Raw genomic sequence first — 114,024 nt, 5'->3', positions numbered from 1 at the left:
TGGCCCCGACCAGACACTGGCCGAGGTTCAGGCCATCATGGCACGTCACGGCGTCTCCGGCCTTCCCGTCATTGAAAACGGCAGCGGCGTTCTGGTCGGTATCCTGACCAACCGCGACATGCGCTTCACGACCGACCCGAACACGCGCGTCCGTGACCTGATGACGCACGAGAACCTTGTGACTGTCCTTAACGGTGCCGCACCAGACGAGGCACGCACGCTTCTGCACCGTCACCGCATCGAGAAGCTTCTGGTCGTTGACGAGGCAAAGCGCTGCATCGGACTGATTACCGTCAAGGACATGGACAAGGCCATCGCGCACCCGCTGGCCATCAAGGACTCCCAGGGCCGTCTGCGCTGTGCCGCCGCCGTAGGCGTCGGGGAAGACGGGTTCCGTCGCGCCGCAGCTCTTGCTGAAGCCGGCGTGGACGTCATTGTCGTGGATACGGCCCATGGCCATTCACACGGGGTTCTGAGCGCTGTGGAGACCCTCAAGAGCCGCCACGGCGGACTTCAGGTTATCGCCGGCAACGTTGCCACCCCACAGGCCGCACGCGCCCTGATCGCCGCAGGTGCCGACTGCGTGAAGATCGGTATCGGACCGGGGTCCATCTGCACCACGCGTGTCGTTGCGGGCGTAGGTGTGCCGCAGTTCTCGGCCGTTATGGAAACAGCCGCAGCCTGTCATGAGCTGGACATCCCCGCCATTGCGGATGGTGGCGTCCGAACGTCGGGCGACATCGTCAAAGCTCTCGGCGCAGGCGCTGACGTGGTCATGGTCGGCTCGCTTCTGGCTGGCACCGACGAGAGCCCGGGCGAGACGTTCCTGTATCAGGGCCGCTCCTACAAGGCCTATCGCGGCATGGGATCGCTCGGCGCCATGGCCCGCGGTTCCGCAGATCGTTACTTCCAGGCTGAAGTTCGCGATACGCTCAAGCTGGTTCCGGAAGGCATCGAAGGGCAGGTTCCTTACAAGGGCAGCATGGCTCCGGTCATCCATCAGCTCGTCGGCGGCCTGAAGGCTGGTATGGGCTACACGGGATCGGCCACCATTGCCGATCTTCAGGTCCGCACCATGTTCCGTCGCATCACGAATGCTGGCCTCCGTGAGAGCCACGTCCATGACGTGACGATCACCCGTGAGGCTCCGAACTACCGCCGGGACTGACCGTTCGTGCATCAAAGCCTCTCGCATTGAGGGGCTAAACGGGCTACGGGGGCGCTATGACCCCCGCAGCCCGTCTTTCAGGCGCCATCGATCTGCTCTGTGCGATCCAGAATGCGCCCCGCCGTCCCGCCGACGCCACAGCCAACGCTTTTTTCCGCGAACGCCGTTATATTGGTGGCGGAGACCGTCGGGCCATTTCCACGATTGTGTGGGATGTCCTGCGTGGCTGGCGGCGGCTGCAGTGGAATCTCAGGGATATTTCCGGCGATATCTCCCCCCGGCTCATCTGCGCGGCCTCTCTGCTCCTTGGCGGAGAAACGATGGACAATGTCCGTCGGCTTTTTTCTGGAGAGCGTTACGCGCAAAAGCCTCTAACATCCCGTGAAGATATCGCGCTTAAGGACCTGGAAGGAAAAGAACTTTCAACCCAGAAGCAGCCACTGGCGGTACGGCTCGAATATCCGGACTGGCTGGAAAGTGGTCTTCGCGAAACCTTCGGCAACCGTCTGCCAGACGAGATGGAGGCGATGCTGGGTACGCCAACGCTCGATCTGCGGGTCAATCTGCTGAAGGGAACCCGCGAGCAGGCCGTCCGGGAACTTCGCCGCGAATCGCTTCCGGCAGAGATGACGAAGCTGTCTCCGTGGGGACTGCGTCTTGATGGACGTCAGCCCGTAACCGCGACACAGGCCTTCAAAGACGGTCTGGTCGAGATCCAGGACGAAGGCAGCCAGCTTGTGGTCGCAGCCGCCGACGCACGGGGCGAGCACCGGGTTCTGGATTATTGCGCGGGGGCAGGCGGCAAAACGCTGGCACTGGCGATGACCATGGAAAACCGCGGACATATCGTCGCCTGTGACGTGCACGAAAAACGTCTGGACGGAGCAGTCAAACGGCTGCGTCGCGCAGGCGTTCACAACGTGGAGCGGCATCTCCTGGTATCTGGCGACAAGTGGGCAAAGCGTCGGGCCGGCAGCTTCGATCGCGTGCTTGTCGATGCACCGTGCTCGGGAACCGGAACGTGGCGGCGCAATCCGGATGCACGCCTTCGCCTGACACCGGAAGACATCCAGGAACTTGTCGTCAAACAGGCGCAGATCCTTGATCGTGCAGCCTCTTTGGTGAAGCCGGGCGGACGCATGATCTATGCGACCTGCTCGCTTCTGGCCTGCGAGAACGGCCAGCAGATTGATGCATTCCTCAAACGCCGCAATGACTTCATCCGCCTGCCAAAAGAGCAGATGTCCGAGCTTCTGCCCACCGAGTTGCGAAACAAGGCACAGTTCTCGCTGACGCCCCTGCGGGATGGCACGGATGGATTTTTCGCCTGCGTTCTGGAGCGCGTCGTAACGGACACAAAGACGCAGGAGGAAGACGCGGCCGTTACACTCCCGGCGGCAGAAGATCCTTCCACATAACAAGTGCGTCCACATATCCTTTCGAAGGGTGATCGAAAGCTCCGGGAAGCGTTCCGATCACCCGAAAACCCAGTGATTTCCACAGGGCTACGGCACGCAGATTGCTACTGACGACAAAATTGAACTGCATGGCGCGAAAGCCAAGCTTTGCAGCTTCAGCAAGCGCTTCCTCAGCCATCAGCCGCCCTGCACCAAAGCCGGAACGCGCAACGAATCCCGCGTTGCTGATGTGACTACCGCCGCCTTTCTGGTTCGATTGAAGATAAAACGTCCCGACGATCTCATGATCGCGGGTCTGGGCAACATAAACGCGGTGCTCGACATTCATCCAGTAGGCGAGTGCCTGACGGCGCCCCCAGTGTCGGGGCAGGGCATATGTCTCGCCCTTCCGCAGTACAGGAGACAGCAGGCGCCAGATTCCTTCACGGTCCAGAGACTGGGCAGGACGAACCAGAAGGTCAGTTCCGGTTCGGGCAGGAGAAGACATCATGACGGGGCGTTCTTCCGTGTTTTTAGGTGCGCGACGGGATCTGGAGTATGATACCGCTTCGTAGCCATCATGCGGAGCCCGTGCCGAACATCCATGCAGTATGACATTCTTATCGGCATTGCCTCGACTTTCGGCGCGGGAATGCTGGCCCAGTGGGTGGCCTGGCGCTTCCGCCTTCCGGCCATTGTCCTTCTCTTCTCTCTGGGCCTGATTTTCGGGCCGGGTCTGGGCATTCTTCATCCTTCCGAAACGATGGGATGGATGTTCCGGCCGCTGGTGTCCCTTCTGGTGGCGCTCGTGGTGTTCGAAGGAGGCATGGCGCTCGATTTCCGCCAGCTGCGCGAAGCCGGAGAAGGCGTTGCGCGTCTGACGATGCTGGCACTGCCCATTAACTGGGTTCTGGGATCCCTGGCAGCACATTACGTGGCCCATCTGGAATGGGGCACCTCCATGCTGTTCGGGGCAATCGTCGTGGTGACGGGCCCAACAGTCGTTCTGCCGCTTCTGCGTAGTGCCAAGCTTCAGCCGCGCGTTGCAGCGTTCCTGCGATGGGAAGCCATCGTCAACGATCCGCTGGGAGCAATTCTGGCGGCGGTCGTGCTTCAGCTCATGCTGCTGCATGTGGACATTCATGCGGATGTGTTCTTCACGCATACGCTACCGGATCTTCTTGGGGCCATTGCCGTCGCGCTTTCCGCGGGAATCCTGCCAGGATATCTGGTCCGCTATCTGTTCACGCGCGATCTGATGCCGGAAATCCTCAAGACGCCGATGCTGATCTCGATGGCGCTGGTGATTTTCTCCCTGTGCAACCTGGAGATGGGCGGCGCCGGACTGATGGCGGTCACGATCTTTGGGATGGCACTGGCGAACCTTCAGATTCCGGGCGTGACGGAACTGCGGCGCATGAAGGAATCACTGGTGGTTCTGGTCGTGTCGGTCCTGTTCATCATGCTGACGGCCGATCTGCAACGCGATGTTCTGGCACAGCTTTCCATTCCGATTTTCGCGCTGACGGTTGTGGTTCTGTTTGTTGTGCGCCCTCTGGGCATTTTCCTTTCCACTCTGGGCACGAGCATGCCCTGGAAGGAAAAGCTGTTTGTCGGCTGGATTGCGCCACGCGGTATCGTCGCGGCTGCCGTGGCTGGCGAGGCGGGGGTCAGTCTCAAGGAGGCGGGATACCAGTCTGCGGATCTGATCATGCCAGCGGTGTTCGCAGTGATTGCCGTGACGATGATCCTGCACGGTTTCTCGCTTGGGCCCATTGCACGACGCCTCAAACTCACCCTTTCCAACGATCCGGCCATCGCAATCATGGGAGCGAGTGGATGGTCCATCAACCTTGCATCCTGTCTGCGCAAGGCGGGCGTGCCGGTTCTGCTTGTGGACAACCGCTCCAGCGCACTCCTGCCGGCCACCCGGCAGGATATTCCGGTACTGCGCGCAGAGCTTCTGTCGCAGCATGGGCAGGAATCCCTGGAGGAGCGACCTGCCGATTATCTGATCGCGACGACGGGTGACGGCATCTATAATGGTATGGTCTGCGGGCATCTGGCTCCGACCATGGGACGGCAGCGTGTCTATCAGATCAGCCCTGGCGTGGCACGGCTGGATTTCTATCACGGCCTGTCACGCGACGCTCGCGGCAAGGTTCTGGGAGAACCGGCCTGGAACTATACCCTGTTTGATACGCTGTTCGAGCAGGGATGGCGGTTCGTCGCCGTGGAAGCCACGGACGAGAGTGCATCGACGTTCGGGAATGACGAAAACAGGCTTGATCTTCTCGTGGTTCGGCGGGATGGCGGCATCCTGATCCGTTCAGCCGAAGACAACGACAAAGCCGTGCCTCAGCCTGGAGACAATATGGTCTGCATGGTGCCGCCAGAGGTGGAATAAATATTAAGTGAGGAGGGGCTGCAGAGATCGGATTGTGCGAAGTAGCCCACAATAAAACGAAGATAGAAACACAATCTTAAAACATGGACTCTATGTTTTCAGTGCGACGGAATTTTCTCCTTTCTTACCGCGGTGGGAGCGCTGCCGTCCAGAAAACGGAGAACGCGCATGAGCGTACAGACCTGCGTTTGCTACTGCACTGACCAGTCTTATCTTTTCCCTACTCTTGTCAGTGCACTTCAGGCGCGTGCTCATGCGGCAGCGGACATCGCAGACATTATTATTGTATGCTTTGACGTTGACGCTGCGACATTTTCCATCGCAGGCTCAATCTGTAAAAAAAACAACATTATTATTTTTTCAAGATCAAGATCTGACATTGACGGTGCGTCAGCTATGCTTGGAAGACTTTATCTCGATGAGATTTTACCGGAAAATTACAAAAATATTCTTTATGTTGATGGCGACACTCAGATCAAATACTGTCTGAATGAATTATTGTCCTGCCCTCCACCTAAAGAGCATTTTTTCGCTTCTGCCGATCCTATGGTCTTTCTTCTCGAAGACGATTCACGCGAAGGCGAAGGTGTAAGAGAACATTTTGTAGATATTGGACTGACGTCCCAGAAGTCCACTTTGTATTTCAATACGGGCGTTCTTTATTTTCATCGGTCAGCATGGGCGGCGATTGCGGAGCAAGCACGAACCATCATTCGTTCCCAGAGCAGGATGTCCAGATTCCCCGATCAGGATATTCTCAACCTCGTAGGCATCGAGCGCGTACTACCCATGTCCTTATCATGGAACTTTCCTGTCTTTCTGTTCAATGCCGATCTGGAAGACACTATCCAGCCAAAAATTGTTCACTACATGTCACAGCCGAAGCCATGGGAAGGAATTTTTCGCCCCTGGCAGGCAGTCGACTATGAGCCATATCCGGCGTTTGTCGCCGCTTATCCTGAAATTTCCGGACTGTGGAAAAGTAGTTCGCCACTGCGAAAAGCACGATATCTCGCACAGCAAAACTACAAACGTTTCTGCGAAACCCGGAGATGGGGGCGCGGTCCCTTGCACACCCGTATTCTCGACTACGAAGCCAGATGTCGGAATGGCGCGGAGCAGACCGAACAGCTTTCATTCTAAAGCTACCTCACCGCTTTTATCTCAGGACGGCTTTTCTATTGTAATATGCGACAATCCCGCTTCGAGAAACGCACGGAGGTCCTTTTCCTCAAGGGCAACACAGCCTTCCGTATATCCGCTGGCGGGCGGCAGATGCAGGAAAATCGCCGATCCGTCTCCCGATTTTACCGGGGCATCATTCCAGCCCAGAACGATGCAGAGATCATAGACATGATCGTCACGCCACAGGTTTTCGCAGGAGGCCGGGTGAGGGAGCGCTACAGCGCGATTGTAGTCGGAATGGGTGGGGTCATCACACCAGCCATCATTGGCGGCGAGGGGTTCGACGGAAAGTTCCGCTGTGCAGACGGGACGTGAGGTCCGGTCCGCACGGTAGAGGACACGCCGGAGCGGCAGTTCCCCCACGGGAGTACGAAGGTCTCCTTCCGTTTTGTCAAGGGACAGCCCGCGCCGTCCGATCAAAACCGGAACGATTTTCCCCTGAAAGTGAAGAAAAGCGCGGTCTCCAGCGGTTCTCAAAATAGCTTTAGCCATAATGCTGTTTCCTTTTTCGGCTGTACTTGCCATAGTCTGATGCGAAAGCATGCTGCTTTCTTCCCGTTTACCGGGAATGGTAAGTCCGGATGTGCAAGTTACGAACACCGAATTTTTACGGATGTGACGTTTCTTCCGTCGCGATAGAACGAGACAGGTTATTATGGCAGGTCCACGCCCCATCCTGGTTGTTGACGATGATGATACGCTCCGTCGTCTTCTGGCAGAGCAGCTTCAGCACGGCGGCGAACTGGAAGCGGTTGAGGCGACGTCCGTTGCCGCAGCGCGCGAACTTCTCGCCAAACCTGGTGCCCGGTATGATGCCATGCTGCTGGACATTACCCTCCCCGATGGTGACGGGCGCGACTTCTGCGCCGAATTGCGGCGCGCGGGCATCCGCATGCCGATCATCATCCTGACCGGTTCCGATGACGAACACGACGTGGTGCGCGGCCTTGATGCAGGTGCCAACGACTACGTTGCCAAGCCTTTCCGGATCGGTGAGCTTCTGGCCCGCCTGCGGGCCCAGTTGCGGATTTTCGAGAACAGCGAAGACGCCGTCTTTGAGATCGGCCCCTATGCATTCCGTCCGTCTGCCAAGCTGCTCGTCGAAACCGCCCGTAACCGCCGGATCCGCCTGACGGAGAAGGAGGCCGCGATCCTGAAATATCTCTATCGTGCGGGTCAGCGCCCGGTGGCGCGTCAGGTACTTCTGAACGAAGTCTGGGGCTACAACGCGGCCGTCACGACCCATACGCTCGAGACGCATATCTACCGACTGCGCCAGAAGATCGAGCCAGATCCGGCACGCACGTCACTTCTGATTACGGAAGGTGGTGGCTATCGTCTTGATCCTGAAGGACGGACGTGGCGTGATCGGCTCCGACAGCCTGTCAGCCTGAAGGCTGACAGGAAGCGGGCGAAGGGTCAGGCCGGGTCGAAGTCCAGCACAACAGGAACGTGATCCGACGGGCTGTCCCAGTCCCGCACATCCTGAAGAACCCTGATATCCCTCAGGCCCGGCATGAGGTCGGGCGTCATCCAGACATGATCCAGCCGCCGACCGCGGTTGGATTTTTTCCAGTCTTTATTGCGGTATGACCACCAGGTGTAGAGCTTCTCCGGCTCCGGCGTGATCGTCCGCATGGCATCCTGAAATCCCGTCGCCATCCACGCCTTCAGGCGTTCAATCTCAGGCGGCGTGTGACTGACGATCTTCAGAAGTTGCTTATGACTCCAGACGTCATGCTCCAGAGGCGCGATGTTGAGATCGCCTACCAGAATGCTGCGGGCAGGAGGCGCACTGGTGAACCAGCCGGTGGCTTCATCCACGAACGTCAGTTTGTGGGCAAATTTTTCGTTTTCCACCGGGTCGGGGATATCGCCACCTGCCGGCACGTAGAAATCATGTAGCAGGATCGGACCGGCTGGCGTCGCAATACTCGCAGCCACATGGCGGCAGTCCGAGCGCGTGCACCAGTCGGGCGTTCCAGCAACGCTTTGCAGTGGATGTCGCGACAGGATCGCCACACCATTATAACCCTTCATGCCTTTATAGACCTGATGGGGCAGGCCCATTTCAGCCAGGGCCTGAGCGGGAAAGAGCGGATCCGGGACTTTCGTTTCCTGTAGACAGACGATGTCCGGGTTTTCCTGTTCGACGATCTGCTTCAGCAGCGGCAGTCTGAGTCGAAGAGAATTGATGTTCCAGGTGATGAGACGCATGACGACTGGATCGACCGGATCAGGCGTTTTGACAAGCACCCTCTTGCACACAAAGCTTTCCCGTCCGATCTAGAACGAACCATGACTGATCTGCACCACACACTCCTGACGCTTGATTCCCATATCGATATTCCCTGGCCGGACCGACAGGATGCCTGGACGGAAGACACACCCAGACAGGTGAACGTTCCCAAGACGCGTAAAGGTGGCCTGAAAGCCGTGTGTCTTGCGGCCTATATTCCGCAGGGCTCACGCGATGATGCCGGGCATGCTGAAGGCTGGGACCGGGTTCAGGGCATGCTGGACGTGATTTCCGGAATAGAAGGACGACAGGGCAATCACAGCGCATGCGTCTGCCGGACGGCGGCAGATGTGCGTGCGGCCTATGAAGCGGGCGACCTTGCCGTCATTCCGGCGATCGAAAACGGACATGGTCTGGGTGGACAGCCGGAGCGTATCGCGGAACTCGCCCGTCGCTATGGCGTACGATACATGACCCTGACCCATAACGGACACAATGCGCTCGCGGACGCGGCCATTCCGCGCAAGGATCTGGCGGATGCCGAAACGCTTCATGGAGGGCTGTCAGAGCTAGGGCGTGAGGCGATCGCACACATGAACCGCTCCGGCGTTCTGGTGGACGTCTCCCATGCGGCAAAATCGACCATGATGCAGGCGAGCGAGATTTCTGCCACGCCGGTTTTCGCCAGTCACTCCTGTGCCCGCGCCCTGTGCGATCACCCGCGCAATCTGGACGATGAACAGCTTGACCGCCTGAAAGAAACAGGTGGCCTGATTCAGGTGACGGCCATGGGCTCCTTTCTGAAAAAAGGCGGCGGCGGCACGGTCGAAGATCTGGTACGGCACGTCTCGTATATTGCGAACCGGATCGGCGTCGAGCATGTCGGGATTTCTTCGGACTTCGATGGCGGTGGTGGAATTCCGGGTTGGAAAGACGCAACCGAGACCGCGAATGTCACGCATGCTCTTCAGGCGGCAGGTTTCACCGATGCGGAAATTTCTGCCATCTGGGGTGGTAACATGCTGCGTCTTCTGGAGACTGCCGAAAAAGCCACAACGGTGCTCTGAAAGCAGCCTTGAAAATACGCTTCGACAGACCCTGAGAGAACAGAACATGATCATGATGGACAAAACAGGAGCCGCGTCGTCCACCATGACCTGCTGAGGCGTTTGCAGGCCGTCTGTCGATCCTTTCCACCCTCCCGGACAGGGGGTGATGGAATGGGAAGGAAAGCAAGAAACAAGCGTTTTCAATGACTTGCAAAAGATGATTAAAAATTGGGCAATCTGATGACAAGTCTGGCAAACCGTGGCTTTCATGATTCTGTCACGGAGCAGCCCACAGACTTTTCCACAGGTTCAGTGGATGACTGAAAAAGCCGAATGACCGACCTTCCTCCACACAGTTCCGACCTGTCTGACGACCATGGCGCACTCCCTGTTTCTGCGGGAAACACGCAGGGTGTCGAGGCCATTCGTGAGGCATTGAAGACCATTCCCTACAGCCCTGGCGTGTATCGCATGCTCAGCGCGAAGGGGGAGGTGCTGTATGTCGGCAAGGCGCTGAGCCTGAAGAAGCGCGTCTCGTCCTATACCCGCACCAACCAGCTTCCCGAGCGGCTGCGGCGCATGGTGTCGATGACGGTTTCGATGGAAATTGTTATCACGAAGACAGAAGCGGACGCACTGCTTCTGGAGGCGAACTACATCAAGCGCATGAAGCCGCGCTTCAACATCCTGCTGCGTGACGACAAGAGCTATCCGTGGCTGATGCTGACTGAAAGTCACGAATTTCCGCAGATCACCAAACAGCGCGGCAAGCCCGTCAAAGGCGCAACCTATTGGGGGCCGTTTGCAAATGCCTGGGCCGTCAACCAGACACTCAATCTGGTGCAGCGCAGCTTCCTGCTCCGGTCCTGTTCGGATGCCGTGCTAAACAGCAGAACGCGGCCCTGCCTGCTGTACCAGATCAAGCGCTGCTCAGCGCCCTGTGTGGATCGCATCTCCGGACCTGATTATGCGAAACTGGTTGACGAGGCCCGCCAGTTTCTCTCGGGACACAGCACGGACCTGCAACAGCGTCTGGCAGCCGAGATGGAGCAGGCTTCGCAGGACATGGATTATGAGCGGGCTGCATCGATCCGGGACAGGATCCGGGGATTCGCCAGCATTCAAGGGTCCAGCACCGTTAACCCGGCGTCGATCAATGACGCGGATATCATGACGATCTGGCAGGAAGCCGGTCAGAGCTGCATTCAGGTATTCTTCATCCGAGGCAGCCGCAATAACGGTAACCGGGCATTCTACCCGGCCCATGCCGAGGAAGAGACAGCAGCAGACGTGCTGTCGGCGTTCATGATCCAGTTTTATGACAACAAACCGCCACCGCCCACGATTCTGGTGAACTGTGAGATTCCGGAACTGAATCTGGTCGAGGAAGCACTCAGCATCAGGCGCGGACAGAGGGTCGAAATCCTCAGACCACAGCGGGGTGAAAAAAAGGACGTCGTAGGGCACGCAGCCCTGAACGCCCGGGAAGCGCTGGAACGTAAGCTGGCCGAGAATACCGGACAGCGCAAACTGCTCGAAGGGGTTGCGGAGGTCTTTGGTCTTCCTGAAACGCCGCAACGTATCGAAACCTATGACAACTCCCATATCATGGGGCAGGCCCCCTATGGCGTGATGGTCGTAGGCGGCCCCGAAGGCTTCAATAAGCGCGCCTATCGCAAATACGGCATCAAGGGACCAGTCGCGCCGGGAGATGATTTCGGCATGATGCGCGAAGTCATGGAACGCCGGTTCGGAAAACGCCCGGAGAACGGAGAGCGTTCGGAAGACTGGCCGGATCTGCTTCTCATCGACGGTGGCTTCGGGCAGTTCAACGCCGTACGGAAAGTTCTCTCCGACATTGGTGTGAGCGGAATTCCGATCGTGGCCATCGCCAAAGGTCCGGACCGGGATGCCGGGCGGGAATGGTTCTTCACGGAGACAAAACCGCCCTTCCAGCTCCCTCCGCGAGACCCGGTTCTCTACTATCTGCAAAGACTACGCGACGAAGCACACAGGTTTGCAATCACCACACACAGGGCAGGGCGCTCCAAGGGGTTACGCAGTTCCGAACTGGACACTGTACCGGGAATCGGAGCTGCTCGGAAAAAAGCCCTGCTCAATCATTTCGGCTCTGCAAAATCCGTCAGACAGGCGAGTCTTGAGGAACTGGAAAGCGCGCCTGGTATCAGTTCCAGCACGGCAACTGCCATATACGGGCATTTTCATCCAGAATGGGTCCAAAAGGCCTCAGCCGATCATCGCAGCTCCTGAACCTAGTCAGCGATTTACACGAAAAATACATCTTTCACGCACACATTGGCGCATACCGGTATGAGGGAAACTGTTCTAGACTGATTGTGATGCTGACAGATCTGCCAAATATCCTGACACTGCTGCGTATCGCGTCCATTCCCGTACTGGTCGTGCTGCTCTCCGTGCACTCGCCGACTGCGAATGTGATCGCCTGCGTGGTCTACACGGCCGCTTGCATCACGGACTATCTGGACGGCGCCCTGGCCCGTCGCTGGCAACAGCTTTCCGAACTGGGCCGGATGATGGACCCGATCGCGGACAAGCTTCTGGTCGGGTCGCTTCTGCTGGCTCTGGCAGGGCTGACACAGTTGCCGGTTTATTCGCTTTATGCAGCGATCATCATCATGATCCGCGAAATTCTGGTCAGTGGCCTTCGCGAATACATGGCCTCCCAGCGCGAAACGCTCCCATCGACACGACTGGCGAAATGGAAAACCGGCATCCAGATGGTAGCGATCGGTTTTCTGATCGGTGGAGACGGGGCTGCAGAAATGCTGGGACTTTCCTTCCTGCCGGCAACGCTGATTGGCGGAATCTTCCTTTGGCTTTCCGTGATTCCGACAGTCATCAGTGGCTGGGGTTATCTGACCGCAGGACTGACCCGCATCATGGCAGGGCAATCCCGCAAATCATCCAAAATCAGCTTCTGACGTCATACGGCGAAAGAATGTAGCGTTCTTCGACTGTCTTCATCTGGCGCTTCGTTACAAGGACCGCTAAAGGTCATGGATTGATCTCGTGGGAGTAAGAAATGCGGAAGACCGCTCTGCTGGCACTACCTCTCGCTCTGAGCGGCTGTTCAGGCATGGGCAAGTATATCCGCGACACAATGGTCTGGACGGCTCTCGATAATCCGAACGGCCCTCATGGAGACAGCGAGAATATTCATCGCGCGCGTGGCGAAAAATATTCCGAAACTCCAATTTTCCCCGAAAGCGGCAACATCTGGCCGGGGGCTCCGCAACCGCTCCCAACGCTCAAGGACGTCGCAAACCCCAATAGTACGTTCAGCCATGCTCTCGGCGATCCGGCGACCTATTTTGGTGGCGCTGCGCTCGATGAAAACTTCATGGGTGGAATCGCCGGCAAGGGAGCTCTGGGAGCATCCGGGCCGCAACTCATGCAGGGCCAGAGCCTTTCAGTCGGCGAAGGCGCTGATACCCACCAAGGCGTGTCTCGAGACCGCACCCATCTTATCCCGACACTTCCTTCGTCAGTTCCCGACAGCGCAGCCCGCTTTCTGAACAAGAGTCCCAGCAAAGCCATCGTTATCCCGAACGGGGACGGCACCAGCACGGTCATCGGTCCGGATGGCAGCGTAAAGGTCATTCACGGAACGTCTTTGCCCCCCAGGTAAGGTTTTGCTGACGGTTCTGCGCCGCCAACATTTCCCTTCAGGATCTCAGACTTCAGTACTGACGGAAAAGCGCGATCAAACGCCCCTGGATGTGCACGCGCTCCGCTGGAAAAATACGAGTTTCGTAGTCCCGATTGGCGGCCTCGAGCGCGATCATCGACCCACGACGACGCAGTTTCTTAAGCGTCACTTCCTGGCCATCAATCAGGGCAACAATAATCTGTCCGTTCTCGGCCGTCTCACGTCGCCGGATAATGGCGATGTCCCCATCCAGAATCCCAGCTTCGATCATCGAATCGCCCGCCACGGTGAGTGCGTAATGCTCTCCAGTGCCCAGGAGCGAAATGGGGACCTCAATCCTGTCGCTGTCATCCTGCATGGCCTCAATAGGCAAACCGGCTGCGATGCGACCATAAAGAGGAATGCTGATGGTCTGACGATCATTGGCGACGCTGGCTTCGGAGAAAGTCCCGTCAAGACCCGTCTCCCCCTGACTGAGAACAGCCGGAACGAAAGCAGCCTCTGTCGTCGGCGTAACGGCAGGAGCCTCGGTGCCCATATGAGGCAGGCGCAGCACTTCCAGCGCGCGTGCGCGATGATGGTGACGCCGCAGGAACCCACGCTCCTCCAAAGCAGAAATCAGGCGATGAATGCCTGATTTGGAACGTAGTTCGAGAGCATCTTTCATTTCATCGAAAGAGGGAGAATATCCCGTCCGGCGAAGATGATCGTCGATATACAGCAAAAGCTGGTGCTGTTTGCGGGTCAGCATACAGGCGCTCCCATGCGCCTCGGCGGAGGCAGGTCAAAACAGGGCACAGAATGACAGTCATCCTGCATTTGTTCCTTATAGGTTCCTCTCTATTGCCCTACAAGCAAAGAGAGTGCTCTCCCATAGGCATCCGGCACGATTTTCTGGTCCACAAACTCTTTGAAACTACAGGAAAACCGCTAAATCTTGCGCAAAGGCCTTGACCTCCGAGCCACAAATCAGCATGGTGCGCCAAATCTAGAGATCAACATGCTGCATCGACACCTTCGAGCGGCATAAGTTATGGCGAAAGCCCGAGGGTATCATGGGAAAGAGCAACGTTATTCAGATCCGGCTCGTTTCGTCAGCTGAGACCGGCTACTTCTACGTCACGAAGAAGAATGCCCGTTCTGCTACGGGAAAGATGGAAGTACGCAAGTACGATCCGGTTGCACGCAAGCACGTCGTGTTCCGCGAAGCCAAGATCAAGTAAGACTGTTCCAACAGTCTTCATAAAAAAAAGCGGCCTTCGGGCCGCTTTTTTTTATACCTCGAAGGCTGATTATTTCAACGACTGCTCAAAACAGTTTGTCATGCGGTCCGTAGGGGACAACCAGATCGCCACTGCGCGTCAGGTTCATCGTGGCACGGGCGCGCTCATCCAGCATGTCAGCATCCAGCGCTTTTTCCTTGAGGGCAACAACACGACGCCGCCAGACATTCTGCTCATCGTCCGCATCCTGCCTAGCCTGAAGGGCATCTTTCTGAAGCTGGGTCTGCTCCTGATAGGCATGGATCCCATGCGCACCGTGCAACGCGTTCCAGCCGAAATAAACCGTGAGAGACAGGAAAAATGCCGGAGGAGCTACGGCGCGGACACCACGTTTGATAAGTCGGATCAGTGTCACGTCGTGAAAACTCCGTTCTGAGAGACTATCTCAATTTATATCAGTCATTTGTGACCAGACAATGAAGGATATGAATATCAATCATATCCGGCCATGAAATAACGGCCCCATTCCCGAAAGGAATGAGGCCGTTGACCATTTTCAGGAGTTCCGGAGGATGTTGCGACCGGCATAGCGGGCCGCACTGCCAAGCTGCTGCTCAATACGGATGAGCTGGTTATATTTTGCCGTACGGTCAGAACGGGAGAGGGAGCCCGTCTTGATCTGGCCGCAGTTCGTTGCAACCGCGAGGTCAGCAATGACGGAATCTTCCGTCTCGCCCGAGCGATGGCTCATGACGCAGGCGTAACCGGCCTTGTGAGCGGTTTCGACGGCTTCCAGCGTCTCGGTCAGCGTACCGATCTGGTTGACCTTCACAAGCAGCGCATTCCCGGTACCGGCCTTGATGCCACGGCGCAGACGTTCCGGGTTGGTGACGAACAGATCGTCACCGACGAGCTGGAGCTTCTTACCCAGACGGGTCGTCAGTTCAGCCCAACCTTCCCAGTCATCTTCCGCAAGTCCGTCTTCAATGGAAACGATCGGGTAGCGGTTCGCCAGATCTTCAAGGTAGGAAATCATGCCCGAAGCATCAAATTCCTTGCCTTCACCCTTCAGATTGTAGCGACCGTCCGCGTAAAACTCGGTAGCGGCGCAATCGAGCGCGAAGGTCACGTCCTCGCCCAGACGATATCCAGCAGCTTCAACAGATTTTGCAATAAATCCAAGAGCTTCATCAGCAGACTTCAGGTTCGGCGCGAAGCCGCCTTCATCGCCGACATTGGTGTTGTAACCAGCCTCGGACAGACCTTTCTTCAGACGTGCGAAAATTTCCGAGCCCATGCGAATGGCATCCGCAACCGTCGGCGCACCGACCGGCTGGATCATGAATTCCTGAATATCGATCGGATTGTCGGCATGCTCGCCACCATTGACGATGTTCATCATCGGCACGGGGAGGAGATGGGAATAGGCACCGCCAACATAGCGATATAACGGAAGCTCCAGCTCCTCGGCAGTTGCCTTGGCGACGGCGAGCGAAACGCCGAGGATGGCGTTGGCGCCCAGCCGGGACTTGTTGGAGGTTCCGTCCAGATCAATCATCGCGTTATCAATGGCGATCTGATCTTCCGATTCGGCGCCCTGAAGCACTTCAAGAATGTCGTTCTCGACATGACTACAGGCCTTCAGGACGCCTTTGCCGCCATAGCGGGACTTGTCACCATCGCGCAGTTCCACGGCTTCATGAGCACCGGTGGAAGCGCCGGACGGGACAGCCGCGCGGCCGCGGGCACCGGAGGACAGCTCGACTTCGACCTCGACAGTGGGATTGCCGCGGCTGTCCAGGATTTCGCGGGCGATGATATCAACGATGGCGCTCAATGGAAGCTCTCCTGGGATACGTGAACCGGGTTGGCTCGTGACCGTTCGGAATGGAACAGCTATTTCAAGTCTCAAAATCACGCCCTGAGGTCAACGACGACATGCGCCTTCCTTTTCCCATTTTCGTGCTTGGCATTGCCGGGCTGATCCCTTTCATGGCGCTCGGAGGATGGATCTTTATGGCAGGGCTGTTCACGCCACTGCTAAATCTCAAGATCATTCTCCTGACGTATGCCGCCTGCATCCTGTCATTTCTGGGGGCCGTACACTGGGGGCTGGCCATGGAACGGCCGGACATCATCACTGTTGGCGGCACGTCCCAGCGGGACCGCCAGCGTCTTGTGCTGGGTGTCTGCCCTGCGCTCTGGGCATGGCTTGCCCTCTGCATCGGTGTTCTAGGGCATGTCCGGGCCGGTTTCGGCCTCGAAATCATCGGTTTTGTGGGGACGTTCCTGGTGGAACGGGAAGCCTGGAGGAAAGGTGCGCTTCCCCCAGGCTATCTGCCGCTGAGAGCCGGACTGACGGTTATTGCGGTGCTGAGCCTGTTTCTGGCGGCTCTGGCTCCTTCCGGGAGTTAGGCCGGAAAGGATTTCGCCAGAGCGTCAAAGGCTTTCAGACGCGTCAGGAGGCTGCGCATTTCATGGAGCGGCACCATCGTCGGACCATCGCTTGGAGCATGGTCCGGGTCTTGATGCGCTTCGATGAAAACGGCGGCCACACCAATCGAGAGCGCTGCGCGAGCCAATGGCTCAACGAATTCACGCTGCCCACCGGTTGACGCCCCGAGGCCACCCGGCTGCTGCACGGAATGCGTTGCATCGAACACAACGGGATAGCTCGTCTGCGCCATAATCGGCAGGCCGCGCATATCGCTGACAAGCGTGTTGTAGCCGAAACTCGTTCCACGATCGCAGAGCATGATGCGCTCATTGCCCGTTGACGCAATCTTGGCTGCGACATTGGCCATGTCCCACGGCGCGAGGAACTGGCCCTTCTTGATGTTGATGGCACGGCCAGTTTCGCCCGCAGCCAGAAGCAGATCCGTCTGGCGGCACAGGAACGCCGGGATCTGCAGAACATCCACCGCTTGAGCAGCAGGTGCGCACTGCTCGGCGGTGTGCACGTCCGTCAGAACGGGAACGCCGAATCGCTCGCGGATGCCGGCGAGGATCTCCAGACCGGCCTCCATGCCTACTCCGCGCGCGGCATTGACCGAGCTGCGGTTAGCCTTGTCGAAGCTGCTTTTATAGATCAGCCCGATTCCCAACTCACGGCAGATGGCGGAGAGGGCATCGGCCATCTCCGTTGCGTGCTCGCGGGATTCGATCTGACACGGACCAGCGATCAGCGTGAAAGGCTGATCCTGACCGACCGTGAGGTCTCCGATCCGGAAGCTCACTTGCTGTGAGCCTCCTTGATGGCGGCACCGATAAAGCCCGCGAACAACGGATGCGGATCGAAAGGCTTGGAGAGCAGTTCCGGATGGTACTGCACAGCCACGAACCACGCGTGATCCGGGTATTCCACCACTTCCGGCAGCACACCGTCAGGAGAGAGACCGGAGAATCGCAGACCCGTCTTTTCGAGGCGGTCCTTGTAATGCGCGTTGACTTCCCAGCGATGACGATGGCGCTCGCGGATTTCCGTACGGCCATAGATCTCAGCCGCGCGGGAGCCGGGAACCAGCTTTGCCGGATAGGCGCCCAGACGCATCGTGCCGCCCAGATCGCCGCCTTCACGACGACGGAGCAGTTCGCCACCACGCGCCCATTCCGTCATCAGCCCGACCACAGGCTCATCCGTCGGACCGAATTCGGTGGAGGACGCCTTGGGAAGGCCCGCAAGCGAACGGGCACATTCGACCACGGCCATCTGCATGCCAAAGCAGATCCCGAGGAACGGGATGTTGTTCTCACGGGCATAACGGACGGCCTGGATCTTGCCCTCGGCGCCGCGCTCACCAAATCCGCCGGGAACGAGGATGGCATCCGCATCTTTCAGGCGCTCGGCGATATTACCGTTCTTTTCGAACTCTTCCGATTCGATCCAGTCCAGATTGACCTTCACATGATTGGCGATGCCACCATGCAGCAGGGCTTCGGCCAGCGATTTATAGCTGTCGAGCAGGGCCGTGTACTTGCCGACGACGGCCACGCGGACTTCAGCTTCGGGTTCGCGAATCGCATGAACGATCTTTTCCCAGCGCGAAAGGTCCGGCTTGCTGTCATAGGGCAGGCCGAAATAGCGCAGGACTTCCTGATCCATTCCTTCGTTGTGATAGGAAATGGGGCAGGCATAGATCGTGTCCACGTCAAGCGCCGCAATGACGGCTTCCGGGCGGACATTGCAGAAATTGGCGATCTTGCGACGCTCGTTGTCCGGAATGGGACGATCCGAGCGGCACAGCAGCATCTGCGGCTGGATACCGACATTCTGCAGTTCCTTGACGGAATGCTGCGTGGGCTTGGTCTTGAGTTCGCCGGCTGCCGGGATGTAGGGCAGGAGTGTCAGATGCACGCACATGGTCTGGGCGTGGCCAAGGTCATTGCGGAGCTGACGGATAGCCTCGAGGAACGGAAGGCTTTCGATATCACCAACCGTGCCGCCGATTTCCACGAGCACGAAATCGTAATCGTCGGTACCGGAGACCACGACGTCCTTGATGGCGTCCGTGATGTGCGGAATGACCTGTACGGTCCCGCCCAAATAGTCGCCGCGACGTTCGCGCGCGATCACATCTGAGTAAATGCGTCCCGTCGTGGTGTTGTCAGCACGGGACGCGTGAACGCCTGTGAAGCGTTCATAATGACCGAGGTCGAGGTCGGTTTCCGCCCCGTCATCGGTAATGAACACCTCACCGTGCTGGTACGGGCTCATGGTGCCCGGGTCCACGTTGAGATAGGGGTCCAGTTTGCGCATGCGGACCTTGTATCCGCGCGCCTGGAGGAGAGCAGCGAGGGCCGCTGAAGCGATGCCCTTGCCGAGAGAAGATACCACACCGCCGGTGATGAATACGAAACGCGTCATGGGCGGTCTTCATACACTGCCGACATGGGGCAGGGGAAGCGAAGAGACGCGTCTGTGAGAAAGATCCCCGTTAAAAAATCTGAACGGGGATTTTCAGTGTCGCTCAGTGAGCGGGTGTGGACGCCGGAGCAGCAGGAGCTGCCGGTGTTGTGGGGGCAGGCGTTGTGGTCGTCTGCGTCGCGGCAGGCGGTTGCGCCAAAATGTCGCGCGAGCCGACGCCGGAGGAGGCGCCACGGTTCATGACGGCCAGCACCAGGCACAGCAGCATGAAGATTCCCGCAAGAACGGACGTAGCACGCGTGAGAAGCGTTGCCGTTCCGCGGCCGCTCATGAAAGAGCCCATGCCCTGGCCGCTGCCGATTCCGAGGCCACCGCCTTCGCTGCGCTGGATGAGGATCACCCCGATCAGCGCCAGTGTGACCAGCAGGTTGAGAGCAAGCAGAAGAGTGGTCATGAACGATAGGGTCCGGACAGTGGTTGGGCAGACAGGCGAAGAGAGGCTGATTCGGCAATGCGCAGGAAGCTCTTCGCTTCCAGACTGGCACTGCCCACCAGCACCCCTCCGAGCGACCCGATGGAAAAAATGGTCGGCGCCTGAGCCGGTGTTACGGAGCCGCCATACAGGATCGGGACATGAATGTCATCCATCTTGAGGCGCGACTGCAACAGTCCGTGAAGCAGGGAGAGGGTCCGCTCGAGCTCGTCAATCGGCGGAACGGAGCCGCTGCCGATGGCCCAGACCGGCTCATAGGCCAGGACGCCGCTGAAGTCATCCGTAAGCGATCCTTCGACCTGCGTTGCCAGAACGGTGGTCGTTCGTCCTTCGAGACGCTCTTCCATCGTCTCGCCGATACAAACGACGGGGATGAGCCCCGCTGCCTCGGCGGCTTCGACTTTCCGGCGGATCAGCGCATCGGTTTCGCCATGAGCCTGACGACGCTCGGAATGACCGAGGATGACATACTGCACCCCCAGATCGGACAGCATGTCCGCTGAAATGTCACCGGTATGCGGTCCGGACGATGTTGTGTGACAGTCCTGGGCTCCAAGACAAAGAGGGGCGGCAGGGCCTGCGGCATTTATGATGCCGTGAACACTCGCAAGCTGTGTGAAGGGCGGGCACAGGACGAGCCGCACATCATCTGGAAGGGCCTGGGCACCTTCGGCGACGGCACGGGCCAGACGGGTGGACTGCTCGCGCAGTCCGTGCATCTTCCAGTTACCAACGACAAGTCTTGGGGATGGGATCACTCTTCCTCCTTCGTGGCGACATCTGCGGAATGACCGCTCAATCGGGGCATAAGGACCGGGCGGTACGCAAAAGGATGCTTTCCGTTCCGGTCTGCTTCTGGTCAAGCCGTTCTCACGACATTATGGTGCGGCAAGTTTAGCGGGCCTTCCGTGTCCGTACCATCCCGTCATCCGGATCTGCCCTGACCCCATGATTATCTCGCTCCGCCATCTTTTTGTTGACTCCTGGATCGGCCGTGCCGCCGCATTGCTGATCTTTCTGGCCTTTATCGGTTGGGGCGTGGGAGATGTTTACTCCAATCTGGGCGCGACCGGGTCCAACGAAATCGTGCGCATCGGCGATCGGAGCGTTACGCCGGACGATTTCAGCCGGGCGCTCTCGGCCCAGCTTCCGGCTGTCGCCAAGCAGATCGGGCTTGCCGATCCCTCTAGGCTACCGCGGAGCGAGGTGGAGCAGATCGCACGCCAGACGCTTCAAAATCTTGTGATGCAGAATGAAATCCAGCTTGCGGCCGAACGTGGCGGCATGATGGTGCCCGACGATCTGGTGCGGCAGGAAATTTTTGCCATTCCAGCCTTCCATGATGCTGCCGGAAAGTTCGACCGCAGCGTTTTCAACGAGCGCCTGACACGCATGGGCTTTACCGAAGGCAGACTGATCCAGGTCATCCGCGAAGATATCGCATCCCGTGGCCTGTTGCAGGGGATCGGGCAGGCCGTTGTGGCGCCCCCGTCACTGACGGAACGCATGCTGTCTTTCGATGCAAACCAGCGTGTTTTTGATCTGGTGGAAATCCCGTTTGCGAGTGGCGCCGTGACCGCACCTCCCACGGACGAACAGCTTCACCGTTTCTATGACAATCATCCGCAGATGTTCCGCACGACAGAGTACCGTCATGCCAAGATGGTCATCATGACAGCGGACAGCGTTGCCAAAACGATCGAGGTTCCGGACGACGTTCTTCATCGTCTGTACGATTTTCAGGCGCGCACCTACGACATGCCCGAGACGCGGACGCTCCAGGTCCTGACATTTGCGGACCAGACCAAGGCCGCTGCGGCAACGGCCGCATGGAAAGGTGGAATGTCATGGGACGATATCCAGAAGAAATTCCCCGAAGCCGCAGCCGTTTCCCTGCCGTCGGTTCGCCAGAGCGATATCCCCAACCCCGAGCTTGCCAAGGCCGCTTTCGCTGCACAGCCTGACCGTATTTCCGGCCCGGAAAAGACCGGGATGGGATGGGTTGTGTTCAACATCACGGCCATTGCAGCCCCTCACAAGACGACGTTCGAGCAGGCAAAAGACGATCTGAAAAAACAGGTCCAGACGCAGGAAGCAAGCGAGGCTCTTCAGGCACGCCAGAAGCAGTTTCAGGACGCGGTTGCAGGATCTTCAACGCTAGATCAGATCCCCGGCGATCTCGGCGCCGTTCCGGTTGCAGGCACGCTGGATTCCAGTGGTATGACGCAGGACGGTCTGCCCGCACCCATTCCGGGCGACGAGGCGCTGCGTCAGGCCATTGTTCAGCAGGTTTTCACACAGTCCAAAGGTGCCCAGCCAACGGTCGTGAGCGGCCCGAACGGCACCTTCTTCTCAGTGCTGGTCGATGATGTCCGCCCCGGAACCCTCAAGCCTTTCGACAGCGTACGCGATCAGGTCGTTCAGGCATGGACAGCCGAGCAGAAGCGCCGCGCCGCCAATCTGCGCGCAACGGCCCTGTTCGGCACCGCAAAGGCAGGTACGCTGCGCAAGGCCATGGACGGACAGCCGGAGGCTTCGACCCTGCGCCAGGACGTCAGCGTCTCACGCGTTCATCCCGATCAGAGCCTGCCCCAGAACATCCTTCGTGGGATCTTCGATCTCAAGCCGGGTGCGACCGGAATGTTCGAAACGCCGGATGCATTCTGGCTCGTCAACGTGACCGCCGATCGTCCGGCTTCGGCAGAAGACCTGAAGTCCCTTGGAACCCGTCTGGCGGACGACTATCGCCAGTCTATGCAGTCCGATATTCCGATGGTCCTGAATGCCGCGATGGAAAAGGCTGTTCCGCCTTCGCGTATCAATATGGCGCTTTACAATCAGGTCGTGACGGCCGCCATTCCGGCCAGCGCACCGGCCGCAGAAAACGGGGCGCACTGATGGGTATCGTCTACAGCATTGAGGCCGCCGATCTCCTGACGCCTGTTTCGGCTTTTCTCAGACTGTCGAACCTGTCGGATGATCCGTACCGCCTGCTGCTGGAAAGCGTCGAGGGCGGTGCCGCACGTGGACGCTATTCCGTTATAGCGCTGCTGCCGGATCTGGTCTGGAAATCCCGTGACGGGAAGGTCACGCTTGATGGCAAGCCCCTCGATGGGGTCCCGCTCGAGACGCTCAAGACCATCGTGGACGAAAGCCAGATGGATCTTCCGAGCGGAATGCCTCCCATGATCGGAGGCGTCTTCGGCGTGCTGGGTTACGACATGGTGCGGCAGATGGAGCGTCTGCCGAATGCGCCGGTCAATGATCTGGGCCTGCCGGAAGGGATCATGATCCGTCCGCGCCTGTTTGCGGTCTTCGATTCCGTTCGGGACGAACTGACACTGGCCGTACCGGTCCGTGGAAACACGACGGATGCGGATGCTCATGCGCTTCTGGACAGGGCGCGGGCCGCTCTGGCTGCGCCACTTGGAGATGCGCGCGAGACGCTGCCTTCCGGCACGGAACTGGCAGCACCTACCTCCAACATGACGCAGCAGCAGTTCGAAGACCATGTCCGCAAGGCACAGGACTATATTGCGGCGGGCGATGCCTTCCAGATCGTGCCGAGCCAGCGCTTTACCACGCCGTTCCCGCTCTCGCCGCTCTCGCTTTACCGAAGCCTGCGGCGCGTCAATCCGGCACCGTTCCTGTTCGTGATGGAGCTTGAGGACTACGCGCTCGTGGGGTCCTCTCCGGAAATTCTGGTGCGGCTGCGGGCTGGCGAGGTTACGGTCCGTCCGTTGGCCGGCACCCGTCCGCGCGGTGCGGACCGCGAAGAAGACCTCGCACTGGAAAAGGAGCTTCTGGCTGATCGCAAGGAACTGGCCGAGCACCTGATGCTGATTGATCTGGGTCGCAATGATGTGGGCCGCGTCTCGCAGCTCGGGACCGTCGCGGTTCCGGAGCAGTTCGTCGTCGAGCGCTACAGCCATGTGATGCATATTTCCTCGACCGTCACGGGCCGCATCAGGGAGGGCAGCACGGCGATGGACGCGCTTGTGGCCGCGTTCCCCGCAGGAACCCTGACAGGCGCGCCCAAGATCCGCGCCATGGAGATCATCGACGAACTGGAGCCGACACGACGTGGGCCGTATTCCGGCTGCGTCGGATATTTCGGTGCTGATGGTGAGATGGACACCTGCATCGGTCTGCGCATGGCCGTTCTCAAGGACGGCAACATGTATGTGCAGGCCGGATGTGGCGTGGTGGCGGACAGCGATCCGAATGCCGAGTTTCGCGAAACGCAGGCCAAGGCCCGCGCACTCTTCCGGGCGGCGGAAATCGCGGTTGCGACCGCAGCCAAAGCCTGACGGAGGGCCGACACACGATGTGTTGTTTGACGAAAAAGGACGCGAAGGTCATTCTGCTGCCATGATCCTTCTTATCGACAATTACGACAGCTTCACGTTCAACATCGTCCATCACCTGGGAGCGCTTGGTGTAACGTGTGACGTTCGCCGCAACGATGCGCTGAGTGTTGAAGAGGCTCTGGCGCTTAATCCGGCTGCCATCGTAATCTCACCCGGGCCTGGCGCACCTGCGGAGGCCGGGATCTGCTGTGATCTGATCCGCGCGGCCGCAGGGCGAGTGCCGGTTTTCGGTGTCTGCCTTGGTCATCAGGCAATCGGTCAGGTCTTCGGTGCCAAAGTCGTGCGGGCGCCCGTTCCGATGCACGGCAAGATCAGCGCCGTGCGTCACGACGGAACAGGGGTTTTTGCCGGACTACCCGATCCCGTCGATGTGGTACGCTATCACAGTCTGACGCTTCGACCCGACAGCATCCCCGAGACACTGGTGGTCAATGCACGGACGGAAGATGGGGTCATCATGGGGGTTCGCCATCGCGACTATCCCGTGCATGGCGTCCAGTTCCACCCTGAAAGCATTGCCTCCGTTGCCGGACGCGAACTGCTGGCCAATTTCCTGGCGATTGCCGGGATTCCGGTCGCGACATCACAGGCCGCCTGACAGTGGGGGCTGATTTTACAGAGCTTCTGCACAAAGCTGCTTCGGGACAAGTTCTGAGCAGTCAGGAAGCAGAAAGTGCTTTCCATGCGATCATGGCGGGAACGGTCGACCCCGTTCATCTTTCCGCCTTCCTCACAGCTCTGAAACTGCGCGGGGAAACCTTCGCCGAACTGACAGGTGCTGTAAAAGCCGTCCGGCATCACATGACGCTCCTCCCGGATGTTCCGGCTGGCGCGATTGATGTGTGCGGAACAGGCGGGGATGGTCTGAAGACGCTGAACGTTTCGACAGCCGTGGCCTTCGTGCTGGCCGGTCTTGGCGTTCCCGTTGCCAAACATGGCAACCGCGCACTTTCATCGACCACAGGCGCAACAGATGTGCTGGAAGTGTTGGGGATTCCGCCTACCGCTGATCTGGCCCTGCAGGGCAGACGCCTGCGCGAAGACAATCTGGTCTTTCTCGCAGCCCCCCAGCACCATCCAGCGATGCGCCATGCGGCCCCTGTGCGCAAAACGCTTGGTTTCCGGACCCTGTTCAATCTGCTCGGGCCACTGTGCAATCCCGCTCAGGTTCGCCATCAACTGATCGGCGTGTTTGATGGTCGCTGGTGTGAACCTGTGGCGCGAGCGCTTGGCGCGCTAGGTAGCCTGTCTGTCTGGGTCGTGCATGGCTCGACCTCCGAAGGGGGCAGCGACGAACTCACCCTGGCTGGCCCCTCTCAGGTATCCGCCTGGGAAAAAGACGCTCTTTTTTCGTTTGAGATCGAACCGGACATGGCCGGCCTGAAAGCCGCTCCCATATCCGCCATCCGTGGCGGAGACGCCCGGACCAACGCATCCGCGCTGGTGTCTCTGCTGGAAGGCGCCGGTGACGCTTACCGTGATACGGTTCTTCTCAATGCGGCGGCCGCCCTGCATGTGGCAGGACGCGGCGATATCGTGAAGGGCGGGACGATTGACGTTCCGGCTTTCCGTCGCAATGTAGGTCTGGCGGCAGAGTCCATCGACCGTGGGCTCGCCCGTGCCGCGCTGGAACGTGCGCGTATGTCAGCCCATTCTCCGACCCATTCCATTGCTTCCACAGACGCAGGACGATCATGACATTCATGCACCATCGACCGGCGATGACATATTCGCCCGAGGGAACAGAACAGTTCCCTGACCCGGAAGTTCCGGAAACGACGACTCCTCCCATCAAAAATCCCGAAGCGGAGACCGCCGCAGACCGGAGCGACGTTCTCGCCCGGATCTGTGCCCGCACACGGGTGGACGTCGAGCAGCGCTCGCAGATCATGTCTCTCAAGGACATCACGGCGCGGGCACGGGAAGTCACCACCCCCACGCGGGGTTTCGGACAGGCGCTTCAGCACCTGACGGCGGACCGGCAGGTCGGACTGATTGCCGAAATCAAGAAAGCGTCTCCTTCCGCCGGGATCCTGCGGCCGGACTACGATCCGGTGAAGATCGCGCAGGACTATCAGGCCGCTGGCGCCACCTGCCTGTCCGTTCTGACGGAAGGCTCGTGCTTTCATGGCAGCACGGAAGATATCCGCGCCGTACGCGAAGCCTGCAGCCTGCCGATTTTGCGCAAGGACTTCATTCTTGACCCATGGCAGGTCCATGAAAGCCGCCTGATCGGCGCAGACTGCATTCTGCTGATCATGGCCGTACTGACCGAAACGCAGGCGGCAGAATTGATCGCGATTGCACGCGGACTGGACATGGACGTCCTGTTGGAAGTCCATGACGAAGCCGAACTGAACCGCGCCCTGGCACTGGATACGTTCCTGATCGGAATCAACAACCGCAACCTGCGGACCCTGAAGACCGACATCCAGACGACGATTGATCTCGCTCCCCTGGTTCCGCCGGATCGTCTGGTCGTCTCTGAAAGTGGCATCCGGACGCAGGATGACATGATGAAGGTCGGCGCCGTGGGCGCGAGTGCGGTTCTGGTGGGCGAGAGCCTGCTGCGTGAGCCCGATCCAGGTGTGGCGGCGCGCCGCCTGCTCGGTTTCGTTTGATCTCAGGCCGCCTTTCGGGGCGGTCTGAACCGTTTTTTCACGGCATATCCCACGGATCGTTACGCTTCGCGAAAGCGGGACATGGTCTGGCCTTTGGTGGCTTCTGCCGCTAAGAGCATGCGGGATTTTATGCATTTCCATCAGGAGACCGTCATGGACGAGACACCGTCCGCTTCAGGCCGGAGCAACGGTCCGGCCCTTTCGCCGGAGACCATGAAGCGCGCGTACAGGGACATGCTTCTTGTCCGGCGCTTTGAGGAAAAGGCTGGCCAGCTTTACGGCATGGGTCTGATCGGCGGCTTCTGCCATCTGTATATCGGGCAGGAAGCTGTTGTGGTCGGCATCGGCCTCAACATGAAGCAGGGCGACAAGTCCATCACGTCCTATCGTGACCACGGACAGATGCTGGTCGCAGGCATGACGCCGCGCGGTGTCATGGCGGAGCTGACGGGCCGGTCTGGCGGGTATTCGCGCGGCAAGGGCGGCTCCATGCATATGTTCTCCCGTGAAAAGGAGTTCTACGGCGGTCATGGCATCGTCGGCGCGCAGGTCGCACTGGGCACGGGTCTGGCTTTCGCGAACAAATATCGCGGTACGGATGAAGTCTCGATCGTGTATTTCGGCGAAGGCGCATCGGCACAGGGGCAGGTCTATGAGAGCTTCAATCTCGCGGCCCTGCACAAGCTGCCCTGCATCTATGTGATCGAGAACAACCGCTACGGAATGGGCACGTCCATCGAGCGCGCCTCGGCCTCAAAGGACCTTTCGCGCAACGGCGAGCCTTGGGGCATTGCCAGCCGCAAGGTCGATGGCATGGACATTTTCGCAGTTCATGAAGCCGCGCAGGAAGCCGTGGAGCACTGCCGTTCTGGCAAGGGGCCGTTTCTGCTGGAAATGGAGACCTACCGCTATCGTGGGCATTCCATGTCTGATCCTGCAAAGTATCGCCAGCGCTCGGAAGTCGAGGAAATGCGCCGTACACGCGATCCGATCGAGACGCTGAAGGCCGAAATGCTGCGCAGCGGGATCGAAGAGAGCGTGTTCAGGGACATTGAGACAGACGTGAAAGCCATTGTCGCTGACGCGGCCGAATTTGCACAGACGAGCCCCGAGCCGGAACACTCCGAACTCTGGACTGATATTCTGGTGGAGGCCTGATCCATGGCATCTCTGATTCTGATGCCGGCTCTCTCGCCGACCATGACCGAAGGTACTCTGGCCCGCTGGGTTAAGAAGGCAGGTGAAGCCGTTTCCGCAGGCGACGTGATTGCCGAGATCGAAACCGACAAGGCGACCATGGAAGTGGAAGCCGTGGACGAAGGCGTAATCGGCAAGACGCTGGTGGCCGAAGGTACGCAGAATATCGCAGTTAACACGCCGATCGCCGTGCTTCTGGCCGAAGGCGAGGACGCTGAGGCTGCGGACACTGTGACGCGCTCTGCCGATCCGGCTGCCGGAGCCTCTGTGGCCATCGAAACACCGGCTGATCCGGGGATCGTGGAAGCGCCGGAAGCCGTGCAGGCCGAGAACGACCGGGACTGGGGCGAGACCAGTGAAATCACCGTTCGCCAGGCTCTGCGGGATGCGATGGCGGCCGAGCTTCGCCGTGATGAGGACGTGTTCCTGATCGGTGAGGAAGTGGCACAGTATCAGGGCGCCTATAAGGTCAGCCAGGGTCTGCTGGATGAGTTCGGCGAAAAGCGCATCATTGATACGCCGATCACGGAACATGGCTTCACGGGCATGGCCGTAGGTGCGGCACTGACCGGGCTCAAGCCGATCGTCGAGTTCATGACCATGAACTTCTCGCTGCAAGCCGTTGATCATATTATTAATTCCGCCGCAAAGACACTATACATGTCCGGCGGCCAGATGGGCTGTCCCATCGTGTTTCGTGGCCCAAACGGAGCTGCGGCCCGCGTGGGCGCACAGCACTCGCAATGTTTCGCAAGCTGGTTTGCGCATATTCCGGGTCTGAAGGTGGTCGCTCCCTGGTCGGCTGCGGATGCAAAGGGTCTGCTGCGGGCTGCCATTCGTGATCCGAACCCGGTTATCGTGCTGGAAAACGAGATCCTCTACGGTCAGAAATTCCCGTGCCCGGTGGATGAGGACTTCATCCTGCCGATCGGTCGCGCGAAGATCGAACGGGAAGGGACAGACGTGACGCTCGTGGCATTCTCCATCATGGTTGGCGTGGCGCTCGAAGCCGCAGCCATTCTGGCGGAAGAAGGCATTTCGGCAGAGGTCATCAATCTGCGCTCGATCCGTCCTCTGGATACCGAAACGATTGTGCGCAGTGTGAAGAAGACGAACCGGATCGTGTCCGTCGAGGAAGGCTGGCCAGTGGCGGGCATCGGGGCGGAAATCTGCACCGTGGCCGTCGAGCAGGCTTTTGACTGGCTTGATGCTCCTCCGGCGCGTGTCTGTGGGCTTGACCTGCCGATGCCTTATGCGGCCAATCTCGAAAAACTGGCACTTCCGAAACCCGACTGGGTGGTGGATGCCGTTCGCAAGCAGCTGCGGGACTGACAACGATGGCTACCGATATCCTGATGCCGGCGCTGTCGCCGACCATGACCGAAGGCAAACTGGCCCGCTGGCTCAAAGCCGAAGGCGATACCGTCGCTGCAGGCGACGTGATTGCTGAAATTGAGACCGACAAGGCAACCATGGAAGTGGAAGCCGTGGACGAGGGCATCCTCGGGCGCATCCTGATCCAGGAAGGCGCCGAGGGGATTCCCGTCAACACGCCGATTGCCATTCTTGTGGAAGATGGCGAGTCCGTGCCTGACACGTCTTCCACGCAAATGGCAGTGTCTCCGAAAGCTGAGACGGCTTCCGCAGAAACAATGCCTGCTGCTCCGGTATCCAAAGCTCCGGCTGAAGACAAGGGAGAGCGGATTTTCGTCTCTCCATTGGCAAAGCGTATGGCGCGTGAGCGTGGCATCGCCCTTGACGCCCTGACTGGAAGTGGCCCGAACGGCCGCATTCTCAAGCGCGATGTTGAGAAAGGCCCGTCTGCGCCCAAGATGGCTCCGAAAGCTGCTGCTACACCTCTCATCACGGCGTCGGAAGAGACGGTTCGTCGCGTTCCGAACTCGACGATGCGCAAGGTGATCGCGCGTCGTCTGACGGAATCCAAGACGCAGGTTCCGCATTTCTATGTTTCGGTCGATATCGAACTTGATGCGCTACTGGCCCTGCGTTCGAAGCTGAATGCGACCGCGCAGGAAAACAGCTTCAAGATCTCGGTCAATGACATGATGATCAAGGCTGTAGCGCTGGCCCTCAAAAAGGTTCCAGGCGTGAACGTGCAGTTCACCGAGGCCGAGACGCTGCATTTCGAGAATGTGGACATCTCGATGGCCGTATCGATTCCGGATGGGCTGATCACACCGATCATCCGTGACGCCGATCGCAAATCCCTGCGCGACATCAGCGTCGAAGCCAAGGATCTGGCCAAGCGCGCCCGCGCCGGAAAGCTCAAGCCCGAGGAATTCCAGGGCGGGACGTTCTCCATTTCCAATATGGGCATGTTCGGCGTGCGGGAGTTCGCAGCGATCATCAATCCGCCGCAGGCCGGGATTCTGGCGATTGCGTCAGGCGAAAAGCGGGCGGTGGTCCGCGGTTCGGACATCGCAATTGCGACCGTGATGACGGCGACGCTGTCGGTCGATCATCGTGCGGTTGATGGTGCCCTTGGAGCCGAGTGGCTGAATGCACTGCGCGATATCGTGCAGAACCCTTACTTTCTGGTGGTCTGAACCATGTCCGATACATTCGATCTGATTGTTGTTGGTGGCGGTCCCGGCGGATATGTGGCTGCTCTTCGGGCCAGCCAGCTCGGCATGAGCGTGGCCATCGTGGAAAGCACGCATTTTGGTGGCGTGTGTCTGAACTGGGGCTGTATTCCCACCAAGGCGCTTCTGCGCTCTTCGGAAATCCATCATCTTTTGCATGAACTGGGCACGTTCGGCCTGTCCGCGGACAATATTTCTTTCGATCTGTCCAAGATCGTAGGGCGCTCGCGCAGCATTGCCCGCCGGATGGGCGGCGGCATCGCGCATCTGCTGAAAAAGGCCAAGGTCACGACCTTTGACGGCCGCGCAACACTGGCCGGACGTTCGGGAGAGGCCCATCAGGTCGCCATCACCAAGGATGGCTCCGCGGTAGCGACTATCAAGGCGCCCCATGTCATTTTGGCGACGGGTGCACGGGGACGTCAGCTTCCCGGGCTTGAGACGGATGGCACCCTGATCTGGGGCGCACGCGAGGCCATGACACCGAAAGAACTGCCGAAGCGTCTTCTGGTCATCGGATCAGGTGCGATCGGTATCGAGTTCGCGTCGTTCTATCGGAACATGGGCAGCGAGGTCACGATTGCCGAAGTGGCGGATCGGATCCTGATTGCAGAAGATCCGGAAATCAGCGCCGCCGCCCGCAAGGCTTTCGAAAAGCAGGGGATGGAAATCATCACCAGCGCAAAAGTTGGGCCACTGAACAAGGGTGAGAACGAGGTCTCCACGACGATCGAAAGCCCGACGGGCAAGGTTGATCTGAAGGTAGACCGCGTCATCTGTGCTGTTGGCATCGTGGGCAATGTCGAGGATCTGGGGCTTGAGGGCACCAAGGTTCAGGTTGACCGGACCCATATCGTCACGGACGGTTTCTGCCGGACTGACGAGCCGGGGATCTATGCGATCGGTGATGTGGCCGGCGCACCGTGGCTGGCCCACAAAGCGAGCCATGAGGCCATCCTATGCGTCGAGAAGATCGCCGGACGCTCGCCCCAGCCTCTGCACCCGCTGAACATACCAGGCTGCACCTATTCGCGTCCGCAGATCGCGTCTGTCGGGCTTAGCGAAGAAAAGGCCATCACGGCCGGTCACAAGGTCAAAGTCGGCCGTTTCCCGTTCATCGCCAACGGCAAGGCCGTGGCGATGGGTGAAACGGATGGCATGGTCAAGACCGTATTCGATGCCACGAGCGGCGAGCTTCTGGGCGCGCATATGATCGGCGCCGAGGTCACGGAAATGATTCAGGGCTATGTCATTGCCCGAACCGGAGAACTGACGGAAGCGGAACTGATCGAAACGGTCTTCCCGCATCCGACCATTTCCGAAACCATGCACGAGGCAACACTGGCGGCCTTCGACGGCCCGCTGCATATCTGAGCATCATGTCCCAGCGCATCACCATCGACCATCGTTCGGCGCCCGCTCTCCGTCACCCGGAGAAGGCACACCGGCCTGACAACCCGATCCAGCGCAAGCCGTCCTGGATCCGGGTCAAGGCGCCGAACCATCCCGTGTATCACGAGACGCGCGCGCTGATGCGGGATGCGGGCCTCGTGACCGTCTGCGAGGAAGCGGCATGCCCCAATATCGGGGAATGCTGGTCGCAGCGTCATGCCACGATGATGATCATGGGCGAGATCTGCACCCGGGCCTGCGCGTTCTGCAACGTCACGACCGGAATGCCGAAGCATCTTGATGCGGATGAACCCCGGCGGGTTGGCGAGGCCGTGGCGAAGCTTGGTCTGAGGCATGTCGTCATCACATCCGTGGATCGCGACGACCTTGAAGATGGGGGTGCGGAGCATTTCGCGCGGGTCATCCGTTCGATCCGTCTGACATCGCCGGACACGACGATCGAGATCCTGACACCTGATTTCCTGCGCAAGGATGGGGCGCTGGAGGTCGTTGTGGCCGCACGGCCCGACGTTTTCAATCACAATATCGAGACCGTACCCCGGCTTTACCCCACCATCCGGCCGGGTGCGCGTTACTATCAGTCTGTCCGGCTTCTGGATGGCGTAAAGAAACTCGATCCTTCCATTTTCACCAAGTCCGGCCTGATGCTTGGGCTTGGCGAGGAACGCATGGAAGTCACGCAGGTCATGGATGATTTCAGGATCGCGGACGTCGATTTCCTGACACTGGGGCAATATCTCCAACCTTCCGCAAAACATGCGGCCGTTGAAAAGTTTATTACCCCCGACGAGTTTGACGGCTATGCTGCAGCTGCCCGTTCAAAAGGATTTCTTCAGGTCAGTGCCAGTCCGCTGACCCGGTCCTCTTATCATGCGGACAGCGATTTCGCGAAGCTGCAGGCCGCGCGGAAAAGCCGTCTGAAAGAAAGTCTCTGATGCCGACACATGCCGAGCAAAGGTTGATCGCCTACACTCCGGACCAGCTCTTTGATCTTGTGGCGGATGTTGAGAAGTATCCGCAGTTTCTGCCCTGGTGCGTGAAGGCGAGCATCCGTACCCAGACGGAACAGGAGCTTGTGGCGGACCTGACGATCGGATTTGGCCCCTTCCGCGAAACCTTCACGAGCCGTGTGACGCTGGAGAGGCCTTCGCGAATTCGGGTGCGTTATGAGAAGGGGCCTTTCCGTTATCTGAACAATGTGTGGACGTTCAGCCCTGACCCCCGCGGATGCCTTGTCGATTTCTTTGTGGATTTCGAGTTCAAGTCGCGGCTTTTGCAAAATGCAATGGGTGTGGTGTTCAACGAAGGTGTGCGCCTCATGGTTTCTGCCTTCATCAAACGCGCACGGGACATCTACGGCGTACAGGACACAAAACTTGCTCCTCCGGCACCCGGCCTTTCCCAGAGGACATAAAATTTCGTAGTGTTGCCAGAACCAATCGCGACCTGAGTCGTTACAGGTTCAAGCACCGCAATGGTGACAGGATAAGGATTACGTCATGAAAAAGATTTCTTTTGGCGCATTTGCCCTGACGGCTCTCGTGACTGCTGCTTCCCCCGCCATGGCCGAGCACCATCACCACGGCAAACACCATGACAAGGCTGCTCAGGCTGCGAAAAACAGTGGTTCCGCGACGACGGAAGACCTGAACGCACGCTCGCTGCAGCAGGCTCAGACGCCGGTTTCTCCGACGGCACCGACTGCGGCAGTACCACCCGCTGCACCCACCGCTATCCCGACGGCTCCCAGCCTTCAGGCAGCGCCTGCAGCTCCGGCTGCCTCGACGATGCCAGCTCCGACACAAGGCAACTGAGACTAAAAAACGGGCAGATGGTCTGTTTCGGGTTTGCAGAAAAGGGCGGTTCCGTTCATTCGGAGCCGCCCTTTTCTGTGTCAGATACTTAGGAGCATCTGAAGGGCGTGTTGCACAGCCTGAGAGCGGATACTGGTACGATCACCGGTGAAGTGACACTGGACGAGTATGGGCGAAGCAGTGCGGCAGGCCAGTCCGAAACAGACTGTGCCCACCGGCTTGGCGTCACTCCCGCCATCAGGACCCGCAATTCCCGTCACGGAAATGGCCACATCAGCGTCCAAAGCGTTCAGAAGTCCGCCTTGCGCCATGGCCTGGGCCGCCTGGAGGCTGACGGCGCCATATTGTAAAAGGACCGCTTCCGGAACACTGACGGCGCTCATTTTCAGGACATTGGAATAGGTCACAAAACCACCTTCCAGAACATCTGACGAACCGGGAATATCACTGAGAGCAGCGCTGATCAGGCCGCCTGTACAGCTTTCCACCGTGAGCAGTCTGCGTCCCGAGCTTCGGAAATGCTCCAGAACCTGTCCGGCAAGCACTGCAATGTCGTTATCCCGCATGAAGATTCCTGACACGATAGACCATCATTCCCGCTTCGATATTCTCGATATAAAGGCGCGTTTCGCGATAGGGCAGGCGTTCGATCCAGTCCAGAACACCGTCTTCGGAGAGCGGGTCAGAGGGTGGGTTGGCTTTGAGCCAGAGATCGACCCGATGTGGACCGGCATTATAGGCAGCCAGTGCATAGGGGATCACATTCCCGAAGCGCTCGAGAAGCTGCGAGACATAAGCGTTGCCGATCTTCAGATTTGTCTGCGGATCGGTCAGGGACGCGGGAGAGACATTGATTGGCCCCAGATGCCCCTTGCGCACCACGTCTCTGGCTGCGGCAGGCAGAAGCTGCAGCAGGCCGACTGCCCTGGCACCACTCAGAGCATTCGGGTCGAAGCCACTTTCCTGCCGGATGATGGCGGGAAGAAGGCCGTCAGGGACAGTCGACGCTGCCGGATAAGGATCGGGGAATCCCTGCGGATAGAGCGCAATGCCTTTGCGCGCCAGAGAGTAGGAGGCGAAGACTTCCGGTGCGGCCAACCCCAGGCGGGATGCAGCATCGGCAACGGCTTTCTGACCCTCAGGAGAGGGATTGACGACCCCAAGCATCATGAGGAAATCCCGAGCATGATCGGGATCGCCAGCCTGCACGAGGTCCGTGGCGGCTTCGAGCAGGTCCGGACGACTGAGCGTTCCGGCAGGCGGAGTAGGCAGGGACTGGAGGGCCTGTATCAAAGCGTCGTCAAAAGCCGACGATGACTGGCCTGAGACCAGAATCCCGTTATCCTGTGTCAAGGCAGCGAGAGCGAGCTGACCCGGAAATGTCGTCGGAAAGGCTGCGGCCTTCTGAAATGCGGCTTCGGCATCATGCCGCCTGTCAGCGGCCTGAAGTGCGCGACCTGTCCAATAATACCCCCGGGCCTGCATCTGGAGCGAAGCAGCACCCTGAAGAAGGGTGAAGAACTGTTCGGCACGGGCAGGAGCCTGAAGCTCTCTAAGCGCAATAAAACCACTGAGAAGGGCTGCTTCCTGGCGGTCTGTGGTGTCAGGGGGCAGGGTGGTGTCGTCCGCGAGGTCTGCCGCCTCTTTCGGCCGTCCGTCCAGAAGCAGGGCACGGGCGAGACTGATCCGTTCAGAGGACCAGTCATGGGACGGGTTCGCCCGCTGAAGAGCCGCGCCCTGCGTGTTCCATAAAGACACGGCTTCATCCAGCCTGTCGCCGCGACGCAGGGCGCGGAGGCGGTAGCGGGTCAGGGTCGGATCAGATTGCAGGTCCAATGGCAGGGAGGCGAACAGGGAATCGGCCTCAGGAGAGGCAAGGCGTTCGGCCAGTCTGGCACGGGCCAGAGGCTGCTGATCGGCGGCAAGGCGTTCGATCTGCCTGGAGGCTGCGGAAAACTGGCCCCGCAGTTCGAGCGCTTCATAGCGGCTCCATTGATCGGCGGGCGTGAAGGTCTGACCAAACCGTGCGAGCACAGCCTGTTCTTCGGCGGCCGTCAGGGCGCTTCCGGACAGCCAGAGACGGCGTGCGGTGGAGGTGGGCTCTGGGAGATGATCCGCACAGGCCATGAAGGCAGCTGGCAGCGTGAGGGGGTAAAGCGGGCAGAGCGTGTTCAGTGCCTGCAGGTCGGATGTCTGGGTCAGGGCATTCTGAAAGCGCCACAGGATTCGGGCTCTCTGGGGCCACTGGGGCTTCTGCGTCAGGAAGTTGGCGTAACGCTGCGCAGAAAAACTGCTCCCTTCTGGCCCAACAAGGACCAGCCATTCCGCCAGTCGTTCCTGAACGGGCGATGGGGAGACCTCTATCGGAGAGGCGGCAAGAGCTGACGACGCGACAAAAAGCGTCATCAGTCCGGCAAAAAATGTTTTTTCAGCTCGGAAGAACATGAGTCCAGACCTCCCCGCCGCCGCGGATGATGAGTTCGATTGCAACCCCCAGAACCACCAGAAGACCAACCCATGCAATCCAGCGATATCTCGCCAGCAGGTTGGCGACGACCGATGCCGCAAGCCCCATCAGCAGCACCGAAAGCACGAGCCCCGCAACAAGAATCCACGGATGCCCGACAGCCGCGCCAGCGACAGCGAGTACGTTGTCGAGACTCATGGATAGATCGGCCACCACGATTTTGAGAACGGCAGGCCCCAGACGAGGCGGGGCGGCTTCGACATCCTCGTGATGTTCGCCAACCCGAAGTTCGCGATACATCTTCCAGCAGACCCACAGAAGAAGAAAGCCACCCGCCAGCGTCAGACCGACCACGGCAAGAAGAGTGGTGGCCAGCAGGGCCAGTCCCACACGCAGGATCGCGGCAAACCCTGTTCCGAAGAGAATGGCAAGACGACGCTGCTGCCCTTCGAGATTGCGAACGGCCATTCCGATGACGACAGCATTGTCACCGGCAAGGGTGATGTCGATCAGGGTGATCTGGCCGAGAGCGATAAGGGCGTGGAGCAGAGAGTCAGGGGCCAAGGTGTCATTCTTCCGAAAAGGGGTCCGTGCAATATCTTCGTATTTGGTCTAAGGAGCCTCCGTAAAGCCCCACCTCGCATCCGGAGTTCCCATGGTACCCCGTTACAGCCGTCCGCAGATGACTGCCATCTGGTCTCCCGCCAACCGTTTTCGCATCTGGTTCGAGATCGAAGCCCTTGCCTGCGAAGCCATGGCACAACGGGGTGACATTCCTGCCGAATCAGCAAAAACCATCCGCGAGAAGGGTGACGTTGCCATGGCTGCGTTCTCCGACGCGGACCTGGCCCGCATTGACGAGATCGAGGCCGAAACGCGCCATGACGTCATTGCGTTCCTGACCTGGCTTGCGGAAAAGGTCGGTCCGGACAGCCGCTTTGTCCATCTGGGCATGACGTCCTCGGATGTGCTGGATACCTGCCTGTCCGTCCAGATGACGCAGGCCGCCGATCTTCTGCTGGAAGATCTGGACCGCGTTCTTGCCGCCCTGAAGGCCCGCGCCTACGAGCACCGCAACACGGTCACGATCGGCCGCAGCCACGCGATCCATGCCGAGCCGACCAGCTTTGGCCTGAAGATTGCAGGCCACTACGCCGAATTCGCCCGCAACCGCGAGCGCCTTCTTCAGGCCCGCAAGGAAATTGCGGTCTGCGCGATTTCCGGCGCTGTCGGCACCTATGCCCATATCGACCCGGAAATCGAAGAATACGTCTCTGACAAGCTGGGTCTGGCTGTCGAGAGCGTGTCCACGCAGGTCATTCCTCGTGACCGCCATGCCGCGTTCTTCTGCACCCTCGGCGTGATTGCCAGCGGCATTGAGCGTCTGGCCGTTGAGGTCCGCCATCTGCAGCGTTCGGAAGTCCGGGAAGCTGAAGAGTTCTTCCACAAGGGACAGAAGGGCAGCTCGGCAATGCCGCATAAGCGCAACCCTGTCCTGTCGGAAAACCTGACAGGTCTGGCGCGCCTGATCCGCTCGCATGTCGTGCCGGCTCTGGAAAACGTCGCATTGTGGCACGAGCGGGACATCAGCCACTCCGCCGTCGAGCGCAACATCTGCCCCGATGCAACGATCGGTCTGGATTTTGCTCTGATGCGTCTGGCCGGGATGATGGAAAAGCTGGTCGTCTATCCCGAGCAGATGATCGCGAACATGGAAAGCCTCGGCGGCGTCGTCCATTCCGGCGAAGTGCTGCTCACGCTGGCGCGCGCCGGAATTTCCCGCGAGGACGCCTATCGCATCGTGCAGCGTAACGCCATGGAAACATGGACGAAGCTGAACAAGCCGGGCTTCAGAACCTTCCGCGAAAACCTTGAGGCCGATCCGGAAGTCGCCGGTCGGGTCAGCAAGGAGATTCTCGACCAGGCGTTCGACCCGGCACAGCATCTGCGCGCCGTGGATCGCATCTTCGCCCGTATCTTTGACTGAGAGGCGTGCGGAACGTAGATTTCCTGCGATTTCCTGCGTTCCGCACACTCGCAGTTCCGGTTCCGCAATGCTATGGAACCACAATTCGTCGCTGCTCCAGCCGTCCGCATCTTCTGTCAGGACGGCGCAACGCTAAGGATTGCTCATGGCTCGCCGCCGCCAGCTCTATGAGGGCAAAGCCAAGGTTCTTTTTGAAGGCCCAGAACCCGGCACACTCGTTCAGTACTTCAAGGATGACGCCACCGCCGGAAACGGCGCGAAGAGCGGCATCATCACTGGTAAGGGTGTTCTGAACAACCGTATCAGCGAATACCTGATGCTCAAGCTTCATGACATCAACATCCCGACCCACTTCATCCGCCGGCTGAACATGCGCGAGCAGCTCATCCGCGAAGTGGAGATCATTCCGCTTGAAGTGGTGGTGCGCAATGTAGCGGCGGGCTCGCTGGCCAAGCGGCTTGGCATTCCCGAGGGAACACGCCTGCCGCGCACGATCATCGAATACTACTACAAGAACGACGCGCTCAACGACCCGATGGTATCGGAAGAGCATATCGCAGCGTTCAACTGGGCCGCACCGCAGGACATGGACGACATGAACCAGCTGGCGCTCAGAACAAATGATTTCCTGATGGGTATGTTCACCGCCGTGGGCATCACGCTTGTCGATTTCAAACTGGAATTCGGACGGATCTGGGAAGGCGAGGAGATGCGTATTCTTCTGGCTGACGAGATTTCCCCTGACAACTGCCGTCTATGGGATTCCAAGACGAACGAGAAAATGGACAAGGACCGTTTCCGCCGTGACATGGGTCGCGTCGAGGAAGCGTATCAGGAAGTGGCAAAGCGTCTCGGGATCCTGCCCGAGGCCGGGAATGGTGACCTCAAGGGTCCGGAGGCAGTTCAGTGAAAATCCGCGTTTTTGTTTCCCTGAAAGACGGCGTTCTCGATCCGCAGGGCAAGGCCGTGGGCCATGCTCTGGAAACCCTTGGCTTCAAGGGCCTGGGCGAAGTCCGCATCAACCGCGTCGTTGAACTCGATGTTCCGGCAGACAACGCTGCCGATGCGCTGGAGCAGGGTGAAGCCATGGCGCGCGCTTTGCTGGCAAATGAAGTCATCGAGGATTTCAGCGTCGAGGTGGCAGGATGACCCGTCTTCCCAAGATGCTCCTGCTGGCCGGTCTTGTGGCCGCACCGGCTCTCGTGGCAGCCCCGGCCCACGCGCAGCGCGTGTCCAAGGTTTCGGGCAAGGCTTTGGGCCAGATGTGCTCCAGCAAGTCCTCCATTGGCATGTGCGACGCCTATCTGTCTGGCCTGATGGATGGTGAAGCCTGGGCCAAGAAATACGACAGCTTTGCGCATGACGAGTCTGCTCCGGTCGCGTTCTGCGTTCCAGCCCAGCAGACCGCACCCCAGGTCCGCGGTCTGGTCGTCGCCTGGCTGCGTGCCCATAACGATGCGCTGACGGAGCCTGCGGGCAAGGCCGTCTATCGCGCGCTGCATGACACCTATCCCTGCCATGCGGCATCCGCTCCGGCGGAGGGCCAGAAATGAAGGCAGGTATCGTCGTATTTCCCGGCACGAACCGGGAGCGCGACATGGTCCATGCCCTGAAGCTGGTCACGGGGCAGGCGCCGCGTCTGATCTGGCACGGGGAAACCTCGCTGGGTGATCTGGACCTCGTCGTGCTGCCGGGCGGCTTCAGCTTCGGGGATTATCTGCGCAGTGGCGCCATGGCCGCGCACTCGCCGATCATGCGGGACGTCAAGGCGTTCGCAGGCAAGGGCGGACACGTTCTGGGCGTCTGCAACGGCTTCCAGATCCTCACGGAATCCCATCTTCTGCCAGGTGCGCTTCTGCGCAATGCTGGGCTGCGCTTCCTGTCGCAGGACTGCCATCTGAAGGTTGAGAACGCGTCGTCGCCTTATACGCAGGGCTGGACGCGCGGCGATGTGTTCCGCGCACCGCTGGCACATGGTGACGGGAACTACACGGCCTCGCCCGAGACGCTGAAGCGCCTTGAAGGTGAAGGACGCGTGGCTTTCCGCTACTGCGGTGCGGATGGTATGGTTTCGGACGATGACCGCGCCACCAACCCAAACGGGAGCACGCGCTCCATCGCCGGGATCCTGAGCGAGAACGGCCGCGTCTGTGGCCTGATGCCGCACCCGGAGAACCTGACTGACCCCGAAATCGGCGCAACCGACGGCGTGCCGCTTTTCAAAGGCCTTGTGGAGGCTCTTGTCGGATGAGTGTGACGATTGATGCCCAGCTTGCCCAGTCTTTCGGACTGACCGGCGAGGAATACGACAAGCTTGTCACGATCATGGGACGGACACCGAGCTTTACGGAGCTTGGAATTTTCTCTGTCATGTGGTCCGAGCACTGCTCCTACAAATCGTCCCGCATCCATCTCAAGACGCTGCCGACCAAGGCGCCGTGGGTCATCCACGGACCGGGCGAAAACGCAGGCGTCGTGGATATCGGCGAGGGTCTTGCCGCTGTCTTCAAGATGGAAAGCCACAATCACCCGTCCTTCATCGAGCCTTACCAGGGCGCGGCAACGGGCGTCGGCGGCATCCTGCGTGACGTGTTCACGATGGGCGCACGTCCGGTTGCGAACCTCAACGCCCTGCGTTTCGGCGATCCGAAACATGCAGGAACGCGTCGTATCGTCGATGGCGTCGTCCGTGGCGTTGGCGGTTACGGCAACTGCGTCGGTGTTCCAACCGTGGGTGGCGAAGTCAACTTCCACAAAGCGTATGACGGCAATCCGCTCGTCAATGCGATGACTGTCGGTGTGGCCAAGCAGGACAAGATCTTCCTGTCGGCCGCGGCTGGCGTGGGCAATCCGGTTGTGTATGTCGGCTCCAAGACAGGACGTGACGGCATTCATGGCGCGACCATGTCTTCGGCGGAGTTCGACGAGGAAGCCGCCTCCAAGCGTCCGACCGTTCAGGTTGGCGATCCGTTCATCGAGAAGCTGCTGATCGAAGCCTGCCTTGAGCTTATGGCAACGGATGCGATCGTGGCCATTCAGGACATGGGTGCAGCCGGTCTGACGTCATCTGCCGTTGAAATGGCAGGCAAGGGCGGCGTGGGCATCGAGCTCAACCTTGATGCCGTTCCGCAGCGCGAGCCGAACATGTCGGCTTACGAGATGATGCTGTCCGAGAGCCAGGAGCGCATGCTCATGGTCCTCAAGCCCGAACGGACCGAAGTTGCCCGCGCGATCTTTGCGAAGTGGGAACTGGATTTCGCGATCATCGGTGTGCTGACCGATACGGGCCGCATCACGATCCGCCATAATGGCGAGGTCGAGGCTGACATTCCGCTGGCGCCGCTGGCGGATGAAGCTCCGGTCTATAACCGCCCGACTGTGCCGCTCACGGCACCCGCTCGGATCGAGACGCCTGCCGACCCGGAAGGGATCGAGAAGGCGCTACTGACACTGATCGGCTGTCCGGATCTGGCGTCCCGCGCCTGGGTCTGGAACCAGTATGACGGCTCGGTTGGCGGCAACACGGCGCGTCGTCCAGGTGCAGCGGACGCGGCTGTCGTGCGCGTTGAAGGCACACGTCTGGGTCTTGCCCTGACGACGGACTGCACACCACGCTACTGTCAGGCTGACCCGAAGACGGGCGGGGCGCAGGCTGTGGCCGAAGCATGGCGAAACCTGACAGCAACCGGTGCAACGCCGCTGGCCGTGACGGACAACCTGAACTTCGGCAATCCGGAACGTCCCGAAATCATGGCGCAGTTCGCCGATGCCATCAAAGGCATGGGCGATGCCTGCCGTGCGCTCGACTTCCCGGTCGTGAGCGGCAACGTCTCGCTGTATAACGAGACGCGCTCCCCGTCCGGTGAGGCACAGGCCATTCTGCCGACGCCTGCGATCGGTGCGCTTGGCGTGCTGGCGGATGCCTCCAAGTCCATCGGGCTTTCGATGCCAGATGCCCATGATCTGGTGCTGGTCGGCTCCATCCGCGGCGAACTCGGGCAGTCCCTGTGGCTGCGCGAAGTCTGTCAGCGTGAAGATGGCGCACCGCCCGTTGTCGATCTTGCGGTCGAACGTCGCAATGGTGACTTCGTGCGCAGCCAGATTGGCGCAGGTACAGTTGCAGCCTGTCACGACATTGCCGATGGCGGACTGCTAGTGACGGTGGCGGAAATGGTCATGGCAAGCGGCGTGGGCTGCACGCTTGAAGCCGCTCCGACGGACGTTGCAGCACATGCGTTCTGGTTCGGTGAAGACCAAGGCTGCTACGTCATTGCAACTTCCGACGGCGCAGCCCTTGTAGCCGCTGCCGAGAAGGCCAACGTTCCGGCAATCCGTCTGGGACGTTCGGGCGGCAGTGATCTGGTTCTTCCGGGAACAGTCAGCGTCAGTGCGGAACGTCTCAATGAGATCAATGCCGCGTTCTTCCCGCGGTTCATGGGTGAGGGAGCCTGATTTTTATGCCAATGGCAGCTTCTGAAATCGAACGCACGATTCTTGCCGCCATTCCTGATGCCCGGATCGAGATCGAAGATCTCGCCGGGGACGGGGATCACTACGCCTGCCAGGTCACAAGTGAGGCCTTCCGCGGGCTTTCGCGTGTACGCCAGCACAAACTGGTTTATGATGCATTCGGAACCCGCATGGGCACTGAACTGCATGCGATGGCCCTCAAGACGCTCACCCCTTAAGAGCCGGGGCTGACGTCTCTTTTTCCAGACGAGCACTGACAGCAGGACCGGGCCTTTCGTCCGTCCTGCCGAACCAAGGAAAATCCAATGTCCGAAACCGTGTTCCAGCATATCCAGAACCTGATCGACGCCAATCCGGTCATGCTGTTCATGAAGGGTGACAAGCTCTTCCCGCAGTGCGGCTTCTCCGCACGCGTGGTCCAGATCCTCAACCATCTTGGCGTCCCGTTCGCAACCTGCAACATTCTTGAAAGCGCTGAACTTCGTCAGGGCATCAAGGACTTCTCGCAGTGGCCGACTGTGCCTCAGCTCTACGTCAAGGGCGAGTTCGTTGGTGGCTGCGATATCGTGACCGACATGTATCAGAGTGGCGAGCTTGAGACTCTGCTGACTGAAAAAGGCATCACGACCGCTAACGCCTGAGTTGCTACGGCCTGATTCGGGGCCAATCATGGCGAAAAGTGTTGAATTCAGCACTTTTTAAGCATTGCTCCTGCCACAATTCAGCCATGAAGCGGCGAAAAGTGGCAGGACCTTGATTTTTTCGGAAACTTTCCCATCAGGGGTTGTCGAACCCCGAGTTCAGCGCATAGGCTGGTTTCATCAAAAGGGATGGGACGAACGTCAATGGCGCGGAACTGGGTCGGCAGAGTTGCTCTGGGTATCATGGGTGTCGGTATCTGCGTGGGAGCAGGCAAGGCCTATGCCCGTCCGGCCATCACCGATTACGAAGCCAGTAAGCTGACCTTCGATGCTCTAACCGCCACGCCAGTCTATCATCGTGCCGTTTTCCACCATGCGCTTGCCCGTCGCACGACGTCGCATAATACGGCCGTGGCTTGGAGCAGCTCACACGCGATGGTCCGTAATATAGCTTACCGTCCGCACGCAATCGCTCATGCACATGTAACGGTTGCCTCCGCACACCATCACGCTCGCATCCGTCGTACCTGATCTTTCAGAACTGGCGCAGCGCATCCTGAATGCGTCGCGCCTGACCTGAAAGGTCCACGACGATCAGATCAAACCGGGTGTTGGGCCTGTTCCATTCCGGTTTTGTCAGCAGAATATATTCGAAGGCTTCCATCAGCCTTTGAGACTGCCTGACTGTCAGGCATGACGCACTTTCCCGCAGGCTGCGTCTTTGCTTGACCTCAACGGCAATCAGCCATTCCGAATCTGTCGCCAGAAGATCGAGTTCGCCGTAAGGCGTTCGTAATCTGCGTGCGAGAATTGTCAGCCCGCGCTCCTCAAGGAGGCGGGCTGCAATATTTTCAGCGTCCAGCCCCGTATAATAGGACTGAACGCCGCGTGCCTGAGGGCTTTTCAGCGTTCGTCTCGCAGCAGACGGGCGGCATCCAACGCGAAATAGGTAAGGATGCCGTTACAGCCGGCACGCTTGAAAGCGATCAGGCTTTCCATGATTGTGCGATCCCGGTCGAGCCAGCCGTTCTGGATTGCACCCATCAGCATCGCGTACTCGCCCGATACCTGATAGGCGAAGGTCGGGACCTCGAAACGTTCACGGACACGACGGATGATGTCGAGATACGGCATGCCCGGCTTGACCATGATCATGTCCGCCCCTTCACGCAGATCCTGCTCGACTTCGCGCATGGCTTCGTCGGAATTGGCAGGGTCCATCTGGTAGGTCTTCTTATCCCCGTGCAGCAGACTGCCGGAACCCAGCGCGTCACGGAACGGACCGTAGAACGCGGAAGCATACTTGGCCGTGTAGGCCATGATACGGGTGGTGTCGTAGCCATTGCCGTCGAGCGTTTCGCGGATAGCTTTCACGCGGCCATCCATCATGTCTGACGGAGCAATAATGTCGTTGCCAGCGCGGGCCTGATTGAGCGCCTGCTGGCGCAGGATCTCAACAGAGGCGTCATTGAGGATGCGGCCATTCTCTATCACACCGTCATGCCCGTGATCGGTGTACGGATCGAGCGCCACGTCGCCGATGATACCCAGATCGGGGAAAGCATCCTTGATGGTGCGCGACGCACGACACATCAGGTTGTCCGGGTTCAGGGCCTCCATGCCGGTGGCATCGCGGACGCTCATGGGCGTGACGGGGAAGATGGCGACGGCCGGGATGCCGAGGTCCACAGCCTGCCGGACGTGTTCCACGACATTGTCCACGCTGACGCGCTCGGCGCCTGGCATGGAGTCGACCTTCTGGCGCTGGTTTTCACCTTCGCAGACGAAAATCGGCCAGATCAGGTTGTCGACATGCAGGCGATGTTCCTGCACCAGACGGCGGGTGAAAGCATCGTGGCGATTACGCCGCGGACGGGAGAGGGGGTATGCTGCATTGCTCATGCCCCCGATCATGCGCCTAACTTTGGTCTCTGCAAAGTCGACTGTTGCGGATGCCGTAAGCAAAATAGACGGCAAGTCCAATGACCAGCCAGACGACAAGCCTTATCCATGTCAGGCGATCAAGCGACACCATTACCGCGCCGCAGGACAGTATTCCGAGGACGGGAATGACGCTTCCGCCTGGCACACGGAACTGGCGCGGAGCCTCCGGCTGGGTTCGGCGCAGGACGGGAACGCTCGCACAAACGATGATGAAGGCAAGCAGCGTTCCGATCGAGGTCATGTTCCCGAGTACGCCGATCGGCACGAGAGCCGCGAGAAGGCTGGTCAGAACCGCGAACAGCAGATGGGACGTCCAAGGCGTTCGGGTGCGGGTGTTCAGCCGGGCAAAAAGCGGAGGAAGCAGTCCGTCATGGGACATGACGAGAAAGATCCGGGCCTGCCCCAGAAGCATCCCGAACAGCACCGAGACATAGCCCGACGTAATGCCGAGTTTCACGAGGCTTGCGACCCAGGGAAGGTGAGCAGTGTCGATGGCGGTTGCCACTGGGCTCGGATCGTTGGCCATGAGGCGATAATTGACCACCCCAGTCAGAACCAGCGAGAAAATGACGTAGACCACGGAGCAGATCAGCAGACTTCCGATGATTCCGATCGGAATATTACGTGCCGGGTTGCGGCTGTCCTGCGCGGCGGTCGAGACGATATCGAAGCCGAGATAGGCGAAGAAGGCCATCCCGGCCGCGCGCATGACACCGGAAAATCCGAAAGAGCCGAACGTGCCGGTATTTTCAGGGATGAACGGATGATAATTCGCCATATGAACATGTGGCGCGCACACCACGATCACGATGGCGACGACCGCCAGCTTGATGATGACGACGGCCGTATTCACCTTTGCGGATTCGCTGACACCCCGCATCAGCAGCGCCGTGACGATCCACAGGGCGCAGGCTGCTGGCAGATTGAACCATGCGGTCGTGATGGTACCGTCCGACAGCGTGACGGGCGTCAGGGGCGGGGCCAGAAGCCTCGGGTCGATGGGTAACCCCCATCCGCCCAGAAGCGACGCCAGATAACCGGACCAGCTTGAGGCGACGGTCGCCGCCCCCACCGTATATTCGAGTACGAGATCCCAGCCGATCATCCACGCGATCAGCTCCCCCATGGAGGCATAGGCGTAGGAATAGGCCGAACCGCCGGAGGGAATCATCCCGGCCAGCTCGCCATAACACAGACCCGCAAAACCGCAGGCCACGGCCGCGATGACGAAAGAGAGCGTCACGGCCGGACCGGCATTCTGGCCGGCAGCGACGCCCGTGAGAGAGAAAAGACCAGCACCGATCGTCACGCCGATACCGAGGGCGACGAGCTGCCAAGGACCGAGAACACGCCTGAGGCCAGTCTGGCTGTCGGCTGCGGATGATACGGGTTTGGTCCGCCAGAGCGGAGTGGTCATGAAGGTTCCTCGTTTGTTAGGCGGATTGTTTTTGCCGAGGCAGGCAATCTGGGCTAGTCACATGCCGAACTCACCCTGGAGAATGGACCACGATGTCGGAACACGCCAGCCAGTCCACGCTGAATCGTTTCTTTCATGCCCCCCTCAAGGAGGTTGATGCCGAAGTTGCCACCATCCTGAACGAGGAGCTGACGCGCCAGCAGGACGGCATCGAGCTCATCGCTTCGGAAAACATGGCCTCCTTCGCCGTCATGGAAGCACAGGGTTCGGTGCTGACGAACAAGTATGCGGAAGGCCTTCCGGGCAAGCGCTATTATGGCGGCTGCGTGGATGTGGACCGCGTTGAAAACCTCGCCATCGAGCGTCTGAAGAAGATGTTCGGCGCAGAGTTCGCAAACGTGCAGCCGCATTCCGGTGCCAATGCCAATCAGGCCGCCTTCATGGCGCTGGCCAAGCCGGGAGATACGATTCTCGGCCTGAGCCTCGCGGCTGGTGGACATCTGACGCATGGCGCGGCTCCGAACTATTCGGGCAAGTGGTTCAACTCCGTACAGTATGGTGTGCGCGCCGAAGACGGCCTGATCGATTACGATCAGATGGAAGCGCTGGCCCGCGAGCACAAGCCGAAGATCATCGTGGCTGGCAGCTCGGCTTACCCGCGCGTTATCGACTTTGCCCGCTTCCGGAAGATCGCCGATGAAGTCGGGGCGTATCTGATGGTGGACATGGCGCATTTTGCCGGTCTGGTCGCCGCAGGTCTGTATCCGAACCCGGTTCCGGTTGCGGACATCACGACGTCCACGACCCATAAGACGCTGCGCGGCCCGCGTGGTGGCATCATCCTGACAAACGACCCCGATCTGGCGAAGAAAGTGAACTCCGCCGTGTTCCCGGGCCTGCAGGGCGGTCCGCTCATGCATGTGATCGCGGGCAAGGCCGTCGCGTTCGGTGAAGCGCTTTCGGATGAATTCAAGGCCTATCAGAAGCGCGTTCTCGCCAATGCGCGTGCGCTGGCGGACGAGCTTCAGAACCGTGGCTTCGATATTGTTACGGGTGGCACGGACAGCCATCTGATCCTCGTCGATCTGCGTCCGAAGAAGGTGACGGGCAAGCTGGCCGAAGCCATTCTGGAACGTGCCGGCATTACGGCGAACAAAAACGCCATCCCGTTCGATCCGGAAAAGCCGTTCGTGACCTCCGGCATCCGTCTGGGCAGCCCGGCAGCGACGGCACGTGGCTTCGGAGAAGCCGAGTTCCGCGAAATCGGCCGCATGATCGACGAAGTGCTGACGGCGGCTCTTGAGGAAGAAAATTCCGAAGCCGTCACGGCGCGCGTGCATGAGGAAGTGAAGGCCCTGTGCCGTCGCTTCCCGATCTACGACCGCGCTTCGGCCTGAGATCTGAACGGCGCTGCGGTCCGTCTGGCCAGACGGACCGCAAGCTGTCCCCGTCGGGGACGAAGATTGGGCATGATCAGCAGGCACTCGTCATAAGGTGTGTAGATCAGGTCATGTCCATCATGGGCGAGGGGCGTTCCCGCTTTGGGGATTGTGACCCCGCCCTCCCATGGCCTGACGAAACTGAAATCTGCGTGCCGGGCAATGATGTTGTCGGTTACGACGGCCATTTCGGGCTCGCAGGCTCCCTGCGTCGCATGTCCTCGCAGATGAATGGCCTCGGCCTGCGCCAGAAGACGCTCAATGGCGCTTTCCATGACCGTGACGGTTCCAGGCTCCCAGTGAGATCCCGCTTCCAGAAGACAGCTTCGTCCGGTCCCGCCTGGTGACATGAAATGGGCATGTTCGATCAGGCGTGAACCGCCCTGATGCCCCAGATCCGTCAGAACTGTCTGAGGCAGATTTCTGCCCGCAGCCAGAGCGCAGGCCAGTTCTGCTGACCGCTGACGGGGAGAGGCGATGAACAGAGGCTCGGACGGCCAGAGCGTGGAATGCAGATCGAGCAACAGATCAGCACGGGCGATATACGGCTGAAGCTGACGGGCCCGTTCAAGCTCGCTGGAGTGGTCGCGGCCATTCAGCCGTGTGCTGTGCCACAGACGGTTCAGGTCCTCATCGACATGGCGAGCCAGAACCGGATTTGTGATGTCGAACCGGTCAAAAGCTTCCAGATTGGCCAGAATGAACGTCAGACGCCCCGATATCAGGGCCACTCCTCGGCGCCGAAAATTTTCAAGCGCCCATCCACCGGCATATTCATTGCCGTGCACCATGGCGGTGATGACAATTTCAGGACCTGAACGCCCCGAGTCGAAAATCCACACTCCTGGTATGCCTGAAGGCGGCATCCGCCACATGGAAAGATCAGGCGGGGGAAGAGACACGGCAAAAACAGGTGACGGCTGCCCGAAACCGGGCAGCGTTTCCGACAGCCGGGGCTGACGTATCCGGATGGGATGGTGACGCTGTCCCGCCTTGCAGCTCATGCCAGCCCACTCCAAGACAGACTGACACGACGAAGAGCGCTCTCCGTCCGGCAGCCCGGCGAAGCCATACCTGCACCACAGAGCGTAGGACATGGATCGGTCATGGATTGTAGTGTAAGCACGTTAGGCACAGGTCGCCAGAGAGAGAGCATCGCCTTTCTTTCCTTCCGCAAAGGAAAGACGTCACATTTTTCCGGGGCCCGTCCGGCGTTACTGTTTTGTGTTTTCCGCCCGGTTTTTCAGAGATTTCGGCTCCTTGCCCACGTTCACGACCAAGGACAGACGACCCATGAACGGACGATGAAACAGTCTCTCTCCATTTTTCACAAAGTATGGCAACGCTTTCCTGCGGAAGCCCGGCGGCGCTTTTTTGTCTGGGCGACTGCTCTGGCCGTACCTGCGGTCAGGCGGGGCAAGCCGGTTGCGGCACAGGGGATCATCGTTGCGGGCGAATTCAGCCGTAGTTCCGGACTTGGAGAAGGGGCAAGACTGATGGTCCGGGCGCTGCGGGAGATGGGGATTGCCTGCGCGACATGGGATATCGACCGTCGTGTTCTTGAAGGGGACATGACCGGACCGGGAGCGCCGCTGGTGATGCATGTGAATGCCCCCATGCTGCCTTATGCGCAGTTTTTCATGCCACGCGCGCTACGGACGGGACGCCGGATCATCGGATACTGGGCGTGGGAGCTGCCGGTCGTCCCGGAAACATGGCGTCTGGCCCGGCGACATGTGCATGAAATCTGGGCGCCCTCGCAGTTCACCGCTGATGCCCTGCACGCGCTGGGGCGGCCGGTTCGGGTCGTGGAACACCCGGTCGGTCTTGCAGAGGGAAAATCTTCAGGGCGGAACCGGACGTCTTTTGGACTGCCGGAAGACTGCGTAATTGTTCTTGTTTCGTTCAGTCTTTCATCCAGTATGGTCCGCAAAAGCCCGATCGAGACAATCCATGCCTTCAGGAAAGCCTTTGGTGACCGCACGGACCGGCTGTTGCTTATGAAAATCGGTCATACCGCGCATTACCCCGAAGATCTAGCGACGATCCGGGCAGCAATCGGCGGGGCTTCCAATATCCGTATTGAAACGGGCCAGTTCGATGGCGCCGACAGGCTCGCTTTGACGGAGTGTGCGGATATCGTGCTGTCCCTGCATCGCAGCGAGGGCTTCGGGCTTGTGGTGGCTGAGGCCATGGCGCTCGGGCGCTGCGTGATTGCAACGGACTGGTCCGCAACAACCGAGTTTCTGGATGAAACCTGTGGTCTGCCGGTTGCATACACTCTCATTCCCGCCCGTGATCCGCGTGGGATCTGGGAGATGCCGGACACACAATGGGCAGAGCCCGACATGGATTCCGCCGTCCATGCTCTTCGGACGGCAGCCGATGATCCGGATCTGCGCGCCCGTCTGGGGGTGCAGGCCAGGCGCAGGGTCGCGACCCGCCTGAACGGTGCGACATTGCGAGATGCGGCGCAGGCCGTTGGAGTGCGGCCGTGAGAAAACGTTCCAAACGTATTCTGGCCAAACGTATTCTGGCCGAACGTATTCTGGCCGAACGTATTCTGGCCGAACGTATTCTGGTCTGGCAGTGGGGGCGGCGGGGTGCCGGGCCACGCATTGCAGTTGATCTGGCGAATGGTCTCAAGAGAATGCCGGGGACGGATGTTCTGTTATGCCTGTCAGAACGGGCAGAAATCCTGCGCAGCCGGAATGCCCCCGAAGCCGTGGTCAAGGTTGCGACGTATAGTTCGCTCCGTGGACTGCTGAAAAGGCTTCTGACCGCCCCCTGGCTTCGCAGGCAGCTTGCGCGGATCGTGCGGGATTTCCGCCCGGATGTTGCCATCTGTGCCATGCCCGGACCGCTGGATATGCTGATGACGCAGGTGCTTCACAGAGCCGGTGCCTGGATCGTCGTCATTGTTCACGATGCCCAGCCTCATCCGGGAGACGGCTACCCCTTGCAGGGGCTGTTGCAGCGCCGCTTGATCCGCCATGCCGATCAGATCGTTACCTTCAGCCGCCATGTTGCCGATGGACTGACCTCTGGGCCTCATGCCGTGCAGTGTCCCGTGACGTCCCTTGCGCATCCACCTTTCATCGGCGGTACGGGAGTAGTCCCGTTTGCGCATGGAGGTGCGCCTCGCATTCTCATGTTCGGGCGTCTTCTTCCATACAAGGGGCTGGACCTTCTGGCGGAAGCTTTGCCACACGTCCGGCAGGGCTTTGAGTGCCGGGTGGTGGGGCATGGGCCTGCAAGTCCCGAACTCCGCAGGCTCGAGGGGCTTGAGAACGTCAGCGTCGAGAACCGCTGGGTTGAGGAAGACGCCTTACCTGCGCTGGTCGAATGGGCCGATATCGTAGTGCTGCCCTATCGTGAGGCGTCCCAGAGTGGCGTGGGCGCGATGGCGATTGCCAGCGGGCGCTATGTGGTCGCAACGCGTGTGGGTGGTCTGGTCGAGCAGTTTTCCGGCGATACGCAGGCTATCCTGTGCGATCCGGACCCGACGGCGATTGCCCGGGCGCTGGAGGCGATCCTTGAAGCCCCTCCGCCCGTACGCCCCTGCGTTGACAATGCGCAGGAATGGGAAAATCTGGCGAGGAACATTCTCGCCAGTAGGGACAGTTCCTAACGGTCCAGCGAATCTTCCGTCGCGATCCTTACGCGATAGCCGATATGTTTCTCCACATCGCGCAGAAAAGTCCGTTCGTCGATATTAATGAGCGAAAACGCTACGCCCTTGCGTCCGGCGCGGGCTGTCCGGCCGATACGATGAACGTAGGCTTCCGGCGTTTCGGGCATATCCATGTTGATGACGAGATCCACATCCGGAATATCGAGACCGCGCGAGGCAATGTCTGTCGTCACCAGAATGGGAACGCGCCCCTGACGGAACAGGTCGAGCGCCTTGTTGCGGGCGCCCTGCGTGCGATCGCCATGCAGGGTTTCGATCCGCAGGTTGTGGCGCCGCAGGATTTTGGCGAGCGCGTCCACCGTGTTCTTCGTCCGCGCGAAAACAATGCTCCGCCCTTCGAAATGCTTCAGCAGACGGGCCACGGTTTCGGGCTTGTCGTCCTTTTCCACGAAGATCGCCCGCTGGCGGATATTTTTGGGCGTGAACGACTCCGCCGCGATTTCCACGCGAACGGGATTGCGCGTCACCCGCTTGGCAAGATCCATCACGGGTTCAGGCAGAGTGGCCGAACAGAAGACGGTCTGGGGCGGGTGATCCGGGAAATAGGGCGTCAGGGCCGTCATGCTGGCAGAGAAATCCTCGTCCAGCAGGCGGTCGGCTTCGTCCAGAACGAGATAGGTCAGATGTTCCAGAACAAGGTCGGCCTGCATGACCAGATCCAGAAGACGACCATGCGTCGCCACAACGATATCAACGCCGTCGCTGACGGACTGAACCTGCTGCTCACGCGATGTTCCACCGCAGACAACCCGTGTTTTCAGGGAAAGCCTGCGCCCGAGCTGACGGCACACGGCAGCGGTCTGGGCGGCGAGTTCGCGGGTGGGTTCAAGAATGAGCGCGCGTGGGCCCGGCGCCGGGCCGGCTTCCTCAAGCTTCTGAAGCATGGGCAGCACGAATGCCGCTGTCTTGCCGCTACCGGTCTGGGAGCCGACCAGAACATCCTTTCCCTCCAACAGAGGAGGGATGGCCTGCGCCTGGATCAGGCTCGGGCGTTTGTGTCCGGCCTGGGCCAGAGTTGCCAGCAAAGGGGCAATCAGCCCAAGCTCTTCAAATCCGGGAGCAGGAGCGGCTGGCGTTGCGTTCGAGGAGGCAGGGGGCGTCTGGGACGTTGTCATCTGCGCTTCTTGCCAAATTTCTCGCAGTTCGGGAAACACCTTCTTTTTTGCGGAGTTCCGTCATGAAAGCCATCATCATCGCGGAGGACTTCGCCGGCATGCGCGCGCAAGGGGCAGGACTGGCGGAAAAGGCGGGTCTGGAGTGGGATTTCCGACCGGTGCGCATCCAGCCGTTCTGGTCGCGTTTTCCCGCACGGTACTGGCCGTTTCCCCTGAAGCGGGTCGATCCGATCAGGATTCCCGAAGATACATGCCTCATCATCTGTATTGGGGGAACGGGAGGTGTGCTTGGCCGGGCCGTCGCCCGACGCGAAGGACTGCCCGTCGTTCAGATCCAGAACCCGCGCATGCCGCCCCGCAAGTTCGATCTGGTGATTGCCAACACACATGATGGCATCACTGGGCCAAACGTCTTGATCTCGCGCAATGCACTTCATCCCGTAACGCAGCAGAAGCTCGATCTGGCACGTACCCGATGGGAAGGGCGGCTGAAGCAGGATACACGTCCACTTCTGTCCGTTCTGATCGGGGGCGCCAATGGCCGCTTCACATTGGGCGCGGCTGAAGCAGACCAGATAGCGGAAGGGATCATCGCCTTTACAAGGCGCAACACCATGCAGGCCGTTCTGACCCCCTCGCGCCGGACCGATCCGGCTGCAGTTGCTATTTTCCGCAAACGGCTGGAGCCGCACGGGATTGCCATCCTGACAGGAAACGGCGACGAAAACCCCTATATGGGCATGCTGGCCTGTGCGGACATGATTGCCGTAACGACAGACAGCGTTTCCATGATTTCCGAGGCCGTGGCGACATCAGCCCCCGTTCTGATTTTTCCGCTGCCCGGGCGTTCAAGCCGGATCTCACATTTTGTGAAAACCCTCGAAGACGCCGGGCGCGTGAAACTGTTCGACCCCGAACAGGCTCCGTGGGATGTGGCCCCGCTTGACGATACCCCCCTCGTGGCGAGAGAAATGCGCCGACGTCTGAAGCTCTGAAAGGGCCCCCCTGTATGCTCGATATCCGCACCTTTGGTCCGCAGGGTGGCAATATTCTTTACAAGGCGCTGGCGCATCCGCTTGCCGCCGAAGCCCTCATCCGCATGGAAGCCGAATTCGCAGGCCGGACACTCGCTGTCTACGACCCGGATGACGCCGCACGTACGCTGGCAGCCCTCTATCCCGGTCTGAAACCGGCCCATGTTTATGTCCATGATACGGAACAGGTCGGCAAGCCGGACGGTTTTGGCGGGACGCTGCGGGCGCTTGTGGATCTTCCGACGACGGAAGCGGATGTCATCCTCGCCCTGTCGTTTGAAGATGCAAAAATGCGGACGCGCCTGAAGGGGCTCCTGAGCGGACGGGAGCTTCAGACCCTCGCACCGGCACGCCTTCCGGATGACATGATCGTCAAGGGGCGGCCATATCTGGACAAGCTCAACTTCGCGACCAATTTTGCTTTTTTCCGCGAAACGGACCGCTTTTCCTGCCGGATCGTGACGGCCAATTACTGGTCGAGCTATGCGGCCGAAAACCTGCGCTACTGGATGCGGCTCTATGACGGAAGCGGTAGCATTCTTGCACAATGGGAACAGCCGGTGACGCAAGCCGGTGCGGGGATCACGATCGACAGCGCCGCAGTGCGGCGGCGGTTTGATCTGCCGGAATTTACCGGACAGCTTTTCATCCACGTTCTCGGTGCGCGCGGGCATGACGTCGTGAAATACGCGCTTGATAGCTGGGGCAAGAACGGTGATCCGAGCCTGTCTGTCACGCATGACGCCAATGCCTGGCCCTCCGTGCGTTACGCGACCCTCCCAGCCCCGGAACCTGATGAGACGCTGATCGTCTGGATCCAGAACAGTCATGCGACAACGATCCCGGCGGGCGCGATTTCTTTCAACCATATGGGGGAGGAGGCCGCACGTCTGATCGACCATGCGGTCGGGCCATTCGAGACGCTGGCTGTGGATGTCGGTGCGCTCATTCCAGGGTTGCACTGGCCCGCACAGCTTGAACTGCGCTCGGGGCGGCATCTGGTCCGGCCGCGCTATGAAATCACCCAGCGGGGCAGGACCCGCATCGCCCATCTGAATGTGGAGCGGGACAATCTGCGTCCTGACCCCGCCATCCGTCAGTTTCCGCCTTCGCTGGGCCGGGGCTTCCTGCTGCCGTTCCCGATCCTCGACCCAAAGCGCTTCGAGACTTTCCTGCAACCCAACCCCATGTCCGAAGCGCTTCAAAACCTTCCCGTCAGGTTGGACCTGTTTGATGAATCCGGAAAAAAAACCGGTTCGCATTTTCTGGGAAACCTGCCGCGTAATCATGACACAGCCGTGGCCCTGCATGATCTGACGGACCGTGCGGGTCATGCGGATCTGGTCTACGATTTCCGCGATGGGGGTGAAGCGGACGGCTGGCTGCACGCCCTGATGCGATATCGGAACCGCAAGAGCGACCATGCCGCAGAAACCAGCTTCGGGGCGCATATCTTCAATACGCTCATGACGTGGCGTTCGGAGCCACAGTCCTATTCAGGCCCACCGCCGGGCCTGACCACCCGGCTGTTCCTGAAACTCGGCCAGAAAACAGCTCTGAACACACTGCGCAGCTTCTGTTGCCTGATTCATCCAGCCTCCATTGAGGGCACCGACATTTCGGAAACAGTCCTCCTGCTTCACGCAGCGAATGGTTCGCTGCTGGCCCAGACCACGATCAGGATCGCTCCGAACGGATCTTTCATGGTGCGTCCACACGAACTCTTCGAAGCATCGAATCTCGATCGTGCAGGGGAGGGTGGCTATGTCCTCATCCGTGACCTGACCTGCCGCCTTTTCGGCTATCACGGACTGGAAGACGGGCAGGGAGCGTTCTCACTGGACCACATGTTCGGCTTCTGAGCACCCGAAAAGGGAAGCTGGAGCAAACAAACAATCCGGCTTCCCGCGAAAAAGACCTTGTCAGAAAAACCTCACTTTGCTAGAAGCCCGTCCAGCGGATGGGCGCGTAGCTCAGCGGTAGAGCACTGCCTTCACACGGCAGGGGTCACAGGTTCAATCCCTGTCGCGCCCACCATCCAAAGTGGCTGATTTCAGACATTTTCTCCATATGAAATTTGCTTCAATCGCTTCATGGAAACCCGGTTCGTTCGGCCACTATGAATGCCTAGACCTGCACATCGGGTCAGATTGTCAAGTAATCCATAAAAATAGTATTAAACTGGTGATTCGCTAATATCATTGAGTCATCAATTCACATTAAGACATCTATATCCATTCCATTACAAAAAACCTCAAATAATTCCATCTCGGTCAGCGCTTCCGTGCCCGGTAATAACCTCCTTGATAATTGCAAGCGCGCGATCCAACTCTCCTCTGTTGACCGAGGCGCCGAGACAGAGACGCAATCCGGTATCAGCCTGAGGGGAAACTCCAGACGCGTCTGGAGGGGTAATTTCTACGCCTGCACGAAACAGGCGTGCCGTTACCCTCTCCGCATCGAGTGCCGACATGGGTATCCAAGCGTGAGGCGAATACATGGCTCCCGGTCGCGCGACGAGATCTCCCAGTACTGCATGTGACTGGTTCCACCGGGTGGCGGCTTCTACCTGAATGGATTGTCCGATGGTATCGATCCGCCCTTCCGCGACCCACTGGCTGAATACCAGCGCTCCCAGTGCGGGCGGGCAGTACCCCAAGGCTCGGATACCTTGCATGAGTCGTTCCCGTGGCAGGTCAGGTGGAAGTGCCAGAAAAGCCAAACGAAACCCCGGGCAGACTCCTTTGGAAAGGCTGGCGAGATACAGTGTCCGTTCCGGCGCGTAAGACACGATCTGACGCGGCTTCTGGGAGTACGCGTAATAAGCATCGTCTTCCAGAATCAGCAGGTCGCGGGCTTTCGCAACAGCCGCGATCTGCTGTCGACGCTGCTCTGACATTGTCCGTGTGGTCGGGTTATGAAGCGTCGGCAGCGTGAAAAGCAGGCGACTCCCTGTTTCCGCTGCCGCCCGGTCAACAGCTTCGGGCAACAGCCCTTCATCATCCATCGGCACCCCCCGCAGCTTCAGACCCAGATGGGCCGCCGCCATACGCGCACCGTAGAACGTTGATGATTCACACAGGACGGTATCGCCAGGAGCACAGAATGATGAAAAAACCAGTGCAATAGCGTGCTGACCGCCGTTACACTGAATCAGGTTTCCAGCAGAGAAATCCAGCCCGTAATGCCGTGCGATCCATTGAGCGCCGGCTGCGCGGACATGCGGCAGACCCTCGCCCTGAACATAATGCACAGCAGGATCAAGCGCATTACGCCCCATGAGTGCAGCCAGAGCGGCATTCAACTCCGCCATCAGAGGCACAGGGGGGGGCGTATTGCACCGTAGGTCGATCAGACCGCTTCTGCTTTGTCCCGTGACAGAATCACGCTCAATGGTGGGAACATCCGGAACGGCTGGCAATGCACCCCGTACGAATGATCCGCGTCCAACATGAGCGGACAACAGTCCTCGTCGTTCTGCTTCCGCATAGGCCCGTGTCACGCTTCCAACGCTGACCCCCAGCCGAAATGCCAGATCACGCTGGGGTGGCAGCTTTGCGCCAGGAGCAAGCTGCCCCGTTTTGATATCCTGCGCCATCGCCAGAACCAGCCGCTCATAGAGCGGCTTGGGACCGGATTGTAGTGCAGGTTGCCACATAGCGGGCTCCATCAACATCATTGGAATAGGACAATATAGTGATTGAACTCTTTGAGAGAGTTGTCAATCTATAACAATCGAATCGATTCGTCTGTATTGTACTATAACAATAAGGCTATCCTATGTCGCAATCAGCCATGGACATCGCACGCCTGCGACCTGAAGTCCGCATCTTTCCACAAGTTCCGGAGATAGTGCAGGCGCTGGGAGTGCTCTGTGTCATCTTCACGGGACTATTGCTGCTCATGGCCATTCATGAGCCTGCTGTAGCTCAGGAAGCCGAAGAGAGTCCTGATGTGGTCTCTGTGTCTTATGACCGTCAGGATCTGAGCGATCCCGTCAGAGCAAGCCGCCTTCTGGTCAGGATCGACAAAGCCGCACTGAAAGCCTGCGGCGCGATGAACGGTCTTTCTATCCCGACGCAGGAGTTGATTATACGCTCAGACTGCCATCATGAAACCTTTAACCGAACAGTAGCGGCCTTTCACAATCCGACGCTGACACATCTGGCTGCCGCAATCGATCCATGGGTCGGCCCAAGAACGCAGGAACCCTGACAATGGATCTCCCTTTCCGACAGGTAGACGTTTTTTCCGCCGAGCCCTTTCGGGGCAATCCTCTCGCCGTAATTGCAGGGGCGGACGGATTATCCGATAGCCAGATGGCCCAGATCGCGAACTGGACCAATCTCAGCGAGACGACCTTTCTTCTCAAGCCAACGCATCCCGATGCCGATTATCGTGTGCGGATATTCACACCACACACCGAGTTACCTTTTGCCGGTCATCCGACACTCGGAAGCGCATTTGTCTGGCAGTCTCTTGGAGGCGCGTCGAAATCTGCTGTGATTATGCAGGAATGCGGTGCAGGTCTTGTTCCAGTACGCAGACAGACCGATCAATTATCCTTTGCTGCTCCACCAAGGCGTCGGACTGGTCCTGTCGGACAGAATGACCTAGCGAATGCTCTTGCGGGTTTACGTTTGTTACCTGGGGATATTCTCGATGCACAATGGGCGGATAATGGCCCCGGATGGATGGCTCTTCGCTTACGCAGCCGCCGGGACATTCTGGCCATTCAGCCCGACTGGCAGAAGCTAAGAGGGCAGTACTTGGGCGTTGTAGGGGCGTGGGACGATCAGCACGATGGGGCAGACGTCCAGTTTGAGGTGAGGGCTTTTGTCGGAGACGGGCAAGGGTGGGAAGACCCTGTGACAGGCAGCCTGAACGCCGCTATGGCCCAATGGCTGATCGAAAGCGGGGTCGCGCCAGCACAATATGTGGCCACTCAGGGCACCACATTACACAGAGCCGGGCGCGTCTTCGTAGTGAAAGATGGCGATGATATCTGGATTGGAGGAAACGTCGTGACCAGGGTTGCTGGAGTAATCACATTATAGGTTTTCAGAGCGGTCGGCTGGCCAGCTTTTTATGGCATCGCAGGTTATTTTATTTTCTGGGATTTTGCCCGATCAGTAGCTGACCCCGTTCACGGACCGAAATCAAGCATCCATATGTTTCTGTACTTCGACATGCGTCACGAACGCCCTTAAAACGGCTTCCCAGAAGGCTCTATACGTTGAATATCGCCCCCAGTTTGGCGGCTCTTCAACATCTGCTTTCGGGTCGACCGAAAGCAGAACCCATGTCTGCGTGATCCGATCAATTTCCTTATTGGTAAAGCCCAGAAGCTTCTGCAGTTCCTGGATTGCCTCCAGGTTAAACTGAAGGTTACGCCCTCTCGGTCCGTCCCGGATTGCTTCATCCAGCGTGTCACCGCACATGTCGGAATCTTCACCTAATGAACTGGTCCCCAAATTGGACAATCGTGGAAATACGTCTCGAATTTCAGTGCACGAAAAATCAAATTCCGAAAACATAACGGATAATCCTGTTGCGTTTGGTATTCTTGAAAGTACTCCTGACCGATTTACCAAAAACTCCAAACTTAGATTTTGGACAGGCCCATGTACCTCCATACAGAGCCTCCAAACCATTTGGATGAGTTCATGTGGCTCATATTTTAATCCAGGAGAAATACGGAACACGTAACTAGTTCTAAAACCTCTCTGAGAGAGAGAAAAATTAGATTAAAGAAATTAAAATATACATTCTTGCAACATAAGTTATAAAATAAATAGAGGTGATTATCAACAATTATATTAAATTATAAATTTTATTTGAAATAAATTATTGAATTAAAACCTCCCTCTCTACCTTCTCCATCTCTTTTATTATTGAAAGTATACTATAATTTTCCCTAATGAAAGAAACACCTTTCCTAGATATATTATCAATATTTTCATTTTCATGCATAGAAATAATCATCTCTGCAATATTTTCCGCTTCCCCATCTGTAATAAGTTCTCTCAATTCCAACGGAAATGGAATACCCTCGGATGCAATAGGCGTCATGACCACAGGCAGCCCCCATCCCAACATTTCAAGCACTTTACCTTTGATCCCCGCTCCAAAACGGAGGGGTGCCACTCCAATTCTTACTTTTCCAAAGACTTCATCCAAATCCTGAACATAACCAAGAATTTCTACGCCACGGCACGATACCTTGCGGAGATGCTCCGGCATGTGAGAACCAGCAAGATAGCAAATTATATCTGGGCGCTGTTTGTGAACGAGGGGCATGATTTCTTCTATTAACCACAACGCTGCATCCACATTAGGATGATGTCCGTAATGGCCGACGAAAAGACAGCCGCTACGCATGTGGGGTCGTTGAATGACAGGAGGCGTCATAATTGCCCATGGAACAACAAAAACAGGCGTTCTTGGGGCCAGTTCTTTTAAAAGCCGCATTTCTTCCGTTGAATGTGTGATCAAAGCATCAGCTTGGATTGCACAAATTCGCTCCAGAACTCGAACACGGCGCGCTTTATTTTTCAACTCAATGTCATCAAGCTCAGCCGCCTGACGTTCCAACCTCAGATAAGACAGATCAGCAACACTGAAAATGATACGGGCATGAGTTTGGAAATACCTTGCAAGCCCAATATAGGCGTGTGCCACTTCTACACGATGAAGATAAACCAAGGAAAAACTATCGCGCTGATGACGCAAAACAGATTCAACAGTATCAAAAAGGGGGGCCTCAAAAGTTTGAATGCCATCTCTTTCCAAGAACAATTTCTGTTCTCTGGTGGCTTTTTTTTCGTTTAAAGAAATAAAGAAGACATCATATCCCATATCTGAAAGTGCACGAATGTGCGATACAATCGCATTCGACCCAGCATCCCGACTTGGATCTGGAAATCGGCTGTCTATGACAAGTGCACGTTTGCATCGGGATTTAATATTGCCCCAGGCACCTTCAGAGCCCGATACCAACGCCTGATGACGCTCAACAGAATGGTTCACATACCCAGCCATCTCCTGGTTGGCCGTTGTCTTCAAAACATCCAGCGTCGACAAAAGTATTTCCGAAACTCTTTTTCGTTCTTCGTTATTCTCAACGTTTTTTGCGGCAAACTGCATAAACCACAGTATATCGGGATCGAAAACTGAGACTGATTCGATAATGGCTGGAGATCCCTCCAACTCGGCCCCATCATCTCTAATGACGCGAACGATATTTCTTACGCGAAGAGATAAATTTTCTGGAATAACTATAACAAAGCCGTAGTTTCCTGTTCCAATTCCGCACTCTTTTATATCGCCTCGGTATCTGTTTGCTATTGAATTTATTAAAATGCGATCATTAACAATGACCTGTATACCGACAGAGTTTTCTGGTTTGCTTTCATCCCAAGCCCAACCGGCGATATAACGTCGTTCAACGATATCCAGAAACCCTGCACGCTTCTCCGTCTGCACGGCCGCTAATGCAGTAACCTCCCTTGCTTCAGCAGGAAGTTCTATTATGCAAGGAGACCCTTCCAACTCAGCGCCACCTCGCGCTTCTCGCGCTTCGATTTGGATTGGTTGTCCGGACGGCAGTCCCCCTAAAACATTAAAGCAAAAGGCATGATATCCATCGCCTATCCCAGACTGCTTAAGGTCCTCTCTATATAAATCGGCTTTAACCAGGCCTAGAACGATCCCATTACACAGAAGACGAATAAGTACAGGTTCATCCGTACCATTATACGCCCACCCTATGATGGTGGCTTTGTCGATATTATCGACAAAGCCACGCACGACAGACAGAGGCTCCTCTCCGTCAAGATTTTTTCCATCCATGATCAATAAATATCTTCATGCTCTCCTCAAGCCGAAAGACGCGCATTATTTTCAGCCGTAGATTGGAGATTTTGACGAATACTCTCTAAAACGCTTCCTTCTTCCAGGCGCGGAGCACAGTAATATACATCCTTTGTGTTCCGATCAGGATAACGTCGGTAGTAATCGTCTACATTATGAAACATTGACCGACTAGAATCATCAATGAAGGTTTCAGAAGGGGCACCTTCGGCGTAAATGACATCATGATCTTCAAGTTCTATATGATAATATTCAATTACTCCGCGAAGAGTCGATCTGAATATTGTTCTTTCATTAACAAGACTTTCAGCCTGAACAAGTACTCCATCTATCAGCATGGCATGTTTCGGTGAAACTGTCAGATTGCAAACAGGGAGGCCTTTGCCTAGTGAACCACGTTTAAAGGTTATAGGCATCACATTTGGATTAATTCCCGCGAAACGCGACGAATAACTTCTATAGCCAATCCACAAAACAGGCTTCAAATCCCCGCTTACAGTCCGGACAAGGTCCCCAATCTGTAGCTTTTCTACAGATACTTCTCCATCCACCGTTCGAATGGCGGTTCCTTTGGCATAACAAGCAACAACAAGCTCTGTTCCATTAGTCCCGGAGACGGACTGAGTGGACAGGTAGGTTCCTTCTCCATCCTCCTGATCCGTGTATTGCCCATTTAGGAGCAACGTATCTCCATTGCGGAAGGATATCGTACTTGTGCCCAGCAAAGAGTTATATGTAACACCCGTAATCGTTGTCAGACTACCATCAGAACTGACAATAATTTCATCGCCCGCACCAAATCCGTTGATGGTTGCCCCACTCAAAAGGGCAATATTGGTGCTCGACGCCGCAAGATTGAGTGTTCCCCCACCGGTGCCAAAATTGATCGTAAGACCCGATGCTGCACTAATAAGGCTGGCTGCCCCACTAAAAATACCGCCATTGGTAATATTTACTGTTACGTATTGTAGGGCATTCAGCAATCCGCCACTAATAGACATACTCCCGCCGTCAGCATCAAGAGTGACTCCAGCCACGAGATTGATTGTTCCACTATTCACCACAACTGTCGTATGCGCTTCAGCCGTTATTGTGTATGAGGCCAAGAGTCCAAGCGCCGCCAGCTGGATAGTGGCGCTGACTGCAGAGCTGTCTCCAGATGTCACAGTCAAATCATTGGCGCCAATAGCCGCAACGTAACCCAGATTATAACTTCCACCACTAGCCGATGATGTGAGTGAGAGGCTATTTCCAGTTCCGTAATAAGTATTGCCAAAGCTGGACATGCTACTTCTCCATTCTTGATGTTGATTCGGATACCAACATGGAAAGACTTCACGCAGCAGACCAAAAAAAACAATCTATTTCTATAAAATTTCACGATACTCACTTCGTAAGTATCATCATAAAGTAGTCATATTTAATAATAAACGGTTACCAATTAGCCAATTTTTAGTGACCATAAAGGGCATGCATTAACCGTTGCCCGACTTATGCTCCTAAAAAAACCTTTTATCTCTCACTGCGCATCAGCGATTTTAATTTCTCCTGCAGCGTTCGATGGAGAATGGCTCATCATGCAGCAGGTTTTTTGATGCTGACGATTCTGGTGAACCAGACACTCAATATCCTGCTCAATCAGAAGGCAGACTATTCGATCCAGAATTGTCTGCCTTTTAAGTACCATTCGGGCCTTTGCGGACCGGAAAGCTCCAGATAGTGTCCTGTCCTACCTGCGCATCACCGGAATAGAAGGCGCTACTGCATGGCTCGAATTGGCCAATATCGTCCACAACATGCGCGAATTTCTCCTGGAAAAGGCAACATGAACGGTGGCAATCAAGGGTAGGTTTAACGTCCGGCGAGCTCAAAAACAGGCCTATACAGCCTGGATCAAGGACTATTCCGCGCCTTCAGTTGTAGATGCGATCCGACAAATGGATGTTCAGGTGCAGAAGAGCAGGGGGCAGCATACCTGGTGATCAGCAATTCAACATGTGCCGCCAGCGCCGTCCGGTCCGCCTCAATTCGTGCCGCCGTCGCCTGCCGGACAGCATCGTTCTGCCCCAATAATTCCCCGGCATAACCAACCTGCCGCCCGACCTCGGCATCGGGCAGGGTAGATAAAGGCACAAACTGGACCGGGACATGCAGTGTCTGCGCTTTCGTTCGGCTGGCATCAGCCTGTAAGCCAAAAACAGGAGTAAAACTTGAAGCCGAGACCGAAAATGATCCCGACTGACTAAACGTGCCCGACAGATCCATCGTCACCGGCCCGGCAATCATTGCCACCACCGGATCTGATGTGTGCTGCGCGCACTGAAGCGCCCGGACATTGGCGCCGAACCGGACCACCTGATCGACCGTCCAGTGCTGCACGCCAGAAACACTGACCACGCCCGCTTGCGTCAGGTCTGCCTGAACACCAGCAATAGCCCGACTGATCGTGACGGGTGCCACGGATCCGGCCGAGCAGGCCGAGAGAGCCAGAAGCCCGCAGAGTGCCAGCATTTTCATACTAACGTCTCGCCGCCCAGCCCCGTCCAGGCTTTGGTATTCGGGTTCCACATAGCCATGACGCCCTGTGCACCGGAACCGATGGCCTTATCCGTCACGATGGCGCGCTGCCAGGCGACAGGTGAGGCAGGAAGCGCCGCAAAGGTATATGTCGTTGAAATAACCGGTTCATTCAGAAATTCTGCCACGTTCGTCGTGGGATTAAACGACACAAGCGGGGCCTGCCATGCTGATCCGTCCGTTGTGCCAGCGCTGATATAAAGTGGAACAGGCCCTGAACTGGTGTTGTTCGCCCAGAGTTGCCAGTAATATTTCTGATCATCTTTATCAATAACGCGAAGCCCACCGGTGCCATATCCCGCATCAATAGCGAGCCAGCCGGAATATATTTCCGTGGAGCCATCAGCGCTGGTATGCGAGGCAATATTTGCAGCATTATTGAACTGGTCTTTCAGCCTGATCCCAACAGCACCGTTGGTGGATTTCACCCCCAGCCAGCGCGTTCCATAACTGTTCAGGCATCCGACCTGGAGGGTATCTCCTCCGTCCGAAAGTTGAAGCGCATAAGTGGCGTCAAACCCACTATCGGACGGGGCGGTAACGGTCTGAAGATCCGCTACTTTGTCAGGGCTCAGTGCAAGAAACTTTGACGGGTCTGCAGCGGTATATCCGAGAGCAGCATTGATCGCCGCCGCTGTCAGATCTACGGCGATTCCGCCCGAACCCGGCGCACCGGCAGGAGCCTCAAACGAAATGCCCGGAGCAGTTGCGCCATTGCTCATGGTCGCGGTGAGCGTGACCGTGGAGGACTGACCGGCCACGACGGCGCCCTGACTGACAGCCACGGACGCGATGCCCACGCCTGCTGCTCCATCAGCCCCGGCCGCGCCCGTATCGCCTTTCGGTCCAGTTGCACCGGTTGCACCTACGTCACCCGATGCGCCCGTTGCCCCGGGCGCACCAGCCGGAGCCTCGAACGTCGCAGGCGCGGTTATTGTACCATCCGTCAGTATAGCCGTCAGTGTCACCGTTGACGGCTGACCCGCAACAACACTCCCCTGTGTCACGTCGATGGATTTGATCCCGACACCCTGTGCACCATCTGGAGACAGTGCCGCGATCCACTGGCCGATGCTCTGAACTTTGCCGCCAGACGTGACATCCAGACCCGACCCATCGCCCACATACGTGCTGGCCGTCACGCTTTCAAAAGATGGCGTCCCGACCGGGGCCGTGGCTTCCGTTGCCATAACAACCTGACCGTTCGACGAATAACCCGAAGGCAGTGCCTCAACCCCTGCGATCAGCACGCTGCCGTTCGTGAGCGTGTCAGACAGGAAATTCGATGGTGGCGCAATCGCGACCGTCAGGTCCGTAATCTGCAGAACGGCCATCACGGAATACACGCGCCCCTGCTGGGTCGTGATTTCGAAGAGAATTTTCTGCGTCGTGTTTGGCTGCCCACTGGCGAGGAACGCCACTACCATCGTTCCGGCCACGGCACTCCACATGATCGTGAGAGCGTAGTCGCCACTTGCCGTAATGACCGTGGCAGATGTGATTGCGGTCAGCGTATCACCCGTGCCGGCCAGCAGAGCAGAAAAATCCAGAGTATAATCCAGACACTCCGCAGACGACTTCGGACAGAAGGTGACTTGAGAGACTGTTGCATTGCTCCCCTGAAGAACGATCGTCCGGAGGGGAGAAGGCGTCAGATTGTGAATGGTGGTCATACAGCCCTCATTGCGGTCAGAAACGCGTTGAAATCTTTACCAATCAGTGTCGTGCGGGGAATGCTCAGCCGGATACCCGACGACAGCGGACCGTGGGCTTTATTCGCGACCCGCGTGAGGAGTGCCCAGAGAGGAAAGTGGCACGGGTCGCGGTGCAGGGCGTGCTTGCCCTGTTTTCTATCCTGCATAAGATCTCCAATAGAAACGAAGGAACAGCCAAAGGCGCTGCTCTCTCGGCATCAATGAGCGAAAGATCAGACACCCTGATAAATCCGGGCCCGGATCGGTTCCGGAGGCTGAGCCGGGGCGGCATAAGAGGCTGCCGTGGCGTCATTGTTGAGCGCGACTGTGTTGAACGTCGCGGTGTTCTGGGTCGTGGTGCAGGCGGCCGTGGAGCCGAGAAGGAGGGCACCGAGGCCTGAGTGCGAGAACGCGATTGCGCATGATGTCTCCAGACATAAAAAAACCGCCTCAGAGGGCGGCTATCTGGCGTAGACTGTTGGTACGGTGCGGAAAGTTTCCTCATAGAAAGGTAAAGTTGCGCGCACCGAGAAAAATTACGTGTCAACCTGACACTTTGCACTAATTTCCGCTCTTGAAGGAGCGGGACGGAGAACCCCGACGCTGCCTTATCCCGTTGGAACCTGGGCTATACCAGACTAACAAAACCGACAGCATGACACAGACAAACGCGTTCCCTGTCGCGCCTTACACGCCATAATCGTTGCATATCAGTGATACAAACAGCGGAACTGCGCACGTTTCACTCTTCAACTGCCCATCACAAGAAAAGCGTAGGATGCATTCGACTATCGCGTTATGAAGAGCCACCTGTTTTTTCCAGAAAGCCGATCATGAACGTTCTGACGCATTCAACTCCGACTGGCTCATACGATACATGAAGCTTTTTTCCTGCAGAGAGAGAGCTTCAGTACCATCATTTGCCGTCATGACAGGCGGCACAGGCGGCATTGGGTGTGAAATCGCAGGACTTCTTCTGGAACAGGGATGGGATGTTCTTCTACTGACGCGTCAGCCTCACAAGGCCGAGGAACTGATTTCCAGCAGAAACGGACGTTTTGAGGCTGTTTACTGTGACCTCACAAAACCTGCGGAACTGGAATCCGTCAGTAACGCCATTCTGGAAAGAAAAAAGAACATCAGATTGTTAATTCATTGCGCTGGAAAAATAGATCCGGAAATGACCCGGAATATCACTCGGCGCAGCCTTGAAGAACAGATGACAATTAATCTGACGTCACCGATACTCATGACCAGTCAATTACTTCCAGCCGTCTCTTTTGGGGCGCATATTGTTTTTGTTAATTCCATTGCTGGCGTCATGCCTCTGCAGGGAAGTTCTGTGTATAGCGCAACAAAGTTCGGCCTCAGAGGCTTTGCCCGCTCGCTCGCACTGGAATTCAAGTCAGAAGCGCTCCGGGTTTCGTCCATCTTTCTTGGAGCAGTCGATACTCCGATGCTCGAACAGGAAACACGGGACGGCGGATCCGTACTGAATTTTGTCAACAAGCCTCTATCAGCCCGCCATGTAGCCAACCTCATTATCCGGATGAGTGAAGGGAAGGGACGTGAAGTCTTTCTACCCGCACTGGATGGTATTTTCGCTCACGCCTGCCTGATTATGCCGTGGCTTCTGCGAATAACTACACCAATACTTGAAAAAGTTGGTCACATAGGAATGCAGCGCTTCCATAAAAACAAAAAAATATTCCAAAAAAAATTAATAAAAACTCTAACGGAACGATAAAATTAATTTCCGAGAGATATTTTTAACGATTTATTGACGAAAAAAGCAAAGCGATTTAGAAAATTTTTCACCGTTCTACACTTTCAGAAGGCTGTAACGTGCCACATGTAACGTTGACTGATTTTCTGCAAGTGACCCAATGGTCGCCTGACCAGCTTGCACACCAGATTGGCCGTACAACAGATGACATCATGCGATGGTCTCATCATGACAATGAATTGCCAGAGCTTCTTCAGCAATGGATGGCCCGCATTGTAACAGCTTTCCAGACAGAGCCTCCGCCGCCTGGATACGCGATGGAACGCTCTGCAAGCTGCTCCTTTAACGACGATCCATCAATGACTGTCGTTTGCAATGTCTGCGGCTTGGCTCCCCGCTGTGGACAAGGCCTTTACGCAAAAAATTGAGATTATAATTTACAGTCCCGCATGGAGACGCCCCGAAAGACGTGCGGCAGCTTTCCGAAAAGCCTGAAAGAAATCGCGATCAATAGCGACGCTGCCACCCGTCATTTCAATAAAGCCTTCGACCATGCCATTCTGAAGCAGACCTTCAGAATGAACCAGCATGCCGTCCGGATCTTCCATGCACCCGGAAGAGGGAGCATCACTCTCAGGTCTTGCGGAAAGGCTTTCATTCCACACATCCCGCCAGTAGGATTCTACCTTCTCGGAATAAAGACGTCCATCTACGGTATAGGCATCCATCGGTTTCCCTAGGCCCATCATGTAACCGATTTCAACCGCCGTTCCAGGATCCATCTCAGGAGAACGACGAAACGGGTCAATACAAAACAGACCTGCGATACAGCGATCCATCAGATCGCGATCAGCACGGACGAAAGCAAGGATGGTCTCGCGTCCCGGAGGCAAAAGCCGCGCTTCAGCCTGCCCATCAAAGGGCGCAACACCTTCAAGGCCATACTCTGCACAGATCGATTTGAGCCGCGCAAACAGAGCAAGAGCTTCCGGCCGGAACACCAGATCACCGGCCAGATAAACTGAAATTAAATTGTCTGACATAGACCTAAGTCTCTACAGATTTTCGAAACACAAATAAAGCCTGACAAGACTTTCATCCGAATGTCAGGTAATCTTACTTTATGTTTCGAACCGCATCGGCGTGAGTCTGCTCAAGATCGACCAGACCATCAATCGGATTATAAAACCTGCGGACGCCACCTTTCCGCAGCAGTACGCTCAGGGAGCAACTTGCTGTTCATCACCGTGAATGCTCACAGCCCGGAATTCGGCGAGTACACACACGATGCGCACGGCATTTCCAGCTACTGAGAAACGTCCGAGCACTGGGAACCGAAATACATAGCGGAAAAGGTCACGCTTCCTACTATCCTACCATCCGAAAAAAAACTTCTGCGCAGACCTGTTCGTCGCACAGGTACTCTAGAGCGTGTCGAGTACATAACAAGGTACGGTCACCTGTTCGGGGAAAGCCAGAATAGATTCGGGCAAATTAGGAAGCTCTGGCAGCTGCGAGGAGATGGAATGCTTCATCTGCGCAAGTTCAAACGGATAAATCCGTTCAGCGGGCTAGATCCTCAGAGCCGCCGCGATACGCGCCAACGTTGCTGCAGAATCCGAAACATCGTGCCCGTGTTCGAGTCAGGTACCCAAATTGTACTGGCGCCACGGAGTTGAGTGGCTTCTTCTCGCTGCAATCCACGGGCGCGGCGGCGTCCCGGTAGCGGGTGTAGGCCGACATCGCCGGATGAAAGGGCCCCACGGTGGGCGAGCAAAAATGTTCCGAAGGTACCATTCTGATCAGAAGGAAAGCGCATGATGGTAGTTTTCATGCCAATATAAAAGAAGACCTTATACCCGTTTTTGATGTCTGACAGTTTTTGATGTCTGACAGTACACAGCAAAACACTATGCCGGGCGGGCACAGGATTATGCTGCCAGCACAATCCACAGTCAGGGGAGCGATCTGGACAGGATTGAACGTCAGGGTTTCTGTGTCCACCCCCCTCCGAGTGCCCTGTACAGGTGGGCAATGGAAATCGAGACGTTGGCGCTCGATTCCGCCAACGCGCTCCGACTTGCCAGAAGAGCATTCTGCGTCGTCAGGACGTTGAGGAAGTCTCCAGCCCCCTGACTGTACTGAAGCTGCGCGATATGGACGGCAGTTTCGTCTTCCGAAACCGTTTCTTCCAGTCGGTTGCAACGTTCCTGCGCTGCGCTTAGATCCGCCATGGAGTCATCGACTTCTTCCCACGCCTTCAGGAGCGTGCGCTGCAACGCAATCGCGGCTTCCTTCTGCTGGGCTCTGCGGAGATGAAGCTGCCCCGTCAGCCGTCCCCCTTCGAAAAGTGGCAGCGTCATGGTCGGACCAAACCCGTACTGACGCGACGCCCATGAACCCAATCCGCTGAACTGCAACGCCTGAATATCCAGACTGCCCGACAGCGTGACACGCGGAAAAAAGTCCGCGACCGCCACGCCGATACTCGCCGTCGCGGCATGAAGATGGTCTTCAGCCGCTCGCACATCCGGGCGACGCTCCGCCAGTTCGGACGGCAGACCAACTGGAATATCAGCCGGGACGGGCGGGATGATCCGGCTCGATCCAAGTCTGTCCTTCAACGCCCCTGGTTCCCGTGCCGTCAGGAAGCTCAGCGCGTTCACGAGATGCACTTCCTGACTTTTCAGGACCGGAAGACGCGCCTCGAAGCCATGCATCTGTCCACGGGAATAGGCGACATCGAGCTTCGTCGCCGTGCCCTGCGCGAACCGGAGTTCCGTGAGTTTCACGCTATGCTTTGCGATATCAATGCTCTGTTGCGTGATGCCGATCTGTGTCTGGACATTGCGCAGGTTCAGATAATCCTGCGCCGTTTCAGCCATGAGCGAGACGAGCACATCGCGGCGCAGCTCGTCGGTTTCGTGCATCGCAGCCGTCGCCGCTTCGACCTGCCGGCGGACATGCCCCCAGAAATCGACTTCCCAGGATGCACTCAATCCGTATTGGGGCAGATTGAACGAGGGATTGCCCTTTGCTCCATCCATGGCAGCCGGCCCAAAGCCCTGTTGACCGCTGGCGATCTCGCCGGGGCCCGCTTGCTGCATGGTCCCCAGTAGACCGAGAATACCATTTGTGCTGGCGCGTTCGCGGGCATAGGAGGCAGCACCTTCCATATGCGGCATCTGGGCTGCACTGGCGATCCGGCGTTCAGCCTGACTTTCCGTAAAATGCAGGGCGGCCTCGCGCAGGTCGAGGTTGTTACGCGCCACATCTTCTTCCAGCGCCGTCAGCGTGGGGTCACGATAGATCCGCCACCATTGTGCATCGACGGCGGAGGTTTCCTGCGGATGACTGGCAGCGGGGGCCAGGCTCTGGTGCCAGTGCGCGGGCGCATGGGGATCGGGCCGATGATAGTCCGGCCCTACCGTGCAGGCAGAGAGACCTGTCAGCGCCAGGAGAAGGCAGCGGGAGTTCTGGAACATGGAAGCTCTCATTTCCAGAGATACCGTGCGTCATGGGAATGAGTACCCTCGGGCGTCGAAGACGTGTCGATCCGTGCTTCGACGGACATACCGACGCGCACTTTTTCTGCTAGATTCTGACCGGGGTCGAAGGTCAGTTTGACGGGAACGCGCTGAACGACCTTCGTGAAGTTTCCGGTCGCGTTATCGGGCTGGATAGCAGCGAAAGCCACACCTGTGGCTGGGGCCAGACTGTCCACATGGGCCTTGAGCGGATGACCGGGAAACGTATCGACCCAGACCGTCGCACTCTGGCCGGTCTGGACTTTCGTCAGCTGGGTTTCCTGAAAATTCGCCAGCACATAGGCCTTGCGGACCGGCACGACCGCCAGCAGCCCCGTGCCCGGATGGACATAGGCACCGACGCGCACACCACGCTCACCGACGACACCGTCCACTGGCGCGGGAACGGTGCAGTAGGACAGGTTCAGTTCGGCCTGATGCTCGGCACTTTTCGCCTTCAGAAGCGCACCCTGAGCTTTTTCAAGCTGCGCCTTCAGCACCGCGACCTGCTGTTCAGCCGTACTGGTTCCGGCCTTGTCGCGGGCAAGGGCCGCAACTGCTTCAAGCTGCCGGGCTTCCGCGCCCTGCTGCTGTTCGATCGTGCTCGCGCCCCCTGCGGACAGATTGCGATACCGGGCCGCATTCTGCCGTGCAAAAACCAGCGCCGCCTCGTCGGACTGCACGGTATATTTCGCCGCGTCGACGATGGAGCCCTGACGGTCCAGCAGGGCCTGAAGATTGGTCACATCGCCCTGAGCCGCAGCCGTATCGCCACGGGCTGCATCCAGCGCCGCGCGGTAATCGTCGTCCTCGATATGCGCAAGTTCTTCCCCGGCATGGACGTATTCATTGTCCTCGGCCAGCACCCGGTCGATACGCCCGGAGACCTTCGGAGCCACGGTCGTGAAATCGGCCGTGACATAGGCATCGTTGGTTTCCTGCCGGATACCATCACCCACGAAGAAACGGTCTGCCGTCCAGGCCAGACCCGTCAGAACAATGACCGCACATCCGGCCAGAAGAAGGGGTTTTCCGTAAATCATATAAAGGCAGGTCCGTCAGTGCGCGGTGGCGGGAATGGGTGAGGGGGCGGGTTCAGGTCGGGGGTCACGGGCGGCGGCAGGCATGGCCGGAGCAGGCCCCTTGCCGGGCGGATAGACCCGTTTAGGCAGCACGGCGGTCAGCGCGACATAAGCAAGGCAGAGGCACATCACGACGAAATAGATGTCCACCAGCGCCAGCGTGATCGACTGCTCGTGCAGATAGGTGTGGAAGATCTGAAGCGTATTTCGCGCCACATGATCGCCGTCAGGCGAGCTGTTGCTGATCGCTCCGTGAATTGGATCACCCATACCGGACAGCGCTGTAGCGTTATTGCCCGCCCGGTCCAGCAGCATCGTGGAATGATACTGTTCCCGACGACGGAGCAGGATTTCGAAAATAGCGGCAGCGAACGCATTGGCCATGCCCTTGAGCATGTTGACCATTCCCGAGATGAACGGCCCGTCCGCCGGGCCAAGAGACATGGTGGCCAGCATCAGAACGGGTATCACGACCATCGGCTGGCCAAGGATCTGAAGCCCCTGCAGAACGTAGAAATTGTCCCGTACCCAGTCCGGCGTCAGCCAGGTTCCAAGGAACGCTGCCAGCGCCAGACATGACATGCCGAACGCCAGCACATACCGGCAGTCCACCCGCGCGGAGTTGCACAGAGCAGCTGTCAGCGGCAGCATGATGAGCTGTGGCAGGGCAACCGTCAGCGCGACCGGAGCTGCCTGAATGGGCCGATAGCCCCGCACGGCTTCCAGATACGTCATCGGCACCTCCATCATCAGCCCGCAGATGATGAGCACACCCACGAGTGTCAGCAGAGACATCGTGATGTTGCGGTTCTTCCAGTACTGAAGCCGGAAGAACGGGCTGTGATGGTGCCATTCATGGAACAGGAACCCCACGAACAGCGCACCGCCCCAGAATGTCAGATGAGAGATGATCGGCGAACGAAACCAGTCCAGCCGGTCCCCCTGATAGAGTACGGTCACCACACACAGGATGGATGGCACACCAATGAAGAAACCGCGCCAGTTGAACTTTTTGAACCGTTCGAGATGCACCGGATCGCGCGGCAGTCCGTAGGCCATCATGGCGATGGCGATGATGCTGAAGGGAATGACCTCCCAGTACAGCCAGCGCCAGCCCACATGCTCGAACCACATGGCCTCAAGCGGGCCGCCCAGATTGGGGCCAAAGGTGGCGCTCATCGCATAGCCGCCAATGCCGAACACCTTGATGGGCGGCGGCAGATATTTCAGCATGACCGTCATCAGGACGGGTGGCAGACACCCCGCACTCAGCCCCTGTGCCGCACGAAGAAAGCACAGCGAGACCATGTCCGGCATGAAGGGCAGGGGGATCGACAGCATGGCGAGCACGGCCGTCATGAAGATCGAAAACCGGTAGATCGAAAACGTCATGTAAAACCAGGGCGTGAAGGCCATGGCCGCGATGTTGAAAGCCTCGTAGATCGAGGTGAACCACGTTCCCTCATCATGCCCGATATGCATCGCGCCCCGGATATCGGCGAGGCCGATTTCCGTGATGTGTTCGTTGAATCCGGCGACATGCACGGCCAGCAGCATCCCCAGACAGCCGACAATGGTCCGCATACCGAAAGGCGGAATATAAGAAGGCTGCGCGAGTGGAGCCTGCGGCGATGATGAAACTGCTGGGGTCATGGATCTTTTCCGTTACCCGACAGCCTGTATCCGGCAGGCACAGGCCCGAAAACCCACGTTTGCGGCAAGTGACGTTTCCACTTTCCGCAAGGGTTGGAATAATGCCTTCCGTTTTATGCAAGAAACCGTGAAAACGGGGTGTGGAAACAGTAGGAAACAGGAAGAACGATGGCGAGGCGCAACAACAGCCGCAGATTCTATGACCTTGATCTTCTGCGCTATCTTCAGGCCCTGGTGGAGGAAGAGAGCGTCTCGAAAGCGGCGCTTCGCCTGAAGGTGAGTGATGCCGCTATGAGTCGCCATCTCGCCACGTTGCGGAGCGTTTTTGGCGACCCCATTCTGGTCCTGTCCGGGCGCCGGATGATGGCGACGACTTTTGCCAGTCGCATCCGCGACCGGGTTCAAAGCATTGTGAGGGACGCAGACGCGCTGGTGCACGATAGCGAAACGCTGAATCTGCGCCATCTCTCGCCCCGTTTCACGATCCGCGCCAACGATCTTATCGTGAGCGCATTCGGCCATGTGATCCTGATGGCGCTCAAGGCTGAGTGCCCGAATTGTAGCGTGGTGTTCGCTCCGGAGACGGAAGAACCAGCCAGTGAGGCACTGCGTAACAGCCGGATTGATCTGTACGTAGGTGCAACGGATGATCTGCGTCCAGAAATCATGCGCCAGACTTTGTTCCTGACGTCATTCCGCGCCATGGTCCGTGAAGGGCACCCCATTTTCGCGCAGGGGATCACTCCGCAGACACTCGTGGAATACGACCATATCAGCGTCTCCCGCAAAGGCCGCCCCTATGGTCCGATGGATGTCATTCTCAAGGAACGCTACGGGCTGACCCGACAGATCGCGATGGTCGTTCCAACCTATCATTCCATGATCGAGACCATCCGCGAAACAGACATGATCCTTCCGCTACCCGATATCGTTATCGACCGTCTGCCACTTTCCCAGATCCAGCTTGAGGCTTTCGAATTTCCGTTCGAGCTGCCCCCCGTCATATCCTTTCAGGCATGGCATCCCCGTGTGGATAGCGATGGCGTTCATCGGTGGCTGAGGGATACGGTCTTTCAGGTCATTCAACGCGAACTGAAAAACAGAAGAACCCCTGAAACCGCAACGGTCTGATTTCAGGATTGCGCGTCTTGCATACGAAAGAATCAAGGAACAGGTTCAGCCGCTTCCGGCCAAACTTATAATGCGGCAGAACCCATCTTCGGCGACATATTGGTCAAGCGCCTTGCGATGGGGTCGCAGATATATCTCTGCAGCATTAGGCCGCGTGAATGAAACATCCGGCTATAACTGATTTTATATTTTGCGATATATTGGCGGAGGGGATGGGATTCGAACCCACGATACGACTTACATCGTATAACGGATTAGCAATCCGCCGCCTTCAGCCTCTCGGCCACCCCTCCGCACTTTACGCGGTTCGCACTGCGTATGCTGGAGTGTTCTTAGGGGGTAACCGCGTCGTGGTCAAACCCCCTGAGAACATTTTTTTCGTCTTACTCTGAAAGAAGTTTCTTCAGGGTTTCATTGACGAGGGCAGGGTTCCCCTTGCCCTTCATGGCCTTCATGGTCTGCCCCACAAAAAATCCGAAAAGCTTGTCCTTGCCACTTTTATATTCTTCAACTTTGTCGTTGTTAGCCGCAAGGATGTCGCGAATGGCGCTTTCGATAGCGCCTGTATCCGTGACCTGCCGAAGACCCTTGCGCTCAACGATGACTGAGGCAGAATCGCCTGTTTCGACCATGTCTTCCAGGACTTCCTTGGCAATTTTGCCATTGATCGTGGAATTGGAAATCAGACCCAGAAGTTCTCGCAGACCTTCGGCGCTGACAGGGCTGTCTTCAATGGAGCGTCCGGTACGATTCAGGGCTGCAAAGAAATCGCCCAGCATCCAGTTCGCTGCCAACCGGGCATCAGCACCGCGTGCCACAGTCTCATAGAAGTCGGCAATGGCCTGCTCAACACACAGAACGGAAGATTCATAACGGCTGACACCGTATTCCGCTTCCAGACGGGCGCGCTTGGCTTCGGGCAGTTCCGGCAGAGCCGCTTTCAGCTCATCGACCCAGGACTGCTCAATGACCAGCGGCAGAAGATCAGGATCAGGGAAATAGCGATAATCATGCGCATCTTCCTTGCTGCGCAAAGACCGCGTCTCGCTTCTGACGTGATCGAACAGGCGCGTCTCCTGATCGACGGTTCCGCCAGCTTCCCAGATCTCGATCTGCCGCTGCGCCTCGACTTCGATGGCCATCATCACAAAGCGGATCGAGTTGACGTTCTTGATCTCACAACGCGTGCGATAGTCCGTTTCGCCCGGCTTGCGAACCGACACGTTCACATCGGCACGCATGGAGCCTTCCTCCATGTTGCCGTCACAGGTGCCGATATAGCGCAGGATCTGGCGCAGCTTGCGCAGATAGGCTCCCGCTTCCTCAGGCGAGCGGATATCCGGCTCACTGACGATTTCCATCAGCGCCACACCGGCCCGGTTCAGGTCGATGAAAGAGCGCGTCGGATCCTGATCGTGGATCGACTTACCGGCATCCTGTTCAAGATGCAGACGGGTGACACCGATTTCGCGCGTGCTACCATCCGCCAGATCAACGAGAACCTTGCCCTTACCAATGATCGGATGGGCGAACTGACTGATCTGATAGCCGGTGGGCAGATCGGCATAGAAATAGTTCTTGCGGTCGAAGCGGCTGAACAGGTTGATCTCGGCTTCAAGTCCCAGACCTGTGCGGACGGCCTGAGCAACGCATTCCTGATTCAGGACCGGAAGCATACCCGGAAAACCGGCGTCGACGAGGCTGACATGCGTATTCGGCTCGCCGCCATATTCCGCCGAAGCGCCGGAAAAGAGCTTGGCCTCGCTGACGACCTGGGCATGAACTTCCAGACCGACAACGATTTCCCATTCGCCGGTGTTGCCGGTGATACGATAGCTCATGCCGACACTCCTGCATGAATGGTGGGTCTATGATGGAACGCCGCAGCCTGTTCAATGGCATGACCGGCTGCAATCAGCGTCTCTTCATCGAAAAACTTGCCGATAAGCTGCAACCCAAGCGGTACGCCGCGTGCATCCAGACCAGCCGGAACGGACAGGGCAGGGACGCCCGCCATGCTCGCCGGAACCGTGAAGACATCATTGAGATACATCTGAACCGGATCGGTGGGCTTTTCGTCCTGTGCAAAAGCGCCAGACGGCGCTGTGGGCGTCAGAAGCACATCAACGTTTTCAAAAGCTTTCAGGAAGTCCTGCTGGATCAGCGTCCGGACCTTCTGGGCCCGCAGGTAATAGGCGTCGTAATAGCCCGAAGACAGCACATGTGTGCCGATCAGGATGCGGCGCTTGACCTCTTCACCGAAACCAGCAGCACGGCTGGCTTCGTACAGGCCATCCAGCGACGGCGCGCTCACGCGTTCACCGAACCGGAGGCCGTCATAACGGGCCAGATTGGAAGATGCTTCTGCCAGAGCTGCAATATAATACGTCGGAAGGCCATATTTCGTGTGCGGCAGGGAGACCTCGACGATCTCCGCGCCCGCATCACGCAGCCAGTTCATGCCCTGCTGCCAGAGCGCTTCGATCTCCGCAGGCATGCCTTCGACGTGATATTCCTTGGGAATACCGACGCGTAGACCTTTGACGCCACGCTTCAGGGAAGCTTCGTAGTTCGGAACAGGGGTATCGACGCTCGTGGAATCACGCGGATCGAAACCCGCCATCGATTCAAGCAAAATGGCGCAATCCTGAAGATTGCGGGCCATCGGGCCAGCCTGATCTAGCGAACTTGCAAAAGCGATCGTCCCGAAACGCGAGCACCGACCATAGGTCGGCTTGATCCCGGCAATGCCCGTAAAAGCCGCCGGCTGACGGATGGAACCGCCCGTATCCGTGCCCGTCGCACCCAGAACAAGTCCGGCAGCAACAGCCGCGGCAGAACCACCGGAAGAACCACCCGGAACCAGCTTTGCGTCAGAATCCTTGCGCTTCCAGGGATTGACCGCCGGACCGAATGCCGAGTTCAGGTTAGCCGAACCCATGGCAAATTCGTCAAGGTTCAGCTTGCCAAGGAAAACCGCGCCATCCTTGAGCAGATTGGCCGTGACCGTGCTTTCATAAGGCGGCACGAAATTGCCGAGGATCTTGCTGGCAGCCGTCGTGCGAACGCCATTCGTGCAGAACAGATCCTTGATGCCCAGCGGAATTCCGCACAGGCGGCCACCTTCGCCTTTGGCCAGAGCCTCGTCCGCAACCTTTGCGCCTTCGCGAGCCTGATCGGGCGTACGGGTGATGAAGCTGTTGAGCTGACCGTCCAGACGTTCGATCGCATCAATATGAGCGTTCGTCAGTTCGACGGCGGAAATCTTGCGGGACTTGAGCGCGTCCCGGGCCGAAGCCAGCGTGAAATCATGGATGCCGGACATTATTCGACCACCTTCGGTACCGTGAAGAACGGACCTTCCCGTTCGGGAGCATTGGAGAGGACCTTGTCACGGCAGTCGCCATCCGTGACGGCGTCTTCGCGCAGACGGGGTTTTGCCAGCCCCGTGCCAATCATCGGATCAATGCCCGTGACATCCACTTCCTTGAGCTGTTCCACCCAATCGATGATGGAGCCCATATCCTGCCCAAGGGTTTCAACCTCTTCGGGCTTAAGACCGATCCTCGCCAGTCTGGCGATGCGCGTAACCGTTTTCGCGTCGAGCGACATGAATATTCCTGAACAAGAGGAAATTTTATGGTGGCTTTTCAGCCTTCAGGGGGATCATAACGCCGTGCTATGCCCCTGTTCAATCCACATGATCTCCGTAATCTCGTTCAATCCGGTCAACGCATCCTCGGGCTTGACCCCGGATCAAAGACCATCGGCGTCGCCCTGACGGATGTTTCTCTCATGCTGGCCTCTCCCCTGATCGGCCTCAAGCGCAGAAAACTGGGAGAAAATGCACAGGAACTTGCCAAAATCGTGCTCGCACAGGACGTTGGCGCTCTTGTCGTGGGGCTGCCACTTTCATTGGATGGATCTTTTGGTCCCGCTGCACGCGCGGCGTCCGATTGGACACAGGCTTTGTCAGAACGGCTCGGGATTCCCGCGGGACTGTGGGACGAACGCCTGTCTTCCAGCGCCGTTAACCGCTTTCTGATCCAGGATGCCGACATGACACGCGGCCGCAGAGCCGAGGTTGTCGACAAGATGGCCGCCGCCTATATGCTTCAGGGCTGGCTCGATGCGTCACGGCCTGAGGTGCCGGAAATTTTCTAGTCAGGAGGGACGCTTCACGCGCCTTTGTTTCCGATCAGAGTCGAGCGGGAAGACGTGTTGGCCAGAATACGGAACCACGTCCGGGCCGCCATGGCGCCAATCAGCAGGAAAAGCAGGAACTTCATGATTTTTCTCCAGTCATGACGTACAAAACGAACCGGATTGGTCCGGGTTCTCCTGCAGAAAATTTCAAAGTGTAAGGTGAGCCGTCACATGATTTTTCGCATGTTGATCGTAACGCTTTTTCTGGGACTGTCGGCCTGCGTTCACCACCCCGATGATGGGGGAATTTCCGTCACCCACCATCATGCGTCGTCGCATGGAGCCTATGCTGGAGCAGGTGCTGGCTGGTCCGGATACTGATCAGCGTTGTCGCCATGCCAGACGAACCGGCATGGCGCGATAGGAGGCAAGATCCCGTCCACCACGCATGGGCACAGTGCTTCCAGCCTGCCCGACTGCATGATGGATGATGCGAGGCGGGGGGGCATAAGACACCATGTGAACAGACGGCATGGCTTCCATACGCGGCGTCGGACGTTCGGAAAATCCGGATTGCCTGTTCAACGCAAAATAAGGAGCAGGTCTGGCAGTTGGAAGCATGGCCTGAAGGCCTGACGCCGTCATCACGACCTGTGGCAGAAAGTCTGGGGGCCGGTAGCTGTCGGGTTGTCCGTTCCAGATGGCCAGCACATGACGGGCATAATCCGCACCAAGAGCCGGGGTAAGGGAATGATAGGCAGCCGTCGCTGCCGGCCAACCCTGAAGCTGATTGTGCAGTCCGGACAGAAAACGGGCGCCGTAACGGGCATTGCTGAACGGGTCAAAAGCATCTTCGAGCGAGAAAAAAGCGTCCGGATGATGATGCAGGTTGATCTGCATACAGCCCACATCAATCGAGACGATGCCGTGCGCCTGGAAATCCCGCACTGCTGCAATGGCTTCGTCCTTGCTTTCGTAGAAATAACCTTTTCCGGCCGCATTCACGGTCCAGGGCCAGGCGACAGTCGCCGAACCGTTCGGGTCCCGCCGTCCGCTCTCCACCCGGCTGATGGCGTCGAGAAGACGAGACGGAATACCAGTCTGCTGTTCGGCGGCCTGCACCGCCGCCTTACAGATGGACGCAGCATCATAGGCCTGCGCAACCGGCACCCCGGAGAGCGTCACGGCCGCGGCAAGGAGGCGAACTTTCCCGATCATTTTTCTGCTTATGACCGGGAAAAGTAAAAAAACAGTTATACCTGCAACTTTATCGGAGAAGCGGTTTGCAAACCTCCACGAGCCACTCTGCAACCTCTGGCTCGACATGCGGGGAGACCCGCATCTGGACCTCCGCATGATAGGCGTTCAGCCAGTTCAGTTCGGCATCATTCAAAAGCGCCACATCAATCAATCTGCGATCAATCGGCGTATAGCTGAGGATCTCGAACTCCAGAAACGCGCCCTTGCTGCCCCTGAACGAAGACGGACGCACCAGCATCAGGTTCTCGATCCGGATGCCGTATTGCCCTGGCTCGTAATACCCCGGCTCGTTAGAAACGATCATGCCTGCTTCAAGCGCAACAGGACGCGGCGCAGGAGAAATGTTCTGCGGGCCCTCATGAACGGACAGATAGCTTCCGATTCCGTGTCCGGTCCCATGATCGTAATCCATGCCCACCTGCCACAGGGCAGCCCGTGCCAAGACATCCAGACGATGACCGGTCGTGCCAGGCGGAAAACGGATGCGGGAGAGGGCGATATTGCCCTTCAGAACACGCGTGAACGCCTCACGGACATTGGACGGCGGTTCCTGATCCCCCACCCAGAGCGTGCGGGTGATATCGGTCGTACCGAACGGGTACTGGCCACCGCTGTCGATCAGATAAACACTTCCGGCTTCCAGAACCCGGTCATGACCAACCTGCGCGCGATAATGCGGGAAAGCACCATTCGGTCCAACTGCGGAAATGGCATCGAAGCTCTGTTCCCGATAGTCACTGGAGCGGGCCCGCAGGCTATCCAGCCGCGAGACGAGATCCGTCTCGTACTGGCCCATCCCCGATACCGTCAGGGAATACAGGAACCGGGCCATCGCCACACCGTCATGGGCATGAGCCTGCCGTGCACCTTCCTGTTCAGTACTATTCTTGATCGCCTTCGGAAGCGTGCACGGATCCGTTCCATCCACGACCGTCGCTCCGGCCGCCTGAAGCGTAGTATCGAACCACACAGCCGTCGAGACGGGATCCACGCGCACCGTTCTGCCACTAAGCGCCCCAAGACGCTGCGCCAGTTCCGCGGGGGTATAGACTGTCACACCCGACCCACAGATATCCCTGACACCCGCCGACAGGCGCTCCGATGAAACAAACCACTCGGCGCTTCCATCCGCATGCAGGATCGCATAACCCTGCGCGACAGGCGTGAGAGGAACATCGCTGCCACGAATATTCAGCAGCCATGCCAGCGACGTGCAATCGGCAATAATGACCGCGTCATGTCCGGCCCTACTTAGGATCTGCCCAAGACGCAGACGCTTGTCCGCACTGCTTTCCCCTGAAAATTCCAGGGGTTGCGGTATAACCTGACTGGCCGGAGCAGCAGGACGATCTGTCCAGGCTTGGTCGATGGGATTTTGTGACAGCGGAACGAGTTCAACACCCGATGTCTGCCATGAGGCCAGCATGGACTGACTGACCAGACGCGGGTCATAGCCAACCTTCAGCCCTTTTGCATGCTCGGCCAGCCAGTCGCCAATCGGCTCAAGCGCGACATGCCGACGCTCCCACAGATCATGTGGAACCTGCTCTTCCAGTTGCACCGTGTAACGCCCGTCAGAAAACACTGCGGCCACAACAGGCAGAATCGCGGCAAGACCGGCACTCCCCGTAAAGCCCGTCAGCCAGGCCAGCCGTTCGGCACAGGGGGCGACATATTCGCCCAGATATTCGTCACCACGCGGAATGATGAAACCGTCAACACCCAGCGGTTTACAGGCTGTGCGAACGAGGGCAGGGCGCGCGTTGAGCGGGATGGAGGACAGGGTCATGAAAAGTCCTTTTCCACAGAAGACATATCGTCGAGGCAGAGTGTCATGAATAACAGATCCAGCCAGCGGTCACGCTTGCGACCGACCTGAGGGAGCGTGCCACAGTTCCGGAAACCAAACTCACGGTGCATTGCGACGGAAGCGGTGTTGTCAGCCGTAATTCCGGCCACCATGACGTGAAAGCCCGCGTCTTTTGCGTGGTCGATCAGAGCTTTCAAAAGATGACGGCCAATGCCCCGGCGCTGTTGAGCGGGGGACACATACACCGAGTGCTCAACCGTGCGGGCATAGCCTTCATAGGATCTGAAAGACCCGTAAGAACCATATCCGGCAATCGCACCAGCCGGATTGATGGCGACAAGCACGGGGTAGCCCTGCGCCAGCCTGCCTTCAAACCACTGACGCCGCTGCTCCAGCGTAAAGGGCGTCGTGATCCAGAGGGCGTCGGTGTTTTCAATGGCGTCATTGGTGATACGCAGGATGGCCGGAAGATCATCAGCGCTGGCCTTGCGAATCAGGGGCAGCATTCCCGGCGTTCCCATCACCCGCGGCGGCGCAGGATCAGCGTGGCCCAGTCGCCCTCACGCAAAATACGCTCCAGCACAAGACCCTGACGCTGATGCGCCACCAGAACCATACGTGCCTGACTGTAAAGCAGCCCAGCCAGAATGGCCGTTCCATTCGGCGCAAGGTTCAGCGCCAGAGACTGCGCCATCCGGCACAACGGACGGGCCAGAATATTTGCGAAGACCAGATCATACGGCGCCTTGGCGCGCACGGCCTCGGTCTGCCAGCCATTGCCGAAACGGCAGTCCAGCAGATTGCCCTGACCATTCAGCCGCGCATTGAGCTTTGCCGTCCGCACGGACCAGGGCTCGATATCAACGGCCAGAACGGGGCGGTGCAGCAATTTCGCCGCTGCCATCGCCAGAATGCCGGACCCACAGCCCATGTCCAGAATACGCTGCGGCTTGCGATACGCGACCATTTCCAGCGCCCGCAAACAGCCGCGTGTGGAACCGTGCTCGCCTGAACCGAAGGCAATTCCGGCATCCAGCGTAATCGTCAGACGGGACTGATCGGGCGCACCATGCAGGTGGGTGCCGCGAATGGCAAAGCGCTTGCCGACATTCTGCTGCGGGAAGGATTCGTAAGTCCGGGCCAGCCAGCCTTCAGATTCGGTCGGAGTGCGTTCAAGCTCCGCCTCACAGCCAGTAAGAATCCGCGCGACCGCCAGGGCATTTTCGAGCTCGTCTTCCTTGAAGCCCGTGTCCTTCACGCCTTCCACGCGCCAGTATTTCTGCGCGTCGTCGGCTTCGAAAATACCCACCGTTTCGCAGGCACACATCAGGGCCTGCTCGAACAGGGGAACGAAAGGCTCTTCAACCGTGATGGACAGGGTTTCGAGCGCACTGGCATGGCGACGGCCAATGCTGCGGGGTGCCATCACGATCTGATCTCCACAAAGTTCGACATGACGCGCTTGACGCCACCGTTTTCAAAATTGATGTGCAACTGCGGTCCGTCGGCACCGATAACCGTGCCTTCGCCGAACCTGTGATGAAAAACCGTCGCTCCAATGGCAACAGTCGGTTCCGGCTTCACGTCATGAAGCTTCGGACGCGGAGCGCGAAACCCGGACGGACGGGTGCTGGTCAGTGGGCCGGAGGCGAACATGGACGGTGCCGTCGCAGCCTGACGCCGCGTCTCAAAGGCCTGTCCATTCATCTGGACATACTCGGACGGAATTTCCTCAATAAAACGGCTCGGCATCGAGGACTGCCAGTTCGCATAGATCCGTCGGCTGGCTGCATGCAGCACGATGGCCCGACGCCGCGCCCGCGTCAGCCCGACATAAGCGAGCCGGCGCTCTTCCTCCAGCGCCCGGTTTCCACCTTCGTCAAGCGAACGCTGGGACGGGAACACGCCTTCCTCCCAGCCCGGCAGGAACACCGTGTCAAACTCCAGCCCCTTGGCGCCGTGCAGCGTCATGAGGCTGACCTTGTCATCGGACGTCTCGCTTTCGGTATCCATGACGAGTGCGACATGCTCCAGAAAACCCTGAAGCGTTCCGAATTCGCCAATCGCGCGCAGAAGTTCACGAATGTTGTCCAGACGTCCTGGCGCCTCGACGGAGCGGTCGTCTCGCCACATCTGAAGATAACCGCTGTCTTCAAGAAGCTGCTCGGCCGCAACGACGTGGCCTTCGGTCTCAAGCGTTGCCTTGGCGCGATGAAACGCCTCCATCAACCCGTTCAACGCCTCCTTCGACTTGCCCTTGAGCAGGCCTTCCTGAAGCTGCCAGTTGACAGCCGCGCTCAGAGGCCCCGGAAGAGCGCGCGCCTGGGCATGCAGCTTCTGCACAGCCACGGCGCCTACCCCACGTTTGGGAACATTGATGATCCGCTCGAACGCCAGATCATCCGCAGGCTGAGAAAGAACGCGCAGATAGGCCAGACAGTCCCGGATTTCGGCGCGCTCGTAAAAGCGCAAGCCGCCCACGACGCGATACGGAATACCGATCAGCATCAGCCGCTCTTCAAACGGTCGTGTCTGAAATCCGGCCCGCATCAGGATGGCGATTTCCGAAAGCGGATGCCCGTCTCCGCGCAGGCGCTCAATGGCGCCGCTCACGATTCGGGCTTCCTCGTCCGAATCACGAACGCCGATGATCTGAACCTTCTCGCCGTCTGCATCCTCACGCCCAGGTCGAAGCGTCTTGCCCAGCCGTCCCTCGTTATGCGCAATCAGCCCGGCAGCGGCAGCGAGGATCTGTGCCGTCGAGCGATAATTGCGCTCCAGACGCACGACCTCAGCACCCGGAAAATCTTTTTCGAACCGGAGGATATTCTCAACTTCCGCCCCGCGCCAAGAATAGATGGACTGATCATCATCCCCCACGCAGGCAATGTTGGACGGTCCATTCTCACGCTTCGCCAGAAGACGCAGCCACAGATATTGAACCGTATTGGTATCCTGATACTCATCCACGAGAATGTAGCGGAAACTCCGATGATACTGCGCCAGCACATTCGGCTGGTTTCGCAGGATCTCCGTCATGTGCAGCATCAGATCGCCGAAATCGCATGTGTTCAGAGCAATCAGCCGCTCCTGATACGCGCGGTAGATCGCCAGCGCATGTCCATTCGCAAAATCGGAATCCTCCGCCGGCGTCACCCGGTCCGGCGTCAGTCCGCGATCCTTCCAGCGCTGGATGATCCCCATGAGCTGGTTCGGGGGCCAACGCTTGGTGTCAACCTTCCAGGGCTCCATGATCTGCTTGAGCAGGCGGATCTGATCGTCTGTGTCGAGGATATTGAAGCTGCTGGTCAGCCCGACATATTCCGCATGCCGCCGCAGCATCCGTGCACAGATCGCGTGAAACGTTCCCAGCCACAGCCCTTCCGCATGTTCTCCCAAAATCGCGCTGACACGCTCACGCATTTCACGTGCGGCCTTGTTCGTGAAGGTCACGGCCAGAATCTGGCTCGGATAGGCGCGTCCGGTCAGGAGAATATGCGCAAAGCGCGTTGTCAGGACGCGCGTCTTCCCCGTTCCCGCACCAGCCAGAATGAGGAGCGGGCCTTCAGTCGTCTCGATGGCGCGTCTCTGCTCCGGGTTGAGGCGTGAGAGATACTCGGGCGTCGAGGCGGGCGGGGGGAAAGAGAGGTCTTGCGGCACCCTCCCGATATAGAGTGAGATACCGTCATGGCCAACACCTATCCCCGCATCGACCTGACACGCGGCACCGGTCCACAGGGGCACCGAGCCAGAATGCGCGCCCGCGTGCTGAACACCGGGGCGAGTACGCTGGCCGATTACGAAATTCTGGAAATGCTTCTTTTCGCGGGGGTCCCGCGCAAGGACACAAAACCGCTCGCCAAAGGCCTGATCGGACATTTCGGCAGTCTGGTCGAGGTCTTTCGTGCTCCGACACAGGCCCTGCGGGCCGCAGGCCTGAAAGACGACGCCATCCGCGTCCTGCGTCTTCCAGGCGTTGCGGCTGAACGGCTGGCCTCCTCGGAACAGCGCGAACGCCCAACGCTCGGCAACTGGGATCAGCTCGTGACCTATCTCGATCAGGCGCTTGAAGGCGGTATATCAGGACAGCTCCGGCTGCTGTATCTCGACAACCGCAACCGGCTTCTGGCGGATGAGACCGCGCCCGATGCCGACACGCCGACAGAACGCAACCGCGCCATCGCCATCCGGGCGCTCGCATTGCACGCCACGGCGCTGATAGGATTCTACGTCCGTCCTACAGAGCGTCCCGCAGATCTGTCACAGGCGGCCCGACAGCTGGATTTCGCAATGCGCCCCCTGTCCATCACACTTCATGATGTGCTCATCACAGGCGAGGGGCCCCCCTCCAGCATGCGTCAGGGAGGGTTGCTGTAGAATGAACAGCGAAACGAGCGGCTTTTCAGATGCCATGGTGGGGCTGTCATCGGGAGATCTAAGGCAGATTGCGGCCATGACCGAGTCTTCTCCCGGGCTGGAACCACCGCTTGCTCTTCTGACAGGGCGCGGACGTCATCTCGACGATGCAACCCTGCTGCATCTGATGACGGTCCTCTTTACAGGGCGTGAGGCGGGGAGTGGGGAGCTGTCACACACGCTCCTTGCCCGTTTCGGATCACTGGGCGCCGTTCTCTCCGCCAGCAATCGCGAGCTTGAAAGCGTCAACGACATGGGTACGCATATGGTGCCCATGATCCGCCTCCTTCAGGAAGCGGCCCTGCGCTACAACCGGGCGCGCCTGCCGCCCGAAGATGTTCTCGATAGCGAACAGAAACTCCTCGATTACCTGACGGCCCGACTGGCACGCGAAAACATTGAGCAGTTCCGGATCCTGTTTCTCAACGACAAGAACAGTCTGATCGCTGACGAGGCTCAGGCCAGAGGCACGGTCAATCACACGCCCGTCTATCCACGGGAAGTCGCCAGACGTGCCGTGGAAATCGGCGCAAGCGCTCTGGTTCTGGTTCACAACCATCCGAGCGGCGATCCAACCCCCTCGGAAGCTGACATTCAGATGACCATGCAGGTTCAGGCCGCCCTTGATGTGGTCGGCGTCACGATCGCGGATCATTTCATCATCGGCAACGGCCGCCACACCAGTTTCCGGCGCAACAATCTGCTCTGAAGTTTCAGCCGCGAGGCGGAAGAAGCCCTTCAAGCGCAAGCTCGCCGGGAAGGGCACCTCGTGGGAAAATGGTGTTTACATGCCCCATTTTCCGGCCTTCGCGCGCCTCCGACTTTCCATAAAGATGAAGCGATGCTCCGTCTGTCACGAGAATGGCCGGAACGCGCGCCATGTCTTCCGGACCAATGAGGTTGTGCATGACCGCATCGGAATGGCGGCGCGCGGGAGGCAGCGGCAGACCTGCAACAGCTCGCACATGCATTTCGAACTGATCCACCAGACACGCATCCATGGTCCAGTGACCGGAATTGTGCGGTCGGGGCGCAATCTCGTTCACCATGAGGCTCCCATCAGCCGCATGGAACATTTCCACGCCCATAATTCCGACCAGACCCAGCGCTTCTGCAATCCGGGCTGCCATATCCTGCGCCTGTCGGGCAATGTCAGGCATGACCCGGGCAGGCGCGAGTGTTATGTCTAGAATGCCGTTCCGATGGCGGTTTTCAACCGCATCAAAACACCGCACAGTCCCGTCCAGAGCACGAACGACCATCACGCTGAGCTCACGCTCGAAGTCGATCATTTTCTCCGCAACGAGCGGGTAAGGGAGATTGTCCAAAGCTGCCAGAGCTTCGGCATCCGGCACGCGGAACTGCCCTTTACCGTCGTAACCAAAGCGCGTCGTCTTGAGAATCAGCGGAAAACCAAGTGTTTCCAGCCCGAGCAGATCCTCGGGACCATTGACCGCATGCCAGGGTGCGAGGCTGACACCGATTTCGGACAGGCGCGTTTTTTCCGTAATCCGGTCCTGACTGATCCGCAGGATTTCGCCCGCCGGCCGGACAGGACGGTGCCTCTCCAGCAGAGCCAGACCTTCGGCACTGATATTCTCGAACTCGAACGTCACCACATCACAGCGTGAGGCAAAGTCCTCCAGAACCGCCGGATCGTCATAGGCCCCCACCGTAACGGAAGCAGCGACTTCCGTGGCCGGGCTCGGAAATTCGGGGCTCAGAACATGCACGTGATAGCCAAGCTTCGATGCGGCCACGGCAGACATCCGACCAAGCTGGCCACCACCAATAATCCCGATCGTACTGCCGGGTACAAAAACATCCTGTGTGTTCATTCGACAGGAACATCCGCCACGGCAGCAGTCTGCGTCGCCCGCCAGGCATCCAGACGTGCCATGACCTGAGCGTCGGAAACCGACAGGATGGACGCCGCCAGAAGTCCTGCATTGATGGCGCCAGCCTTGCCGATTGCCAGCGTGCCGACCGGAACACCACCGGGCATCTGCACGATGGAAAGCAGGCTGTCCTGACCGTTCAGTGCCCGGCTCTGGACCGGGACGCCCAATACGGGAACACTTGTCCAGGCCGCACACATGCCTGGAAGATGCGCAGCTCCGCCAGCGCCCGCAATGATGACATGCAATCCGCGCCGCCGCGCCGTCTTGGCGTACTCCACCAGCCGGTCGGGCGTGCGGTGGGCCGAGACAATCCGTCGCTCATGGGCAATGCCCAGATCGTCGAGAATCTCGCAGGCATGACGCATGGTGTCCCAGTCGGACTGGCTGCCCATGATGACGCCGACACGGAGGGGCGCGTCGCTCTGAAGGGTGTCTTCGGCGGAGAGGATCTGGCTCATTCAGGCAATATTATCCGGGATGAGACGGGTCTCGATCCACGAAATCTCATCTTTAAGCTGAAGCTTGCGCTTTTTGAGACGCTGAAGCTGGAGCTGGTTGAGGGGGTGATGGACGAGACGCTCGATGACAGTATCCAGATCGCGATGCTCGCTGCGCAGTTCGTGCAGACGTTTCAGCATGGCATTGTCGTCAGTCATCATGGCATCCGGTCCCGGAGAACAGTCAGGCATTGTGGAGAGACTGATTCTTTCCACTGTCTCCAATGCAGTATCATGCCTGAAGGGCACCGGACCAGTACCCGTCAGGCATTCATTCCGGGTCAGGCGTGACTGTCGCTGTCCGGCACGTAAGCTTCCACGACCGGAAGGGCATGGCCCTCGCGCGCCAGTCGATCATTGGCAGCCGTGACCGCGGCATGAAGGTCGGTCTGGGTGCACAGACCAAGAATCACGGGATCGCGCGGCTTGATATTGGCACTGTTCCAGTGCTGGCGATCACGCACCTTGATGATGGTGTCCTTGGTGGTACCGAGCAGCTTGACAATCTGTGCTTCCGAAAGCTGCGGAAACTGGCGCAGGACGAATGCAATGGCGTCCGGACGGTCATTCCGCTTGGCAACGGGCGTATAGCGCGCACCCTTGGCACGACGCTTTACGGGGCTAGCCGTCGGCATGATCTTCAGGCGTGCATTGGTATCTTTTTCGCAACGCTTGATTTCCGCTTCGGCAAGCTGGTGGTTCTTGACCGGGTCGTAACCGTTGATTCCGGCCGCAACCTCGCCATCTGCAATCGCCTGGACTTCAAGGGGATGCATGCCACAGAATTCTGCGATCTGCGTAAAGGTAAGGCCGGTTTTTTCGATCAGCCAGACGGCAGTCGCCTTGGGCATCAAAGGCAGGGTCATGTCGATGCGTTCCTTGCTGGGACACGGATGAAGCCAGCTTCCGCAGGCACCGATCAGGCGTATCCGGCGAGGAACCGATCCCGCCCGGGATATGATCGCGGCACCTGCTGGATGCTCTGCGATAATGGAAACGGGTATGGGGCACTGGAGCCGCGATGGTCAAGCACCAAAACGGAGAGGCGCGCTTTTAAGGCACGCCTCCCTCTGCTTACGCCGTATAAACAGTTCCGGACGGCGAAATCTGCCCCGCTCCGCTTCGAACAGGGATGCGGCGGGGCCTGGCAGCTTCCGGCACAACCTGCCGGACCATAATGGACAGCAGACCATTCACCAGATCCGCCTGGTCGATTTCCGTATGATCGGCCAGCACGAAACGGCGCTCGAAAGCCCGCGTGGCGATACCACGATGCAGCCATTCCCGGTCACCGCTGTTTTCGGGAACGCTGCCACGCACGACAAGAGTATTGTCTTCCTGAACGACATCCACGTCTTCAGGCCGAAAGCCTGCAAGAGCCATCGTCAGGACGTAATTCGTCTCGCCGGTTTTTTCGATATTGTAGGGTGGATAGCTTGGAAGGGCCTGGGCATTGGCAACATTGCCAGCCATCGTGGCCAGTCGGTCGAAACCGATCGCGCTGCGAAACAGCGGCGTAAAGTCGTAAGTCACTGAAACCTCCTTCTGGCAGGAATCATCTGGCACATTTCCCGATATGGCAAAATGCTATGGTCAAATCAGCCACGACCCGAACGGCGTCGTGGCTGATTCTCCAGATAGGTTCCAACCTGTCCGCCTTCAAGAGGAGGCGGGAGGAGGGGCGCCGAATTACTTCGTGCGCGTACCAATGCCTGCAAAGCGCTTGTTGAACTTTGCAACCTGGCCTCCGGTATCCATCATACGCTGGACGCCAGTCCAGGCCGGATGGGACTTCGGATCAACGTCAAGACGCAGCGTTGCGCCCGGTTCACCGTAGCAGGAATGCGTCTTGTACTCGGTCCCGTCGGTCATGATGACGGTGATCTCGTGGTAGTCGGGATGGATGCCGGATTTCATGAATGTCTACTCCATAAAGAAAGCTCCGATGCCGACCGGAGCGAATCATCAGGGGCGTATAACGGAAACCGCCTCCAGATGAAAGTGGCCTTTACTGGATCATGTGAGTCCGTTTATCCCTTGCAATGAAAGCGGGCTCGAATGTCAGGCCTGCGACCGTGATTTCACGGATACCAAGAAAGGTTTGATATGAGCGAGACGAAGCACGCCCTGCACACTCCGGGCTGGGTCAGTGATTTCCAGAAATTCATCATGCGCGGCAACGTGCTCGATCTGGCCGTCGGTGTCGTGATCGGTGCCTCGTTCAGCGCGATTGTCGGCAGTGCGGTCAAGGATGTCCTGACACCATTCATCGGCCTTCTCACTGGCGGTGTTGATTTCTCGAACCTGTTCATCACCCTCAAGGGTCCGGTGAAAGACACGCTCGCCGAGGCCCAGAAGGCGGGCGCAGTAACCGTGAATATCGGCTTGTTCCTCAATGCCGTGATCCAGTTCCTGATCGTTGCATTCTTCATTTTCTGGCTGACCCGGATCCTCAGCAAGCTGAGCCGCAAGCACGACGAAGCACCTGCCGCTCCGCCGGCTCCAACCAAGGAAGAGGTTCTCCTCACGGAAATCCGCGACCTGCTGGCCCAGAAAAACTCCTGATGACAGCCATGAAAGTTTCCCGCCCAGCAGTCTGGCGCTCTGCGACGGCTCTGCTTGTAGCGGGGGGCTTTCTGGCCGGATGCGCGGCACGGCCTGAAATGACAGGAGTGCCGCCATCCCCCAATTCCCGGCTTTACGCGTATCTGATCGCGCATGGCATGGCCCGGGGAGCCGTCATGACCGGACAGATCGGCCCGGAGGGTCTGACGCGGCTGGTCACTCTGGACAAGGCCGCGCAACAGGCAACACTGAATGCCCTGAAGCTGCAAAATTCGTCCGCGAACCGGCAGGCCGATCAGGCGCTTTCCAGCCTTCTTGCGGATCTTCCGCAAAAAACCCCTCCCATAACGGCACATCCGGCAGAACAGACACAAAAAAACCGGCTCCCCTGAGGGAGCCGGTTTTTTTGTGTCTCTCACGGGAGCAGGCCGTATCAGCCTGCATCCGTTTCCTTGCGCAACCGCTTCTCGCCCATCAGGAGCAGAAGCGGCGCCGCAATAAAAATCGACGAAGACGTTCCCACGACAATCCCGAACAGCATGACGGTGGCAAAGCCGGTCAGCGTACTTCCGCCAAACAGCGCCAGTGGCAGGGCCGCCAAAAAAACGGTCATGGACGTACCAAGCGTACGGTTGAGGGTTTCGTTGATGGACAGATCCAGCAGGTCCCGCAGCGGCATTGTCCGATACTTGCGCAGGTTTTCCCGGATCCGGTCGTAGACGACAACCTTGTCATTCGTGGAATAGCCCAGGATCGTCAGAAGGGCCGCAACCATCACCAGATCGAATTCAAAGCGCGTGATGGCCAGAAAGCCGATCGTCTTGGTCAGATCGAGGATAAGCGTCACCACGGCACTGATGGCGAACTCGCGCTCGAAGCGAACCCAGATATAGACCAGAATCATCGCAAGGCTGAAACCAAGCGCCAGCAGACCGTCGCGGAACAGTTCGGACGATACTGAAGCCCCAACGGCATCTGCGCGAAGAACCTGCGTGCCCGGCTCAGCAGCCGATATGGCGTTCTTGACACCGTCGACCAGCTTCTGGGTCTGCGCCTCGCGATCCGCACCTTCGGGAGCGTTGATCGAAATCCGAACATCACGCGGCGACCCGAACGCCTGCACGGCGTCCGGATGAATACCGGCATGGTCCAGCGCGGCGCGGAGCTTGCCGAAATCGGCAGGGCCGGGGGTCTGGGCTTCCACGATGATGCCGCCCCGGAAGTCCAGCCCGAGTTTCAGGCCGGGCTGGAAAAACAGGATGACGGAAGCAATGGAGAGGACCGCCGAAACGATCAGCCCCATGTGGCGGCCGCGCATGAAATTGATGCGCCGATCGTCACGGACAAAACGGAAAAGGGGACGTGACAGCATGACGATCAGACCGGAAGTTCTTTGGGACGGGCGAGGGCGTACCACCGCACGACCAGAAGGCGTGACAGCAGGAGGGTCGTGAAGAGGGTAGTGACGATACCGATGGTGATCGTCAGAGCGAAGTTGCGGACCGGCCCCGTTCCGAACACGAACAGCATGACATGCGCCAGAAACGCCGTGGCATTACTGTCGATGATGGTGCCAGTGGCGCGATCAAAGCCCGCCTGCAGGGCCTGCAGCGGACCCCGGCCGCGCTTCACTTCCTCACGGATACGCTCGTTAATCAGGATGTTGGCATCAACCGCCATACCCAGAGTTAGTAGCATACCGGCCATACCCGGCAGAGTCAGCGTCGCCTGGAACAGCGACAGGATTCCAACCATCAGGATCAGGTTCGCAAACAGCGCGATATCGGCATACAGACCAAAGCGCCCGTAAAACAGCACCATGAACACAATGACCAGAAGCAGGCCGGTCAGCAGGCTGATGATACCGGCACGAATGGACGCAGCGCCAAGGCTCGGACCGATCGTGCGCTGTTCGACCACAGACAGCGGAGCAGGCAGCGCACCGGCACGCAGCAGCAACGCCAGATCAGACGCGCTCCGGGCATCGAAACCACCCGTGATCTGACCATTTCCGGCCGTAATGGGGCTGATGATGTTCGGTGCCTCAATGACCTTGTTGTCCAGAACGATCGCAAAGCGCTTGCCGACATTGGCCCGCGTGACGTTTGCAAACGCCGTCGCCCCCGCACTGTTGAGCTGGAACGTCACAGCCCAGCCACCGCTCTGCTGATCAATCACCGCACCGGCATTCGTCAGGTCCGTCCCGTCGACATCGACGTGGTCCTGCACCGCAACCTGCGTATGCATGCTCTCGTCTTCAAGCATCGTCGAGCCGGGGCTCGCAACGCTCGGGTTCGGAGCGAGCAGGCGGAACGTCAGGCGCGCCGTCGTGCCCAGCAGGCTCTTGATCCGCTCAGGATCGCTGACGCCCGGAAGCTCGACAACAATCCGGTCGTCGCCTTCCCGCGCAATGCTCGGGTCGATCGCTCCCGTCGCGTCGATACGACGACGAACGATCTCGATCGACTGCGCCACAGCCTCACGCGCCCGGGCCAGCATCGCTTCGTGCTGAAGCGTCAGAACGATCCGACCGTCTTTTTCAGACGTCGTGAATTCATTCGGCACCACGGGCGGCAGGGACTGCATGGCCTTGAGCGCCGCATCGCGCTCGGCCACCGAACGCGGCGCAAAGCTCAGGCTCGCGGTCGCATCGTCGCGGACAAAATCCCGATAGCCCAGAGAATGATCCAGAAGGGTCTGGCGCGCCTGATCCTGAAGGGATTGCAAGCGGTCATGCTCAAGGGATTTCAGATCGAGCTGAAGAAGAAGGTAGGACCCACCCCGCAGATCGAGCCCCAGATGAATCTGCCGCCAGGGCAGGGACGGTGCGGGAGAACGCAGGAAATTGGGCAGACACAGGAGCACGCCAATCAGGCAGATGCCTGCGACGCCCAGCAGTCTGAGCCGGCTGTAATACATCATATCAGGTCGAGACGTCCTCGGCGGATTTGGACAGATCGTTTTTCAGATCATTTTCTGGCCGGGACCATGCCGTTTCCGCCATGCCGATGCAACCTTTTGCCTGTTTGGGCGCGCACGACCTTCCCGGAAAACAGCGCGCCTGATAAGCCTACCCCCATGAATACAGCGCAGCAGCTTCGTGTCGGTATCGTCGGAGCCGGCCATTTCGGACGGTTTCACGCCCTTAAATCCGCCTCAAACCCGGCCGAACAGCTTGTCGCCCTCTACGATCCCGATCCGGCACGCGCCGCCGTCGTAGCAACCGAAGCTCGTTGCGGAATTGCCACAAATTACGAAAATCTTCTCGAACAGGTCGATGCCGTCATCATCGCGGCTCCGGCAGAATATCATTTTCCCCTGACCAGCCAGGCTCTCCGGGCCGGGCGGCATGTTCTGGTCGAAAAACCGATCGCTGCCACTCTGGACGAGGCACATGCTCTGGCCGAACTGGCGGCTCAGACTGGAAAAACACTCCAGGTTGGCCACCTGCTGCGCTATTCCGCTGAACACCGCGCCATCACCGAACGGATCAGAGCCCCTCTCTACATCGAGGCAACCCGCATTGCCCCATACAAACCTCGGGGGACAGACGTTTCGGTCATTCTTGACCTGATGATCCATGATCTCGATCTTGTTCTGGCAATCGTGGACAGCCCCATTGGAGAAATCGACGCCCTGGGCGCGGCAGTTTCGAGCGCGCATGAAGATATCGCCAATGCCCGCGTCAGATTTGAAAACGGCTGTGTGGCTACCATCACAGCAAGCCGGATTTCGCTGAAAACAGAACGCCGTATGCGACTGTTCTCACAGGACGGATATCTTTCGGCCGATTTTGTGGAACGCAAACTGAGCTTCATCGGTCGTGAACGGGGAATGCCTCTTCCGGGCACAGGAGGCTTCCGGCGAGAAGCCATAAGCTGGAAAGACCACGACAATCTGGCGGCCGAACATGAAGCCTTCGCCGCTTCATGCCTTCATGGCGCTCCCGTTCTGGTCGATGCACAGGCCGGGATCAGGGCACTGGACGCCGCCATCCGTGTCACGGACAGCATCCAGAGATCCAGACAGATCATGGAGCTTTCCGGCCTGATCCCAACCCCACCAGAAAGCTAAAGAATTTCTTTCAAATCACTGATTTTCAAGAAGTTCTTTTTTCATTTCCAGTTCGAGCCACTCTTCCTCGGACTGGGTTAATTCCCCCTCGGCGGCCTTAAGAAGCTGCGTGGTCTTCTCGAATTTTGCAGAATCCCGACTATAAAGCTCCGGGTCTGCAAGAACGTCGCGATAGGCTTGAATCTTCTTTTCCAAATCAGCCATTTTCTTGGGAAGAAGGTCCAGCGCACGCTTGTCGTTATAACTGAGCTTTTTCCTCTTCTTGTCTGTTTTCAAAGCAGATTTTGGTGCAATCTCTTCTGCGCCCGAAGATAAATCTTCACGGCCTGCCGGCGCCTCTCCACGCTGGATCAGCATGTCCGAATAACCGCCCGCATATTCGATCCAGTCTCCGCCGCCATCTGACACCAGAACCGAACTCGCCACCCGATCAAGAAAATCACGATCATGGCTCACCAGCAAAACCGTACCTGCATAGTCGGCCAACATGTCCTGAAGAAGATCCAGCGTTTCCAGATCCAGATCGTTGGTCGGTTCATCAAGCACCATGAGGCTCGACGGCTTGGCCAGAGCACAGGCCAGTACCAGCCGCCCCCGCTCTCCGCCCGAAAGCTTTCCGACCGGCGTACGAGCCTGCTCCGGGCGAAACAGGAAGTCTTTCATATAGCCGATGACATGACGCTTTTCGTCGCCCACCTGCACCATGTCCCCACTGCCACCAGCAAGGGTCTCGGCCAGCGTCTTCGCTGGATCGAGGCTTTCACGCTGCTGATCCAGCGTCACCATGACCACGGAAGGTCCCATCTTGATGGTGCCGGATTGCGGCTCCATCTTCCCGGTCAGAAGGCGCAGAAGCGTTGTTTTGCCAGCGCCGTTCGCTCCCACCAGCCCCAGCCTGTCACCACGCAGAATCCGCAGGTCGAGATCTTTGACGATGGCCCGGTCATAATAAGCCCAGTTAAGGCCTTCTGCTGCAATCGTGATCTTGCCCGCGCTTTCGGCATCAGTCGCCGCCATTCGCAACGTACCCTTGTTACGGGAGGCAAGCTCACGACGCTGCGCCCGAAGCGCTGCCAGTTCTCCAACACGGCGGACATTGCGCTTGCGGCGCGCCGTGACGCCGTAAATCATCCAGTCTTCTTCCCGCGCGATCTGGCGGTCGAGCTTGTGCGCGTCGCGCTCCTGCTGTTCCAGCACCTCATCACGCCAGGTTTCGTAACGGGCGAACCCCTGGTCAAGTCGACGCGTCACGCCATTTTCCAGCCAGACAACGCTACGAGACAGCGTCTCCAGTAAACGACGGTCATGGCTGATAACGATCATCGCGCAACGGGAGGCGGAGAGCTCCTTTTCCAGCCATGTAATGGACGGAAGGTCCAGATGGTTGGTCGGCTCATCAAGCAGTAGCAGATCAGGTTCGGCAGCGAGAGCACGGGCGAGGGCGCAGCGCCGCACTTCCCCACCCGAGAGACTCTGACAGCTTTCTTCCCCCGTCATACCAAGTTCGGCCAGCATCGAACGCGCACGATAGGCCTCGGTCTCGTCAAGGCCTTCAGATGCGTAATCGAACGTGGTGGCGTAGCGCGAAAGATCCGGCTCCTGCGCCAGATAATGGACCTTTGTGCCGGGCTGCACGAAGCGCTTCCCGGAATCCGCCACAAGATCGCCCGAAGCGATCTTCAGCAACGTGGATTTTCCGGAACCATTCCGCCCAACAAGACAGATGCGCTCACCGGGCAGGACAGCAAACTCCGCGCCATCAAGAAGCGGTCGTCCGCCGAGAGTAAAGGTAATATTCTGAAGGGAGAGTATGGGTGCCGACATGGCTTCCTATGTGTCGCAGCGGGACGTCCGCCGCAAGTCACCCCCAAACCGAATTATGACATCAGACAGGCGTGACGCCACCGGTAACGGCCTGATAAGTCGCGACGGCCAGCGTCATCGGCTCAAATGGCTTGGTAATGACGAAAGACGGTTCCTGCGTTTCACCCGTCAGCAGACGCTCCGGATAGGCCGTAACAAAAATGACCGGTGCCTCATGAGTCCGCAGGATGCGCCCTACAGCCTGCATGCCATCCCCGCCGCCACCAAGATTGATATCCGCGAGAATGAGACCGGGTTTTGTTTTTACTGCCAGCGCAACCGCATCGGCTTCCGTATGGGCAACCCCCGCAATCCTGTGACCGCATCGTTCCACCAGATCCTGAATGTCCATGGCGATGATCGGCTCATCCTCAATAATCAGAACGCTGGTCTGGGCAATGCCCTGAAGGCCCGCGCGCGCTTTGTTGAGTTCAGCCGCTGCCTCTTCTTCAGTTATCCCAAGAGCCTGTGCACTGGACACAAGAGACTGTTCCTCGAGAGACGTCAGTAGAAGAAGGGCACGCTGACGGAGGGGCATGCCCACCGTGGCATCTGCGGCATGCTGCTCCAGGAATGCACTCACAAGCAGGCCGTAAAGCGCCTGTCGCGCAGACAGGCCATTATTGCGAGATGTCTCCATCAGCGTTTTCAGTGCCGCGGCGACAAGCTGATCACCCGTTTTCTGGTCACCGACAAGGGCGCGAGCGAAGCGGCGGGCATAGGGAAGTGCCTTGACGAGTTCCTGACGTGCCGGATCAGTCATGAGTCCATGGCCTCCTGAAAAAGATATCTGCCGACCCACCCCGAAACGGAATGCATCCTGCTATGAAGGTCGAATAACCATGACACGATGCCCAATCTCCGTATAGTGTTTGTGACTGCGCGACCGTCTGCAATGTCGCGTGAAGGATCTTCTTCTGAACACACCAGCATCCGAAGGGCACCAATCAGGCCCATCTTCCGGAAAAATCAGCTTCCACAGTAATCTGCTGCAGACCCTGCCAGATCTGCGAGGGTTCGCACGTTTCCTGACACGGGATGCGGTGGCTGCGGATGATCTGGTTCAGGACACGATTGTCCGTGCACTGGCTTGTCAGGATCAGTTCCAGCAGGGAACGGTCCTGAAAGCGTGGCTGTTCACAATTCAGAGAAATGCCTTTTACGAACAGACGCGCCGACGCAGTCGCGAGCAGGAGATCATGCTCGATATCGAACTCGACATGCAGCCCTCGACCGCTGCCCCCTCGCGTCAGAACGCCCGCGATGCCGTTCAGGATCTGGGAGAGCTGCTCTGGAAACTTCCCGATCTGTTACGTGAAGCCCTGATCCTCGTGGGCGGACAGGAACTCTCTTACGAGGACGCCGCGCAGATCTGTGATGTTCCCGCCGGCACCATGAGGGCCCGTGTTTCCCGGGCCAGAGCCCGCCTTGCAGAGCTGGCCTCAGAAAATACCGACGATCCAGAACCAGATCAGGAAAAAAAGACTGACTGATTTTTGGCTATATTCCGGGGAATTTTGACGCAGAAGCTTTATTTTCAAAAATTATGCGCCTCGGGATGCAACATTTTCGTTTGGCCATTCATTGATCTCCTGAAAACAGAACGAAATCAGGAGTCAGTTCCATGACGTTCCACGATCAGGTTATTGCCATTCTTCCGAAGCTGCGCGTTCAGGCCCTTTCCCTGACCCGCAACCGTGCGGCTGCCGAAGACCTCGTACAGGACGCCGTGTGCAACGCTCTGGCTGCACAGAACAGCTTTATCCCGGGAACGAATTTTTCGGCGTGGATGCACCGTATCCTGCGTAACCGTTTCATTTCCGATCTTCGCAAGCGTCGTGAGACGACCGATATCGACGATGTGCCCGCAGCGTCTTTCGCCAGCCCGGCCACCCATGAAGACAGTCTCGCCCTGAAGGATCTGTCGATGGCGCTCTCCCGTCTCCCGTCCGATCAGCGCGAAGCTCTTGTCATGGTCGTGATTCAGGGCATGAGCTACGAAGAACTGGCCGAGGCAACGGATTGCGCCGTCGGCACGGCAAAAAGCCGCGTCTTCCGGGCACGCCGTCAGCTGGAAGCCTGGATGAGCGGAGACCTTCCGACCAACGACAAGCTCCGTGTGAAAGTCAAAGCCCTGCGCGATGCCATGGATGCCCGCCGTCGCGCTGGCCATTCTTCTGAGGATCTCATGCTCTCCTGACCACGTTGTCTGCAGTAGGGCAAATCCCGTCCATTGCGGATTGGAAGCGATTGCAGAAAACGCGGTGTTTTCGTAAGACTGTTTCTGGCAGTTCATCCCGCAACGGCTTTTCGAAAAGAAGCCGGAGTTCGCGCCATAATCAGTATCAGAAGTGCAGAATCTGCGCCTCTGACGTCACAGGAAGGTTCGGGACCAGCCAATGACCGCAGGAGACAAGCGGAAGTCTTCAGTCAACGATATCAAGGCCGAGGAACAGGACTCGCCCTTTGGTATCTGGCTGAGCCGGGGCCTTCATCAGCTTTTCGATGATGTTGCAAACGAGCCCATTCCCGATGAGCTTCTCAGACTGATCGAGGAAGACCGAAACAAGTGACTGTTACCCGGTCTGGTTCTCCAGACCTGAAGCCGAGGCGCTGGCATCGTCTGTTTCGCGGACGCAAGGCCCTGCGCCATGTCCGTATGCTTGATACTGTCGGCGCCCGGGTCATGGCACTGATTGTCGCGACCACTCTTCCTCTCGCCATCATCGCGTCAATGCTTGCCTGGCACAGCTATCAGCAGAATGTCGGCAACAGCACCCTGCGAACCGAACGCGATATGCAGCTCGCAATTTCAGAAATCACGACGGATCTGGATCAGACCCATACGCTTCTGGATATGCTTGCTGACGGCGACATCTCGTCGGGAAACGCACTACGGGAATTTGCTCTCGTCCAGACAGTCTCCCAGCATCATTACTGCCTGCTGATGCTGACGGATGTGGAAGGTCGCCCCTCGGTCGTACTGCCTTCGCCGTCAACGCAGGACGCAGCGATCTGTCACTCTTCCGAACAGGCATCACCGTCGATGATGTCCGCCTCCGCACGACTTCCCGTGGTGGGAATAGATGTCCTGAAGGGTGAGCGTGGTCCGCTCCTGAAGTTCGTTGTTCCCATTCTCAGCAATAATTCCGTTTCCGGCTATATCATAGCCATACGCACCCTTGGCTGGCAGCAGAGCCATCTTCGGAAAGGAGACAGCCGTCTCCTCCTTGGAACAGACAATAATTCCCGGCATTTTCTGACGATGCCAGACTCATCTCTGTATTCGTTATTTCCGGATCGTCCCATATCGGCAAATCTGCCCCCGAAAGCAATGACCCGCCTGGAGAGGGATATTACCTCCCTGAGCCAGCACGATATCTTCACAAGCCAAGGCATCACATATGCTTTCCAGAATGCTTACGGACCGGTCAGTCTGATCGTCGCCACCGAGCGCACGGCCGAAGAAAGCCACGCTCTTAATATCTTTCTGATCCGGGTCAGTCTGATTGTCGGTTTGCTGGTGCTGGAACTGCTTGTCGTAGCACTCGGCGCAAGCATCTTTCTGGTTGATCCTCTTGAAAAGCTTGCCCTTGCCGTTGCTGACTGGAGGCGGGGCGCACTGTTTGCACCCAGGACCAATCATTCAATCCCGCTTGAAATCCGGCATCTGGAAAAAGCTTTCCTCCGTGCCACACGTCGGCTGACCCAACATGAAAAGGATCTGGAGCAGTCGGCCCGAAATCAGGATATGCTGATCCGCGAGATCCACCACCGCGTAAAGAACAACCTGCAGGTTGTTGCTTCCCTGCTCAACCTGCAGGCGAGCCGCATCCGCTCCCATGAGGCACGCGAAGAATTCCGCCTCGTAAGAGATCGTGTAAGGGCGCTCGCGACCCTGCATCGTTACCTGTATTCGGAAAGCGGCCTCTCGGCACTGGACGTCCAGAGTTTTCTGGAAGAACTCTGCAGCATCCTGCTCTCAGCCAACAGCATGAATGCCCAGACCCGTATCCGGCTTCGGCTGGATATCGAACACGTTCTGATCTCTCCTGATCAGGCCGTACCCATTGCGCTGATCGTGACCGAGGTGCTCAGCAATGCCCTGCGATATGCATTTCCCGGCGAGCGGGCCGGACATATCATCATTGCCCTGCACAAAGTCGTTCCATCAGATCCTGAAAAAGAAGGACTGGTGGAACTGAAGCTGGGGGATGATGGCATTGGCATTGATGCCGGTCAGGCCAGCGAGTCCAGGACTCGCAGGGAAGGAATCGGCATGCAGCTTATTCGTGGATTTGCCCGCCAGATCAACGCGGACATGACGGTCAGCAACGAAAACGGAACCTGGTACACCCTGCGCTTTATTCCCGAACGCCCGTCTCTGACGGCGCTCGCCATGGCCCGCAAAGCCATCAGTCACGATGAAGACTCGACGCGGTAATAGCGTAACGGCCACAGGTTCCACCTGCAAAACCACGAAAAAACCTAAATAAGCAGCAAGAATTGCCTCAGGCACTGTCTTGTCGGGCTTTTGCGACCTATATGCAGGGATCATGAAGGCCGACAAGACAATCGCAAAAGCGTGGGTAAAGGCACAGGGACGCGCCAGCCGCTCCCGAACCTCTGTCGTAGTATGTTTAGGATTGCTCTCAACCCTGCTGGGACTCCTGCAGGCCTGGGCGCTGGCACGAACGCTGGCTTCAGTGCTGACGCACGACACGGACAGTACCGGACCGGCGATTGCCGTCTTCCTTCTTGCCTGCCTTCTCAGGGTCATTCTCTCGACCGTGCAGGAAATGACTGCCGTGTCGGCGGGAATTCAGGGGCGTCGTCGTCTACGTAAAGAAGTTCTTGACCGGATCCTCAGCGAAGGGCCGGCCCTTCTTCGCCGCCACCACAGCGCCGCCATCGCCGCGACACTGGTTGACCGGATCGAGGCGCTGGACGGCTATTTCGCGCGATGGCTACCCGCTGCGTCGCTCTGGCTGGTCTCGCAATGGCTGGTCGTGGTCGCGGTTTACGTTGAAAACCATCAGGCTGGCCTGATTCTTGCTGCGTGTTGCGCCGTACTCCCCATCTTTCAGGCCGTCTTTGGAATCGCCACCGCCGTGGCGTCCCGCAAACAGTTTCTGGCCATGGCACGCCTTCAGACGCGTTTTCTGGACCGTGTGAAGGGAATTGCGACCATCGTTCTCTCAGGCGGGACCGAGCGTGAGGCACAGGCTCTGGCGAAAAGTGCCGATGATCTGCGTCAACGCACCATGAAAGTCCTGCGGATCGCGTTTCTCGCTTCCGCCACCACGGATGTAGCCATGGTCGTGGCACTCGTGCTCATCGTCGTAACGCAGGCCCACAATCTCATGGGTCATCCTTCCAACGCCGTCCTGACCCGCGCGCTCTACGCCGTTCTATTGGTTCCTGAAGCATTCGCCTCGTTCCGTGCACTTTCAGCAGCCTATCAGGATCGTGCGCACGCTACCGCCGCCGCAGAAGCCATGCATGAACTGGCTCCGCTGACTGCGCGCGCAGCCAGTGGCCCGAACGTACGTCATACCGGAGGCGGCATTTCGGTCATGGCAGAGAACGTCTCTTTCGCATGGGACGAGCAGCGCGGCACGGTCATCCACGATATCGGTTTCACTCTTGCCGCAGGCGAGACTCTTATTCTGGAAGGCGCATCCGGAGCTGGCAAATCCACACTTCTGGAACTGCTGCTCGGCTTTGTTTCGCCCTCACAGGGACGTATCCTGTTTAACGGCCAGGACATGCAGGATTTTTCCCCGCGACAGATTTCTTCCCTGATCAGCTGGATCGGTCAGAAGCCTGTCCTTTTTGCCGGGACCATCCGGGAAAACATCCTGTTCGCCAAGCCCGATGCGACGCCAGAAGAGATTCATCATGCGGTCTCCGCTGCTGCCGTCGATCAGTATTTGTCATCTCTGCCAAACGGTCTGGAAACACGGATCGGCGAGGGCGGATTTGGCCTCTCCGGCGGTCAGGCGCAACGCATTGCCATTGCCCGTGCCTATCTCAAGAACTCGCCGCTTCTGCTGCTGGATGAGCCAACCTCCCATCTCGACCCCAAAACCGAAGCCGAGATCCTCCTTAGCCTGAAAGAACTGGCAAAGGGCCGGACGGTCATCCTGTGCAGCCATTCCGCACAGGCCCGCCAGTTTCAGGGACGCCATCTTGTTCTTGATGGGGGCCGCGCCATCGCCTTTACGGGAGAAGCCGCATGAGCGCCCCGCTGCCTACAAACCCGGTCGCAGCAACCCGCAGCGAAACGGCACTCTCCCGTATTCTTCAGGTCTGGCGTCCGCAATATACCCGCCTCATCACTGGCATCGTCATCGCCGAACTGGCCGTCTGTGCCGGACTGGCCCTGATGGGGCAGGCCGGTGGCCGCATGGCAGGTGCGGCGATTGGTGTGGGAGCCGCCTATCTTCTTCTCCGCCTTTCCGGCGCCGCCCAGATCATCCTGCGTTATTTCGAGCGTCTCTATACCCATGACGCCATGTTCCGCGCCCTGGCGGATCTACGGGTCTGGTTTTATCGCAGGCTTGCTGGCGGAGCTGCGGCAGGTCTGGGTTTCCAGCGTTCGGGAGACCTGCTCTCCCGTCTGGTCTCCGACGTCCAGACCCTTGACAGCCTGTACCTGCGCATTCTCGTTCCATTGATCTCAGCGCTGCTGACTCTCCCGATCGCCACGATCGTCTGGATGAAGGCAGGAACACAGGCAGGACTGCTGACAGGTGCGCTGTTCGCAATCCTGGCCTTCGTTCTGCCGCTTCTGGGAGCGCGCCTGTCCCGGCGTTTCGGACCGGACATTCTTCATGCAGAATCGGAGCTGCGGGTTGCCGCACTCGATCTCGCCTCGGGCCTTCGGGAGGCCCGGGCCTTCGGCGCGGAAGACGTCCTTGCCGCAGTCGTTACGGAGCGGCAGGAAACACTCTTCAAGACCCAGCGTCGCCAGCAGACACGCATGGCCCTCATGCAGGGTTTTGCGGGCCTCATCGCCAAGGGTGGTATCGCCATCATTCTGTGCGCAGTAGCCGGAATTCTGTTTCCCCAGGCACCAGCCGTCGCTGGCCTTACGGCGCTTTTCGTGGCGATCACGGCACTTGAAGGCGTGACGGGCCTGGCGCGGGCCGGTCTGCTGAGCGGACAGGTCAACCACGCCGCACAGCGTATTGTCGAGATTGCCGATAAGGCTCCTCCAGCTCCAGAGGGTAATGCGCCACTCCCGCTCGGACGGGATCTGCGTCTCGAAAACGTGACGTTCAGCTGGACGCCGGATCGCGCGCCGATCTTCCGTAATCTGAACCTGACCCTGCGTCAGGGAGAGCGTGCGGCGCTGATCGGCCCTTCCGGAGCCGGAAAGTCCAGCCTTGCCGCTCTGCTTCTCAAAGCCGCATCCCCCAAGGAGGGCCAGATCCTGCTGGGCGGGACCGATATCAGCACCCTGCGTGACCGTGATCTTCGCTCGCAGATCGCATGGCTGTCGCAGGCCAGTCACCTGTTTGACGATACGGTACGCGGGAACCTGCTTCTGGGCCGGGAAGACATTCCCGACGAAGCCCTCTGGACAGCTCTGGAGCAGGCCCGGATCGCAGATGTCGTTCGCAGCCTGCCTGACGGCCTTGCGACATGGATCGGAGAAGGCGGCTCGAAGCTGTCGGGCGGGCAAGGGCGCCGCATTGCTCTGGCACGCGTCCTGTTGTCCGATGCGCCCATCCTCGTCCTCGACGAACCCGCAACCGGGCTGGACGCCGATACCGAGCGCGCGTTTCTTGAAACACTCAATAACGCGACCGAAGGACGAAGCATCCTGCTGATCGCGCATCGTCTGACAGGTGTGGAAAAACTGGACCGCATCTGGCGTCTGGAAGACGGACAGGTTATTTCCAGTGCATGCTGAACGGCGCGCGCCGATCCAGCTTCACGCCCCTCCACCCTGACAGGACGCTACGCCATGGCACGTTTCCTCTCCTTCGTCCGCATCGCGGCTCCGGTTTTCGTTCTGTCAGCTACGCTGGCAGGATGCGCCGAACAGCCCACGCGCGACAGCTACGTTGTTTTCTTCGACCGTGAATCGGTCACGCTCAGCCCCGTCGCACAGGCTGTTGTCACCAAGGCCGCCACGGCGGCCCGCGCTGAACACGCCACTATTGTCCGCGTTTCCGGTTCCGCCGGCGTGAATGGCGATGCCGCAGTCCTGAAAGAACTGGCCACGAGCCGCGCACAGGTGGTCGCCACACAACTCAGCAGCGACGGCATCAATGGCGCGAAGATCGAAATGACGCCCTACACCCCGAGCCAGCTTGAAGATTCACACGTCGCCCTGCGTCGCGTTTCCATCACCATCGTTCCGGGTCTCTGATCCGGAAGCAGAAATGACGCAGGCGCAGAACCCTTATCCCGTTGACCCGCAAGCCAGCTTCCCCCTGACCCCTGAAGGGGTGCTGGCGAAAGTCTTCGGATTTTCGGGGTTCCGCGGCCTCCAGCAGGACGCCGTCGAAACGGTCATGCGAGGCGAGGACGTTCTCGTCCTCATGCCGACCGGTGGCGGTAAAAGCCTGTGCTATCAGGTTCCCGCGCTTTGCCGGGATGGGATGGGCCTCGTCATTTCGCCCCTGATCGCCCTGATGGACGATCAGGTGGCGGGTCTACGGCAGCTTGGAGTGCGGGCTGCTGCCCTGCATTCCGGACTTGAGCCGGATGAACGCGACGAACTCCAGAGCGATCTGCGCAATGGCCGGATCGACATTCTCTATATTTCCCCCGAACGCCTGCTCCAGCCTGCAACGGCGAATTTCCTCTCAAAACGCCAGATCTCGCTGATCGCAATTGATGAAGCACACTGTATCTCGGCCTGGGGTCATGAATTCCGCCCGGAATACCGCGCACTCGCAAGCCTGCCTGAAATGTTTCCAGGCGTCCCGCGCATTGCCCTGACGGCTACGGCTGATCCAAGAACCCGCAACGATATCCTGAACGCCCTGGGCATGCCCGAAGCGCGGGTTCTGATGGCGAGCTTTCATCGCCCCAACCTGATTGTGGAAGCCCGTGCCAAAGCCAGCGAAAGCCGCCAGCTCCTCGATACACTTCAGAGCCACCGTGAAGGTGCCTCCATCGTCTATTGCGGCAGCCGCAACAAGACCGAACGCGTCGCCACGATGCTGCGCGACAAGGGACTGACGGCTCTGCCGTTTCATGCAGGCCTTTCCGCGCTCGAAAAGCGCGCCACACTGATGCGCTTTCGCTCCGGCGAAGAAATGGTCATCGTCGCGACCATCGCCTTTGGCATGGGCATCGACCGGCCCGACGTTCGCTGCGTCGTCCATCTGGACATGCCATCCTCACCAGAAGCGTATTACCAGCAGATCGGACGGGCAGGGCGCGATGGCGAACCCTCAGACACCCTGCTTCTGTATGGTGGCGAGGACATGGCGCGAGCGCGATACTGGCTTGAACAGTCCAGCGCACCAGACCACGAAAAGCGGGTCATGCAGGCCCGCTTGGAAAGCATGATCGCGCTTACGGAAACCACAGGCTGCCGTACCCAGGCGCTGCTTGCGTGTTTCGGGGAAAACCTTCCCCAGCCCTGCGGCCATTGTGACAACTGTATCAATCCGGTCTCGACATTCGACGGCACGCAGGCCGCGCAGAAAGTCCTGTCCGCGATTTATCGCACCGGCCAGCGCCTTGGCGCGGTCCAGCTCTCCAATATCCTGCGCGGCAAGACGAACGAGACGATCGAGCGCAATGCCTACCAACACCTTTCTGTGTTCGGGATTGGCAAGGAGCATAGCGAGCAGTGGTGGCGCGCCGTCATCCGTCAGCTAATCGCGCGCGGCGCCATCCGGATGCACGGTGAATATGGCAGTCTGGCGCTTCAAAGCGACATTGCCCGCCCCATCCTGCGCGGCGAGGAACGTGTCGCGCTCAGGCTTGAAGCCAAGGCTGCCTTGAGCGCCAGCGCCGGCTCGAATGGCAATACGGAAAACGACCGCCTGTCAGCGGATGAAAAACCGTATTTCGATGCCCTGCGACAATGGCGGCTGTCCGAAGCGCGGGAGCAGGAAATTCCGCCCTATGTCATTTTCCATGACTCAGTCCTGCGGGATATCGCTCGCGAACAGCCTGAAAACCGTGACGGGCTGGGCTGCATCAAAGGCGTCGGCGCCTCGAAGCTGGATCGCTACGGAACCGCTGTCCTGACTGTTCTGCGGGAAATCCGCGAGCCTGCCTCAGCCCACTGAAGCCTCAGTCATGGGTCAGTTCGTCAGGCCCCGTCACGGTGAAGCTGACGGTTATGCTGCCGCCGTTGAGAATATCGAACGTGAAAGGCACCTTGCTGCCTACAGCAGGCATCTGCCGGATACCCATGCACATCATGTGATAGCCCGAGCGCGGGAAGATCATTGTGGAGTCGTGAGGTAAGGCCAGATGGGTAAAGAGGTCATTTGCCCCTTCGGTCTGCTGCTGGTTCGTATGATGTGCAACCACGTTCTCGCAGAGCGGAGACGAGATACCCTTCAGAAGATGATCGGCACTGTCATCGTTGCGAATCGTGAAATAGCCCGCGCCGCGGTTCGGGAAATATGCCGAAGGGCGGAATGTCCCGTCCATGACCACGACCCGCTCCGCATCATGAGCGGCATCTGGCGGCGGCGCTGTTCCCGAAAGTGACTGCTGGGCCAGTGCCTGCGACGCAGAGAGAGCAAAGAGGGCGGTCAGGACAGATACCCGTTTCAACGACAGTCTCCCGTGAGTGTAAGCAGTTTCGTTCAAGGCCCGTTTGGGCCGGAACACATCATCCGGTAAAGTGCTCCCACTTACCCGGCCCCGACAAGGCCCGAACTCTCAGGATCGCGAATGCGTTGCCCTTTTTGTGGACATGACGATACCCAGGTCAAGGATAGCCGCTCCACGGAAGATGGCGTTGCCATCCGGCGCCGACGCGTCTGTTCGGCATGCACACAGCGTTTTACGACCGTCGAGCGGGTCCAGCTCCGCGAACTCTCCGTCACCAAGGCAGACGGAAGACGCGTTCCTTTTGACCGGGACAAGCTGGCACGCTCCATCCGCGTCGCCCTGCGCAAGCGTCCGGTTCCCGAGGAACGTCAGGAACAGCTGGTCAACGGGCTGGTCCGCCAGCTTGAGGCTTCAGGGGAACACGAAATTTCTTCCCATCGCATCGGCCAGCTTGCGATGGACGCATTGCGCGAAGTGGATGGTGTGGCCTATGTCCGCTTCACCAGCGTCTACCGCGACTTCCGCGAGGTCGAGGCGTTCTCGAAAATCCTCGCCGACATGAAACCCATTCCCGGGGATACGGCCGTACCGTCCCCCGACGACTCCCAGGAGACACCATGACCGTTACCGACGCCACCAACCCGACGCGCCGCAGCCGGACCATTGCCCGCGTCGCAGCCGTTCAGGCGCTGTTCCAGTGTGAACAGTCCGGCGACACGGCGGAAACCGTCATCAGCCAGTTCATCCGCCATCGCCGCGTCAGTTCCACCGCCCTGTTCGAAGACGGCCATATTCCCGATGCCGACCTGAAACTGTTTCAGGAAATCGTCCTCGGCGTCACCCGGCGGCAGGACGACATCGACACGAAGCTGAGCGGCGTTTTGCCCGAACAGTGGCCGCTGCCGCGTCTGGACCCTGTCCTGCGCGCGCTGCTGCGCGGCGCCGTTTTCGAACTGATCGCTACCGACACGCCGGACCGGATCATCATCAACGAATATCTGGACGTCGCTCACGGCTTCTTCTCCGGCGATGAGCCCAAGATGGTCAACGGGATCCTCGATACCCTCAGCCGCAGCGGTAATGACGGCAACACCTGATCCATGACGGGCAGATCGGACTCCGAAAACGCCGGATCAGGCGAGTTCAGCTTCATTGCCCGTCATTTCCGGCCTCTCGCCGGAGTAGAGGCCCTCGACCTGCGGGATGATTGCGCGCTGATGCGCTGCCCCATAGGCGAGGAATTTGCCATCTCGACCGACACCATGGTCGAAAACGTCCATTTCCTTCCTGACGATCCACCGGAGACCCTCGGTCGCAAGCTGTTGCGGTGCAACCTGTCCGATCTGGCGGCCATGGGCGCGCGACCCCATGCCTACACGCTGAACGTGACCGTCCCGCGCGGAGGCCGACACGACGAAAGCTGGTTTTCCGCCTTCTCGCGCGGCCTCGCGGAAGACCAGCGGCGCTACGGCGTGCATCTGATCGGCGGCGATACCACATCCATCTCCGGCCCACTGGTCCTGTCTGCCACCGTATTCGGACTTCTCAGACAGAACACGGCGCTTCGCCGCAACGGAGCCAGGGCAGGCGACGATATCTGGGTCACAGGAACGATCGGCGACGCGGCCCTGGGGCTGCTGGTTCTTCAGGGCAAACTGAAAGACCCATCGGGTTTTCTGACCGGGCGATACCACCTGCCGCAGCCCAGAACAGGCTTGAAGCTTCACGGTATTGTCAGCGCGGCAATGGATATCTCGGACGGCCTTGTTCAGGACTGCGGACATATCGCGGCGGAATCAGGCGTCCAGCTTGTTCTCGAATCGGAGACCGTTCCTGTGTCGGAGGCGGCTGCGCGGCTCGGACCGGAATGGCTCATGAAGCGTCTATGTGGCGGCGACGATTACGAGTTGCTTCTCACATGCCCGCCCGAACGGTCACAGGCACTTCAGACCGCGTGCCAGACCGCCAATATCCCGATCCACCGTATCGGCAGGGTTCAGGCAGGCCGTGGCGTCAGGGTTCTGGACGCGGGAGGACATGACATCGTTCCCGAACAGGGCGGCTGGCAGCATTTCTGACGCCGCCCTGTAAAAATCCGGCTTTCAGGCCGGATCGTCGATTGGTCGTTCATAGAGCCGATAGCGCTTGTATGGCTCAGGAACGATGCTTTCAGCCAGATTACGCATGTTGGAATCGGAAGCCTGAATCCACCCCAGTTCCACCCAGGAATAGGGCAGGGACTTCCGGCGACGCATCAGTTCGGCAATTGCCAGCGAAGGCAGGAGCGCACCCAGAACGGTGCCACGCAAACGCTGCGTCACACCCAGCAGAATGACACGCGCCGAATGAAAGCGGTGCGTCGTCAAACGGGCCGCAAGCTTTACCCAGCCCAGAGGAGAGGGAGAGCCTCCAAGATCGCCGGCAATGTCGTAAAGATTGGGAACCACCAGCGCCATGGCAACAGGTTCGCCATCCTGGTCGATCTGGACATAATGCTCAGGACGAAGAACCGGACCAAGCTGTTTGATCATGGCCTTCATTTCGTAGTCCTGAAGCGGTACGAAATTGAACTTGTCGCTCCAGGCATCATTGTAAAGCTGGCGCAGGATTTCGCCCTGATCGGCGATCTGCTTCTTCGACAGGCGCCTGATGGCAATCGAGCCGAGGCGGCCTTCGCCAATCTTGAGATCGCCTGGAACCTTGAAACGCGACTCCGTCTGGTCATCGAGATCGAGCTTGTAGCTGAGCAGATCCTCAACTGGCGTATAGCCCGCCTCTTCGACCAGCTTGCCCATCAGGCGCGGGTGCCAGGGCATGGCAACCATCAGAGGCTGATCCTGCCCTTCGATCATCAGGCCGGATTCGCCATTGCCGCTCAGCGTGACAGGGCCGCGCATCGTCTGCACCCCCTGAAGACGCAACCAGTTCCGGGCCGTCTCCAGAAGCGCACTGACGACACTGCCTTCAGGAACAGCGTCCAGTGCGCCGAAACATCCGATTTTCATGCCCCAGTGCTCGATGGCACGATGATCCACAATTGCCGCGATACGCCCCACAGCCGTGTTTCCACGCCATGCCAGGAAGTAGCGAATGCTTGCATGCCGAAAAATCGGCGCTTTTTTCGGATTCAGAAGGTCATCCTGTTCCATGTCGAAAGGCGGGACAAAACCTGCCATTCCAGCATAAATGCGACGGGGTAGCGTCGTGAACAGTTTGAGATCAGCCCGCGTCGTTACTGGCCGGACCACAAGATCATCATGCGGCGCAGGGATGTCAGTCCTGTCGGGCAGTGTCATAATGGCAGGTGTACCTCTGATCGAAAAAAACATCCCGTCCAGCGGGGTGATGTGCCAATACGGCACGGGGTCGCATCTTGTTGCATGGGAGGGCTATACCCTTCCAGTCCCGATCCGACCACGAATAAAGCGGTTTCCCATGTCAGATGCTTCTGTTTCCTCTTCAAACGCTCCGTTTCACGTCCTCATTACCGGAGGATCGAGCGGTATCGGCGCTGCTCTGGCCCTCCAGTACGCCCGACCGGGAACCCATCTGACGCTCTGGGGCCGCAATCCCGCACGCCTTGAAGACATTGCCGCACAGGTCGTCCGCAAAGGAGCCTCGGCAGAGACACTGTCCCTGGATCTCTGCCGGACTGACGACGCCCTGGCCGCCCTGCGCAAAACGGACGATACACAAAAGATCGATATCCTGATTCTGGGCGCCGGACTGGGCGATATCCGCCCTGAAGGCGCCCTGACGGAAACAGCAGAGCAGGTCCGCGACATCTCTCTTGTCAATTTCACAACGCCTGCGACCCTCGCGACGGAAATGGCCTCACGCATGGCCGTCCGCAAAGAAGGCCGGATCGCACTGGTGGGTTCAGTTGCAGCCTTCCACGATCTCCCGGTTGCCACGGCCTATAGCGGCTCAAAAGCAGGTCTGGCACGCTTCAGCACGGCCCTGCACGCCGCCATGACCCCGCACCATGTGTCTGTCACACTAATTTCACCGGGTTACGTCGACACACCGATGAGTCAGCGGCTCGAAGGGGCGCGACCTTTTCTCGTATCCTCGAATCATGCTGCCCGCATGATCGCGCGTGCCATCGGGCAGGGAAGGGCGCATCTGCTTTTTCCATGGCCTTTTGCCATCGCCCGTTTTCTTGAAATGATCGTGCCACGCGCCATTGTTCACAGGCTGCTGCGGACGGCGGAGGTCCGGCAGCGCCCAGTCCGCTGAATTACGACTTCCATCACATCCGGAACTTGACGCGGAGGAACCGGTAGGCAACTGCTGCGCATAGAAAAAGCGCAGGCCGTCGGCCAGCATCGCCAGAGGACTTGAGGTGCCATGAGGGAAATCGTCGCCGTCGATATCGGTGGAACGCACGCACGTTTTGCAATCGCGACCATCGAGGATGGCAGGGTCGTCACGCTGGGTGAGGCCACGACACTGAAATGTGCGGAACATGGCAGTCTGGCGCTGGCATGGGAAACATTCGGCCGGTCCCTGAACCGTGACCTGCCGCGCGAAGCCGGCATTGCGGTAGCCTGTCCGGTCAGCGGAGAAATCCTCAAGCTGACCAACAACCCCTGGATTATCCAGCCCAGTCAGCTCCCCGCGCGCCTGCACCTTGATAATTTTGTGCTGGTCAATGACTTCGGCGCTGTGGCCCACGCCGTGGCACAGGTTGATTCATCCTACATGAAGCATCTGTGTGGACCGGACATCGACCTCCCAACCGAAGGCGCCATCACTATCGTCGGACCGGGAACGGGTCTGGGAGCCGCCTGCCTTCTCCGCCGCAACGACCGGTATTTCGTAATGGAAACCGAAGGCGGCCATCTGGATTATCCTCCCCTCGACGAGCTGGAAGACAAGATCCTCAGTGCGCTGCGCCTGCGTTTCCGCCGCGTTTCCGCCGAGCGCATCGTCTCCGGCCCGGGACTGACCAACCTGTATGAAGTCATTGCGGAAATGCAGGGCTGGCCCATCACCCTGCGTGACAACCGGACCCTGTGGCAAAACGCGCTTGACGGCTCAGACACCGTGGCCGTTGCCGCGCTGGAGCGATTCTGTCTCAGCCTGGGCGCCGTTTCCGGCGATCTGGCTCTGGCCCATGGCGCACGTGGTGTTGTCATCGGCGGCGGACTAGGCCTGCGCCTCGCAGACAGTCTCGGCCATTCCGGATTCGCCGAACGCTTCGTCGCAAAAGGACGCTTCGAGACCATGATGACCGAAATGCCGGTCAAGATCATCACTCACCCACAGCCCGGCCTGTTCGGAGCTGCCGCCGCATACGCAGAAGCTCATCCGTAAAAAAAACTACTGTCTGGATTTCTGGGGAAAGTCTCTGGAGGTCCGGGCGGGAATCGAACCCACATACGCGGATTTGCAGTCCGCTACATCACCATTCTGCCACCGGACCTCGATGGAGACAGGCGCTATATCCCTCTTAGCGCCTGAAGGGTCAAGACCGATAATTGATCTGCAGAAGGATTTTTCTTCTGCCTTCGAACAGGCTATT

108 protein-coding genes, 3 tRNA genes and 2 pseudogenes (1 of these 113 only partly in view) are annotated in these 114,024 nt (G+C 58.4%); 63 read left to right on the top strand and 50 right to left on the bottom strand.

The genetic code is table 11. The features are described from left to right. Together guaB and GAL01_RS08920 are read left to right on the top strand one after the other, a co-directional pair. Positions 1-1,168: the 3' portion of an IMP dehydrogenase gene (gene guaB / locus GAL01_RS08925; protein ID WP_062031980.1), read on the top strand. 326 nt of this gene lie to the left of the window's left edge; only the last 1,168 of its 1,494 coding nucleotides appear in the window; its start codon lies beyond the left edge, outside the window; its stop codon occupies positions 1,166-1,168. A gap of 56 nt (positions 1,169-1,224) precedes the next feature. Next, a complete protein-coding gene (locus GAL01_RS08920) occupies positions 1,225-2,586 on the top strand; it encodes an RsmB/NOP family class I SAM-dependent RNA methyltransferase (RefSeq protein ID WP_062031984.1) in 1,362 nt (453 codons plus the stop codon). Here GAL01_RS08920 and GAL01_RS08915 read toward each other — a convergent pair. Beyond that, on the bottom strand, positions 2,552-3,076 hold the full coding sequence (locus tag GAL01_RS08915) for a GNAT family N-acetyltransferase (protein ID WP_062031988.1): 525 nt from the start codon (positions 3,074-3,076) through the stop codon (positions 2,552-2,554). The two genes, GAL01_RS08920 and GAL01_RS08915, sit on opposite strands and share 35 nt — an antisense overlap. 93 nt (positions 3,077-3,169) lie before the next feature. On the opposite strand from GAL01_RS08915, the gene GAL01_RS08910 reads away from it, so the two are divergent. Together GAL01_RS08910 and GAL01_RS08905 are read left to right on the top strand one after the other, a co-directional pair. Beyond that, the gene (locus GAL01_RS08910) at positions 3,170-4,972 is read left to right on the top strand and encodes a cation:proton antiporter (RefSeq protein WP_062031991.1); all 1,803 of its coding nucleotides are present in this window, start codon (positions 3,170-3,172) and stop codon (positions 4,970-4,972) included. A 168-nt stretch (positions 4,973-5,140) separates the two neighbouring features. Further along, positions 5,141-6,115 (top strand): glycosyltransferase family 8 protein, encoded by a 975-nt coding sequence (locus GAL01_RS08905; RefSeq protein WP_082790778.1) that lies wholly within the window; start codon positions 5,141-5,143, stop codon positions 6,113-6,115. Between the two features lie 21 nt (positions 6,116-6,136). On the opposite strand, the gene GAL01_RS08900 is transcribed toward GAL01_RS08905, so the two are convergent. After that, entirely contained in the window at positions 6,137-6,649 is a 513-nt protein-coding gene (locus GAL01_RS08900; protein ID WP_062032214.1) for a L,D-transpeptidase family protein, read from the bottom strand. A gap of 163 nt (positions 6,650-6,812) precedes the next feature. On the opposite strand from GAL01_RS08900, the pseudogene GAL01_RS08895 reads away from it, so the two are divergent. Beyond that, positions 6,813-7,508 (top strand): annotated as a pseudogene (locus tag GAL01_RS08895) (response regulator transcription factor); the annotation flags it as partial. A 68-nt stretch (positions 7,509-7,576) separates the two neighbouring features. On the opposite strand, the gene GAL01_RS08890 reads toward GAL01_RS08895, so the two are convergent. Further along, positions 7,577-8,374, bottom strand: coding sequence for an exodeoxyribonuclease III (locus tag GAL01_RS08890; protein ID WP_062032218.1), 798 nt, complete (start codon positions 8,372-8,374; stop codon positions 7,577-7,579). Positions 8,375-8,455: 81 nt separating this feature from the next. Between GAL01_RS08890 and GAL01_RS08885 the strand changes: the two genes are divergently transcribed. The 4 genes from GAL01_RS08885 (at position 8,456) to GAL01_RS08870 (ending at position 13,115) form a co-directional block, all read left to right on the top strand. Continuing rightward, a complete protein-coding gene (locus GAL01_RS08885; RefSeq protein WP_062031997.1) occupies positions 8,456-9,463 on the top strand; it encodes a dipeptidase in 1,008 nt (335 codons plus the stop codon). Positions 9,464-9,778: 315 nt separating this feature from the next. Further along, positions 9,779-11,716, top strand: coding sequence for an excinuclease ABC subunit UvrC (gene uvrC / locus GAL01_RS08880; protein ID WP_062032001.1), 1,938 nt, complete (start codon positions 9,779-9,781; stop codon positions 11,714-11,716). An 89-nt stretch (positions 11,717-11,805) separates the two neighbouring features. Then, positions 11,806-12,408, top strand: a complete 603-nt coding sequence (gene pgsA, locus GAL01_RS08875) for a CDP-diacylglycerol--glycerol-3-phosphate 3-phosphatidyltransferase (protein ID WP_062032004.1) — start codon at positions 11,806-11,808, stop codon at positions 12,406-12,408. A 101-nt stretch (positions 12,409-12,509) separates the two neighbouring features. Beyond that, positions 12,510-13,115 (top strand): hypothetical protein, encoded by a 606-nt coding sequence (locus tag GAL01_RS08870; RefSeq protein WP_062032007.1) that lies wholly within the window; start codon positions 12,510-12,512, stop codon positions 13,113-13,115. 52 nt (positions 13,116-13,167) lie between these two features. On the opposite strand, the gene lexA is transcribed toward GAL01_RS08870, so the two are convergent. Further along, complete coding sequence (gene lexA / locus GAL01_RS08865) at positions 13,168-13,887, bottom strand: transcriptional repressor LexA (RefSeq protein ID WP_062032010.1); 720 nt, start codon at positions 13,885-13,887, stop codon at positions 13,168-13,170. Between the two features lie 304 nt (positions 13,888-14,191). Here lexA and rpmG point away from each other — a divergent pair, with 304 nt between their 5' ends. After that, positions 14,192-14,359, top strand: coding sequence for a 50S ribosomal protein L33 (gene rpmG, locus GAL01_RS08860; protein ID WP_011253780.1), 168 nt, complete (start codon positions 14,192-14,194; stop codon positions 14,357-14,359). An 85-nt stretch (positions 14,360-14,444) separates the two neighbouring features. Here the strand turns inward: rpmG and GAL01_RS08855 are convergent, their stop codons facing one another. Both GAL01_RS08855 and eno read right to left on the bottom strand, forming a co-directional pair. Continuing rightward, complete coding sequence (locus tag GAL01_RS08855; RefSeq protein ID WP_062032014.1) at positions 14,445-14,774, bottom strand: FtsB family cell division protein; 330 nt, start codon at positions 14,772-14,774, stop codon at positions 14,445-14,447. Between the two features lie 141 nt (positions 14,775-14,915). Beyond that, entirely contained in the window at positions 14,916-16,196 is a 1,281-nt protein-coding gene (gene eno / locus GAL01_RS08850; protein WP_062032018.1) for a phosphopyruvate hydratase, read from the bottom strand. 101 nt (positions 16,197-16,297) lie between these two features. Here eno and GAL01_RS08845 point away from each other — a divergent pair, with 101 nt between their 5' ends. After that, on the top strand, positions 16,298-16,774 hold the full coding sequence (locus GAL01_RS08845; protein ID WP_231865405.1) for a DUF3429 domain-containing protein: 477 nt from the start codon (positions 16,298-16,300) through the stop codon (positions 16,772-16,774). Here the strand turns inward: GAL01_RS08845 and kdsA are convergent. The 4 genes from kdsA to tpiA form a co-directional block, all read right to left on the bottom strand. Further along, entirely contained in the window at positions 16,771-17,595 is an 825-nt protein-coding gene (kdsA, locus tag GAL01_RS08840; RefSeq protein WP_062032026.1) for a 3-deoxy-8-phosphooctulonate synthase, read from the bottom strand. The two genes, GAL01_RS08845 and kdsA, sit on opposite strands and share 4 nt — an antisense overlap. After that, complete coding sequence (locus GAL01_RS08835; RefSeq protein ID WP_062032030.1) at positions 17,592-19,223, bottom strand: CTP synthase; 1,632 nt, start codon at positions 19,221-19,223, stop codon at positions 17,592-17,594. Before GAL01_RS08835 ends, kdsA begins: the two co-directional genes overlap by 4 nt. A gap of 103 nt (positions 19,224-19,326) precedes the next feature. Further along, positions 19,327-19,677, bottom strand: coding sequence for a preprotein translocase subunit SecG (gene secG / locus GAL01_RS08830; protein ID WP_062032034.1), 351 nt, complete (start codon positions 19,675-19,677; stop codon positions 19,327-19,329). Beyond that, entirely contained in the window at positions 19,674-20,474 is an 801-nt protein-coding gene (gene tpiA, locus GAL01_RS08825) for a triose-phosphate isomerase (RefSeq protein ID WP_077802832.1), read from the bottom strand. The genes secG and tpiA overlap by 4 nt, the downstream gene beginning before the upstream one ends. 190 nt (positions 20,475-20,664) lie before the next feature. Between tpiA and GAL01_RS08820 the strand changes: the two genes are divergently transcribed. The 12 genes from GAL01_RS08820 (at position 20,665) to GAL01_RS08765 (ending at position 33,734) form a co-directional block, all read left to right on the top strand. Continuing rightward, positions 20,665-22,614: a peptidyl-prolyl cis-trans isomerase gene (locus GAL01_RS08820; protein WP_062032042.1), complete on the top strand. Its 1,950-nt coding sequence runs from the start codon at positions 20,665-20,667 to the stop codon at positions 22,612-22,614. Next, positions 22,614-24,026, top strand: coding sequence for an anthranilate synthase component I (trpE, locus tag GAL01_RS08815; RefSeq protein ID WP_062032046.1), 1,413 nt, complete (start codon positions 22,614-22,616; stop codon positions 24,024-24,026). The genes GAL01_RS08820 and trpE overlap by 1 nt, the downstream gene beginning before the upstream one ends. A gap of 61 nt (positions 24,027-24,087) precedes the next feature. Then, positions 24,088-24,684 (top strand): anthranilate synthase component II, encoded by a 597-nt coding sequence (locus GAL01_RS08810; RefSeq protein ID WP_062032222.1) that lies wholly within the window; start codon positions 24,088-24,090, stop codon positions 24,682-24,684. After that, complete coding sequence (gene trpD, locus GAL01_RS08805) at positions 24,681-25,784, top strand: anthranilate phosphoribosyltransferase (protein ID WP_082790780.1); 1,104 nt, start codon at positions 24,681-24,683, stop codon at positions 25,782-25,784. Before GAL01_RS08810 ends, trpD begins: the two co-directional genes overlap by 4 nt. After that, positions 25,781-26,707 carry an indole-3-glycerol phosphate synthase TrpC gene (trpC, locus tag GAL01_RS08800; protein ID WP_062032052.1) on the top strand — a complete coding sequence of 309 codons (927 nt, stop codon included), beginning with the start codon at positions 25,781-25,783 and terminating at the stop codon, positions 26,705-26,707. The genes trpD and trpC overlap by 4 nt, the downstream gene beginning before the upstream one ends. 153 nt (positions 26,708-26,860) lie before the next feature. After that, positions 26,861-27,865, top strand: a complete 1,005-nt coding sequence (gene pdhA, locus GAL01_RS08795) for a pyruvate dehydrogenase (acetyl-transferring) E1 component subunit alpha (protein ID WP_062032056.1) — start codon at positions 26,861-26,863, stop codon at positions 27,863-27,865. 3 nt (positions 27,866-27,868) lie between these two features. Further along, positions 27,869-29,236, top strand: a complete 1,368-nt coding sequence (locus GAL01_RS08790) for a pyruvate dehydrogenase complex E1 component subunit beta (protein WP_062032059.1) — start codon at positions 27,869-27,871, stop codon at positions 29,234-29,236. A 5-nt stretch (positions 29,237-29,241) separates the two neighbouring features. Next, on the top strand, positions 29,242-30,471 hold the full coding sequence (locus tag GAL01_RS08785; RefSeq protein ID WP_062032063.1) for a pyruvate dehydrogenase complex dihydrolipoamide acetyltransferase: 1,230 nt from the start codon (positions 29,242-29,244) through the stop codon (positions 30,469-30,471). Positions 30,472-30,474: 3 nt separating this feature from the next. Next, positions 30,475-31,881: a dihydrolipoyl dehydrogenase gene (lpdA, locus tag GAL01_RS08780; RefSeq protein ID WP_062032066.1), complete on the top strand. Its 1,407-nt coding sequence runs from the start codon at positions 30,475-30,477 to the stop codon at positions 31,879-31,881. Positions 31,882-31,886: 5 nt separating this feature from the next. Continuing rightward, positions 31,887-32,855 carry a lipoyl synthase gene (gene lipA, locus GAL01_RS08775; RefSeq protein WP_062032070.1) on the top strand — a complete coding sequence of 323 codons (969 nt, stop codon included), beginning with the start codon at positions 31,887-31,889 and terminating at the stop codon, positions 32,853-32,855. Further along, the gene (locus GAL01_RS08770; protein WP_062032073.1) at positions 32,855-33,334 is read left to right on the top strand and encodes a type II toxin-antitoxin system RatA family toxin; all 480 of its coding nucleotides are present in this window, start codon (positions 32,855-32,857) and stop codon (positions 33,332-33,334) included. Before lipA ends, GAL01_RS08770 begins: the two co-directional genes overlap by 1 nt. A gap of 85 nt (positions 33,335-33,419) precedes the next feature. After that, a complete protein-coding gene (locus tag GAL01_RS08765; protein ID WP_062032078.1) occupies positions 33,420-33,734 on the top strand; it encodes a hypothetical protein in 315 nt (104 codons plus the stop codon). 80 nt (positions 33,735-33,814) lie between these two features. Here GAL01_RS08765 and GAL01_RS08760 read toward each other — a convergent pair whose 3' ends face one another. Genes GAL01_RS08760 through GAL01_RS08750 form a run of 3 tightly spaced genes read right to left on the bottom strand, consistent with a single transcriptional unit; the run spans position 33,815 to position 36,765 of the window. Beyond that, complete coding sequence (locus GAL01_RS08760) at positions 33,815-34,300, bottom strand: CinA family protein (RefSeq protein ID WP_062032082.1); 486 nt, start codon at positions 34,298-34,300, stop codon at positions 33,815-33,817. Further along, a complete protein-coding gene (locus GAL01_RS08755) occupies positions 34,290-36,140 on the bottom strand; it encodes a lytic transglycosylase domain-containing protein (protein WP_169926414.1) in 1,851 nt (616 codons plus the stop codon). Before GAL01_RS08755 ends, GAL01_RS08760 begins: the two co-directional genes overlap by 11 nt. Positions 36,141-36,162: 22 nt before the next feature. Further along, positions 36,163-36,765 carry a YjbE family putative metal transport protein gene (locus GAL01_RS08750; RefSeq protein ID WP_062032085.1) on the bottom strand — a complete coding sequence of 201 codons (603 nt, stop codon included), beginning with the start codon at positions 36,763-36,765 and terminating at the stop codon, positions 36,163-36,165. A gap of 91 nt (positions 36,766-36,856) precedes the next feature. Between GAL01_RS08750 and purB the strand changes: the two genes are divergently transcribed. The 9 genes from purB to GAL01_RS08705 all read left to right on the top strand — a co-directional run bounded on the left by purB (position 36,857) and on the right by GAL01_RS08705 (position 43,830). Then, positions 36,857-38,188: an adenylosuccinate lyase gene (gene purB / locus GAL01_RS08745; protein ID WP_062032090.1), complete on the top strand. Its 1,332-nt coding sequence runs from the start codon at positions 36,857-36,859 to the stop codon at positions 38,186-38,188. A 145-nt stretch (positions 38,189-38,333) separates the two neighbouring features. Further along, on the top strand, positions 38,334-39,098 hold the full coding sequence (purC, locus tag GAL01_RS08740) for a phosphoribosylaminoimidazolesuccinocarboxamide synthase (protein ID WP_062032094.1): 765 nt from the start codon (positions 38,334-38,336) through the stop codon (positions 39,096-39,098). Continuing rightward, the gene (gene purS, locus GAL01_RS08735; RefSeq protein WP_062032098.1) at positions 39,095-39,337 is read left to right on the top strand and encodes a phosphoribosylformylglycinamidine synthase subunit PurS; all 243 of its coding nucleotides are present in this window, start codon (positions 39,095-39,097) and stop codon (positions 39,335-39,337) included. Before purC ends, purS begins: the two co-directional genes overlap by 4 nt. Next, positions 39,334-39,741 (top strand): Rap1a/Tai family immunity protein, encoded by a 408-nt coding sequence (locus GAL01_RS08730; protein WP_062032102.1) that lies wholly within the window; start codon positions 39,334-39,336, stop codon positions 39,739-39,741. Before purS ends, GAL01_RS08730 begins: the two co-directional genes overlap by 4 nt. After that, positions 39,738-40,439 (top strand): phosphoribosylformylglycinamidine synthase subunit PurQ, encoded by a 702-nt coding sequence (gene purQ, locus GAL01_RS08725; RefSeq protein ID WP_062032105.1) that lies wholly within the window; start codon positions 39,738-39,740, stop codon positions 40,437-40,439. The genes GAL01_RS08730 and purQ overlap by 4 nt, the downstream gene beginning before the upstream one ends. Beyond that, complete coding sequence (gene purL / locus GAL01_RS08720) at positions 40,436-42,640, top strand: phosphoribosylformylglycinamidine synthase subunit PurL (RefSeq protein WP_062032108.1); 2,205 nt, start codon at positions 40,436-40,438, stop codon at positions 42,638-42,640. The genes purQ and purL overlap by 4 nt, the downstream gene beginning before the upstream one ends. A gap of 5 nt (positions 42,641-42,645) precedes the next feature. Continuing rightward, the gene (locus GAL01_RS08715) at positions 42,646-42,876 is read left to right on the top strand and encodes a BolA/IbaG family iron-sulfur metabolism protein (RefSeq protein WP_062032111.1); all 231 of its coding nucleotides are present in this window, start codon (positions 42,646-42,648) and stop codon (positions 42,874-42,876) included. Between the two features lie 87 nt (positions 42,877-42,963). Continuing rightward, positions 42,964-43,299 carry a Grx4 family monothiol glutaredoxin gene (gene grxD / locus GAL01_RS08710; RefSeq protein WP_062032115.1) on the top strand — a complete coding sequence of 112 codons (336 nt, stop codon included), beginning with the start codon at positions 42,964-42,966 and terminating at the stop codon, positions 43,297-43,299. Positions 43,300-43,503: 204 nt separating this feature from the next. Then, a complete protein-coding gene (locus GAL01_RS08705; protein WP_062032120.1) occupies positions 43,504-43,830 on the top strand; it encodes a hypothetical protein in 327 nt (108 codons plus the stop codon). Between the two features lie 4 nt (positions 43,831-43,834). On the opposite strand, the gene GAL01_RS08700 is transcribed toward GAL01_RS08705, so the two are convergent. Genes GAL01_RS08700 through GAL01_RS08690 form a run of 3 tightly spaced genes read right to left on the bottom strand, consistent with a single transcriptional unit; the run spans position 43,835 to position 46,660 of the window. Next, on the bottom strand, positions 43,835-44,146 hold the full coding sequence (locus tag GAL01_RS08700) for a YraN family protein (protein ID WP_062032125.1): 312 nt from the start codon (positions 44,144-44,146) through the stop codon (positions 43,835-43,837). Between the two features lie 56 nt (positions 44,147-44,202). Next, on the bottom strand, positions 44,203-45,213 hold the full coding sequence (gene hemB / locus GAL01_RS08695; RefSeq protein ID WP_082790782.1) for a porphobilinogen synthase: 1,011 nt from the start codon (positions 45,211-45,213) through the stop codon (positions 44,203-44,205). A gap of 4 nt (positions 45,214-45,217) precedes the next feature. Beyond that, complete coding sequence (locus tag GAL01_RS08690) at positions 45,218-46,660, bottom strand: amino acid permease (protein ID WP_062032134.1); 1,443 nt, start codon at positions 46,658-46,660, stop codon at positions 45,218-45,220. Between the two features lie 92 nt (positions 46,661-46,752). Between GAL01_RS08690 and glyA the strand changes: the two genes are divergently transcribed. Further along, complete coding sequence (gene glyA / locus GAL01_RS08685; protein WP_062032138.1) at positions 46,753-48,057, top strand: serine hydroxymethyltransferase; 1,305 nt, start codon at positions 46,753-46,755, stop codon at positions 48,055-48,057. Here glyA and GAL01_RS08680 read toward each other — a convergent pair. Next, the gene (locus GAL01_RS08680; RefSeq protein WP_062032229.1) at positions 48,036-49,103 is read right to left on the bottom strand and encodes a M14 family metallopeptidase; all 1,068 of its coding nucleotides are present in this window, start codon (positions 49,101-49,103) and stop codon (positions 48,036-48,038) included. The two genes, glyA and GAL01_RS08680, sit on opposite strands and share 22 nt — an antisense overlap. Before the next feature lie 300 nt (positions 49,104-49,403). On the opposite strand from GAL01_RS08680, the gene GAL01_RS08675 reads away from it, so the two are divergent. Both GAL01_RS08675 and GAL01_RS08670 read left to right on the top strand, forming a co-directional pair. Continuing rightward, positions 49,404-50,597 (top strand): glycosyltransferase family 4 protein, encoded by a 1,194-nt coding sequence (locus tag GAL01_RS08675; protein ID WP_062032143.1) that lies wholly within the window; start codon positions 49,404-49,406, stop codon positions 50,595-50,597. Then, entirely contained in the window at positions 50,594-51,730 is a 1,137-nt protein-coding gene (locus GAL01_RS08670) for a glycosyltransferase family 4 protein (protein WP_231865406.1), read from the top strand. Before GAL01_RS08675 ends, GAL01_RS08670 begins: the two co-directional genes overlap by 4 nt. Here GAL01_RS08670 and GAL01_RS08665 read toward each other — a convergent pair. After that, positions 51,727-52,908: a DEAD/DEAH box helicase gene (locus GAL01_RS08665; protein ID WP_062032147.1), complete on the bottom strand. Its 1,182-nt coding sequence runs from the start codon at positions 52,906-52,908 to the stop codon at positions 51,727-51,729. The genes GAL01_RS08670 and GAL01_RS08665 overlap by 4 nt on opposite strands. 62 nt (positions 52,909-52,970) lie before the next feature. Here GAL01_RS08665 and GAL01_RS08660 point away from each other — a divergent pair, with 62 nt between their 5' ends. The 3 genes from GAL01_RS08660 (at position 52,971) to GAL01_RS08650 (ending at position 55,979) form a co-directional block, all read left to right on the top strand. Then, complete coding sequence (locus GAL01_RS08660; protein WP_062032150.1) at positions 52,971-53,903, top strand: mitochondrial fission ELM1 family protein; 933 nt, start codon at positions 52,971-52,973, stop codon at positions 53,901-53,903. 14 nt (positions 53,904-53,917) lie between these two features. Then, a complete protein-coding gene (locus tag GAL01_RS08655) occupies positions 53,918-55,804 on the top strand; it encodes a hypothetical protein (protein ID WP_062032155.1) in 1,887 nt (628 codons plus the stop codon). A gap of 100 nt (positions 55,805-55,904) precedes the next feature. After that, positions 55,905-55,979, top strand: a tRNA-Val gene (locus tag GAL01_RS08650). A 217-nt stretch (positions 55,980-56,196) separates the two neighbouring features. Here GAL01_RS08650 and GAL01_RS08645 read toward each other — a convergent pair. After that, a complete protein-coding gene (locus GAL01_RS08645) occupies positions 56,197-57,600 on the bottom strand; it encodes an aminotransferase-like domain-containing protein (protein ID WP_231865407.1) in 1,404 nt (467 codons plus the stop codon). Between the two features lie 122 nt (positions 57,601-57,722). Between GAL01_RS08645 and GAL01_RS08640 the strand changes: the two genes are divergently transcribed. Then, complete coding sequence (locus GAL01_RS08640) at positions 57,723-58,157, top strand: UrcA family protein (protein ID WP_082790783.1); 435 nt, start codon at positions 57,723-57,725, stop codon at positions 58,155-58,157. A 2-nt stretch (positions 58,158-58,159) separates the two neighbouring features. Further along, positions 58,160-58,999, top strand: coding sequence for a PhzF family phenazine biosynthesis protein (locus GAL01_RS08635; RefSeq protein WP_062032163.1), 840 nt, complete (start codon positions 58,160-58,162; stop codon positions 58,997-58,999). Positions 59,000-59,101: 102 nt separating this feature from the next. Here the strand turns inward: GAL01_RS08635 and GAL01_RS08630 are convergent, their stop codons facing one another. From GAL01_RS08630 to GAL01_RS15685, 5 genes are all read right to left on the bottom strand, one after another. After that, on the bottom strand, positions 59,102-59,479 hold the full coding sequence (locus GAL01_RS08630) for a hypothetical protein (protein WP_062032167.1): 378 nt from the start codon (positions 59,477-59,479) through the stop codon (positions 59,102-59,104). A 310-nt stretch (positions 59,480-59,789) separates the two neighbouring features. Further along, positions 59,790-61,793: a glycosyltransferase gene (locus GAL01_RS08625; RefSeq protein WP_082790786.1), complete on the bottom strand. Its 2,004-nt coding sequence runs from the start codon at positions 61,791-61,793 to the stop codon at positions 59,790-59,792. A 26-nt stretch (positions 61,794-61,819) separates the two neighbouring features. Then, the gene (locus GAL01_RS08620; RefSeq protein ID WP_082790787.1) at positions 61,820-63,100 is read right to left on the bottom strand and encodes a Hint domain-containing protein; all 1,281 of its coding nucleotides are present in this window, start codon (positions 63,098-63,100) and stop codon (positions 61,820-61,822) included. Positions 63,101-63,707: 607 nt separating this feature from the next. After that, a complete protein-coding gene (locus GAL01_RS08615) occupies positions 63,708-64,331 on the bottom strand; it encodes a hypothetical protein (protein ID WP_062032178.1) in 624 nt (207 codons plus the stop codon). Further along, positions 64,328-66,064 carry a phage fiber-tail adaptor protein gene (locus GAL01_RS15685; protein WP_062032179.1) on the bottom strand — a complete coding sequence of 579 codons (1,737 nt, stop codon included), beginning with the start codon at positions 66,062-66,064 and terminating at the stop codon, positions 64,328-64,330. The genes GAL01_RS08615 and GAL01_RS15685 overlap by 4 nt, the downstream gene beginning before the upstream one ends. A gap of 898 nt (positions 66,065-66,962) precedes the next feature. On the opposite strand from GAL01_RS15685, the gene GAL01_RS08595 reads away from it, so the two are divergent. Beyond that, a complete protein-coding gene (locus GAL01_RS08595) occupies positions 66,963-67,832 on the top strand; it encodes an SDR family NAD(P)-dependent oxidoreductase (protein ID WP_062032180.1) in 870 nt (289 codons plus the stop codon). A 416-nt stretch (positions 67,833-68,248) separates the two neighbouring features. Here GAL01_RS08595 and GAL01_RS08585 read toward each other — a convergent pair whose 3' ends face one another. Beyond that, positions 68,249-68,854, bottom strand: coding sequence for a nucleoside 2-deoxyribosyltransferase (locus GAL01_RS08585; protein WP_062032181.1), 606 nt, complete (start codon positions 68,852-68,854; stop codon positions 68,249-68,251). 853 nt (positions 68,855-69,707) lie between these two features. Between GAL01_RS08585 and GAL01_RS16205 the strand changes: the two are divergent. Continuing rightward, positions 69,708-69,797 (top strand): annotated as a pseudogene (locus GAL01_RS16205) (SAM-dependent methyltransferase); the annotation flags it as partial. On the opposite strand, the gene GAL01_RS08570 reads toward GAL01_RS16205, so the two are convergent. Genes GAL01_RS08570 through GAL01_RS08560 form a run of 3 tightly spaced genes read right to left on the bottom strand, consistent with a single transcriptional unit; the run spans position 69,797 to position 74,073 of the window. Beyond that, positions 69,797-71,296 (bottom strand): efflux transporter outer membrane subunit, encoded by a 1,500-nt coding sequence (locus GAL01_RS08570; RefSeq protein ID WP_169926413.1) that lies wholly within the window; start codon positions 71,294-71,296, stop codon positions 69,797-69,799. The pseudogene GAL01_RS16205 and the gene GAL01_RS08570 overlap by 1 nt on opposite strands. An 8-nt stretch (positions 71,297-71,304) precedes the next feature. Then, positions 71,305-72,381, bottom strand: a complete 1,077-nt coding sequence (locus GAL01_RS08565) for an HlyD family secretion protein (RefSeq protein WP_062032190.1) — start codon at positions 72,379-72,381, stop codon at positions 71,305-71,307. Between the two features lie 15 nt (positions 72,382-72,396). Then, positions 72,397-74,073 carry an MFS transporter gene (locus GAL01_RS08560; RefSeq protein ID WP_099253193.1) on the bottom strand — a complete coding sequence of 559 codons (1,677 nt, stop codon included), beginning with the start codon at positions 74,071-74,073 and terminating at the stop codon, positions 72,397-72,399. A gap of 168 nt (positions 74,074-74,241) precedes the next feature. On the opposite strand from GAL01_RS08560, the gene GAL01_RS08555 reads away from it, so the two are divergent. Further along, the gene (locus GAL01_RS08555) at positions 74,242-75,204 is read left to right on the top strand and encodes a LysR family transcriptional regulator (protein WP_062028740.1); all 963 of its coding nucleotides are present in this window, start codon (positions 74,242-74,244) and stop codon (positions 75,202-75,204) included. Between the two features lie 201 nt (positions 75,205-75,405). On the opposite strand, the gene GAL01_RS08550 is transcribed toward GAL01_RS08555, so the two are convergent. The 4 genes from GAL01_RS08550 to gatC all read right to left on the bottom strand — a co-directional run bounded on the left by GAL01_RS08550 (position 75,406) and on the right by gatC (position 78,816). Next, positions 75,406-75,497 (bottom strand) — tRNA-Ser (locus tag GAL01_RS08550). Between the two features lie 90 nt (positions 75,498-75,587). Then, positions 75,588-77,045, bottom strand: coding sequence for an Asp-tRNA(Asn)/Glu-tRNA(Gln) amidotransferase subunit GatB (gatB, locus tag GAL01_RS08545; RefSeq protein ID WP_062028738.1), 1,458 nt, complete (start codon positions 77,043-77,045; stop codon positions 75,588-75,590). Continuing rightward, positions 77,042-78,529: an Asp-tRNA(Asn)/Glu-tRNA(Gln) amidotransferase subunit GatA gene (gatA, locus tag GAL01_RS08540; protein WP_062028736.1), complete on the bottom strand. Its 1,488-nt coding sequence runs from the start codon at positions 78,527-78,529 to the stop codon at positions 77,042-77,044. The genes gatB and gatA overlap by 4 nt, the downstream gene beginning before the upstream one ends. Continuing rightward, the gene (gene gatC, locus GAL01_RS08535; RefSeq protein WP_062028733.1) at positions 78,529-78,816 is read right to left on the bottom strand and encodes an Asp-tRNA(Asn)/Glu-tRNA(Gln) amidotransferase subunit GatC; all 288 of its coding nucleotides are present in this window, start codon (positions 78,814-78,816) and stop codon (positions 78,529-78,531) included. Before gatC ends, gatA begins: the two co-directional genes overlap by 1 nt. Positions 78,817-78,885: 69 nt before the next feature. On the opposite strand from gatC, the gene ruvX reads away from it, so the two are divergent. Both ruvX and GAL01_RS15680 read left to right on the top strand, forming a co-directional pair. After that, positions 78,886-79,368 (top strand): Holliday junction resolvase RuvX, encoded by a 483-nt coding sequence (ruvX, locus tag GAL01_RS08530; protein ID WP_062028730.1) that lies wholly within the window; start codon positions 78,886-78,888, stop codon positions 79,366-79,368. A gap of 213 nt (positions 79,369-79,581) precedes the next feature. Beyond that, on the top strand, positions 79,582-79,731 hold the full coding sequence (locus GAL01_RS15680) for a hypothetical protein (protein WP_156476373.1): 150 nt from the start codon (positions 79,582-79,584) through the stop codon (positions 79,729-79,731). Here the strand turns inward: GAL01_RS15680 and GAL01_RS08525 are convergent, their stop codons facing one another. Genes GAL01_RS08525 through GAL01_RS08505 form a run of 5 tightly spaced genes read right to left on the bottom strand, consistent with a single transcriptional unit; the run spans position 79,732 to position 86,080 of the window. Then, a complete protein-coding gene (locus GAL01_RS08525) occupies positions 79,732-80,568 on the bottom strand; it encodes a transglycosylase SLT domain-containing protein (protein ID WP_062028728.1) in 837 nt (278 codons plus the stop codon). A gap of 49 nt (positions 80,569-80,617) precedes the next feature. Then, positions 80,618-82,399, bottom strand: coding sequence for an aminopeptidase P family protein (locus GAL01_RS08520; protein ID WP_062028726.1), 1,782 nt, complete (start codon positions 82,397-82,399; stop codon positions 80,618-80,620). Beyond that, positions 82,396-82,926 carry a GNAT family N-acetyltransferase gene (locus GAL01_RS08515; RefSeq protein ID WP_062028757.1) on the bottom strand — a complete coding sequence of 177 codons (531 nt, stop codon included), beginning with the start codon at positions 82,924-82,926 and terminating at the stop codon, positions 82,396-82,398. Before GAL01_RS08515 ends, GAL01_RS08520 begins: the two co-directional genes overlap by 4 nt. Positions 82,927-82,940: 14 nt before the next feature. Then, positions 82,941-83,846: a 50S ribosomal protein L11 methyltransferase gene (locus tag GAL01_RS08510; RefSeq protein WP_062028723.1), complete on the bottom strand. Its 906-nt coding sequence runs from the start codon at positions 83,844-83,846 to the stop codon at positions 82,941-82,943. Next, positions 83,846-86,080 (bottom strand): ATP-dependent helicase, encoded by a 2,235-nt coding sequence (locus tag GAL01_RS08505; RefSeq protein WP_062028721.1) that lies wholly within the window; start codon positions 86,078-86,080, stop codon positions 83,846-83,848. The genes GAL01_RS08510 and GAL01_RS08505 overlap by 1 nt, the downstream gene beginning before the upstream one ends. A gap of 27 nt (positions 86,081-86,107) precedes the next feature. Between GAL01_RS08505 and GAL01_RS08500 the strand changes: the two genes are divergently transcribed. After that, positions 86,108-86,797: a JAB domain-containing protein gene (locus GAL01_RS08500; protein WP_062028719.1), complete on the top strand. Its 690-nt coding sequence runs from the start codon at positions 86,108-86,110 to the stop codon at positions 86,795-86,797. Between the two features lies 1 nt (position 86,798). Further along, complete coding sequence (gene radC / locus GAL01_RS08495; protein WP_062028716.1) at positions 86,799-87,545, top strand: RadC family protein; 747 nt, start codon at positions 86,799-86,801, stop codon at positions 87,543-87,545. A 4-nt stretch (positions 87,546-87,549) separates the two neighbouring features. Here the strand turns inward: radC and GAL01_RS08490 are convergent, their stop codons facing one another. The 6 genes from GAL01_RS08490 to rpmE form a co-directional block, all read right to left on the bottom strand. After that, a complete protein-coding gene (locus GAL01_RS08490) occupies positions 87,550-88,674 on the bottom strand; it encodes a 5-(carboxyamino)imidazole ribonucleotide synthase (RefSeq protein WP_062028714.1) in 1,125 nt (374 codons plus the stop codon). Further along, on the bottom strand, positions 88,671-89,195 hold the full coding sequence (gene purE, locus GAL01_RS08485) for a 5-(carboxyamino)imidazole ribonucleotide mutase (protein WP_062028712.1): 525 nt from the start codon (positions 89,193-89,195) through the stop codon (positions 88,671-88,673). The genes GAL01_RS08490 and purE overlap by 4 nt, the downstream gene beginning before the upstream one ends. Further along, complete coding sequence (locus GAL01_RS08480) at positions 89,196-89,396, bottom strand: YdcH family protein (protein ID WP_011253895.1); 201 nt, start codon at positions 89,394-89,396, stop codon at positions 89,196-89,198. Between the two features lie 119 nt (positions 89,397-89,515). Continuing rightward, a complete protein-coding gene (locus GAL01_RS08475) occupies positions 89,516-90,100 on the bottom strand; it encodes a DUF1013 domain-containing protein (RefSeq protein WP_062028710.1) in 585 nt (194 codons plus the stop codon). Positions 90,101-90,308: 208 nt separating this feature from the next. Further along, positions 90,309-90,767 (bottom strand): Hsp20 family protein, encoded by a 459-nt coding sequence (locus GAL01_RS08470; RefSeq protein ID WP_231865265.1) that lies wholly within the window; start codon positions 90,765-90,767, stop codon positions 90,309-90,311. 156 nt (positions 90,768-90,923) lie between these two features. Then, positions 90,924-91,151, bottom strand: a complete 228-nt coding sequence (rpmE, locus tag GAL01_RS08465) for a 50S ribosomal protein L31 (RefSeq protein WP_062028708.1) — start codon at positions 91,149-91,151, stop codon at positions 90,924-90,926. 189 nt (positions 91,152-91,340) lie between these two features. Between rpmE and mscL the strand changes: the two genes are divergently transcribed. Both mscL and GAL01_RS08455 read left to right on the top strand, forming a co-directional pair. Further along, positions 91,341-91,799, top strand: coding sequence for a large-conductance mechanosensitive channel protein MscL (gene mscL / locus GAL01_RS08460; protein WP_062028706.1), 459 nt, complete (start codon positions 91,341-91,343; stop codon positions 91,797-91,799). A gap of 8 nt (positions 91,800-91,807) precedes the next feature. Then, positions 91,808-92,191: a hypothetical protein gene (locus GAL01_RS08455; RefSeq protein ID WP_231865264.1), complete on the top strand. Its 384-nt coding sequence runs from the start codon at positions 91,808-91,810 to the stop codon at positions 92,189-92,191. A gap of 41 nt (positions 92,192-92,232) precedes the next feature. On the opposite strand, the gene secF is transcribed toward GAL01_RS08455, so the two are convergent. After that, on the bottom strand, positions 92,233-93,171 hold the full coding sequence (gene secF / locus GAL01_RS08450) for a protein translocase subunit SecF (RefSeq protein WP_062028701.1): 939 nt from the start codon (positions 93,169-93,171) through the stop codon (positions 92,233-92,235). A 5-nt stretch (positions 93,172-93,176) separates the two neighbouring features. Beyond that, positions 93,177-94,718 carry a protein translocase subunit SecD gene (secD, locus tag GAL01_RS08445; RefSeq protein WP_062028752.1) on the bottom strand — a complete coding sequence of 514 codons (1,542 nt, stop codon included), beginning with the start codon at positions 94,716-94,718 and terminating at the stop codon, positions 93,177-93,179. Between the two features lie 159 nt (positions 94,719-94,877). Between secD and GAL01_RS08440 the strand changes: the two genes are divergently transcribed. Then, a complete protein-coding gene (locus tag GAL01_RS08440; RefSeq protein ID WP_062028699.1) occupies positions 94,878-95,873 on the top strand; it encodes a Gfo/Idh/MocA family protein in 996 nt (331 codons plus the stop codon). A gap of 15 nt (positions 95,874-95,888) precedes the next feature. Here the strand turns inward: GAL01_RS08440 and GAL01_RS08435 are convergent, their stop codons facing one another. Both GAL01_RS08435 and GAL01_RS08430 read right to left on the bottom strand, forming a co-directional pair. Then, positions 95,889-97,697: an ABC-F family ATP-binding cassette domain-containing protein gene (locus GAL01_RS08435; protein WP_062028697.1), complete on the bottom strand. Its 1,809-nt coding sequence runs from the start codon at positions 97,695-97,697 to the stop codon at positions 95,889-95,891. A gap of 61 nt (positions 97,698-97,758) precedes the next feature. Continuing rightward, on the bottom strand, positions 97,759-98,499 hold the full coding sequence (locus GAL01_RS08430; RefSeq protein WP_062028696.1) for a response regulator: 741 nt from the start codon (positions 98,497-98,499) through the stop codon (positions 97,759-97,761). Positions 98,500-98,722: 223 nt separating this feature from the next. Between GAL01_RS08430 and GAL01_RS08425 the strand changes: the two genes are divergently transcribed. From GAL01_RS08425 to recQ, 8 genes are all read left to right on the top strand, one after another. Beyond that, the gene (locus GAL01_RS08425; protein ID WP_062028750.1) at positions 98,723-99,229 is read left to right on the top strand and encodes a sigma-70 family RNA polymerase sigma factor; all 507 of its coding nucleotides are present in this window, start codon (positions 98,723-98,725) and stop codon (positions 99,227-99,229) included. A gap of 131 nt (positions 99,230-99,360) precedes the next feature. After that, positions 99,361-99,936, top strand: a complete 576-nt coding sequence (locus tag GAL01_RS08420; protein WP_062028693.1) for a sigma-70 family RNA polymerase sigma factor — start codon at positions 99,361-99,363, stop codon at positions 99,934-99,936. A gap of 199 nt (positions 99,937-100,135) precedes the next feature. Then, the gene (locus tag GAL01_RS15675; RefSeq protein WP_158093537.1) at positions 100,136-100,309 is read left to right on the top strand and encodes a NepR family anti-sigma factor; all 174 of its coding nucleotides are present in this window, start codon (positions 100,136-100,138) and stop codon (positions 100,307-100,309) included. Next, a complete protein-coding gene (locus GAL01_RS08415; RefSeq protein ID WP_231865263.1) occupies positions 100,306-102,180 on the top strand; it encodes a sensor histidine kinase in 1,875 nt (624 codons plus the stop codon). The genes GAL01_RS15675 and GAL01_RS08415 overlap by 4 nt, the downstream gene beginning before the upstream one ends. A 112-nt stretch (positions 102,181-102,292) precedes the next feature. After that, a complete protein-coding gene (gene cydD, locus GAL01_RS08410) occupies positions 102,293-103,978 on the top strand; it encodes a thiol reductant ABC exporter subunit CydD (RefSeq protein ID WP_062028691.1) in 1,686 nt (561 codons plus the stop codon). Continuing rightward, positions 103,975-105,657: a thiol reductant ABC exporter subunit CydC gene (gene cydC, locus GAL01_RS08405; RefSeq protein ID WP_062028689.1), complete on the top strand. Its 1,683-nt coding sequence runs from the start codon at positions 103,975-103,977 to the stop codon at positions 105,655-105,657. The genes cydD and cydC overlap by 4 nt, the downstream gene beginning before the upstream one ends. Before the next feature lie 54 nt (positions 105,658-105,711). After that, positions 105,712-106,119 (top strand): OmpA family protein, encoded by a 408-nt coding sequence (locus GAL01_RS08400; RefSeq protein WP_062028688.1) that lies wholly within the window; start codon positions 105,712-105,714, stop codon positions 106,117-106,119. Positions 106,120-106,132: 13 nt separating this feature from the next. Next, a complete protein-coding gene (recQ, locus tag GAL01_RS08395; protein WP_062028680.1) occupies positions 106,133-108,001 on the top strand; it encodes a DNA helicase RecQ in 1,869 nt (622 codons plus the stop codon). Between the two features lie 4 nt (positions 108,002-108,005). Here recQ and GAL01_RS08390 read toward each other — a convergent pair whose 3' ends face one another. Next, a complete protein-coding gene (locus GAL01_RS08390) occupies positions 108,006-108,497 on the bottom strand; it encodes a copper chaperone PCu(A)C (RefSeq protein ID WP_062028678.1) in 492 nt (163 codons plus the stop codon). A 120-nt stretch (positions 108,498-108,617) separates the two neighbouring features. Between GAL01_RS08390 and nrdR the strand changes: the two genes are divergently transcribed. The 3 genes from nrdR to thiL are packed head-to-tail and all read left to right on the top strand — an operon-like array spanning position 108,618 to position 110,575. Beyond that, a complete protein-coding gene (gene nrdR / locus GAL01_RS08385; protein WP_062028675.1) occupies positions 108,618-109,118 on the top strand; it encodes a transcriptional regulator NrdR in 501 nt (166 codons plus the stop codon). Beyond that, entirely contained in the window at positions 109,115-109,594 is a 480-nt protein-coding gene (gene nusB, locus GAL01_RS08380; RefSeq protein ID WP_062028673.1) for a transcription antitermination factor NusB, read from the top strand. Before nrdR ends, nusB begins: the two co-directional genes overlap by 4 nt. A gap of 3 nt (positions 109,595-109,597) precedes the next feature. Further along, complete coding sequence (thiL, locus tag GAL01_RS08375) at positions 109,598-110,575, top strand: thiamine-phosphate kinase (RefSeq protein ID WP_062028671.1); 978 nt, start codon at positions 109,598-109,600, stop codon at positions 110,573-110,575. Positions 110,576-110,599: 24 nt separating this feature from the next. Here the strand turns inward: thiL and GAL01_RS08370 are convergent, their stop codons facing one another. Further along, positions 110,600-111,793 carry a hypothetical protein gene (locus GAL01_RS08370; RefSeq protein WP_062028745.1) on the bottom strand — a complete coding sequence of 398 codons (1,194 nt, stop codon included), beginning with the start codon at positions 111,791-111,793 and terminating at the stop codon, positions 110,600-110,602. A gap of 139 nt (positions 111,794-111,932) precedes the next feature. Here GAL01_RS08370 and GAL01_RS08365 point away from each other — a divergent pair, with 139 nt between their 5' ends. Then, positions 111,933-112,736 (top strand): SDR family NAD(P)-dependent oxidoreductase, encoded by an 804-nt coding sequence (locus GAL01_RS08365; protein WP_062028670.1) that lies wholly within the window; start codon positions 111,933-111,935, stop codon positions 112,734-112,736. A gap of 111 nt (positions 112,737-112,847) precedes the next feature. After that, the gene (locus GAL01_RS08360) at positions 112,848-113,816 is read left to right on the top strand and encodes a glucokinase (RefSeq protein ID WP_062028669.1); all 969 of its coding nucleotides are present in this window, start codon (positions 112,848-112,850) and stop codon (positions 113,814-113,816) included. A gap of 35 nt (positions 113,817-113,851) precedes the next feature. Here GAL01_RS08360 and GAL01_RS08355 read toward each other — a convergent pair. Further along, positions 113,852-113,925 (bottom strand) — tRNA-Cys (locus GAL01_RS08355). Between the last annotated feature and the right edge of the window lie 99 nt (positions 113,926-114,024).

The organism is Gluconobacter albidus (assembly GCF_002723915.1).
In the GTDB taxonomy this organism is placed as follows: Bacteria; Pseudomonadota; Alphaproteobacteria; order Acetobacterales; family Acetobacteraceae; genus Gluconobacter; species Gluconobacter albidus.
This window is presented reverse-complemented; position numbering and strand designations above follow the sequence as displayed.

Coding starts and splice junctions, on each gene's coding strand:
- recQ (WP_062028680.1), top strand. CDS start 106,133: ATGACGCAGGCGCAGAACCCTTATCCCGTTGACCCGCAAGCCAGCTTC.
- GAL01_RS08430 (WP_062028696.1), bottom strand. CDS start 98,499: ATGACTGATCCGGCACGTCAGGAACTCGTCAAGGCACTTCCCTATGCC.
- GAL01_RS08645 (WP_231865407.1), bottom strand. CDS start 57,600: ATGTGGCAACCTGCACTACAATCCGGTCCCAAGCCGCTCTATGAGCGG.
- trpE (WP_062032046.1), top strand. CDS start 22,614: ATGGGTATCGTCTACAGCATTGAGGCCGCCGATCTCCTGACGCCTGTT.
- GAL01_RS08635 (WP_062032163.1), top strand. CDS start 58,160: ATGGATCTCCCTTTCCGACAGGTAGACGTTTTTTCCGCCGAGCCCTTT.
- GAL01_RS08475 (WP_062028710.1), bottom strand. CDS start 90,100: ATGACCCTGCCTTTGATGCCCAAGGCGACTGCCGTCTGGCTGATCGAA.
- GAL01_RS08820 (WP_062032042.1), top strand. CDS start 20,665: ATGATTATCTCGCTCCGCCATCTTTTTGTTGACTCCTGGATCGGCCGT.
- secD (WP_062028752.1), bottom strand. CDS start 94,718: ATGTATTACAGCCGGCTCAGACTGCTGGGCGTCGCAGGCATCTGCCTG.
- GAL01_RS08885 (WP_062031997.1), top strand. CDS start 8,456: ATGACTGATCTGCACCACACACTCCTGACGCTTGATTCCCATATCGAT.
- pdhA (WP_062032056.1), top strand. CDS start 26,861: ATGGACGAGACACCGTCCGCTTCAGGCCGGAGCAACGGTCCGGCCCTT.
- GAL01_RS08370 (WP_062028745.1), bottom strand. CDS start 111,793: ATGACACTGCCCGACAGGACTGACATCCCTGCGCCGCATGATGATCTT.
- secG (WP_062032034.1), bottom strand. CDS start 19,677: ATGACCACTCTTCTGCTTGCTCTCAACCTGCTGGTCACACTGGCGCTG.
- lipA (WP_062032070.1), top strand. CDS start 31,887: ATGTCCCAGCGCATCACCATCGACCATCGTTCGGCGCCCGCTCTCCGT.
- GAL01_RS08525 (WP_062028728.1), bottom strand. CDS start 80,568: ATGATCGGGAAAGTTCGCCTCCTTGCCGCGGCCGTGACGCTCTCCGGG.
- GAL01_RS08765 (WP_062032078.1), top strand. CDS start 33,420: ATGAAAAAGATTTCTTTTGGCGCATTTGCCCTGACGGCTCTCGTGACT.
- trpC (WP_062032052.1), top strand. CDS start 25,781: ATGACATTCATGCACCATCGACCGGCGATGACATATTCGCCCGAGGGA.
- purC (WP_062032094.1), top strand. CDS start 38,334: ATGGCTCGCCGCCGCCAGCTCTATGAGGGCAAAGCCAAGGTTCTTTTT.
- purQ (WP_062032105.1), top strand. CDS start 39,738: ATGAAGGCAGGTATCGTCGTATTTCCCGGCACGAACCGGGAGCGCGAC.
- radC (WP_062028716.1), top strand. CDS start 86,799: ATGAACAGCGAAACGAGCGGCTTTTCAGATGCCATGGTGGGGCTGTCA.
- gatB (WP_062028738.1), bottom strand. CDS start 77,045: ATGAGCTATCGTATCACCGGCAACACCGGCGAATGGGAAATCGTTGTC.
- lpdA (WP_062032066.1), top strand. CDS start 30,475: ATGTCCGATACATTCGATCTGATTGTTGTTGGTGGCGGTCCCGGCGGA.
- GAL01_RS08625 (WP_082790786.1), bottom strand. CDS start 61,793: ATGGATGGAAAAAATCTTGACGGAGAGGAGCCTCTGTCTGTCGTGCGT.
- secF (WP_062028701.1), bottom strand. CDS start 93,171: ATGCTGTCACGTCCCCTTTTCCGTTTTGTCCGTGACGATCGGCGCATC.
- GAL01_RS08665 (WP_062032147.1), bottom strand. CDS start 52,908: ATGACAACGTCCCAGACGCCCCCTGCCTCCTCGAACGCAACGCCAGCC.
- GAL01_RS08790 (WP_062032059.1), top strand. CDS start 27,869: ATGGCATCTCTGATTCTGATGCCGGCTCTCTCGCCGACCATGACCGAA.
- GAL01_RS08660 (WP_062032150.1), top strand. CDS start 52,971: ATGAAAGCCATCATCATCGCGGAGGACTTCGCCGGCATGCGCGCGCAA.
- GAL01_RS08500 (WP_062028719.1), top strand. CDS start 86,108: ATGGCCAACACCTATCCCCGCATCGACCTGACACGCGGCACCGGTCCA.
- GAL01_RS08490 (WP_062028714.1), bottom strand. CDS start 88,674: ATGAACACACAGGATGTTTTTGTACCCGGCAGTACGATCGGGATTATT.
- purE (WP_062028712.1), bottom strand. CDS start 89,195: ATGAGCCAGATCCTCTCCGCCGAAGACACCCTTCAGAGCGACGCGCCC.
- GAL01_RS08510 (WP_062028723.1), bottom strand. CDS start 83,846: ATGGCACCCCGCAGCATTGGCCGTCGCCATGCCAGTGCGCTCGAAACC.
- GAL01_RS08400 (WP_062028688.1), top strand. CDS start 105,712: ATGGCACGTTTCCTCTCCTTCGTCCGCATCGCGGCTCCGGTTTTCGTT.
- purB (WP_062032090.1), top strand. CDS start 36,857: ATGGTACCCCGTTACAGCCGTCCGCAGATGACTGCCATCTGGTCTCCC.
- thiL (WP_062028671.1), top strand. CDS start 109,598: ATGACGGGCAGATCGGACTCCGAAAACGCCGGATCAGGCGAGTTCAGC.
- GAL01_RS08435 (WP_062028697.1), bottom strand. CDS start 97,697: ATGTCGGCACCCATACTCTCCCTTCAGAATATTACCTTTACTCTCGGC.
- GAL01_RS08760 (WP_062032082.1), bottom strand. CDS start 34,300: ATGCGGGATAACGACATTGCAGTGCTTGCCGGACAGGTTCTGGAGCAT.
- GAL01_RS08715 (WP_062032111.1), top strand. CDS start 42,646: ATGCCAATGGCAGCTTCTGAAATCGAACGCACGATTCTTGCCGCCATT.
- grxD (WP_062032115.1), top strand. CDS start 42,964: ATGTCCGAAACCGTGTTCCAGCATATCCAGAACCTGATCGACGCCAAT.
- ruvX (WP_062028730.1), top strand. CDS start 78,886: ATGCCCCTGTTCAATCCACATGATCTCCGTAATCTCGTTCAATCCGGT.
- cydD (WP_062028691.1), top strand. CDS start 102,293: ATGAAGGCCGACAAGACAATCGCAAAAGCGTGGGTAAAGGCACAGGGA.
- GAL01_RS08810 (WP_062032222.1), top strand. CDS start 24,088: ATGATCCTTCTTATCGACAATTACGACAGCTTCACGTTCAACATCGTC.
- GAL01_RS08910 (WP_062031991.1), top strand. CDS start 3,170: ATGCAGTATGACATTCTTATCGGCATTGCCTCGACTTTCGGCGCGGGA.
- GAL01_RS08770 (WP_062032073.1), top strand. CDS start 32,855: ATGCCGACACATGCCGAGCAAAGGTTGATCGCCTACACTCCGGACCAG.
- GAL01_RS08900 (WP_062032214.1), bottom strand. CDS start 6,649: ATGGCTAAAGCTATTTTGAGAACCGCTGGAGACCGCGCTTTTCTTCAC.
- GAL01_RS08360 (WP_062028669.1), top strand. CDS start 112,848: ATGAGGGAAATCGTCGCCGTCGATATCGGTGGAACGCACGCACGTTTT.
- GAL01_RS08595 (WP_062032180.1), top strand. CDS start 66,963: ATGAAGCTTTTTTCCTGCAGAGAGAGAGCTTCAGTACCATCATTTGCC.
- nusB (WP_062028673.1), top strand. CDS start 109,115: ATGACCGTTACCGACGCCACCAACCCGACGCGCCGCAGCCGGACCATT.
- GAL01_RS15680 (WP_156476373.1), top strand. CDS start 79,582: ATGATTTTTCGCATGTTGATCGTAACGCTTTTTCTGGGACTGTCGGCC.
- GAL01_RS08730 (WP_062032102.1), top strand. CDS start 39,334: ATGACCCGTCTTCCCAAGATGCTCCTGCTGGCCGGTCTTGTGGCCGCA.
- GAL01_RS08640 (WP_082790783.1), top strand. CDS start 57,723: ATGTCGCAATCAGCCATGGACATCGCACGCCTGCGACCTGAAGTCCGC.
- glyA (WP_062032138.1), top strand. CDS start 46,753: ATGTCGGAACACGCCAGCCAGTCCACGCTGAATCGTTTCTTTCATGCC.
- GAL01_RS08615 (WP_062032178.1), bottom strand. CDS start 64,331: ATGAAAATGCTGGCACTCTGCGGGCTTCTGGCTCTCTCGGCCTGCTCG.
- rpmG (WP_011253780.1), top strand. CDS start 14,192: ATGGGAAAGAGCAACGTTATTCAGATCCGGCTCGTTTCGTCAGCTGAG.
- mscL (WP_062028706.1), top strand. CDS start 91,341: ATGAGCGAGACGAAGCACGCCCTGCACACTCCGGGCTGGGTCAGTGAT.
- GAL01_RS08455 (WP_231865264.1), top strand. CDS start 91,808: ATGAAAGTTTCCCGCCCAGCAGTCTGGCGCTCTGCGACGGCTCTGCTT.
- nrdR (WP_062028675.1), top strand. CDS start 108,618: ATGCGTTGCCCTTTTTGTGGACATGACGATACCCAGGTCAAGGATAGC.
- GAL01_RS08920 (WP_062031984.1), top strand. CDS start 1,225: ATGACCCCCGCAGCCCGTCTTTCAGGCGCCATCGATCTGCTCTGTGCG.
- GAL01_RS08565 (WP_062032190.1), bottom strand. CDS start 72,381: ATGATTTACGGAAAACCCCTTCTTCTGGCCGGATGTGCGGTCATTGTT.
- GAL01_RS08570 (WP_169926413.1), bottom strand. CDS start 71,296: ATGTTCCAGAACTCCCGCTGCCTTCTCCTGGCGCTGACAGGTCTCTCT.
- GAL01_RS08585 (WP_062032181.1), bottom strand. CDS start 68,854: ATGTCAGACAATTTAATTTCAGTTTATCTGGCCGGTGATCTGGTGTTC.
- GAL01_RS08555 (WP_062028740.1), top strand. CDS start 74,242: ATGGCGAGGCGCAACAACAGCCGCAGATTCTATGACCTTGATCTTCTG.
- GAL01_RS08620 (WP_082790787.1), bottom strand. CDS start 63,100: ATGTCCAGCTTTGGCAATACTTATTACGGAACTGGAAATAGCCTCTCA.
- gatC (WP_062028733.1), bottom strand. CDS start 78,816: ATGTCGCTCGACGCGAAAACGGTTACGCGCATCGCCAGACTGGCGAGG.
- GAL01_RS08630 (WP_062032167.1), bottom strand. CDS start 59,479: ATGTTTTCGGAATTTGATTTTTCGTGCACTGAAATTCGAGACGTATTT.
- GAL01_RS08440 (WP_062028699.1), top strand. CDS start 94,878: ATGAATACAGCGCAGCAGCTTCGTGTCGGTATCGTCGGAGCCGGCCAT.
- GAL01_RS08655 (WP_062032155.1), top strand. CDS start 53,918: ATGCTCGATATCCGCACCTTTGGTCCGCAGGGTGGCAATATTCTTTAC.
- GAL01_RS08560 (WP_099253193.1), bottom strand. CDS start 74,073: ATGACCCCAGCAGTTTCATCATCGCCGCAGGCTCCACTCGCGCAGCCT.
- GAL01_RS08365 (WP_062028670.1), top strand. CDS start 111,933: ATGTCAGATGCTTCTGTTTCCTCTTCAAACGCTCCGTTTCACGTCCTC.
- GAL01_RS08520 (WP_062028726.1), bottom strand. CDS start 82,399: ATGACCCTGTCCTCCATCCCGCTCAACGCGCGCCCTGCCCTCGTTCGC.
- GAL01_RS08905 (WP_082790778.1), top strand. CDS start 5,141: ATGAGCGTACAGACCTGCGTTTGCTACTGCACTGACCAGTCTTATCTT.
- GAL01_RS08705 (WP_062032120.1), top strand. CDS start 43,504: ATGGCGCGGAACTGGGTCGGCAGAGTTGCTCTGGGTATCATGGGTGTC.
- GAL01_RS08835 (WP_062032030.1), bottom strand. CDS start 19,223: ATGACGCGTTTCGTATTCATCACCGGCGGTGTGGTATCTTCTCTCGGC.
- GAL01_RS08480 (WP_011253895.1), bottom strand. CDS start 89,396: ATGATGACTGACGACAATGCCATGCTGAAACGTCTGCACGAACTGCGC.
- GAL01_RS08890 (WP_062032218.1), bottom strand. CDS start 8,374: ATGCGTCTCATCACCTGGAACATCAATTCTCTTCGACTCAGACTGCCG.
- GAL01_RS08690 (WP_062032134.1), bottom strand. CDS start 46,660: ATGACCACTCCGCTCTGGCGGACCAAACCCGTATCATCCGCAGCCGAC.
- GAL01_RS08680 (WP_062032229.1), bottom strand. CDS start 49,103: ATGAGCTGCAAGGCGGGACAGCGTCACCATCCCATCCGGATACGTCAG.
- pgsA (WP_062032004.1), top strand. CDS start 11,806: ATGCTGACAGATCTGCCAAATATCCTGACACTGCTGCGTATCGCGTCC.
- GAL01_RS08675 (WP_062032143.1), top strand. CDS start 49,404: ATGAAACAGTCTCTCTCCATTTTTCACAAAGTATGGCAACGCTTTCCT.
- GAL01_RS08845 (WP_231865405.1), top strand. CDS start 16,298: ATGCGCCTTCCTTTTCCCATTTTCGTGCTTGGCATTGCCGGGCTGATC.
- uvrC (WP_062032001.1), top strand. CDS start 9,779: ATGACCGACCTTCCTCCACACAGTTCCGACCTGTCTGACGACCATGGC.
- GAL01_RS08915 (WP_062031988.1), bottom strand. CDS start 3,076: ATGATGTCTTCTCCTGCCCGAACCGGAACTGACCTTCTGGTTCGTCCT.
- lexA (WP_062032010.1), bottom strand. CDS start 13,887: ATGCTGACCCGCAAACAGCACCAGCTTTTGCTGTATATCGACGATCAT.
- GAL01_RS08515 (WP_062028757.1), bottom strand. CDS start 82,926: ATGCTGCCCCTGATTCGCAAGGCCAGCGCTGATGATCTTCCGGCCATC.
- cydC (WP_062028689.1), top strand. CDS start 103,975: ATGAGCGCCCCGCTGCCTACAAACCCGGTCGCAGCAACCCGCAGCGAA.
- rpmE (WP_062028708.1), bottom strand. CDS start 91,151: ATGAAATCCGGCATCCATCCCGACTACCACGAGATCACCGTCATCATG.
- GAL01_RS08755 (WP_169926414.1), bottom strand. CDS start 36,140: ATGACGCTTTTTGTCGCGTCGTCAGCTCTTGCCGCCTCTCCGATAGAG.
- gatA (WP_062028736.1), bottom strand. CDS start 78,529: ATGTCCGGCATCCATGATTTCACGCTGGCTTCGGCCCGGGACGCGCTC.
- hemB (WP_082790782.1), bottom strand. CDS start 45,213: ATGATCGGGGGCATGAGCAATGCAGCATACCCCCTCTCCCGTCCGCGG.
- GAL01_RS08870 (WP_062032007.1), top strand. CDS start 12,510: ATGCGGAAGACCGCTCTGCTGGCACTACCTCTCGCTCTGAGCGGCTGT.
- GAL01_RS08420 (WP_062028693.1), top strand. CDS start 99,361: ATGACGTTCCACGATCAGGTTATTGCCATTCTTCCGAAGCTGCGCGTT.
- GAL01_RS15685 (WP_062032179.1), bottom strand. CDS start 66,064: ATGACCACCATTCACAATCTGACGCCTTCTCCCCTCCGGACGATCGTT.
- GAL01_RS08785 (WP_062032063.1), top strand. CDS start 29,242: ATGGCTACCGATATCCTGATGCCGGCGCTGTCGCCGACCATGACCGAA.
- GAL01_RS15675 (WP_158093537.1), top strand. CDS start 100,136: ATGACCGCAGGAGACAAGCGGAAGTCTTCAGTCAACGATATCAAGGCC.
- purL (WP_062032108.1), top strand. CDS start 40,436: ATGAGTGTGACGATTGATGCCCAGCTTGCCCAGTCTTTCGGACTGACC.